Below are 115,343 nucleotides of genomic sequence, written 5' to 3' on the forward strand. Positions count from 1 at the left end.
GTTCGTCGAGAAGCAGCAGATTGGCTCCGGTGCGCAGGATGCGGCCGATGGCCAGCATCTGCTGCTCGCCGCCGGACAGCTTCGTGCCCTGGCTGGTCAGCCGCTCCTTCAGGTTGGGAAACAGCGCGAAGACCTGTTCGACCGAAAGTCCGCCCGGCCGCACCTGCGGCGGCAGCATCAGGTTTTCCTCAACCGAGAGGCTGGCGAAAATGCCGCGCTCTTCCGGGCAGAAGGCGACGCCGAGCCGGGCGATGGCGCGGGCCGGCAGCCTGATCGTCTCATGACCGTCGAAGACGATCGAGCCGCGGCGCCTGGCAAGAATGCCCATGATCGCCTTCAGAGTCGTGGTCTTGCCAGCGCCGTTGCGGCCAAGCAGGGTGACGACCTCGCCGGAGTGGACGGAAAGGTTCATGCCGTGGAGCACGTGGCTTTCCCCGTACCAGCCTTCAAGATCGCTTACGCTGAGGAGCGGTTTCGTTGCGCCCGGCATGGCCGGCCGTTCAATCGTCGATGCCTCAGCCATGACCAGCTCCGATATAGGCCTCGATGACTGCCGGATTTTTTGACACGGAGGCATAGTCGCCTTCGGCGAGCACCTTGCCGCGGGCAAGCACGGTAATGCGGTTCGACAACGATGCGACCACCGAAAGATTGTGCTCGACCATCAGGATGGTGCGGTTTTTCGAAACCGTGCGGATGAGCGCCGATATGCGCTCGACATCGGCCTGTGCCATTCCCGCCATCGGCTCGTCGAGCAGCAGCATTTCGGGATCGAGCGCCAGCGTGGTGGCGATCTCCAGCGCCCGTTTGCGGCCGTAGGAGAGTTCGCCGGCAAGGGTGGAGGAGAACTCGGTGAGCCCGACATCCTCAAGCAGGGAAGAGGCCTGCTGGTCGAACTGGGACAGCACACGCTGCGAGCGCCAGAAGTCGAAATTGTCGCCGCGCCGGCGCTGCAGCGCGATGCGCACATTCTCCAGCGCGGTCATGTGCGGGAAGACGGCTGAAATCTGAAAAGAGCGGACGAGGCCGAGGCGGGCGATGTCGGCCGGGGGCAATCTGGTGATGTCGCGGCCGTTGTAGACGATGGCGCCGCGACTGGGCTGGAGGAATTTCGTCAGCAGGTTGAAGCAGGTGGTCTTGCCGGCCCCGTTGGGTCCGATCAGGGCGTGGATGGTGCCCCGGGCAATGTTGAGGTCGACGGTGTCGACGGCGATGAAGCCCTTGAATTCCTTGGTGAGCCCCGTTGCAGACAAGATGATGTCTTCTGCCATCGCCTCCCCATTTTTCTTGAAACGCACATACCCTGAGCACGCCTCTTATGGGGTGACGTTACATAGACCGCGCATCGCTGTCAAAAGAGAATACGCCCCTCGAGCAAGATCGAGGGGCGCCGCCTGCAACACTTATGCGGCTATCATCGCGCGAGCTTCGAGAATCTGCGTGCAGGCATTGGCAGCCTCGACGCCCTTTACCTTGAAATGCTCCAAAAAGAACTTGCGGTGCTCTTCGCCTTCATGAAAATGATGCGGCGTCAGCACGGCCGACAGCACCGGCACGTTGCTGTCCAACTGCACGCGCATCAGCGCATCCAGCACCGTTGCGGCGACGAAATCGTGGCGGTAGATGCCGCCGTCGACCACCAGCGCGCAACCGAGGATGGCCGCGTAACGGCCGCTAACCGCCAGCGTCTTGGCATGGAGCGGGATTTCGAGCGCGCCCGGAACGTCGAAGATGTCGACGGCGATCTTTCCGCCCGAAAGAGCCTCGATCTTGTCAACGAATGCGTCGACACATTGATCGACGATCTCCGCATGCCAGCGGGCGCGAATGACGGCGACGCGAACGGTTTCGAATTGATGCTGGGGAATCTGATTCATGGGTCCTTCCTTCCGACAACCAGAATCAGGACGCACGAGACAGAATGCGAGCCGCGAAATAGCGGCTTCATCCCGTTCGTTCTCTTTCATCCGGACTTTAACCGTCGGCTCCGGAATTTAACCGGATCTGCTGACTTTTCCGGGCAACCCCCGGAAAACGCTCGCGGGCTCAAGCTTGCGCTCTTACCGCCGGTGGGGACTTCCACCCCGCCCTGAGAACAATTTACGCCGACCCTATGCCCCAACACGCCGGCGGCAGTCAATCGTCGTGAGCGACAGCGGCTAAACCAAATGTGGCAAAGTTTGGTGCCAGAGGGTGACGCGCGACATGCTTTTCGCTATAGAGAGTAACCGTGGGTACGGTTGGCGCCTGCGGGATTGGCAGTTGTGCCGATCCTGCCGCCGAAACGATACTCACCGCGAGGGGGCAAGCTCGGTTGAACCGGCTCATGCGCGCCTTCTCAGAGGTTGAATTTTCGCATGATCGTCGCGAAGCACCAGCGGGGATCAGGGACAGCTTAGGACGAATCCGATGCCAGCTTATCGCTCCCGAACCACCACCCATGGCCGCAACATGGCCGGCGCCCGCGGGCTGTGGCGCGCCACCGGCATGAAGGACAGCGATTTCGGCAAGCCGATCATTGCGGTCGTCAATTCCTTCACGCAGTTCGTGCCGGGGCATGTGCACCTGAAGGACCTCGGTCAGCTGGTGGCGCGCGAGATCGAGAAGGCGGGCGGCGTCGCCAAGGAGTTCAACACCATCGCGGTCGATGACGGCATCGCCATGGGCCATGACGGCATGCTCTATTCGCTGCCGTCGCGCGAGATCATCGCCGACAGCGTGGAATACATGGTCAATGCGCATTGCGCCGACGCAATGGTCTGCATCTCCAATTGCGACAAGATCACGCCCGGCATGCTGATGGCGTCGCTGAGGCTCAACATTCCGACCGTGTTCGTTTCCGGCGGGCCGATGGAAGCCGGCAAGGTGGTGCTGGGCGGGCAGAAGAAGGCGCTCGACCTGGTGGATGCCATGGTGGCCGCCGCCGACGATAACGTGTCGGACGAGGACGTGCAGGTGATCGAGCGCTCGGCTTGCCCGACCTGCGGCTCGTGTTCGGGCATGTTCACCGCCAACTCGATGAACTGCCTGACCGAGGCGCTTGGCCTGTCGCTGCCGGGCAACGGCTCGACGCTGGCGACCCACGCCGACCGCAAGCGGCTGTTCGTGGAGGCCGGGCATCTGATCGTCGATCTGGCGCAGCGTTACTATGAGCAGGACGATAACAGCGTGTTGCCGCGTTCCATCGCCTCCAAGGGCGCGTTCGAGAATGCCATGACGCTCGATATCGCGATGGGCGGCTCGACCAACACCGTGCTGCATATCCTCGCTGCCGCGCATGAAGGCGAGATCGACTTTACCATGGACGATATCGATGCGCTGTCGCGGCACGTGCCGGTGCTCTGCAAGGTGGCGCCGGCCAAGGCCGACGTGCATATGGAAGACGTGCATCGGGCCGGCGGCATCATGGCGATCCTCGGCGAGCTGGATCGAGGCGGGCTGATCAAGCGCGACCTGCCGACGGTTCACTCCGAGACACTCGGCGATGCGCTCGACCGCTGGGACATTGCGCGCGAAACGGTGAGTGGTGTGGCCAAGGAGCTTTTCCTTGCGGCTCCCGGTGGTGTGCCGACGCAAATTGCCTTTAGTCAGGATCGCCGTTGGGACGGTCTCGACATCGACCGCGAGAAGGGCGTGATCCGCAATGTCGCGCATCCGTTCTCCAAGGATGGCGGGCTTGCGGTGCTCAAGGGCAATCTGGCGATCGACGGCTGCATCGTGAAGACGGCCGGCGTCGACGAGAGCATCCTGAAGTTCTCCGGCCCGGCACGGGTGTTCGAGAGCCAGGACGATACCGTCAACGCCATCCTGAGCAACAAGATCAATCCCGGCGACGTGGTGGTGATCCGATATGAGGGGCCGCGCGGCGGACCGGGCATGCAGGAAATGCTCTATCCGACCAGTTATCTGAAATCGAAGGGCCTGGGGGCCGCCTGCGCGCTGATCACCGACGGACGCTTTTCGGGCGGCACGTCGGGCCTGTCGATCGGCCATGTCTCGCCGGAAGCGGCCGAGGGCGGCACGATCGGGCTGGTGCGCGAGGGCGACCGGATCGAGATCGACATTCCGGGCCGGACGATCCATCTGGCGGTCGAAGATGCCGAGTTGGAGAGGCGCCGCACCGAGCAGGAGCGCGCCGGCTGGAAACCGGAAAAGCCGCGCAAGCGCAAGGTGACGACGGCACTGAAAGCCTATGCCGCCTTCGCCACCAGTGCCGCGCGCGGTGCGGTGAGAGATCTCGGCGAAGGGTGAGTGGATCGGGCGAGCCCGAAATCTGCGCCATAGCAGTGTCGCGGACTGTCATAAGGTGCTGTCCATCAAATCCGTTTATGTAGCATTGGGCGAATTGCGCCCATTTGTGCAGCGCGCCGTTCGCGCCGCCAGTGAGCAGGAATAAGAAAGTGACCGAAGCCTCGCAGACCATGGGCCGCGCCCAGGCCGACAACACCGTCTATGCGGTGATCCTGGCGGTGAGCTTCTGTCATCTCGTCAACGACGTGATGCAATCACTGCTCGCTGCGATCTATCCGATGCTGAAGGTCGATTACGGGCTGGAATTCTGGCAGATCGGCCTGTTGACGATGATGTTCCAGGTGACGGCGTCGCTGCTGCAACCCTGGATCGGGCACTACACCGACAAACGGCCGATGCCCTATTCGCTGCCGGTCGGCATGACTTCGACCATGTGCGGCGTCATCACGCTGGCCTATGCCCACAGCTATCCGGTCCTGCTTCTCGGCGCCGGCATGATCGGCATCGGCTCGGCGATCTTCCATCCGGAATCCTCGCGCGTTGCACGGCTTGCTTCCGGCGGGCGGTTCGGATTCGCACAATCGACCTTCCAGGTGGGCGGCAATTTCGGCACCGCGCTCGGGCCGCTGCTGGCGGCGTTCATCGTGGTGCCGAGAGGCCAGACGAGCATCGCCTGGTTTGCGCTGTTCGCCTTTATCGGGGTGCTGGTGCTGAGCGGCGTCGGCAGGTGGTACAGCCATTATCGCCGCGCCGGCAAGCGCCCGGCAAGCCACTACGATGTCTCGTTGCCGCGCCGCAAAGTGGTGATGGCGCTGGTCGTGCTTGCCATGCTGGTGTTTTCCAAGCATGTCTATATGGCAAGCCTGTCGAGCTACTACACCTTCTACGTCATCAACAAATTCGGCGTTTCGGTGCAGGAATCGCAGGTCCTGCTCTTCATCTTCCTTGGTGCGGCCGCGGTCGGCACCTTTCTTGGCGGGCCGATCGGCGATCGCTTCGGGCCGAAATTCGTGATCTGGTTCTCGATCCTCGGCGTGCTGCCGTTTACCTTGGCGCTGCCTTATGCCGATCTGTTCTGGACGAGAATACTCACCGTGCTGATCGGACTGATCCTTGCCTCGGCATTCTCTGCCATCGTGGTGTTCGCGCAGGAACTGGTGCCCGGCCGCGTCGGGATGGTCGCGGGCATCTTCTTCGGCTTCGCGTTCGGCATGGGCGGACTTGCCGCGGCTGTTTTGGGCGTCGTCGCGGACTTGAAGGGCATCGACTTCGTCTACAAGATCTGTTCGTTCCTGCCGTTGCTCGGACTGCTGACGATCCTCCTGCCATCGCTGAAGGACACACGCAGGCACTGATTCATCTGCCGCAGTTTCGGCAACGATTCGGCTTGCGAGACGTTTCCAGTCGCTGTTACAGCATCGTTGCGTCGGATCGCGGGTGCTGCGCACGGCGAACGGGGGCGAGCATTGCATGACCTTGGACCAGATCCTGTCAATCGGCGTCATCTCATTGATGATGGCGGCATTTGTCTGGGGCCAGTTCCGCTACGACCTCGTCGCCGCAGGGGCCCTGCTTGCCGCGATTGCCGTGGGCGTGGTGCCCTATGATGCGGCATTTGACGGCTTCAGCGACGACATCGTCATCATTGTCGGCAGTGCGCTTCTGGTCAGTGCCGGCGTGGCGCGCTCCGGCATCATGGAATATGCCATCAAGCGCTACGCACCCAATGTCTCTTCGGTGCGGGCACAGGTGGCGCTGCTCGTCGTCACGGTGACCGTTCTTTCGGCCTTCGTGAAGAATATCGGCGCATTGGCGATCATGATCCCGATCGCTTTCCAGTTTGCGCGGCGCTCCGGCGCTTCGCCGTCGGTCTTCCTGATGCCGATGGCGTTCGGCTCGCTGCTTGGCGGGCTGATGACGCAGATCGGCACCTCTCCCAACATCGTGGTCTCGCGCCTGCGCCAGGAAATCACCGGCACCGCGTTCAACATGTTCGACTTCACGCCTGTGGGCGCGGCGCTTTCTCTGGTGGGCATAGTCTTTCTCGTACTTTTTTACGGGCTCTTGCCGAGGCGGGCGCGCGAGAATGCGTCCATGCATGAGGCGATCAACATCAAGAACTACGTGGCTGAGGCCATGATCGTTCCCGGCTCCACCGTCCTTGGAAAGCCGGTTGCGGATTTGATGAAACTTGCCGAGGGCGAGGCGATCGTCACCTCGATCCTGCGCTCGGGCGTGCGCATCACCCCGCTTCCCGACGCGGTGCTGCGGGAGGGCGACATCGTGCTGGTGGAGGGCGACCCCGAGGCGCTCGACCGTCTGGTGGCGCAAGCCAAGCTCAGCGTCACCGGCGGCCGCGACACGGCCGAAAAGGCTACGGACGTCGAGGTCGTCGAGGCGGTGATCGGCGAAAACTCGATGCTGATCGGCTGGTCGGCGCAGCGGCTCGACCTCTACAACCGCTTCAACGTCAATCTGCTGGCCGTCAGCCGCAAGGGCGAGCGCCTTTCCGAAAGGCTGGGCACGATTACGCTGAGGCTCGGCGACGTCATCCTCTTGCAAGGCAACCGACAGGCGTTGCCGGAAATCCTTCGCGATGTCGGCCTGCTGCCGCTTGCCGAACGCAAGATACTGCTGGGCAGCGTCCGACGCGGCGTCGTGCCGGTGCTGATCCTGATCGCGGCCATGGGCGCCACGGCGGGAGGGCTGGTGCCGGTGGCGGTCTCATTCTTCGCCGCGGCGGTTGCCATGGTGACCTTCAAGGTCATCCCAATTCGCGAGGTCTATGCGTCGATCGACGGGCCTATACTTATCATGCTCGCCACACTCATTCCGGTGAGCGATTCATTGCGGCGAACCGGCGCGACCGACATCATGGCCGGATGGCTGTCCGAGATCGGCGCGGGCTTGCCGCCCTATGGCGCGCTGGCGCTGATACTGGTGGCGGCAATGGCCATCACGCCCTTTCTCAACAATGCGGCAACGGTGCTGGTGATGGCGCCGATCGCCGCCGGATTTGCCGCCGGCCTGCAATATCGCCCCGAAGCCTTTCTCATGGCGGTCGCGATAGGTGCGGGCTGCGATTTCCTGACGCCGATCGGCCACCAGTGCAACACATTGGTGATGGGGCCGGGCGGCTATCGGTTCAGTGATTACGCGCGGCTCGGCTTGCCGCTGTCGCTGATCGTCATCATCGCCTCGGTACCGATGTTGATGCTGGTCTGGCCTTTATAAAAGTATGAGGACGCGGCGCTCCGGGAGCCGTAAGCGCCGCGCTCTTGCGCTCATCCCTTGGCGGCGGGCAGCGCCTTGGTTGCCGCTTCGCCGCGTTCGCGATGGTGCTGCCACCAGTCGCCGAGCAGCAGCAGGATCGGTGCTGCGATGAAGATCGACGAGGTGGTGGCGACGAATACGCCGAACACCATCGGCACGGCGAAATTTTCCACCGCGCTGCCGCCCCAGATCGCCATCGGCAGCATCGACAAAAGGATGGCGCTCGATGTGTAGAGACAGCGCGCGAGCACCTGATTGATGCTCATGTCGATGAGCTGGCGAAGCGGCATCTTCTTGAACAGCCGCAAATTCTCGCGCATCCGGTCATAGACGACGACCTTGTCGTTCAGCGAATAGCCTATGATCGTCAGGAGGGCGGCGATCGCCGTCAGGTTGAAGTCGAGCCCGAGCAGCGCGAAGAAGCCGACCGCCTTGGTTGTGTCGAGGATCAGCGTGACGATGGCGCCGATGGCGAAGTTCCATTCGAAGCGCCACCAGATGTAGACGAGCATGGCAAGCCCCGCCAGCACCACCGACAGCACGCCCGAGCGCGCCAGTTCGCCGCTGACCTTCGGGCCGACGACTTCGGTGCGTTCGAACTTGACCGACGGATCGAGCTTCTGCACGGCGGACTTGACCGCGGCAACGGCTGCGGTCTGGGCGGTTTCGCCGCCGTCCTGGCGCTGGACGCGGATCAGCACGTCCTTGTCGCCGCCGATCTGCTGCAACGCCACTTCGCCGAGATCGAGATCGCCGAGCGTGGAGCGCAACTGGGCCAGATCGGCCGGCTGCGAGGTGGTGATCTCGACCTGGATGCCGCCCTTGAAGTCGATGCCGTAGTTCAGGCCAGGCTTGATGAACAGGCCGATGGAGGCGAGCGACAGCATGATCGACATCGCGATGCCGAGGAAGCGGGCGTTCATGAACGAGATCGAGGTCTTGTCCGGGACGAAGCGGATCAGCGGATGGATATTGATCGTCTTCATGCGCCGCCGCCGCACCACCTCGGTCATGATGACGCGCACGACCGCCACCGCCGTGAACAGCGACAGGCAGGTGCCAAGGATCATGGTTATGGCGAAGCCCCGCACCGGCCCGGAGCCGAACATGAACAGCAGGCAGGTGGCGATCAGCGAGGTGACGCTGGCATCGATGATGGTCGAATAGGCACGCTTGAAGCCGAGATCCAGCGCGGCCATGGCGCTGACCCCGCGCTTGGACTCCTCGCGTATTCGCTCGTTGATCAGGATGTTTGCGTCCACCCCGAGCCCGATGCCGAGGATGATGCCGGCGATGCCGGGGAGCGTCAGCGTCGCGCCGAGCAAAGTCAGTGCACTGAAGGTGAGGATGAGGTGCAGAAGCAGCGCGACATTGGCGATCATGCCCCACATGCCGTAAAGCGCCACCATGAACGCCACGACCAGCGCGAAGCCGGCGATGCCGGTGTAGATGCCCATCTGGATGACGTCGCCGCCGAGGTCCGGACCGACCGTGCGTTCCTCGATAACCGTCAGCGGGGCGGGCAGGGCGCCGGCGCGCAGCAGGGCCGAAAGCACCACCGTGTCCTCCACGGTGAAGCTGCCGCTTATCTGCCCCGAGCCGCCGGTGATCGGCTCGCGGATAACGGGCGCGGAAAGCACCTTGCCGTCAAGCACGATGGCGAAGGGCCGGCCGACATTGGTGCTGGTGATTTCGGCGAACTGACGCGCGCCGATGCTGTCGAAGCGGAACGAGACGATCGGCTCATGGGTGCGCTGGTCGAAGCCCGCGCGTGCATCGGCGAGCCGCTCGCCGCTCAGCGTCACACGATCCTCGACCGGGTATTTCTGTCCGGTCTTGGCGTCGGGCAGCATGGTGACGCCCGGCGGCAGGCGGTCGCCTTCGACATTGTTGGCGACCATGTGGAAGTCCATCTTGGCGGTGCTGCCGAGCAGTTCGCGCAGGCGCGTCGGGTCCTGCAGGCCCGGCAGTTGCACCAGTATGCGGTCGGAGCCGACACGCTGGATCGTGGGCTCGGCGACGCCGACCTGGTCGACACGCTGGCGCACGATTTCGAGGCTCTGCTGAAGGGCTGCGTCGAGGCGGTCGCGCAGACCGGCTTCGGTAAGCGTGACCTTGATCTGGTCCGCGGTGGAGGCGACCGCGATGTCGGCCTGCGCGCCGCCGAGGGCGAGATTGCCCACCGGCACCGCCATCGCCTGGAGGATTTCCAGCGCTTTGGCGCGCTGAGCCTCGTCGGCGATGTTGATGACGATCGCATCGCCGACGGTGCGAGCCGATTGCGGGCTGATGCGCTCCTTGCGAAGCGCGGCGCGCGCATCGTCGAGCACCGAGCGCAGGCGGTCGGCCTTCAGCGCGGCGGCATCGACCTCAAGGACAAGATGGGAGCCGCCTTGCAGGTCGAGCCCGAGCGTAACCTGATGCTTGGGAAACCAGGCGGGCATGGCGGCAAGCTGCCTGGCGGTGAACAAATTCGGTAAAGCGACGATGATGCCGGCGAGAATGATCGCCGCATAGGTCATGAGGACCCATCGGGAGGTTTTCATATGTCTGATCCCATGAGACGCTTTCGCCGGCGCCTTGTGGCGTCGCGATGAAAGCCGTCAATTTCGTGGAAAGAGCCGCTTGCCGAGCAAGCGGCAGCGATCAGACGATGGAGGGCGGTGCGCGAGCGCTGAAGCCTCGTGCGGCGCTCCTAAGGGCAAAGGTCTCGTGCCTGGCCGCGACGAAGTGTTTTGCGGCAAGCTGCGCCGCACGGATTTCCGGCGGCACGACGGCGGGATCGGCATCGCCGCCGGCCTGCGCCGGTTGCGGCCTGCTGTTCTGCCAGTCGGCAATGGCGATATTGCGCTGCTGGCTTACAAGCGTGGTGCGCTCGCCGCCTGCGTATTCGCTCGCCGCGCTGGCCGGGCCTTCGGCAAGCAAACGAGCCGAACGCAGGGTGGAAGTGCCGCCAGCCAGAGCGTGGACGGCGGCGAGGAAAACCGCAAACCACAGCAAAGCGACGGACTTCACTCCGCGCCTTTTCGAGCTGTCGGTCGGGATCGGGTTCATCGTCCTCGCGTCGGCCTTCGAGCTTGGCAGCGGGAAAACGCCAAGCTGCGGGCCGTGTTTCTACACGATTACGGCAAAACTACCAATCCCTGCATCAAATGTGCAGCGCGTGGCCGAGCCCCTTGAGGGCGGCTTCCTGGAAACCCTCGCCCTGAGTGGGGTGGGCGTGGATGGTGCCGGCAACATCTTCCAGCGTCGCGCCCATTTCGATGGCGAGGCCGAAAACGGTCGAAAGCTCCGAAACGCCCTGGCCGACCGCCTGGATGCCGAGCAGGAGGTGATTGTCGGCACGCGCCACGACGCGCACGAAGCCTTCCTCGCCGAGTCGGGTCATGGCGCGGCCATTGGCCGAGAAGGGAAACTGGCCGACGCGGACTTCGCGCCCGGCTTTCCGAGCCTCATCGGGCGAAAGGCCGGCGATGACGATCTCGGGATCGGTAAAGCAGATGGCGGGAATGCAGCGCTTGTCCCAGGAGCGTTTGTGGCCGGCGACGATTTCGGCCACCATCTCGCCCTGGGCCATGGCGCGATGCGCCAGCATCGGCTCGCCGGTGACGTCGCCGATGGCAAAGACGCCACGCATGGAGGTGCGGCACTGCTCGTCGATGCGCAGGAATTTGCCGGCGCGGTCAAGATCGAGTTCTTCGAGTCCCCAGCCTTCCACGACCGGTTTGCGGCCGACGGTGACCAGGATCTTTTCGGCCGACAGCTTCTTTTCCGCGCCGTCCTTCATCTCGACCAGAAGCGCGTCGCCCTTGGAGGATAGGCGTTTTGCCTTGGCGCCGGTCAGCACGGCGATGCCGAGTTCTCCGATGCGCTTGGCGACGGGCCGGGTCAGTTCGGCGTCATATTGCGGCAGGATGCGCGGTTCGGCTTCGACGACCGTGACCTTGGAGCCAAGCTTGGCGAAGGCTATGCCGAGTTCCAGCCCGATATAGCCGCCGCCGACCACCACAAGCTTTTCCGGCAGCTTCGTCAGCGCCAGCGCCTCGGTCGAGGAAATCACCGGGCCGCCAAAGGGCAGCGAAGGCAGCTCGACCGGCGCGGAGCCGGTGGCGATCACCACCGTTTCGGCACGCACGATCTGCACACCCGTCTCGGTCTCGACCTCCAGCGTCCTGCCGTCGCGAAACCGGCCGCGGCCCTGGACGATCTTGACGCCCGCCTTCTTCAGGAGGCCGGCAACGCCGATATTGAGGCGGCCGACGATACCGTCCTTCCAGGCAATCGTCTTGGCAAGATCGAGCTTCAGCGCCTCGACGGAGATGCCGAGCGGGCTGGCCGAGCCCGCCATGTGCATGGTCTTGTCGAACTCCTCGGCCGCGTGGATCAGTGCCTTGGAGGGGATGCAGCCGACATTGAGGCAGGTTCCGCCCGGCTTTCCCGATTCGACAATCACCGTATCGATGCCGAGCTGGCCGGCGCGGATGGCGCAGACATAGCCGCCGGGGCCTGCGCCAAGAACCAGGAGCTTGCAGGAGATGTCCTTCATGGCCTTCCCCAATGCATGCTCCAGCGCATCTTCGCACCCCCCTCTGTCCTGCCGGACATCTCCCCCTCAAGGGGGGAGATCAGGCTGTATCTGGCGCCTGCGCCAATAGTCGACGTTGCAGGAAGATCGGAGAAGGCAAAGCTGCCAATCTCCCCCCTTGAGGGGGAGATGTCCGGCAGGACAGAGGGGGGTGCGCAATGGTGCATAAGGTGCAATCGCATCATCACCCCTCGACGAAAATCATGGCAGGGGTTTCGAGCAGCGTCTTGATGCGCTGGATGAAGACCGCCGCGTCCCAGCCGTCGACCACGCGGTGGTCGAAGCTCGACGACAGGTTCATCATCTTGCGTGGAATGAACTGGGCGCCGTCCCAGACCGGGCGGACCATGATCTTGTTGACGCCGACGATCGCCACTTCCGGATGATTGATGACCGGCGTGGTCACGACGCCGCCCATGGCGCCGAGCGAGGTGATGGTGATGGTCGAGCCGGAAAGCTCGTCACGGCTCGCCGTGCCCGCCTTGGCGGCCTCGGCAAGGCGGTTGACTTCGGACGCGCAGTCCCACAGGTCGCGCGCTTCGGCATGGCGCACCACCGGCACCATCAACCCGCCGGGCGTCTGGGCGGCGATGCCGACATGCACGCCGCCATGCTGGTGGACGATGCCGGCCTCGTCATCGAAAAGCGCGTTGACATTGGGCTGGTCGCGGATCGCCTTGACCATGGCGCGCATCAGGAAAGGCAGCAGCGTCAGCTTCGGCTGGTCGGGCCGTTTGTTCTTGTTGAGGGCGGCGCGCAGGTCCTCGAGCGCCGTGACGTCGATCTCCTCGACATAGGTGATGTGCGGGATGCGCGATTTGGCGAGCGCCATCTTCTCGGCGATCTTGCGGCGCAGCCCGACGACCTTGATGTCTTCGACCGTCGTGTTGCGGGCCAGGCCGGCGCCGGGGCGGGCCTGCAACGGCCCGCGCGCCAGAAAGGCGTCGAGATCGTCATGGGTGATGCGCCCGGCGGGTCCGCTGCCGGTCACCTGGCGCAGGTCGACGCCGGCCTCTCTGGCGCGCAGCCGCACGGCCGGTGAAGCGACCGGCTTTTCGCTTTCGGCGCGGCGCGGCGCGGCGGGACGGGGCGGGGCGATGGTCGCCACCATCGATGCAGCGTGCTTTTCCGCCGTGTGCGTGCTTTCAGCCGGCGTCGGCCTTGCCGGTCTTTCCGGCGGCTTGCCTTCTGCCGGTTTCCCTGGCGGTGGGGGCTCAGTCTTGCCGGGCGCGGCGGGCGGCTCACGGTCCGCCCCTTCGGCCACTTTGAGCCGGATCAGCGGCGAGCCGACGGCGACGACGTCGCCCACTTCCGCTCCAAGCCATATGATCTCGCCGTCTACGGGCGAGGGGATTTCAACGGTCGCCTTATCGGTCATGACGGCGGCAAGCAGCATGTCCTCGCGCACCAGATCGCCGATGGCGACGTGCCATTCGACAAGTTCGGCCTCGGCCACTCCTTCGCCGACATCGGGAAGCTTGATGACGTGCTCGCCCATGCTCACGCCTCCATGGTTTCGATGAGTGCCTGGCCGACGCGCGCCGGCCCCGGAAAATAGTCCCATTCCTGCGCATGCGGGTAGGGCGTGTCCCAGCCGGTGACGCGGGCGACCGGCGCCTCCAGATGATAGAAGCAATGCTGCTGGACCAGTGCCGCCAGTTCCGCGCCGAAGCCGGAAGTCAGCGTCGCCTCATGCACGATCACGCAGCGGCCGGTCCTGGTTACCGAAGCGACGATGGCTTCGAGATCGAGTGGCAGAAGGGTCCTGAGATCGATGATCTCGGCGTCGATGCCGGTCTCCTCGGCCGCCGCCTCGGCGACATAGACCATGGTGCCGTAGGCCAGCACCGTCAGGCTCGATCCCTGGCGGCGTATGGAGGCTTTGCCGAGCGGTACGGCGAAATGACCCTCCGGCACCTCGCCCAGGCTGTGCTTGGACCACGGCGTGACCGGACGGTCATGATGTCCGTCGAAGGGTCCGTTGTAGAGCCGTTTCGGCTCCAGGAATATGACCGGGTCCGGGTCCTCGATCGAGGCGATGAGCAGGCCCTTGGCATCCTGAGGGTTGGAGGGGACCACCACCTTGAGGCCCGAGACATGGGTGAATAGCGCTTCCGGGCTCTGGCTGTGGGTCTGGCCGCCGAAGATGCCGCCGCCGGTCGGCATGCGTATCACGATCGGGCAGGTGAACTCGCCATTGGAGCGGTAGCGGATGCGGGCGGCTTCCGAGACGATTTGGTCGAAGGCCGGGTAGACATAATCGGCGAACTGCACCTCCACGCAGGGGCGAAGGCCGTAGGCCGCCATGCCGATGGCGGCGCCGACGATGCCGAGCTCGCTGATCGGGGTGTCGAAGCAGCGGGTGCGGCCGTATTTCTGCTGCAGGCCCTGCGTGCAGCGGAAAACGCCGCCGAAATAGCCGACATCCTCGCCGAAGACGACGACATTGTCGTTCTGGCCCATCGACACGTCCATGGCATCGCGGATCGCCTCGATCAGGGTCATGCGCGGCATAGCGAGACTCCCGCAGCGTCGTGGTCGACATCCTCCCCCTCATCCGGCCCTTCGGGCGACCTTCTCCCCGCTGGGGAGAAGAAAGGGCCAGCCGGGCCACCGCACCTCCTCTCCCCTAGGGGAGAGGGTGGCGGCGCAGCGGCCGGGTGAGGAGGGATTGTGAAAGCGAGTGTCGCTAAGCAAATCATCTCTACACCCCCGCCTGCTGACGCTGGCGCCTGAGATGCGGCGGCATCTGCGCATAAACGCCCTCGAACATGTCGCGGGTGGAAGGCTTGCCGCCTGAATGCAGCGTGCCGTGGCTTTCGGCCTCCTTCTGCGCGGCGATGACCGTGGAAAGGATTTCGGCTTCGGCCTGGGTATGGCGCTCGGGCGACCACAGTCCGCGCCGGATCAAATGATTCTTCAGGCGGATGACGGGATCACCGAGCGGCCAGGCATCCGATTCGGTCTTGGGGCGATAGGCTGAAGGGTCATCGGAGGTCGAATGCGCGCCGACGCGGTAAGTCACGTGCTCGATCAGCGTCGGGCCCAGATTGCGGCGAGCGCGCTCGGCCGCCCATTTGGCAACGGCGTGGACAGCCAGATAGTCGTTGCCGTCGACGCGAAGGGCGGGAATGCCGAAGCCGAGGCCGCGCGCGGCAAAGGTGCCGGAACCGCCACGGGCAATGCCCTGAAAGGTCGAGATCGCCCACTGGTTGTTGACGATGTTGAGGATGACCGGCGCACGGTAGGTCGAGGCAAAGACGAGGGCGGCGTGGAAATCGCTCTCGGCGGTCGAACCGTCGCCGACCCAGCCGACGGCAATCCTGGTGTCGTTGCTGATCGCCGAGGCCATCGCCCAGCCGACCGCCTGGATGTATTGGGTGGCGAGATTGCCGGAGATCGAGAAGAAACCGTGCTCCTTCGACGAGTACATGATCGGCAACTGCCGCCCCTTCAGCGGGTCGCGCTCGTTGGAATAGATCTGGTTCATCATGTCGACCATCGGGTAGTCGCCGGCAATCAGCAGGCCGGCCTGACGATAGGTCGGAAAATTCATGTCTCCCGGTGTCAGGGCCTTGCGGAAGGCGCAGCTCACCGCCTCCTCGCCCATATGCTGCATGTAGAAGGAGGTCTTGCCCTGGCGCTGCGCCATCAGCATGCGGGCATCGAAGGTCCGAAGCGTCATCATGTGGCTGAGGCCTTCGAGCAGTTCTTCGTCCGAAAGCGTGCCGGCCCATGGCCCGACCGCCTCGCCCTCGCGGTTCAGAACGCGGATGATCGAATAGGCGAGATCGCGAATCGATCGGGGGTCGGCGTCGATTTCGGGGCGCGGCACGGAGCCCGCCTTGGGAATGGGAACGTTGGAGAAATCCGGCGTGCCGCCGGGTCGGACCTCGGGCTCAGGCACATGCAGGCTGAGCGCTCTTTCCTCGGTCATGCTGCCAATTCCTTGCGGTTCGGCCTGGCTGATGCGGGTTGCATCGTCCATTCATCTCACCGCCCGCGGCCGCGATCAAGCCCTGGGAGGCTGGGCTCGATGCCCCGGTTCGGGCGCTGATTTTGCCCTCTCGAAATTTTGTGGTTCAATGGCGGCGCGGAAGGATAGTTCCTGTCGCGCCGCGAATTTGGAACAGCGTTTTGTGTCGTTTTGGGTTATGGTCGCGGCCTGCCCACTCGTAAAAATAATTTTTGGAGGATCAGGCGGGAGCCGACGGACCGCCGCTGCGACTTACGCATAGGTTGAAATCGGGAATCGATTTTGGAAAGGCTTATGCTCTTTTAGAGGGTTACAGCGTCCTTCGCGCCCGGTGCGAACGGCGCTGCAGAGAAAGTGAGGAACGATATGCCGACTTTGCTGCCGCCGCTCCATGAAGGTCATGCCCCCTTCATCCTTCACCAGGCATTCCATGATGCGCTCGACGCCTATGAGGAATGGTCGCTCGACGCGTCCGAACCCTTCGTGGATTTCGATGGCAACAGCGTCGCCATTAGCGCGGTGTTCGGGCGTATGCGCAGCTGCACCGACATCCTGCCTATTCGTACGCTTGAGGCGGTGCGCGTTATCGTCGGGAACCGGATGGAAGACGAGATCGCCGACGACCAGGTGACCTATTCCCATGCCGCCCTGCTGCTTCGCGCATTGTGCGTGGATCGACTCAGGTCCTGATCCTTCCTGAAGCAAATTCTCGCGATCTGCTGTTTATTGGAATTTTATCTCGGAAATTCCTGCAGAACGGAAAATTTTTCTGTTGTGTGAGGCGCTTTCCTAATCGACAATGTCTATAAAGTTCATAGACTGTGGCCGTGACGGAGGTTGCGTATGACAGATACTGAACGGTCCGACAGCGCTCGACGGTTGTTCCGGGTTTCCGGAACCTCACATTCTTTCGATGTTCGCGCGGGCCTTGAGAGGATGATCTTCGCTCTCGCATTCGGGTTTGCCATCGCGCTCGTGTTCGGCCTGTTTGCCTGAACACAACGGGACGAGATGATTCGGTCGCACGGTTGGACCGCCTTCAAAGCCCGTATTTGACGTCTCTAAGCATGTCGTCATTATCGGCGTCGCGCATCGCCGCGAGGCTGCGATTGTCGAGCACCTCGGCGATGGCCTGGCGAACCTCAAGCATCATGTGGCGGACCTGGCAGACCGTTTCGTCACAGTCGTCGCAGCGTTCATATTGCGTATGGCTGGCGCAGGCGATCGGCGCCAGCGGACCGTCCAGCACGCGGATGACGTGGCCGATCTTGATCTCCGCGGCCGGGCGGGCGAGGCGGTAGCCGCCATCCTTGCCCTTGCGGCTCTGGACGAAACCGGCATTGCGCAACTCGCCCAGAATGGCGTCGAGGAATTTTTTGGGAATATTGTTGGCAACCGCGATGTCGTTGACGAACGCCAACCGGCCAACCGGCATCCCGGACAGATGCACTAGAGCCTTGAGGCCGTATTTGCCTTTTTTGGTCAGCATGAAAGCGACAATTCTTCAGACGTTCGTGGACGGGTTTGGCGAGTGTTTGTGTGCAAATGATGACACATCCGCCCCAGAACACCCCTTCCATCAGACGTAGAATCGCAGCCGCGCCCAGACAAGCGCAAACATGTTGATTTCAGGTGCGTTTTTGGGCGTTTGTGGCGGATTTGACGCTATCGCGCGCCCGTTCCTCAGCCGGCGCCGAAGACGCGCCCACGCCGCACCGTCACGAAACCCTCGTTGCCGGCTTCGGCAGGCGTTTCGGGCGCCACATCCAGCTCGAGAGTTTCGCCCTGATCCGTCGTCGCCAGGATGCGCCTGCCGTCTGGCCGATCGATGACGCGCAGGATCTTCGCCGCCACTCCGCCGCCTTCGGCCGACCAGTCGAGATCGTTGGGACGCATGAAAATCTCGGCTTTCCCGTCCGCCACGTCCGGCGCGGCGAAGCCGATACCGCCGACACTCGCCGTGCCGTTTCGCACCGTTGCCGACAGCCGGTTGGCATCGCCGAGGAACTTCATGACAAAGGCGGAATTGGGATTGCGGCAGACCTCCTCGGGCGTGCCCTGCTGCACGATCTTGCCGGCGTTGAGGATGACGACCCGGTCTGCAAGATCGAGCGCTTCCTCCTGGTCGTGAGTGACGAACAGCGTGGTGATGCCGAGTTCGTCATGGATTTCGCGCAGCCAGCGGCGCAGGTCGCGCCGCACATTGGCGTCCAGCGCGCCGAACGGCTCATCGAGCAGGAGCACCTTGGGATCGACGGCCAGCGCACGCGCCAGCGCCACGCGCTGGCGCTGGCCGCCGGAAATCTGCGTAGGGAAACGTTCGCCAAGCCCGTCGAGCTTAACCAGATGCAGGAGCTCGGCAACGCGGGCGTCTATCTCGGCCTTGGAGCGCTTAACCTTCGACACCTTCATGCCGAAGGCGATGTTCTCCGCAACCGTCATATGCGGAAACAAGGCATAGTGCTGGAAGACGAAGCCGACGCCGCGATTTCGCACGGGAATGTCTGTGGCGTCCCCCTCGCCGAAATAGATCTTGCCCGCGTCGGCATATTCGAGACCGGCGACCATGCGCAGGATCGTGGTCTTGCCGGAGCCTGACGGTCCGAGCAGCGCCACCAGTTCGCCGCTTTCGATATCGAGCGACACGCCATGCACGGCGCGGAACGTGTCGAACGTCTTGACGACGGTGTCGAGGCGGATTTTCACGTCGCAGTCTCCGAAGCGGGTTGTGGGGCGGCCAGCGCCGGGCGTCCGCCGCGGCCGGCGCCCTGGCGCTCGAGCAGCACCTTGGCGATCAGCGTGGCGACGGCAAGCACCGCCAGGATGGAGGCTGCGGCGAAGGCGCCTGCGGTCTGATAGTCATGATAGAGCAATTCGATGTGAAGCGGCAGCGTGTTGGTCTGGCCGCGAATGTTGCCCGAGACGACTGAAACCGCACCGAATTCGCCCATGACGCGGGCGTTGCACAGCACCACGCCGTAAAGCAACGCCCAGCGGATGTTGGGCAGCGTCACCGAGAAGAAGGTGCGCCAGCCGCTGGCCCCAAGCGAGGTCGCCGCCTCCTCCAGGTCGCGTCCCTGCGCCTGCATCAGCGGGATCAATTCGCGGGCGACGAAGGGCGCGGTCACGAACATCGAGGCAAGCGCGATGCCGGGTAGTGCGAACATGATCTTGATGTCGGCCGATTGCAGCGCCGGGCCGAACAGGCCCTGCAGGCCATAGACAAAGAGATAGGCGACGCCGGCGACAACCGGCGAGACCGAGAACGGAATCTCGATGACAATCAGCAGCAGGCGCCTGCCGGGAAAATCGAATTTGGTGATCGCCCAGGCGGCAGCGACGCCGAAAACGGTGTTGATCGGCACGGCGATGAGCGCCGTCAGCACGGTCAGGAAGATGGCGTGGCGGGTGTCTGGGTGGGCGATCGCCGCCGAGTAAACCGACCAACCCCTCGATGACGCCTCAATGCCGATGACGACCAGCGGGGCGACAATGAAAAGCGCGGTCACGACCAGGACCGCGCCGATGAGGCTGCGGCGGAAGGCCGGCTGATCGCCGACGCGCGGCGGCTTCTTGTGCTTGGCCATGCTCAGCTCCTCGCCGTGTAGCGCAGTGCCCGCGCCTGCAGCAGGTTGGTGACGGCAAGCATGACGAAAGCGGCAATCAACAGCACCGAGGCAATGGCGGCCGCCGCCTGGTAGTCGTACTCCTCCAGCCGGATGAAGGTCAGAAGCGCCGTGATCTCCGTCTCGAAGGGTTGATTGCCGGCGATGAAGATGATGGCGCCGAATTCGCCAAGGCTGCGGGCGAAGGCGAGCGACACGCCGGCAAGCAGCGCCGGGGTGAGCAATGGAAGAATGACGCGCAGGAAAACGGACCGGTCCGAGCCGCCGAGCGACTGGGCGGCTTCTTCCAGCGCCGGGTCCAGGTCTTCCAGCACCGGTTGCACGGTGCGCACGATAAAGGGAATGCTGGTGAAGGCCATGGCGATCATGATGCCGAGCGGCGTGTAAGCGACTTTGATGCCGTAGTCGCCGAGGATCGAGCCAAACAGGCCGGTCGGCGCAAATAGCGTGGTCAAGGCGATGCCGGCGACGGCGGTCGGCAAGGCGAAGGGCAGATCGACCAGCGCATCGACGAAGCGCCGGCCCGGAAAGCGATAGCGCACCAGAACCCAGGCGAGCGCCAGGCCGAAGACCAGATTGAAGGCGGTGGCGCCAAGCGCCGCAAGCACAGTGACCCGATAGCTGGCGACGGCGCGCCCCGACGAGACGATGCGCCAATAATCATCGAAGCCAAGGCTTGCCGCCTTGTAGGTCAGCGCGGCCAGCGGCAGCGCCACGATGAGCGACACGTAGGCGAGAGTTATCCCGAGGGCCAGGGGAAAACCCGGCAGGACGCGGCGTGTCACTGGCGAAGACCCTATATCACGAGTTTGGAGCGGGGGCTGTAAATAGCAGCCGCCCGCCCCGTCAACTTGCCGAACGGCAGGAGTTCAGCGCCCGCCGTAAAGCTGGTCGAGAATGCCGTCCGAGGCGAAATGCTCGGCCTGGATCTTCTCCCATCCGCCGAAGACATCCTCGACGGTGACCAGCCGAACCTCGGGAAACTTGTCCTTGAACTCGGCCGCAACTGCTTCGTCGCGGACGCGATTGCCGTTCGCCGCAAGGATTTTCTGGCCTTCCGGCGTGTAGAGGAAGTCGAGATATTTCTTGGCGAGATCGCGCGATTCGCGCTTGTCGACCACCGTGTCGACGATGGCGACTGGAAACTCGGCGAGCAGGCTGACGGAAGGCACGACGGCGTCGAACTTGTCCTCACCGAATTCGCGACGAATGCCGGTCGTCTCGGATTCGAAGGTGATCAGCACGTCGCCGATCTCGCGCTCGACGAAGGTGGTGGTGGCGGCGCGGCCGCCTGTATCGAACACCGGCACATTGTCGAACAGCTTGGTGATGAACTCCTTCACCTTGGCTTCGTCATTGTTGAACGCTTCCTTGGCGTAGGCGAACGCTGCCAGATAAGTGTAGCGCGCGTTGCCCGACGTCTTCGGGTTGGGGAAGATGACCTCCACGTCGTCGCGCACGAGGTCGTTCCAGTCCTTGATCTTCTTCGGGTTGCCGGCGCGCACGAGGAAGGACGGCAGCGAGTAGAAGGGCGAGGCTTCATGCGGGAAATCGCTCTTCCAGTCGTCGGAGACGAAGCCGTTCTTGACCAGGAAATCGATGTCGATGACCTGGTTGAAGGTAACCACGTCGGCTTCAAGGCCCTCCACGATGGCGCGGGCCTGCTTGGAGGTGCCGGCATGCGACTGGTCGATGGTGATGCCGGGGTTGGCGGCCACGAATGCCTCGTTGACGGCGACGAACAATTCGCGCGCCACGTCGTAGGAGGCGTTGAGCAATTTGTCGGCGGCGGACGCCGATACGGGAGCAGTGACAAGGCCGACGAGTGCCACGCCGGCGAGCAGAAAACGCCTCATTCGAAACTCCGTGATGTGAAGCTGAGTGTTGGAATGAAATTACCCGAGGTGGGCGGCCTGCGGCGAGGAAGCGGCTGCCCCGCAAATGCATGGGCAGGAAAATCCCATTATCGGATTGCGAATTTTATGGAATTCCATTCCCGCCAATCGGCCGATGGTCGCGACGAGCGCGGCAAAAGGTCGGTATCGAAAGAATATGCTGCCGATCGCCAGGTCACCCGGCCGGCGCCTGCTGTGGAAAAATCTTCCAACGCCGCGGCCGGAAGGTGACGCGGCTTTTCTGCGCCGCCGGATGTTCGATCGGCAGCTCGATTTCGACGCGCTGCTGATGGCCACCGAATTCGAGTTCGACGCGGCGGGTCCCGGCGACGCGCCGGCTGGCGACGACCGTGCCGGCGATGCAGCCGCTGCAGCCGTCGAGAAGCTCGACGTCGTGCGGGCGGAAATAGAGCATCGCCTCGCCATCCTGTGCTTCCGGAACAGAAAGCCCGATCGGGCGATCGGCCATCCAGACCTGGCCGGCCTCGACCTTGACCGGCATGGAGCTTGAATCGCCGATGAAGCCGTAGACGAAGGGCGAGTTGGGCGTGTCGTAGACCTCGTCGGCGGTGCCGACCTGTTCGATGCTGCCCTGGCTCATGACGACGACGCGGTCGGCAAGTTCCAGCGCTTCTTCCTGATCGTGAGTGACGAAGACGGTGGTGTGACCGGTGGCGTCATGGATATCGCGCAGCCAGCGGCGCAGTTCGCGACGGACCTGCGCATCGAGCGCGCCGAAGGGTTCGTCGAGCAGCAACACCTTCGGCTCGATCGCCATGGCGCGGGCGAGCGCCACGCGCTGGCGCTGGCCGCCGGAAAGCTGTGCCGGATAGCGGTTTTCCAGGCCCGAAAGCTGGACGAGATCGAGAAGCTCCAGCGCACGCTTGCGAATCTCGGCCTTCGGCGGCCGTGTCGAGCCGGGCCGAACCTTGAGGCCGAAGCCGATATTGTCGGCGACCGTCATGTGCCGAAACAGCGCGTAATGCTGGAACACGAAGCCGACATTGCGTTCCTGGATGGTGCGGTGCGAGGCGTCATCGTCGCCGAAATAGATCGCGCCGCGCGTCGGCTGCTCAAGGCCGGCGATCAGGCGAAGCAGCGTCGTCTTGCCGGAGCCGGACGGGCCCAGCAGCGCGATCAGTTCACCGGACCTGATGTCGAGGCAGACATCGTGAAGAGCCGGAAACCGGTCGAATTCCTTGCGCACATTGGCAACGCGAACATCCATTCAATTTCCCCAAGAGCTTTGTCAATGTCCGCGGCTGGCGGCGATCGCGTGGCCGTAGCGAATTTCCAGTATCGTCTTCAAGACGAGCGTCACCAGCGCCAGTCCGGCCAAGAGCGAGGCGACCGCGAAGGCGGCGACGGAATTGTACTCATTGTAAAGTATTTCGACGTGCAGCGGCATGGTGTTGGTCAGGCCGCGAATATGGCCCGACACCACAGAGACGGCGCCGAACTCGCCCATGGCGCGGGCGTTGCACAGAAGCACCCCGTAGAGCAGGCCCCATTTGATGTTGGGCAGGGTGACATACCAGAACGTCTGCCAGCCATTGGCGCCGAGTGAGAGGGCGGCTTCTTCATCGCCCGTGCCCTGTTCCTGCATCAGCGGGATCAGTTCGCGCGCCACGAAGGGGAAGGTGACGAACACGGTGGCGAGCACGATGCCGGGAACGGCAAACAGGATTTCGATGCCGTGGCTTTTCAGCCAGGGTCCGAGCACGCTGTTGGCACCGAACAGGAGCACATAGACCAGGCCGGAAATGACCGGGGAGACCGAGAAGGGCAGGTCGATCAACGTGATCAGGAAGGTCTTGCCCTTGAACTCGAACTTGGCGATCGCCCAGGCCGCGGCGACGCCGAAGACGAGATTGAGGGGCACTGAAATGACCGCGACCAGCAGCGTCAGGCGGATCGCCGCGAGCGTGTCCGGATCGACCAGCGCTTCCATATAAGGCCCAACGCCGCGTTTGAATGCTTCGATGAAAACGAGGATCAGCGGCAACAGCAGGAAGAGGGCGATGAAGCCGAGCGCGAGCGCCAGAAGCACCCATCTGGCGGCGCGGCTTTCTGTGGTTGCCGAGGCCCTGTTTTCATGGCGGCTGTCCGATGCAGCTTCGACGAAACTAGCCATAGCGCTTGCGGCTCCACGACTGGATGAGGTTGATGACCAGAAGCATCAGGAATGAAAGCGCCAGCATGATCGTGGCGATGGCGGTGGCGGCCGCGTAGTCGTATTCCTCAAGCCGGATGACGATCAAAAGCGGTGCGATTTCGGACACATAGGGTAGATTTCCGGCAATGAAGATGACCGACCCGTATTCGCCGACGCCACGCGCGAAGGCGAGCGCGAAGCCGGTGGTGATTGCAGGCGCCAGGCCCGGAAACAGGACGCGCGTGATGGTCTGGAAACGGCTGGCTCCGAGGGTCGCCGCCGCTTCCTCGACCTCCTTGTCAATCTCCTCGATGATGGGCTGCACCGTACGCACGACGAACGGCAGGCCGATGAAGATGAGCGCGATGACAATGCCGAGCGGCGAATAGGCGACCTGGATGCCGAGCGGGACAAGCAGGCTGCCGATCCAGCCTCGCGGTGCGTAAAGCGAGGTCAGCGCAATGCCGGCCACGGCGGTGGGCAGGGCAAAGGGCAGGTCGACCATGGCGTCTATGATGCGGCGGCCGGGAAAACTGTATCGGACCAGCACCCAGGCAACGATGGTGCCGAAGACGACATTGACGGCAGCCGCGATCATGGCGGTGCCGAAGCTGATCTCCAGCGCCTTGACGGTGCGGCGATCGGTGGCGATCGCCCAGAAATCGGTCCAGCCGAGCGCGGCCGAGCGCCAGACAAGCCCCGACAGCGGGATGAGGATGATGAGCGTGAGGTAGGCGAGCGAGAAGCCGAGCGTCAATCCGAACCCGGGAATGACGCTCGGCACCTTGAATCGCCACCGCGCTTCAGCGGGAGCATTGTTCATCGGTCTCGATCTTATCTCTTACCGGGCCGGTTTGTAGATCTGGTCGAACATGCCGCCATCGCCGAAGTGATAGGGCTGCGCCTTTGCCCAGCCGCCGAAGATCGGATCGTCGATACTGACGAGCTTCAGTTCCGGCAGTTTCTGCAACTCCTCGGGCGGCACCAGATCCGGCTTGGACGGGCGGTAATGGTGCCTCGCCGCGATGCGCTGACCTTCCTCGGAATAGAGATAGTTCAGATAGGCTTCAGCGACCTTGCGCGTGCCCTTGGCATCGACATTGCCGTCGACCACGGCCACCGGCGGCTCGGCCTGGATCGATTGCGGCGGAATGACGATGTCGAACTGGTCTTCGCCGAATTCGTCAAGGGCGAGATAGGCTTCGTTTTCCCACGCAAGCAATACGTCGCCAAGACCGCGCTCGGCGAAGGTGACGGTCGAGCCGCGCGCACCGGTGTCGAGCACTGGAACGTGACTGTAGAGCGCGCCGATATATTCCTTGATCTTGGCTTCGTCGCCGCCATACTGGCCATGGGCCCAGGCCCAGGCCGCGAGATAGTTCCAGCGGGCGCCACCCGAGGTTTTGGGGTTGGGCGTGATGACCTGGAGCCCTTCCTTGGTCAGGTCGCCCCAATCGTTCACGCCTTTCGGATTGCCCTTGCGCACCAGGAAAACGATGGTCGAAGTGTAGGGCGAGGAGTTGTTCGGCAGTTTGCCGCGCCAGTCCGGTGCGATCTTCCTGGTCTTCTCGGCGATGGCGTTGATGTCGCTTTCGAGCGCAAGCGTGACCACGTCGGCGGGGAGCCCGTCGATTACCGCGCGCGCCTGCTTGCCCGATCCGCCATGCGAGCTTTGGATGGTGACCGTCTCGCCGGTGTCGGCCTTCCATTTGGCGGCAAAGGCCTCGTTGTACTCCTTGTAGAACTCGCGCGTCGGATCATAGGACACGTTGAGGATCGTGGTGTCGGCAAAGGCGAAGCCGAAGATGCCGAATTGCACCGCGCCGGCAAGAAGGCCGGCCAGAAATCTGCGAGATCGAAGCTGAGTCATGTCTGCCTCCGTTTTCACAAGAGCATACTCTACCGATCTAGTAGAATTTCGATGGACCCGTTGTTGCGAATTTGAGGGCGTCGGCGCAATTTCCGCGCCGCCGGCGTCAAGGCATGGGGAATCATTTTCTTCACGTTCGTCAAGGAACGGCGCGGTTCATGTGTGGCGGCAATCGCTATAGCGGCCGCCGGATCATTCAACGAACACCTTGACGCTGGCGGCGCGGCCCGCCGCGTCGATTACCGTAAGCGTGGAATAGCCGAGGCTATCGGGCTGCCACAGCGCTGTTCGACGCCGCACCACATCGGCCAGCGGCTTGCCGTTTGCCAGCCAGCGGAACGGCGCACGGCCACCCTGTAGCTTCAGCACCAGCGGCGAAGCATCGGCCGAAGCCGCACCCAGTTCCACATGCGCGCCGTTCGGCGGAAAGACAATCCGCGGGGCGGGCTCCGTCGGCGCTACCGCTACCAGTTCGCCGGAGCCGGAGGCAAAACGTTGCAAGGTTACCGGAAGGTCAGCACGAGCGGTGCGCAATGCGCCGGCCGGCGCGCGCGGCAGCGGCACGATGGCAAGGCCCGATTTGGCAAAAGCCTCGAACAGGACGGGCGCCGCCGAGACGTAGCCCGAAAGGCCGGGGACGGAGCCGGAATCCGCCCGGCCCACCCAGACGCCGAGCACATGGCGACCATCGAAGCCGACCGACCAGGCGTCGCGATAGCCGTAGGAGGTGCCGGTTTTATAGGCAATGCCGCGCCGGGCTGCACCTTCGGGGGGCCTCACCCCGGAAAGCATGTCGGCGACCTGCCAGGTGGCGCGGTCGTCGAGAATGATGCCGCCGCTTGCGCCCACGGGCGCCGCCTCCGTACCGTCGCGAAGCAAGCTGGCTTTCCCGCCATTGGCAAGCCCGGTGTAGAGCTGCACCAGATCGCGCAACGTGAGCCCTACACCGCCCAAGCCGATCGCAAGGCCCGGCGGCTCATTCTTCGGCAGGGAAGGGGTGACGCCCGCCTGTCGGAAACGCGCCGTCAGCCGCGCCGGGCCGACCGCATCGAGCAGGCGCACGGCTGGCACGTTGAGCGACAGTTGCAGCGCCTGGCGCACGCTGACATCGCCCTGGTAGCCCATGTCGAAATTACGCGGGCGATAGCCGGCGAAATCGGCTGGGCGATCCTCGATCAGCGTTTCCTGCGCAACAAGCCCCTGCTCGATGGCGAGGCCATAGATGAACGGCTTCAGGGTCGAGCCCGGCGAGCGCGAAGCCCTGGTCATATCGATCCAGCCGGAGCGGCTGGCATCGAAATAGTCCGCTGAGCCGACTTCGCCGAGCACTTCGCCGGTGCGCGCATCGGCCAGAACCATCGCCACGGAAATTTTCGGGCCGAGCTTCGCAGCGGAGGCGCGCGCGACCGCTTCGAGCCCTTCTTGGACGCGCTTGGCCAAGGTAAGCTGGTGGCGATGGCGGGAGGGGGCGTTGCGCAAGGCCCTGTCGGCGACGTGGGCGGCAAGTGCCGGCAGGGCGAAACGCACGTCCGCCACTTCGTCCGCTTGCGTGCGAGCCGCTTCGCGCTGGCTGAGAACACCGGCGCTGACCATGCGGTTGAGCACACGGTTACGCGCTGCCTCGGCTGCATTGCGGTTGCGGTCGGGGCGGCGGCGTTCCGGCAATTGCGGCAGGGCGACCAGCAGAGCTGTTTGCGAGACGCTGAGCCGGCGCGGCTCCTTGCCGAAATAGGCGAGCGAGGCGGCGCGCACGCCCTCCAGATTGCCGCCATAAGGCGCAAGCGTCAGATAACGTTCGAGGATCTCTCGCTTGTCCAGTCGTCGCTCGATCTGGACCGCGCGGAACATCTGCCGCAGCTTCGAACCGAGACTGCGGCTTTCGCGCGGCTCGATCAGCCGGGCGAGTTGCATCGACAAGGTCGAACCGCCAGAAACGATGCGGCCATTGCCGGCGAATTGCCGGGCCGCGCGCAGAAGCGCCAGGAAATCGATGCCATTGTGATCGAAGAAGCGCTTGTCCTCATAGGCGATCAGCATCTCGACGAATTGCGGATCGACGGCGTCGAGATCGACCGCCAGCCGCCAGTAGCCGTCCGGCGTCGCATAGGCGCGCAACAGCGCGCCGTTGCGATCGAGCACTTCGGTAGAGACTGTCAGTTGTTCCGGCAGCGGCGGCGGGAAGGCGCGGTCGAGGGCAGGAAGGGCGAAGATGGTGACGGCGGCCAGACCGATGGCGACGCTAGCGGAAAGTGCGATTTTGCGGAGGAGGGGCACGAATTCATCCCCCTTACCCGGCCGCTGCGCGGCCACCCTCTCCCTGAGGGGAGAGGAGGGAACTGGCACGGCGGGCGTCGTCTCTTACAGCGGTTGGCAGGGAAGAAGGCGGCTCAGCCCTTTCGGTTGGTCGAAGACTGGTTTCCACGGCGCGGCCGGCATCCTCCTCTCCCCGATGGGGAGAGGGTGGCCGCGCAGCGGCCGGGTGAGGGGGCGGTTCCAACACTACGTTCATCTTTGTGCTGCCACCCTACTGCGCCCTGACCTCCATCATCCCGCTAGAGGTGCGGGCCGAAAACTGCGGCCGGTACATGTCTTCGACGCTGGCCGGCGGATGCGCGTAGATGCCGGGGGTAACCGCGCGCACCACATAGGCGAGCGTGATCGGCGCGGTGTCGCCGGCCTGCCGGTCGAAAGCGGCGACAAAGCGGTCGTCGCGGAATTCGAGATGCGCGGCTTGCGCGCGTGCAAGCCAGGGGAAGTTAGACAGCTCCGCGCTGGAAACCAGGCCCGGATTGTCGATCTCGAAGCCGGCCGGCAACAGATCGCTGACCAGCACGCGCGACGGCCATTGATTGAACGGAGTGATGCTGAGCACCGCCACGAAGCGCTCGTTCTGGCCGACGCTGGTGACATTCGCCTCCGATCCGTCGAGATTGTAGTAGGTGCGCCTGATCTCGAAACCGTCGCCGCCTGCCGGCAGCGGCTGGGCAGGCGCGGCCACTGCCGTGACCACCGCCTGCACCGGATCGGCTCCCCTATTGGCGATGGTGACCGGATTGGCCAGCAGTGCATCCCCGGTCAATGTCTGCGAATAAAGGCCGGTGTGCGGGGCATCGTTGACGGTGAGGCTGATTGCGTCGCCACCTGCCCGCAGCGCGCGGGCGGCAAGCAGCATCCAGGCCTGGTCCTGCGTGCTGGTATAGTCGGCCGTCTTTCGCTCGGCCGAAACCAGCTTGACCAGTTCCGGCACGACTTTCGGCATCGGACGGCTTTCGCCGGCAAGTGCCAACATGGCCGCGCCGTCACGCAGGCGCGAGCCGTAGTCCGAACGCGCATAGTCATGCTGGGGATTGGCCTTGGCGAGCGTCAACGCAGCGGTGAAGGTCGATTCAGACCGCTGCTGGTCGCCGTAGAGCGCCAGGCTGGCGGCAAGCTGGGCGACGGCCATCGGACTCGAAAAAGCTTCGAGTTTCGCGTCCGAATAATAGCGCAGGTCGCCGATCGAAGCCTTCTTGTTGCGGGCAAGCACATAGAGCGCATAGGCGATATCGCTGCCGCGACCCTCGATATCGAGATCATAGGCCAGCGAATTCTGCAGATTGCCAAGTGCCGACAGCATCGCCTCGCGCGGCACGTCGAAGTTCTTTTCGCGTGCCCGGGTCAGGAAATCGGTGACATAGGCGTCGAGCCAGAGATCGCCCGAGCCGGGCGACCAGAGGCCGAAGCTGCCGGAGGAGGACTGGTAGTTCAGTACGCTGTAGATGGCGTCCTGGATGCGCTGGCGCAGGGCCGGATCGTCCGCCATGCCGGCTTCAGCGGCAAGCTCGCTGACGTAGAGCAATGGCAGGGCGCGGCTGGTGGTCTGCTCGGTGCAGCCATAGGGATAGCGATCGAGCGCCAGCAAAAGCGAGGGGACGTCGAAGGCCGCCGCCCGCGATATGCCGATGCTGACATGGGCTCCGTCGAGCAGGCTTGCCGCCAGAAGCTCGCGGTCGACATGCAGGCTGCCGCCATGGGCGGCAAGGTCGACGACGGTGCGCGTCGTGACCGGCAGGTCGGCAGGGCGGATCGGGATGGACAGCTTCTGCTCGACCGTCAGGCCATCGGCACCGGCGAGCTGGATCGTAACGCCGCCGTCGCCCGTTGTCTCGGCCGTCAGCGGGACGGTGAGCGACTGGCGCTTGCCCGCCGTCAGCGTGACGCTGTCGGGAAGGCTATCGCCTGCCGTTAGCCCGCCGCTGGCTTCGATGGTCAGCGCATAATTGCCGTCCGGCGCGTCGGTGTTAGCAATGTCGAGCCGCATCTCGGCGCTGTCGCCGGGCGCCAGAAAACGCGGCAGGCCGGCGGTGATGACAACCGGATCGCGCACGACGACGTCCGACACCGCATGGCCCACGCCTTCCTTGCTCCACGCCACGGCCATGACCCGAACGGTGCCGTTGAATTGCGGCACGTCGAATTCGATGGTGGCCTCGCCGTTGGCGTCGAGCGTCACCGGACCGGAGAAGAACGCGACCAGCTTCTCGGTGGGCGGGCTGCCTTCGGCAGTCAGACTTGCACCGTCGCCGCCGGTGCGCAGCTTGCCGGTGACGCCGAGAGAGCCGTCGATCAGGCGCCCGTAAAGATCGCGCAGTTCAAGCCCGAGCTGGCGCTGGCCGAAGAACCAGGCTTCCGGATCTGGCGCCTGGTACCTGGTCAGGTTGAGAATGCCGACATCGACGGCGGCGACCATGACACGGGCTTCGCCGGAGGCGCCGGTGACCGAGACCGGGACCGAAAGTCGCTGCCTCGGCTCGGTCTTTTCAGGCGGGCTCAGCGCGACGTCCAGTTTCTTGTCGGCCGGATCGATCTTCAGCCATTTGACGCCGATGGCGCGGGCCGGCATGCGTGATTCCTGCGCCTCGCCCGGACGAAAGAGCGTGGCGGTGACATAGGCGCCGGCACCCCAGTCTTCACCCACCGGAATGTCGATGCTTGCGCCACCTTCCGGCACGGATGCGGTGAAGGTCTCGAGCAGCCGGTCGGCGCCGACCGTCACCAGAAGCTCGCCGGCGAAGCGCGGCGAGATCTGCAATTTGGCGGTCTCGCCGGCTGTGTACTGATCCTTGTCGAGGGCGATTTCCAGCCCGTCGGGCGTTTCGGTGGAGGTCGCCTCGACATACCAGCCGGCATCGAACTCGACGCTCGTCGCCGGGCTGGTGGGATCGGAGGTGGCGATTTCCAAACGATAACGGCCCCAATCGACGGGCACCGAGATGCTCGCTTCGCGGCCGGCTTCCAGGTCGATCCGGCCATTGGCTACGGCCTTGGTGAAGGTCACCGGCTCGTAACTCCAGGCATTGCCGCTGCGATACCACTGGTAATTTCGCTCGACTTTGACCAGTGACCACTCCGCGCTTTGAAGAGCGGTGCGCGTTCCGTCCGGTTCGGCGGCGATGATGCTGAATTTCGCGGTGGACCCTTGCGGAACTTCGCCGCCGGAAAATTCCGGCTTGATGCCTATCATCCGCCCTTGCGGCCGGATGGCGATATCAAGAGCGCGCTCGACGGCGCGGCCGCCGCTTTCGCGCATGCGCACCGTAACCGCCGCATTGAGCAGACGGGTGGTGGACGGAAGCTGATCGACAGTCACAGGGAAGGTCGCCTTGCCGTCATCGCCCACCGGCGGAAGTCCGGCCAGCGGAATGCGGGTGGCTTCGCCTTCTTCCTCGTCGGCGAGACCGAATGAGAACCCTTTGAAACGCTGCCATTCACGTTTGGTCGAGATGGTGACTTCGCCCTCCAGCGCCAGCCCCGCAGCCGGCGCGCCGTAAAGGAAGCGTCCGTCAACCGTCAGGTTTGCCGCCTCGCCGGAGGCTATTTCCTCGCGGTCGCTGGTCAGGTCGAATTCGATGCGGTCGGGCACGAAATCCTCGACCAGGAACATCTGGCTGGCGACGGCAGCCTGCTTCGGGTCGGCATGAATGGCGACGGTCCAGGTGCCGCGCATGGCGTTGGGCGAAAGGGTCAAGTGCACGGCGTGGCCGCCGGCCACGGCACTTTCAGAAACGATGCGTCGGTCTTCGACGCCGTCGGGGCGGGTGAAGATGAAAGTGAGCGGCAGGTTGTCGACCGCCGCCGCCGTCTCATCGCGGGCGAGGGCGGCGACATGCACTTCCTCGCCGGCGCGGTAGATGCCGCGCTCGGTCCAGGCATAAATGTCGAGGGCGCCCGGCGCGGCGCGTCCGGTGACGCCACGGTCGGAAAGATCGAAGCCGGCGCGGGTCATGTCAAGGAAGACAAAATCCTCGTCGCCGCGGTTTGCCATCAGCACCGCCGGCGCCATGCCGCCGGTTCCGCGCGTCAGGCCGGCGGTGAAGGTCGCGTGGCCTTCGGCGTCGGTCTTGGCTGTGCCCAGAACTTCATTGTTGCGGGCAAGCAGCGTCAGTTCGGCATCTGCAATGGGCTTGGCCGAACCGAGCGAGCGGGCAAAGACGTTGAGCCCGTCCTGGCCGGCATAGGTGGAAAGCCCGATATCGGAGACGACGAACCATTGGGTGGCGCGGGCATCGTAGGTCTCGCTGCGGGCATTCTGAGGCTGGGCAGTCAGCACATAGACGCCGGGCTTGCGATCGGGCAGCGCCTCGTCGACCGGAAAGCTGGTCGTCACTTCCTGATTGAGCTCGTTAGCGATCTCGATCCGGCCCTCCCAGACCGGTTCCCCCATCTGGTCGGAAATGCTCGTGATGTCATAGCCGTCGAGCTGGCGCAGGAACTGATAGCCGGTGAGAAGCTGGGCGAGCGAGCGGTCGCCGATGCGGTAGAGCTTCATGTCGGCTGCATCGGTATTGACGGTGACGAGCGGAATGCCGCGCCGTGCGGTGGCAGGCAGCACGAAGCTGTCGCCGGTGAAGCGGGCGGAGGCGGCGCGGTCCTGCACATAGATCGAAAGAGCTACCGGCGCGCTCAGCACCTCGCCGATGGCAGAAGGCAGGCCGCTGCGGAATGAGACGCTGTAGTGCCGGCCGTGTTCAAGGCCCTCCACGCAGATCTGCTGACCCTTCGCCTCGATCGCCTTGGGCGCGGCATTGTCGACGGTCACGAAAGGCGCATAGTCGATGCCGGTCTTGACCAGCTCTTCGGAGAACTGCGCGCAGATGCGTGGCGAAGCGCTGTCATTGTCGACGGAATGATCGACGATGCGAAAGCCCTTGCGAGCCTTCAGGTCCTCATATTCGGCGCGCACTGAGGCTGAGTTGACCAGGTCGAGGCTTGCCTCGTAGGCCTGAAGTGCTGGACGCGACAGCTCCCGCCGGTCGAGCGCCACGGCCATGACCGCCAATGCATCGGCGCGCGTCGCCGCCGTGCGCAGGAGCTGATAGCCGTTCCAGGCAGCCGAGGTGGCATCACGTTGCAGCTTTGCCGTCTCTTCGCCGTTCGCCGGCTGAACGCCAAGAATGGCGCGGGCAAGCTCGATCCACACCGCGCCATCTTCGGGCGAGGTCGCCACGGCGGTGGTGAGCTTCTGCATGGCGGTGCGCGGATCGCCGTTGCGCATCGCCTCTTCGGCCGCATCGGTAAGCGCGGCGAGTCCTTCCTCTCCGACCGCGACTGAGCCATCGGTGAGGCTCGCACGGAACTGCCGCGCCTCGTCGACCATGCCGGCGCCGAAGAAGCCAAGTTCCGGCGGCGCGCCGATGTCGGGATCGCTGTTCAGCGCTACGACCTTGCCGGCAACCGCGCCGGGGAACGGTCTCAGCACGCTGAAGTCCGATTTCAGGAAACACCATTTCGCCTTGGAGTTGTAGGTAAAGGCGCGACATGAGGAATCGCCAAGACAAGTGCTCTTGCATTGATCGAGCGACACGTTCTGCTCCGATCTCAGGTCGAAGCCGAAATAATCGCCATCCTGGCTGGTGACGATTTTCCTGGCATCTTGCGCCATGGCCTGGCCGCCGAAGACGAGCAAGAGCAGGAGACAGGTGAAAGCATGTGCCGCACGCATTGACATGGTCTTCTCCTGAAGCTGCCGTCGTTTGCGGCAGCCATGTTCAAGCTTCGATATGGGTTGTCAACACACTCCGGAAGGGTGAATCCCATCATCCAAAAGAGTTCGCGGATAGGTTTTCTGTGGATCACGCTTTTTCGTTGTGCACCGCAATGTGCAAAGCCTTGCGTGGCCTGATGGAACGGCCTGGCTGGCGCTGTCGGCATCATCGGAAACGGCGCAGATTAGCAGATTGGGAAAAAATCGGCCGGAATCCTTGGCCACTATGAAGAATGCGGCATGAATGTCGCATTTGCGCGCACCGATCTCCCGCCAAAGCTGCACATTCTCATCCCGCTTTCGTGATCCGCGCTCTTTGACATCGAGTGTAGGATACGAAATGCTAATCGGCAGAAAGCCAGTAAATGGGAGAGAATAATGACCTTCTACAAAAGCAATGGGGATCGTGTTCCAGACCATATTCGCAAGCTCGCTGAAAGCGTGAAGACCGGCGGAATGGACCGCCGCGAATTTCTTGCGCTGGCGAGTGCGTTCGGCGCCACGACGGCGATGGCTTACGGCATGATCGGTCTTGCCGCGCCGACCGAGGCGCTGGCCCAGGAGCCGAAAAAGGGCGGCGTTCTCAAGATCGCGATGTTCATCAAGGCGCCGAAGGATCCGCGCATGGCGGACTGGTCGGAGATCGCCAATTCGCAGCGCCAGTCGCTGGAGCCGCTGGTCAAATATACGCGCGAATATACGTTCGAACCTTACCTGCTCGAGGGCTGGGAGGTGAACGACGACGCGACGGAATACGTCCTGAAGTTGCGAAAGAACGTGACCTGGACCAATGGCGACGCCTTCAACGCCGACGACGTGATTTACAACCTCAACCGCTGGTGCGACGCCAAGGCGGAAGGCAATTCGATGGCCGCCCGCATGGGCACGCTGGTCGACAAGGCTTCGGGCAAGGCGCGCGAGGGCGGCATCACCAAGGTCGATGATCACACCGTGAAAATCACGCTGACGGAATCCGACATCTCCTTCGTGCCGAACCTGGCCGATTATCCGGGGCTGGTCGTGCACCGCAGCTTCGACGAGACGGGCGCGGATTTCACCAAGAACCCGATCGGCACCGGCCCGTTCGAGCTCGTTTCCTTCGATGTCGGCAGCCGCGTCGTCTACAAGCGCCGCGAAGACGGCAAATGGTGGGGCGGCGAGGCACATCTGGATGGCGTCGAGTTCATCGACTACGGCACCGATCCGGCAGCGACGGTCAGCGCCTTCGAGGCGGGCGAGATCCACACCAACTACGAGACCTCGGCGGACTATGTGCCGATCCTCGACGGGCTCGATCTGGTGAAGTCCGAGGTGGTGACGGCGACCACGCTGGTGGCGCGCACCAACGTGGCCAACAAGCCCTATGACGACCAGAAGGTGCGCCAGGCGCTTCAGCTTGCCGTCGACAATGCGACGATCCTGCAGCTTGGCTATGGCGGGGCCGGCACGGTGGCGGAAAATCACCATGTCTGCCAGATCCATCCCGAATATTTCGAACTGCCGCCGATCAAGCGCGACATGGAAAAAGCCAAGGCGTTGATGGCGGAAGCCGGGCAGGCCGACTTCGAGCACGAGCTCATCACCGTCGACGAGGACTGGCACAAGAACACCGGCGATGCGATCGCCGCGCAGTTGCGCGAGGCGGGCATCAAGGTCAAGCGCACGGTGCTGCCCGGCTCGACCTTCTGGAACGACTGGACGAAATATCCCTACTCGATGACCAACTGGAACATGCGCCCGCTCGGGGTGCAGGTCCTGGCGCTCGGCTATCGCACCGGCGAGGCCTGGAACGAAACCGCTTGGTCCAATCCCGAGTTCGACAAGAAGCTTGGCGAGGCGCTGGCGGTCTCCGATGCCGAGAAGCGCAAGGAGATGATGGAGGATATCGAGAAACTGCTCCAGGATTCCGGCATCATCATCCAGCCCTACTGGCGCAAGCTCTATAATCACTCCGTACCGGCCGTTAAAAACCACGGAATGCATCCGACGTTCGAGATCGATCTCGGCAAGGTCTGGCTCGACGAAGCGTAAGGCGCACGACAACCGACGGGGAGGGCGCTCGCCGCCCTTCCGCTTCGATTCAAGGACCGCCGGTGGAGGGCCGACCGGTTCTTGACCCCAAACCAAACGGCAGGGGGCACCAATGTTTGCTTTCGTTCTGCGGCGTCTGGGCACCATGGTCGTCACCATGTTCTGCCTGACGCTGGTCGTATTCTTTCTCGTCAACCTCGAACCCAATTTGAAGAAGCTGGCGATCAGCCAGACCGAGCAGCGCGCCTCGGCCGAGCACCTTGAAAGCTGGCTGGTCAAGAACGGCTATCGGCAGAATTTCTTCGTGCGCTACGGGCAGTGGCTGGGGGTGTGGCCGAAGCAGCCCAACATCGACGCCAGTGGCAAGGCGGTACCCAGGTTCCGCTATTGCGACGAGCCGGACGTGCCGAAATTTTCCGGCGTGCTCCAGGGCGATTTTGGCTGCTCCACCAAGTTCCGGGCCACGGTGGCGGCGAAGCTGTTTCCCGCACTTGGCGCTACCGGCATCCTGATGTTCTGGGTGATGGCGGTGATGGTGCCGATCTCGCTGCTCATCGGCATCCTCGCCGGCATGCGCGAGGGCACCCGCACCGACCGCAGCCTTTCGGTCGCCTCGATCGCCACGACGGCGACCCCGGAATATGTCTCGGGCGTCATCTTCACCGTCATTTTCGCCTCAACGCTCGGCTGGCTCAACGGATCGGCGGCGAGCGCCACCAGCCAGGGCATCACCTTCTACAACTTCACCCTGCCGGTGATGACGATGGCGATCTACGGCATCGGCTACATCGCCCGCATGACCCGCGCCTCGATGGTTGAGGTGATGACGCAGCAGTATATTCGCACTGCGCGGCTGAAAGGGCTGAGTTTCCCTTCAGTCGTCATCAAACATGCGCTGCGCAATGCGCTGATTGCACCTTTCACAGTCATCATGCTGCAGTTTCCATGGCTGCTCACCGGCGTCGTCGTCGTCGAGGTCATGTTCCGCTACCAGGGCTTCGGCTACGTTCTGGTGGAGGCGGCCGGCAACAACGATATCGATCTCCTGCTCGGCTGCTCGCTGATCTCCGTCTTCGTGGTGCTGTTCACTCAGCTCATCTCGGATGTCGGCTACGCCTATCTCAATCCGCGGATCAGGGTGCAGTAGGATGGGCGCGATCGAATTCCTCACTTGGCCCCAGATCATCCTCGGCGTGCTCGCGCGTTTCTGGCCGGTCTGGCTGGCACTTGCCGTCGTGCTTGGTACGAGCTTCTGGTTCAAGAAACGGCTCGGCCTCTACGGCCAGCTTTTCGACAGCGGCGTCGGCGTCGCCGGCGTGACCATCTGCTTGTTCTGGCTGTTCACGTCGATTTTCGCCAGCACGATCTCACCGTTCAATCCGCTGGCGCAGATTCCGATCATGAAGGATGCGCTGTCGGGCGCGATCGTGCCGGACAATGGCGGTGTCTACCTGTTCGGCGGCGACAAGCTTGCCCGCGACGTGTTCAGCCGGATGGTCTATGGCAGCCAGATCGTGCTGGCGATCGCGCCGCTGGCGACCGCATTCGCGCTGATGGTCGGTGTCACGCTCGGGCTGCCGGCGGGCTATTATGGCGGGCGGATCGACTCGGTGCTGTCGTTTCTGGCCAATCTGGTGCTGGCCTTTCCGGTCATCCTGCTGTTTTACCTGCTGGTGACGCCCGGCATCATGGAAACGCCTATTCCCTACGGCATGGCGGGGCTGTTCTTCATCTTCCCGATCATCTTCTTCAGCGTGCTTTTCTACACGCGCTTCAAGAACCGGCCGGAGCGGCTCTATATCCTCCTGGCGGCGACGATCCTGATCGGCGGCTGGGTCTATGCCGGGCTGGTGTTCAATGCCGATCCGTTCGGCGTCATCAGCATGGACCCGAACGAGCTCAATATTTTCGTGGCGGTGGTGTTCGCGTCTAGCCCCGGCGTGTTCCGCATCGTGCGCGGCCTGGTGATGGACATCAAGACGCGCGACTACGTGGCGGCGGCGCAAACGCGCGGCGAAAGCCCGTGGTACATCATGCTATGGGAAATCCTTCCCAACGCGCGGGGCCCGCTGATCGTCGATGCCTGCCTGCGCATCGGCTACACGACGATCCTGCTCGGCACGCTCGGTTACTTCGGCCTTGGGCTGGCGCCTGAAAGCCCGGACTGGGGCACGGCCATCAAGGATGCCAGCCGGTTGTTGCGTTCGTTCATCCACCCGGCGCTGCCGCCGACCATCGCACTGATGTCGTTCGTGCTCGGGCTCAACCTGCTGGCCGACGCGTTGCGCGAACAGTCGATGAAGGATTGAGATGCGTGCCCTTCGCCACCACGGGCAACCGGGTGCGGCGCAGGGATGACAATGCCGTCGCCTTGTTGCGATAGACAGAAAATTGGAGTGAAACATGAACGAGAGCGTTCGAACTCCCGCCGAACCCATCCTTGAAATCGAGAACCTTTCGATCTCGTTCTTCACTAGGCTCGGTGAAATACCTGCGGTGATGGATTTTTCCTGCTCGGTGATGCCGGGCGAGGCGATGGGCATCGTCGGTGAGTCCGGCTGCGGCAAGTCGACCGTATCGCTCGGCATCATGCGCGACCTCTCCAATGTCGGGCAGATCGTCGGTGGCCGCATCAAGTTCCAGGGCAAGGACATGGGCGACATGTCCGAGGAGGAACTGCGCGCCATTCGCGGCAACAAGATCGCCATGATCTATCAGGAGCCGATGGCAAGCCTGAACCCGGCGATGAAGGTCGGCCAGCAACTTATGGAAGTGCCGCTGATCCACGACAAGGTGTCCAAATCGGAGGCTTACGACCGTTCGTTGGCAATGCTGAAGGCGGTGCGGCTGCCCGACCCCGAACGCATCATGAAATCCTATCCGCATCAGCTTTCGGGCGGGCAGCAGCAGCGCATCGTCATCGCCATGGCGCTCTTGTCGAAGCCGGCGCTGCTTCTGCTCGACGAGCCGACGACGGCGCTCGACGTCACCGTGGAGGCAGGAATCGTCGATCTGGTGAAGGGGCTCGGCAAGGAATTCGGCACGTCGATGATCTTCGTGTCGCACAATCTCGGGCTGATCCTGGAGACCTGCGACCGTATCACCGTCATGTATTCGGGCGAGGCGGTGGAGACAGGCAGGGTCGAGGACGTTTTCGACCGCATGCGACATCCCTACACGCAAGGGCTGTTCCGCTCGATCCCGCTGCCGGGCGCCGACAAGAACTCGCGGCCGCTGATTGCCATTCCGGGCCAACTGCCGCTGCCGCACGAGCGTCCGAAGGGCTGCAATTTCGGCCCGCGCTGCCACCACTTCGTCGATGGCGTTTGCAACGTCGCCGAGATTCCGATGATTGCTGTGGAGGGCCACGACAATCATCATAGCCGCTGCGTGCGCTTCAACGAGATCGACTGGAGCGCGCTGCCCAAGGGAGCAAAAGCGGAGAAGGAGCCGATAACTCCCGGCGTACCGGTGCTGAAAGTCGACAATCTGAGGAAATATTACCGGGTCTCGGCCAATGAGGTGTTCGGCGGCGGCGAAGGCCGTGTCGTCAAGGCCAATGAAAGCATCAGCTTCGAGGCACGCGAATCCGAGACCGTCGCCATCGTTGGCGAATCCGGCTGCGGCAAGTCTACCCTGGCCAAGGTGTTGCTCGGGCTCGAAACGGCGAGCGCCGGCACGATTTCGCTGGCCAACCACGACATTGAATCGACCTCCGTCGAGGAGCGCGATGTCGAGACCGTCTCGTCGATCCAGATGGTGTTCCAGAACCCGTTCGACACGCTCAATCCAAGCCATTCGGTGGGCTCGCAGATCATCCGGACGCTGGAGAAATTCAAGGTTGGAAGGACGCTGGCGGAACGCCGGCAGCGGATGTTCGAGCTGCTCGATCTGGTGAAACTTCCACGCGCTTTCGCCGAGCGCATGCCGCGCCAGCTTTCCGGCGGACAAAAGCAGCGCATTGGCGTGGCGCGCGCCTTTGCCGGACGCGCCAAGGTGGTGGTGGCGGATGAGCCGGTGTCGGCGCTCGACGTTTCGGTGCAGGCGGCGGTGACCGAACTCTTGATGGACATTCAGCGCAAATCCAAGACGACGATGCTGTTCATCAGCCACGATCTGTCGGTGGTGCGTTATATCGCCGATCGTGTCGTGGTCATGTATCTCGGCCATATCGTCGAGCTTGGCACCACCGATCAGATTTTCGCGCCGCCCTATCACCCCTACACGGAGGCGCTGCTTTCGGCCATTCCGATCGCCGACACCAGCGTGGTCAAGAAGCATATCGTGCTTGAAGGCGACATCCCCTCGGCGATGAACCCGCCGAGCGGCTGCCCGTTCCAGACCCGCTGTCGCTACAAGCCTCTGGTGCCCGACAATCTGTGCGAGACGCAGCTTCCGCCCTTCAGGGACCTTGGCAATGGCCACAGGAGCCTGTGCTGGCTGTCGGACGACGTGCTGGCGAAGATGGAGCCGGTGATCAGCTTCGATCGCGACGAGGCGGACGTGCCGATTGGCGATGCCATTCCCGAGGACGCCGGCGATCGGCCAGCGGACGAGCCGGCGGCTTACGACCAGCCGCACCGGCCACATGGCAAGCGTGCCAAACCGGAAGCGGGCATGGCGGAAGCGTCTGCCGAGGAGGCGGAAGCCGCAATGCGCGCCCGGCGCCATGAGCGCCAGGACGAGGTTTCGGAGACCGGCACCCTGCCGGGCGACGAAAATTCCGCCCTGGAACCGCTCGCTCCGCGCACGGTCGGAGATGGACGCCAGGCCCAAGACGAGGACGTGCCGTCGGCATTCGAACCGACCGAAGACGAAAACGAGGACAAGGCAAAGAAGACCTGAACGGCCCGCCGTGACTTCTCACCGTTGCTGGATGCGGCCCGTTATCAGCGGCACTGCCTGAGTTGGGCGGCATATCTCTGCGCCATCGCCTCGGTTTCGCGGGCATAGCGCTGGATACCGGCATTGTTTTTCCAACTGCCGCGCTTGAAGCCGGTCCAGCCGTGATAATAGGCGAGATAGAGGTGATAGGTGTCGTTGCGGGCGACGCCATATTTGTCGGCCGTCTTGGCGTGATACCAGCCGACGAAATCCACCGCGTCGGCGAAATTGCTGCGCCTTGCGGCGAAATTCCCGGTCTCGAGCCGGTATTGCGACCAGGTGCCATCCAGTGCCTGGGAATAGCCATAGGCGCTGGAAGCGCGCTTCCAGGGAATGAAGCCCAAGAGCTTGGTACGAGGCGGTCGGGCGTTGCCTTTGAAGCCGGATTCCTTGCGCACCGTCGCCATCAGCACCGGAACCGGCACGCCGTGTTTGCGCTCGGCGCGTTCGGCGGCGGCCTGCCAGTTGTTGAACCACCCGTCCCGCTGCTCGAATACGGCGCAGACATTGTTGATGCGGCTCGGCGGCGTGGCGCAGGCGGACAATCCCGCCAGCAACAGGGTGACCGGTAAAACTCGACTAAAATTGAACCTACGCATTCGGGAAGCATTAGGCGGAAAAAATAAAAGGAGTCTTGCGAGCGTCCTTAACCAATAGGCCGCCTCCGGTGTCGATGCCGCCATGGTTAAAATCACGCCGGCAAGGGGCGCATTTCTGGCAGACCGGAAGGGCAGCGGGGGCTTTGATACCGGTCATGACGGCACATCGCAGCAGACGCGGCAGTGACCGGCGCCATGGCAGGGAACCTGCTGCCATCGCGCAATTGCCGCTTCGCCGGGTACGCAATCCCTACCCGCCCATGGCGCTCTTGTCGGACGACCAGATCGAGGCGATCCACCAAGCCTCCATGCACATATTGGAGAATTTCGGTATCGAGGTGATGAACCCGCGTGCCCTGGCGCTTTTCGAAAACGCCGGCGCCAAGGTTAACCATGCGGCGCAGACGGTATGGCTCGACCGCGGCCTTGTGGCGGAGGCGCTGAAGACGACTCTCTCCGCCTATGCGCTGACGCCGCGCAATCCGGAGCGGAAAATCCACCTCGGCGGCGATACGGTCAATTTCACGCTGGTCGCCGGGCCGCCCAATGTTCACGACATGGAGCGGGGACGACGCGCCGGAAACCACCGCGACTATTGCGATCTGGTGCGGCTGGCACAGCATTTCAATTGCATCCACATGCTCGGCAACCAGGTCTGCGCGCCGGTGGAGATGCCCGCCAATTCCCGCCATCTCGATACCTATCTGGCCAATCTGCTGCTGACCGACAAAAGCTTCCATGTCTCGGCCATCGGTCGGGGCAGGGCGCTGGACGGTATCGAGATGATGGCGATCAGCCGCGGGCTGAGCGTGGACCAGATGCGCGACGATCCCGGCGTCACCACCATCATTTCCGTCAACTCGCCGCGCCGCTTCGACGATGCGATGACGGAGGGGCTGATGGCGATGGCCGAATACGGCCAGTCGGTTGCGGTCACGCCCTTTACTCTGATGGGCGCGATGAGCCCCGTGACGCTGGCCGGCGCGCTGGCGCAGCAGAACGCCGAGGCGCTGTTCGGCGTGGTGTTGACGCAACTGGTTCGGCCGGGCGCGCCGGTGATGTATGGGGCCTTCACGTCCAATGTCGATATGCGTTCCGGCGCACCGGCCTTCGGCACGCCGGAAAACGCCAAAGCCAATATTGCCTCCGGGCAATTGGCGCGGCGCTACAAGCTGCCATACCGCACGACGCCCGGTTCGGCTTCCAATGCAGCCGACGCGCAAGGCGCCTACGAGACGATGATGGCGCTGTGGGGCGCGGTGCTCGGTCACGGCAATCTGGTCTATCATGCCGCTGGCTGGCAGGAGGGCGGGCTGACGGCTTCGTTCGAAAAGCTGATCATCGACGTCGAGATGATCCAGCATATGATGGAGTTTCTGCGGCCGATCGAGGTGGATGCAGGCGAGCTGGCGCTGGAGGCACTGGAACGCGTGCCGACGGGCGGCCATTTCTTCGGCGACCCCCACACGCTGGAACGCTATTCGACGGCCTTCTACCAGCCGATGCTATCCAATTGGCAGAACCATGAGGCCTGGGCCGAGGCGGGCGGGCTGGACGCCACCGCGCGAGCGACGCGGCTGTGGAAGAAGGCGCTCGAAGAATATCAGCAACCCGCCTTGGACGCGTCGGTTTGTGAAGCGCTGGAGGCCTATGTGGCCAAGAGGAAGCGAGAGATCGGCAGCGGCGAGCCGTGAAAGACTGGAGTCGTCTCGGTGGCTTGATAATGTTCGCCTTGTGTTCTGAAATTGTACAAGCTATAATTCTTTTGTACAAACTACTTAAGGTTGGATACATGGATGGCTATACACGTTCAAGATGAAGACACCGATTGGCTGGTGAGGGAGTTTGCTCGCCGTCGCGGCATTGGAATAACAGCCGCAATAAAAGTGGCAGTCGAGGAAGCGATGGGCCACGAGAACCAAGGTGTGGAAGCGCTCGCTCATCGGATACGGCCTATTGTCGATCAGATAAAAACGCTGAAAACATCCGGATTTGATGAGGACAAGGCATTCATGGACGAGATGTGGGGAGAGGACAGTTAATGTATCTTGATAGTTCGGCAGTGGTCGCAATCCTGCTGGATGAGCCAGAAGCTCACCAATTGCTTTCACGGCTCTATGCTGCCGGGCGGACGGAAATATCGGTCGTTAACAAGGTGGAAGCTGCCCTGTCGATCGGTAGGATTATCAAGGACTATTCCTTGGCGGGTCGGCTGGTGGCCGAATTCCTGGACAAGGTTGGTGCCAAGATCTCGGCTGTCGCACCTGAAAGTTATGACGATGTTTTGCAGGCCTACACCCGTTACGGAAAGGGCACTGGCCATCCGGCAAAGTTGAATTTCGGTGACTGTTTTTCTTATGCTTTCGCCAAGCGCTCGGGGGTCCCACTGCTTTACAAAGGTGAAGATTTCTCTCAAACCGATTTGGCCGGCTAAATTAAAGATTGCTTCTGAAAACTTTTTGTTGGTCAGGCGTGTGCTTTTAGTTTCAGCCAAAAATTGACCAATTGATAAAAATCCAGAAAGTGCTAGCCTTCCCCAAAACACAATAATGGGGAATTGAAATGGCCGAAGGTCAGTTCAAGCAGGGCATAGCCGGAGGAAGGCTGGCGCCTGCGCAGTACGATGCGAATTTTTCCGACCTGCATCCGCCGCTGGACGATCATGAGGCGCTGGTCGAATCCGATCGCTGCTATTTCTGCTACGATGCGCCTTGCATGCAAGCATGTCCGACCTCGATCGACATTCCGCTGTTCATCCGCCAGATACAGACCGCAAATCCGCTCGGTTCGGCAAAAACCATTTTCGACCAGAACATCCTCGGCGGCATGTGCGCCCGCGTCTGTCCGACCGAAACGCTGTGCGAGGAGGCATGCGTGCGCGAGGCTGCCGAAGGCAAGCCGGTGCAGATCGGGCGGCTGCAGCGCTACGCCACCGACATCGCCATGGCCAAGAACCGGCAGTTCTATGAGCGCGCCGCGCCGACCGGCCGAAAGGTCGCAGTAGTCGGGGCAGGACCGGCCGGTCTGGCCGCGGCGCATCGACTGGCGCGCCATGGTCATGAGGTGACGATATTCGACGCAAGGCCGAAGGCAGGCGGCCTGAACGAATACGGCATTGCCGCCTACAAGAGCACCGATCAGTTCGCGCAGGCCGAGGTGGACTACGTGACCGCCATCGGCGGCATTGTCATCGAAAACGGCAAGGCGCTCGGCCGCGATTTTTCGCTGACGGAACTGACGGCGAAATATGACGCCGTGTTCCTTGGGCTTGGCCTCGCTGGGATCAATGCGCTGAATGCCGAAGGCGAGGACGCGGCCGGCGTCGAAAATGCCGTCGAGTTCATCGCGGAACTGCGCCAGGCAAGCGATCTGTCGAACCTGCCGGTCGGACGGCGTGTCGTCGTCATCGGCGGCGGCATGACCGCCATCGATGCGGCGGTGCAATCGAAGCTGCTCGGCGCCGAGGAGGTGACGATCTGCTACCGGCGCGGCCGGGAACATATGAACGCCTCGGGGTTCGAGCAGGATCTCGCCGCCGCCAACGGCGTCATCATCCGCCATTGGCTGCAGCCGAAGCGCGTCATTGCCGAGAACGGTACGGTTTCGGCGATCGAACTCGAATATACGGCGCTGAATGACGGTAGACTGACCGGCACCGGCGAGATGCTGGTGCTTGCCGCAGACCAGGTGTTCAAGGCGATAGGCCAGGCGTTCGAGCCGGCGGTGCTCAACGGCAGCGGCGCGTCAATCGCCCTGGAGGGTGGAAGGATCGTTGTCGATGGAGAGGGCCGCACGTCGCTCTCCAAGGTGTGGGCCGGCGGCGACTGCATTCGAGGCGGTGATGACTTGACCGTCACCGCGGTCGCGCAGGGTCGCGACGCCGCCGAATCCATTCACCGGACATTGATGGCGGGATAAGGCTCAATGTCGCCCTCACCGGCTCGCTTCGCTCGCCACCTCTCCCCGAGGGGAGAGGAGGGGCTCGATGTGCCGCCGGTTTCTTTTCTCCAGCGGGGAGAAAACGACCTGAAGGACCGGAGGAGGCGGCGGTGTGCCGCGGCCTCGAACATTTACCTTTGCTAGAACTCGATAGCGCCTAAGGGAGAAGACCCATGGCAGACCTCCGCAACGATTTCGTCGGGATCAAGTCGCCCAACCCGTTCTGGCTGGCCTCGGCGCCGCCGACCGACAAGGCCTACAATGTCGAGCGTGCGTTCAAGGCGGGCTGGGGCGGCGTGGTCTGGAAGACGCTCGGCGAGGATGGGCCGCCGGTGGTCAACGTCAATGGCCCGCGCTACGGGGCGATCTGGGGCGCTGACCGCCGCCTGCTCGGCTTCAACAACATAGAACTCATTACCGACCGTGAACTTCAGACCAATCTGCGCGAGATCAAGCAGGTCAAGCGCGACTGGCCCGACCGGGCGCTGGTGGTGTCACTGATGGTGCCTTGCGAGGAAGAGAGCTGGAAGGCGATCCTGCCGCTGGTCGAGGAAACCGGGGCCGATGGTGTCGAGCTCAACCTGGGCTGCCCGCACGGCATGAGCGAGCGCGGCATGGGATCGGCCGTCGGACAGGTGCCGGAATATATCGAAATGCTGGCGCGCTGGTGCAAGCAGCATACCCGCATGCCGGTGATCATCAAGCTGACGCCGAACATCACCGATATCCGCCATGCCGCCCGCGCGGCCAAGCGGGGCGGTGCCGACGCGGTGTCGCTGATCAATACGATCAACTCGATCACCTCCGTCGACCTCGATACGTTCTCGCCGGAACCGTCGATCGGCGGCAAGGGCTCGCATGGCGGCTATTGCGGCCCGGCGGTGAAGCCGATCGCGTTGCACATGGTGGCCGACATCGCGCGCGACCCTGAAACGCGCGACCTGCCCATTTCAGGCATAGGCGGCATCACGACCTGGCGCGACGCCGCAGAATTCCTGGCGCTTGGGGCCGGCAATGTGCAGGTGTGCACCGCCGCCATGACCTATGGCTTCAAGATCGTGCAGGAAATGATCTCAGGCCTGAGCGACTGGATGGACGAAAAGGGGCATGCAACGCTCGAAGACGTTATCGGCCGTGCCACGCCCAATGTCACGGATTGGCAGTATCTCAACCTCAACTACGTCGCCAAGGCGCATATAGACCAGGACCTCTGCATCAAATGCGGCCGTTGCCACATCGCCTGCGAGGACACGTCGCATCAGGCGATCACCAACCGGGTCGATGGCATGCGCCATTTCGAGGTGATCGAGGAGGAGTGCATCGGCTGCAATCTCTGCGTCAATGTCTGTCCGGTGGAGAACTGCATCACCATGGAGCCGCTGGCGCCGGGCATGCTCGACAGGCGCACCGGCAAGCTCGTGTCTTCGGTCTACGCCAACTGGACCCAGCATCCGAACAATCCGATGGCGAGGCCGCAGGTGGCCGAACCGGCGGAGTAACGAAGACAGGATCGCGAGAAAGCGGCGCCGGCGCCGCTTTCTTCATTTCTCTATTGCGGACAATAATTATCCAGGATATGTTTTATCAATGATAGTGGAGAAGTCATGAAACTCGGCGAAGGCGTGGAAGCAGCCATTCATTGTGCTGCGATGCTGGCGGGCGTTGAAGGGGCGGCTACCTTGCCGGCCAGCGCCATGGCCGAGGCGTTCGGTCTTTCGCCGAGCTATCTGCTGAAGCACCTCAATGCATTGACCGCCGCTGACATCCTGGAATCGGTGCCGGGTCCTTCGGGCGGATACCGCTTGGCGCGACCGGCGGAGCGCATAACGTTGCTCGATATTGTGCTGGCGGTGGAGGGGCCGCAGCCGGCTTTCCGTTGCGGCGAGATTCGCCAGCGCGGCCCGGTGAAGCTCGATCCATCCGTCTATGCCAAGCCGTGCGGCATCAATATGGCGATGCAGAGAGCGGAGAAAGCCTATCGCGCGGCGCTGGCCGCCGAGCGGCTTTCCGGCATCGTTGCCGATTTCATGAGCGGGGCCGACCCGCGCGCGGTAGCTGCCAGCTGCGCCTTCGTCGGGCGTCACCAGCGGCCGCAGAAATCTTCCCAGGCATGAAAACAGGAAAGGAAAGAGCGTGAAAGCCAGAATGGAATTCTACAGCAAGGCGCCGGAACTGATGAAGGCCGTCTACGGGCTCGGCAATGCCGTGAACGAATGCGGTCTGGAAAAGGGCCTGCTGCATCTCATCAAGCTACGCGCTTCGCAGATCAATGGCTGTTCGTTCTGCGTCGACATGCACAGCCGCGAGGCCCGCCAGGATGGCGAGACCGAGCAGCGGCTTTACCTCGTCGTGGCATGGAAGGAATCGCCGCTGTTCACCACGCGCGAGCGTGCGGCCTTCGCCTGGACCGAGGCCGTGACGAGAATCGCGGATGCCGGCGTTTCTGATCAGCTTTATGAAGAGACTCGGAAGCACTTCTCGGAAGAAGAAATGACCAAGCTCACCGTGGCGCTTGGCATGATCAATGTCTGGAATCGCCTATGCGTGAGCTTCCATGCCATCCATCCGGTTGAAAGCGCCAAAGCCGCGTAGCCTTTCCATGTAATCCTGAACGGCTCTGAGCCAAAGCCAATGAGGCGCCGGCGTCATCGGCGCCTCTTGAGGCGGCTCATGTCTTTGGCCTCAGCCCGTCGAGAAACAGATTTTCGAGAAACCGCGCGGCGTCCTCGAAACGGCCGTCGCCGCCGCGTTCCGGTCCCAGCACGGCGCGAACCTGCACGTCGAAATCGGCATAGTGCTGGGTCGTCGCCCAGATCGAGAAAATCAGGTGCCATGGATCGGTCCGGGCGATCTTGCCATCGCGCATCCAGCCTTTGATAATTTCGGCCTTCTCGTCGCAAAGCGTTTTCAGTTCGCCTTCCAGCAGAGGCATGATGCGTGGCGCGCCTTGCAGGATCTCATTGGCGAAGAGCCGGCTTTCGCGCGGATAGTCGCGGGCCATCTCCAGCTTGCGGCGGATATAGGAGCGGATTTCACTGATCGGATCGCCACTCTCGTCGAATTCGCGCAGCGGCGCCAGCCAGGTTTCCAGCAGGCGCTCCATCAGCGTTTCGTGGATGTCTTCCTTGCGGCGGAAATAATAGAGCACGTTCGGTTTCGACATGCCGGCCGCCTCGGCGATCTGGTCGATCGTCGAGCCGCGAAACCCGTTGGCCGAGAAAACCTCCAGCGCCGCTTCGAGAATGATTTCGCGCTTCTCGCGCTGGATGCGCGTGCGGCGCGCCGGCGCTTCGCTTTCCATGTTCATTGCCGTCTCGCGCCAAGCGGGCTTCCGTGGACCAATCCGCTGGACCAGTTTCTCTGAAGGCGTGGAGCGCGATTTCGTTCGGGCATATGGGCTACTATCCCCCTTGACCGTCTAACTGGCGGTGCTAACGTTTGTCCAATCGGTCAAAATTTGCGTAGCATATAAGCTCGTCCGGGACCAAGCGTTGGCGCATCGAAACTGGGGCCCTAAAAGGAAAGCTTGGTCATGTCCAATCGAAAAAATATAGCGCCGAACGATCTCAGCGCCTTCTGGATGCCGTTCACCTCCAACCGGCAGTTCAAGCAGGCGCCGCGAATGCTGGTCGCCGCCAAGGACATGCACTACACGGCAAGCGATGGCCGCAAGATACTCGACGGTACGTCGGGCCTGTGGTGCGTGAATGCCGGCCATTGCCGACCGAAAATCACCGAGGCCATCCAGAACCAGGCGGCCGAACTCGATTATGCGCCGGCGTTTCAGATGGGACATCCCATCGTATTCGAACTGGCCAATCGCCTCGTCGACATCGCACCGCAGGGCATGGACCATGTGTTCTTCACCAATTCCGGTTCGGAATCGGTGGAGACCGCTCTGAAGATCGCGCTTGCCTACCATCGCGTCAAAGGCGAGGGCGCGCGCACCCGCCTCATCGGCCGCGAGCGCGGCTATCACGGCGTCAATTTCGGCGGCATCTCGGTCGGCGGCATCGTATCCAATCGCAAGATGTTCGGAACATTGCTGAGCGGCGTCGATCACATGCCGCATACGCATCTGCCCGAGAAGAATGCATTCTCGCGCGGCGTGCCGGAACATGGAGCGGAACTTGCCGATGAACTGGAGCGCATCGTGACGCTGCACGATGCCTCGACCATCGCGGCCGTCATCGTCGAGCCGGTCGCGGGCTCGACCGGCGTGCTGATCCCGCCGAAGGGTTATCTGCAGAGATTGCGCGACATCTGCACAAAGCACGGCATCCTGCTGATTTTCGATGAAGTCATCACCGGTTTCGGCCGCTTGGGCACGCCGTTTGCGGCGGACTATTTCGGCGTCACCCCCGATATCATCACCACGGCCAAGGGCGTGTCGAACGGGGTCATTCCGATGGGCGCGGTTTTCGTCCGCAAGGAAATCCACGATGCCTTCATGACCGGTCCCGAGCATCTGATCGAGTTTTTCCACGGCTACACCTATTCGGGCAATCCGATCGCCTCCGCGGCGGCACTGGCCACGCTCGATACCTATAAGGAAGAAGGCCTGCTGACGCGTGGCGCCGAGCTTGCGCCCTATTGGGAGGAAGCGCTGCATTCGCTGAAGGGCGAGCCGCATGTCATCGACATCCGCAATATCGGCCTCGTCGGCGCGGTCGAACTGGAGTCGATACAAGGCAGCCCGTCGAAGCGGGCCTTCTCGGCTTTCGTCAAGGCCTTTGAACAAGGCGCGCTGATCCGCACCACCGGCGACATCATCGCGCTATCGCCGCCGCTGATCGTCAGCAAGGGCCAGATCGACGAACTGGTGGATCATGTCCGTGACGTGCTGCGAGCGATCGAGTAAGCTGCCGATTGAGGTCGGCGCCTGAAGCGGCGCCGGCCTCCCGGCTGCAAAAACAACAAAGCCGCCGGCAAACGGCGGCAACAAGGGAAGGGGAAAGATGGCGGCTCCGGGCGAGAATCTGCGAATCAATTCAGATCGCTTGTGGGATTCCATCATGGAAATGGCGAAGATCGGCCCCGGTATCGCCGGCGGCAACAATCGCCAGACGCTGACCGATGCCGATGGGGTTGGCCGCCACCTTTTCAAGAAGTGGTGCGAGGCGGCGGGGCTTGAAACCAGCGTTGACCAGATGGGCACGATGTTTGCCCGCCGCGAGGGCACGGACCCGCAAGCACTGCCGGTCTATGTCGGCAGCCATCTCGACACGCAGCCGACCGGCGGAAAGTACGACGGCGTGCTTGGCGTGCTCGGCGGGCTGGAGATCATCCGCTCGCTCGACGATCTCGGCATCAAGACCCGGCATCCGATCGTGGTGACCAACTGGACGAACGAGGAGGGCACGCGCTTTGCGCCGGCGATGCTTGCTTCGGGCGTGTTCGCCGGGGTGCATGAGCAGGACTGGGCCTACGATCGCAAGGATGCGGAAGGCAAGCGGTTCGGCGACGAGCTGGAGCGCATCGGCTGGAAGGGCGACGAGAAGGTTGGTGCCCGCAAGATGAAAGCCTTCTTCGAACTTCATATCGAGCAGGGTCCGATCCTGGAGGATGAAGGCATCGATATCGGCGTGGTCACCCACGGGCAGGGGCTGAAATGGCTCGAGGTCCGGCTTACCGGCAAGGAGAGCCACACCGGTTCGACGCCGATGCCCAAGCGGCGCAATGCGGGCCTTGGCATGGCGCGGGTGACGGAACTGGTGCACGAGATCGCCATGGACTACCAGCCCGACGCGGTGGGCGCCATCGGTCATATGGAAGCCTATCCGAATTCGCGCAACATCATCGCCGGACGCACCGTCTTTACCATCGATATCCGCTCTCCAAACAAGGAAGTGCTGGACGAAATGGACGAGCGCATCCGCGCCGGTATCGCCACCATATGCGAGGCGCTCGACATCTCGGTCGAGATCGAGCAGGTCGGCCATTTCGATCCCGTCACCTTCGATGAGGGCTGCGTGAAGGCGATCCGCGACGCAGCCGACCGCCTCGGCTACTCGCACCGCAACATCGTCTCAGGTGCCGGGCACGATGCCTGCTGGATCAACCGCGTGGCGCCAACGGCGATGGTGATGTGCCCCTGCGTCGACGGATTGAGCCACAACGAGGCGGAAGAGATTTTTCCGGAATGGGCTGCGGCCGGCTGCGACGTGCTGTTTCACGCGGTTGTCGAGACGGCCGTGATCGTGGAGTAGAGGCACGCCTACAATATGCAGGCCGACGGGCTCGGAGAAGCGCGCGGCAGAAAAGGGGAATTCAGAATTGGACACCATCGTTCAAGCCACGCCGGGTTGAGTCCGCAGCCGTTCGGACCGGACGCGGGCCCTCTTGCCTGTCCCCGGTCGGAGTTGCGGGCGTCCACTCACGCGATGAATCAGGTGGAGGCGATATCCTGTTGTTTTCCCGATTCTTCGTTCGCGCCGGCCATTGCCGGCGCCGCGCCAGCAATGCTCTAATCGAGCGGCATGAAATTTGGGAAGAGCCAGCTTGCAGCCAGCACCACAAGCAGTCGTCGAAGCCAACCGTCTGGGCCTGACATTCCATACCGGCGACGGGCCTGTGCAGGCGCTGTCGAATGTCGATCTCACCATCAACAAGGGTGAGTTCGTTTCCTTCATCGGGCCGTCCGGCTGCGGCAAGACGACGCTCCTGCGCGTCATTGCGGATCTTGAAAAGCCGACCTCGGGATCGATCCGCATCAACGGCATGAGCGCCGAGCAGGCCAGGCAGGCTCGGGCCTATGGCTATGTGTTCCAGGCCGCAGCCCTCTACCCGTGGCGCACCATCGAGAGCAACGTCGCTCTGCCGCTGGAAATCATGGGCATTGCGCGCGAGGAACAGAAAGCACGCATCAAGCGCACGCTCGATCTGGTCAATCTCTCCGGCTTTGAGAAGAAATATCCGTGGCAACTGTCGGGAGGCATGCAGCAGCGCGCCTCGATCGCGCGCGCACTCGCCTTCGACGCCGATCTTCTGTTGATGGACGAGCCGTTCGGAGCTCTGGACGAGATCGTGCGCGACTATCTCAACGAGCAGCTCCTGGAACTTTGGAAGCGGACCGACAAGACGATATGCTTCGTAACCCATTCAATCCCCGAAGCGGTCTATCTGTCGACGCGCATTGTCGTCATGTCGCCGCGTCCGGGCAGGGTGACCGACGTGATCGAATCAACGCTGCCGCACGAGCGCCCCCTGGATATCCGCGAGACGCCGGAATTCCTGGCGATCGCGGCGCGGGTTCGCGACGGCCTGCGGGCAGGGCACAGCTATGAGGATTGAGGCGGCGCATGGCATGGGACCTCCTCTCCCCATCGGGGAGAGGGTGGCCGCGGAGCGGGCGGGTGAGGGGGCCGTCATGGCTGATCCGACCAAGAGAAAGCCAGGAGCAACTGCTCGCGCTCGTTTGCTTCGCGCGAATGAAACCGAAGCGGAATATCGGCTCTGGGGCGAACTGAGGGGACGGCATCTCAACGGGTACAAATTTACCAGGCAAGTACCGCTCGGCTCCTATGTCGTCGATTTTCTTTGCCGGGAAAAGATGCTCATCGTGGAGGTGGACGGCAGCCAGCATGCGGACGCAGCGTGGGATGAGCGGCGAACGAAGTGGTTGAACGCGCGGGGCTACTCGGTGCTTCGTTTCTGGAACCAGGAAGTTTTGGCCGAACGAAGGTCGGTGCTTGAAACGATACTTGCCGTCCTGGACGGTCGTATTTCTTCCCCCTCACCCGGCCTTCGCTTCGCTCCGGCCACCCTCTCCCCGAGGGGAGAGGAGGTCGAAAATCACGGCCGTCCAGTGCTTCGGCACGGCAGAGTTTGTCCAGAGGTGCGACAGGTCGCGGCGGGCGTCTCCTCTCCCCTCGGGGAGAGGGTGGCCGGAGCGAAGCGAAGGCCGGGTGAGGGGGGGCCTGTCGTCGGCGGTCGTCAGTCGCGGAGAGATCGATAATGGATCGGCTGCGCGACAAGGTCGTCCCGGTAAGCGTGATTGTGGCGATGATCGTCGTCGTCTGGTACGGCTTTGCCGCGGTGCTCAACGGTCCGTTCCAGCGCGATCTCGATCGGCGTGCGGGCGAGACGCCGGGCTTTGTGGAGTTCATGGTGAAGACGTGGTCGCAGCCGAAGCCGACGCTGCCGGCGCCGCATCAGGTGGCGCAGAACTTCTTCAAGACCACCTTTCAGGTCAAGCCATGGAGCGCGCGCAGCCTCGTCTACCATTCCTGGGTAACGCTCTCCTCGACCATGCTCGGCTTTGCCTTCGGCACGGCGCTCGGCATCCTCATCGCAGTCGGCATCGTGCACTTCCTGGCGCTCGACCGCAGCCTGATGCCGTGGATCATCGCCTCGCAGACTATCCCCATCCTGGCGATCGCGCCGATGGTCATCGTCGTTTTTGCCGCCATCGGCATCACCGGGCTGTTCCCCAAGGCGCTGATTTCGACCTATCTGTCGTTTTTTCCCGTCGCAGTCGGCATGGTGAAGGGCCTGCGTTCGCCTGAAGTCATGCATCTCGACCTGATGCATACCTATAATGCGAGTGCCGCGCAGACGTTTTGGAAGCTTCGCGTGCCGGCCTCACTGCCGTTCCTGTTCGCCTCGATGAAGGTGGCGGTGGCGGCAAGCCTGGTCGGCGCCATCGTCGCCGAACTGCCGACCGGGGCTGTGGCCGGTATCGGCGCCAAGCTCCTGTCGGGTTCCTATTACAGCCAGACCATCGAGATGTGGGCGGCCCTCGTTGCCGGTTCGCTGGTCGCGGTGCTGCTTGTCGCCATGGTCGGTGCGGCCGGGCGCATCACCGAGCGCGCCATGGGCGGGAGGCCGGCATGAAGCGGCTCCGTCTCTCCTGGCAGGCTGTCTCGGCGATTGTCCTGTGTTTGCTGGCGGTGGCGACCCTGCCGTTGGCGGGCGCGGCGGGCAATGCGCCGTTCGCGGGCAGTTCGACGGCACTGGTTCTTGCTCTGGTCGCGGTCTCTGCCTTCGCCTCCATGATGGTGCGTTCGGCGCCGCTTGCTTCGGCGATATTGTTCGTCGGCGCGCATGGCGCGGCCTGGGTGCTGATCAGCGGGATCGCCGGCAATGAGGGTGCGGCGCGCGCCTCCTTCTTCCTCCTGATTGCGGCGGCCTGGCTGCTGGCATGGCGCTGCGTGAGCGAACTCGCGTCGATCCGCACGGCGGACCGCGCCGGCAACGCCTTCCTTCGCCTTGCCATCCCGACGATTTTCGGCGTCTGGATACTGGTGTTGTGGGAGGCGGTGGTGCGCGGGGCCGGCATCCCCTTCCTGCTGCTGCCGCCGCCGAGCGCCATTGCCGCCAGAATCGCCAACTCCGTGCCGGTGTTGGCGGCCGATGTGAACCAGACCATCTTCAAGGCCGTGCTGGTCGGCTATGTGCTTGGCTGCGGCGCCGGCTTCGCGGCGGCAATCGCTGCGGATCGCTTCGTGTTCCTGCGGCGCGGGCTGCTGCCGATCGGCAATATGGCGGCGGCGCTGCCGATCATCGGCGTGGCGCCGATCATGGTGATGTGGTTCGGCTTCGACTGGCAGTCGAAGGCCGCGGTCGTGGTGGTCATGACCTTTTTCCCCATGCTGGTGAACACCGTCGTCGGTCTTGCCGCTTCAGGCCATATGGAACGCGACCTGATGCGCACCTACGCTTCGAGCTATTGGCAGACGCTGTTCAAGCTCAGATTGCCCTCGGCGATGCCGTTCATCTTCAACGCGCTCAAGATCAATTCGACGCTGGCGCTGATCGGCGCGATCGTCGCCGAATTCTTCGGCACCCCGGTCGTCGGCATGGGGTTCCGCATATCGACCGAGGTCGGGCGGATGAACATCGACATGGTCTGGGCCGAGATCGCAGTTGCGGCGGTTGCGGGTTCGGTCTTCTATGGCGCGGTAGCCCTCGTCGAAAGGGCAGTCACGTTTTGGCATCCGTCTATCCGTGGTGGATAGGCGCACTTCGGAGGGTGGAAAAATGAGAAAACTGATTGTTTCCATGCTGGCCGGCGCGATGTCGCTGGCGGCCGTGCAGGCATGGGCGGCCGACGAGGTGACGCTGCAACTGAAGTGGGTGGCGCAGGGCCAGTTCGGCGGCTATTTCGTCGCCAAGGACAAGGGCTTCTATGAGGAGGAAGGGCTCGACGTCGAGATCAAGCCCGGCGGCCCGGATATCGCGCCCGAACAGGTGATCGCCGGCGGCGGCGCCGATGTCGTGGTGACCTGGATGGCGGCCGCGCTTTCGGCTCGCGACAAGGGCGTGCCGCTGGTCAATATCGCCCAGCCGTTCCAGAAATCCGGCCTTCAACTGATCTGCCCGAAGGACGGCCCTGTGAAGACGGAAGCGGACTTCAAGGGTCACACGCTCGGCGTCTGGTTCTTCGGCAACGAGTATCCGTTCTATGCCTGGATGAACAAGCTCGGCCTTTCGACCGAGGGTGGCGCCGATGGCGTGACCGTATTGAAGCAGAGCTTCGACGTGCAGCCGCTGATACAGAAGCAGGCCGATTGCATTTCGGTCATGACCTATAACGAATATTGGCAGGCGATCGATGCCGGCTTCAAACCGGAAGACCTGATCGTGTTCAACTATACCGAACTCGGCAACGACCTTCTGGAAGACGGCCTCTATGTGCTGGAAGACAAGCTCAAGGATCCGGCCTTCGAGGACAAGATGGTGCGCTTCGTGCGCGCCTCGATGAAGGGCTGGAAATATGCCGTCGAGCACCCGGATGAAGCCGCGGAAGCCGTGCTGGATGCCGGCGGGCAAGACGAGAACCACCAGAAGCGGATGATGGGCGAAGTGGCCAAGCTGATCGGTGACGGCAAGCTCGACCCGGCGCTTTACGAGCGCACCGCCAAGGCGCTGCTCGACCAGAAGATCATCAGCAAGGAGCCGGAGGGCGCCTATACGACCGCCATCACCGACAAGGCGCTGAAATAGTCTCTACCACAAACGGATCATGGAAGGGGCGGGCAACCGCCCCTTTTTCTTTGGCCGAAAGCAACTTCCTGCCGTTGTTTCCGTTACTTCGCTGTTCCGGGGTGGCGAATACGCGCTTCCCAGGTGGAACATGTTTCAAATGGGAGGAAGTAAAATGATACTCTCCAAATTTTCGCCGCTGCTTGCGGGGGTGGCCCTCTCCACCACGTTGATGATGTCGCCGGCATTAGCCGAGATGGCGAAATTCAGTGCGACGATGGATGGAGGCCAGGAAGTTCCTCCGGTCACCACAGAGGCCAAGGGCACGGCGGACATCACTTTCGACACGGAAACCAAGCAGCTCGAGTGGACGCTGGAGTATTCCGGCCTCAGCGGCGAGGCGTCGGGCGCGCATTTCCACGGTCCTGCGGCCGAGGGTGAGAATGCGGATGTCGCCGTGCCGATACCTGATGCTGCCAGCGGCTCGAAAGGATCGGCAACGCTGACCGACGCGCAGGCCGCAGATCTGATGGCCGGTAAATATTATGTCAATATTCATACCGCCCAGCATGGCGATGGCGAGATTCGAGGCCAGGTCAAGAAAGCGGGCATGTAGCCGAAATCAGAGGGGCGGGAAACCGCCCCTTCCTCACCGTTTCTCGCGAATGTCCGTCATCGTCCGGGTTGGGGTGATTGCCTCGGGGTCGAGCCTGATTTCGATGATCCCCGGCTTGCCGCTATCGCGTGCCCGCTCGAAGGCGGGAGCGAAGTCGGCGGTTTTCTCCACCGTTTCACCGTGCCCGCCATAGGCGCGGGCAAGTGCTGCGAAATCCGGATTGTTCAGGTTGGTGGCGACAACGCGGCCCGGATATTCGCGTTCCTGATGCATGCGGATGGTGCCGTAAATGCCATTGTTGACGATGATGACGATGATCGGCAGCGCATATTGCACGGCGGTGGCGAATTCCTGTCCATTCATCATGAAACAGCCATCGCCGGCAAAGGCGACGACCATGCGGTCAGGGTAGAGCGCCTTGGCCGCCACTGCTGCCGGGGTGCCATAGCCCATAGAGCCGGAAGCCGGCGCGCCTTGCGTGCCATAACCCCGGAAGCGATGGAAGCGGTGGACCCAGGTGGCGTAGTTGCCGGCGCCATTGGTGAGAATGGCGTCTTCGGGCAGCACGCTGGCCAGATAGGTGATGATCGGCCCCATCTGCACCGCGCCGGGTCCGGTTTCCGGCGGGGTCGACCATTCGAGATAGTTTTCGTGCAGCTCTTTCGTTTGCTCGGCCCAGACCTGCGTGTTGGTCGGTTTGCGCGTGGCGAATGCCTCGGCGAAAGCCGACGGCGAGGCGTTGATGGCAAGGGTCGGCCGGTAGACGCGGCCAAGCTCGCTGCTGTCGGGATGGACATGGACCAGCTTCTGGTCGGGATAGGGGCTTTTCAGCAGGGTGTAGTCGGAGGAAGGCATTTCGCCGAAACGCCCGCCGACAAGCAGCACCAGATCCGATTGCTTGATATAGGCGGAAAGCTTCGGATTGATGCCGATGCCGACATCGCCGACATAGTTTTGGTGAAGATGGTCGAACAGCATCTGGCGGCGGAACTGCACGCCAACCGGCAAGGACCAGGTCTCGGAAATACGTTGGAAATTCGCGACCGCCGCCTCGCTCCACCGCGTGCCGCCGAGAATGGCGATGGGACGTGATGCGCCTGCAAGCAGCTTTTCCAACTCCGCAAGCTCTGCGTCTCCCGGCCAAGTCTCGACCGGGGTGAAAGGAAGGGCAGAAGGTGCATCGGCCATGCTGGTCAGCATGTCTTCGGGCAGGGAGATGACCACCGGACCCGGCCGGCCGGAAGTCGCCACGGAGAAGGCGCGGGTGACGATCTCGGGGATGCGCGCGGCATCCTCGATCTCGGTCGCCCATTTGACGATCGGACCGTAGAAAGCGCGGTAGTCGATCTCCTGAAAGGCTTCGCGCTCCTTGGCGTGGCTGGCAACCTGGCCGATGAACAGGATGAGCGGAATGGAATCCTGTCGTGCGATATGGATGCCGGCCGAGGCGTTCGTTGCGCCCGGCCCGCGAGTGACGAAGCATATGCCAGGCCGGCCGGTCAGCCTGCCGTGGCAGTCGGCCATCATCGCGGCGCCGCCTTCCTGCCGGCAGACGATGGTCTCAATCGGCGAGTCGTGCAGCGCGTCCAGGACGGCGAGATAGGATTCGCCCGGCACGCAGAAGATGCGCTCGACGCCGTTTGCCTCGAGAGATTCAACGATCAGTTGCCCGCCGGTCCTCATGATCTTTGCTGCTCCAATTCGGCAAGAATCTCTTGCGTATGCTCGCCAAGGCGAGGCGAGGGGCGCTGATAGGCAAGCGGCGTCCGCGACATCACCATCGGCGCGCGCACCGAAGGCAACAGATTGCCGTGTCCGTCATCCAGATCAAGCCGCATGCCGCGCGCGATCGCCTGCGGGTCCGAGAACATCTGGCCGATCGTGTTGATCGGGCTTGCCGGAACACCGGCCTTTTCCAGCGCCGCAAGCAGTGCATCCCGTTCGAAGTCCGCAAGACGCCCGACCATGGCCTCCCGAAGCGCCTCACGGTTGGCAACACGCGCGGCATTGGTGGCATAGGCAGGATCATCGGCCAGAGCATCGAGGCCGATGGCGGCGCAGAATTTGCGGAACTGCCCGTCATTGCCGACGGCGAGGATGAAATGGCCATCCTTGACCGGCAGCACCTCGTAGGGCGCAATATTGGGATGGGCGTTGCCCATCTGCGCAGGCGAGGTGCCGGAAACGAGGAAGTTCAGGTTCTGGTTGGCCAGCACCGAGATCTGGCTGTCGAACAGGGCCATGTCGATGTGCTGGCCTTCGCCGGTAGCCTCGGCATGGCGCAAGGCGGCCTGAATGGCGATGACCGAGTAGAGACCGGTAAACAGGTCGGTGACCGCAACCCCCACCTTCTGCGGTTCGCCATCGGCCGGGCCGGTGATCGACATCAGGCCGGACATGCCCTGGATGATAAAGTCGTAGCCGGCACGCGGCGCGTAGGGACCATCCTGGCCAAAGCCGGTGATCGAGCAATAGACGAGGCGCGGATTGATCTTGCGCAGCGTCTCGTAGTCGAGGCCATATTTCTTCAGGCCGCCGAGCTTGAAGTTCTCGATCAGCACATCGGCGGTGGCGACGAGCTTTCTCACCGTCTCGGCACCCTCCGACGTCGAGAAGTCTATGGCAATGGAGCGCTTGCCGCGATTGCAGGAATGATAATAGGCGGCCGACAGGTTCTCGCCGTCATGGCCCTCGACGAAGGGCGGCCCCCATTTGCGCGTATCGTCGCCGCCGTTCGGGCTCTCGACCTTGATGACATCCGCGCCCAGATCGGCGAGCAACTGGCCGGCCCAGGGGCCGGCGAGGATGCGGGCGAGTTCGATGACGCGGATGCCATGCAGTGGAGGGTTGGTCATAAAGCGCCCGGGTGATTGCGACTAATGCTAGGCTCTAACAAATCTTGGCCCACCATGTCACGGTTGTTGCATGGGGCCAGTGCAGAGGCATCATGTCACTTTCTTTGCCCATATAGCGAATTCTTCCATGATGAAGTTTCGATTCACCTCGTTCAGGCTTTCGTGGCGGGTTTCGGCGTAAATCGTTGAAACAAGATTCAAAAAGCCCCGAGCCCTGAGGCGCCTCGCGAGTGCGGTGACGGTTCTGCCGCCGTCGGTTGCGGGATCATTCGCCCCGCCGACGAGATAGAAGGGCATGTCCCGGCGAACCTTCGAGAAATTGCGGTCGTCGGCGCCGAGGAAGATCATTTGGAACACATCCTGCCACAGCGACACGCAGGCGTCCCAACCGCAGAGCGGATCGGCAACATATTTATCGACCTCTTCCGGATCGCGCGACAGCCAGTCGAATTCGGTGCGGCGACCGGGAATTTTGCGCGCCCATTCCTGAAAGGTGAGCCTCGGCAACTGGCGCGAGGGCATGTCGGAACCGAGGCGGAACCGCTCATAGGCAAGCACCGCCTGCGCCAGTCGGCCGAGCGCGCCGGCGGTGAAATTCGCGTTCCAGATCGCTGCGGCGTGAACGGTGCCGGGGTGGCGAAGCACATAGTTGAAGGCGATGACGCCGCCCAGCGAATGGCCGAAGATGATAATCGGCAGGCCGGGGTGCTCATGTGCGATGAGATCGTGGATGGCGGCGACATCGGCGATAAGCTTGGCCACGCCGTCACGCTTTGCAAAGATGCCGGGTGGGGCATCCGGCGCCGTGGTGTGGCCGTGGCCGCGATGGTCATGGGCGTAGGTGTGAAAGCCATGCCCGGCCAGGAAATCGGCAAGTCGCTGGTAGCGGGCGGCGTGCTCGGCAAGTCCGTGATTGACCTGAACCACGCCGCGTGGCGCCGCATCCGCATGGCGGACATAGAGGTTCAATCGCGCGCCGGTCGGCGAATCGTGAATTCTTTGACTGTCGAACGGCATGACTGAGTTCCCCGGCGCCGCGACTGTTGGTCATGCAGGCAGGCGCGTCAAGGGCCGCAGCCGACCGTGTCGGCCCATCGGCAGTTGCTATGTCAGCAAGTTGGTTGCGCCGGCCTTGTGCTCGATGATTCAACTCATATATTCGGTCGCCTCACATTCGGCTCGAATCCCGCCGCGCCTTCGCGAATTGCCGAAAGCGCCGCCATCAAAAAGCAATGTCATCACCATGCAGCCGATCATTTCCGTCAAGAATCTCTCCAAGACTTATGCGTCAGGCTTCCATGCGCTGAAGGACGTCGATCTGGAGATTCGCCGGGGTGAAATCTTCGCCCTGCTCGGCCCCAATGGCGCCGGCAAGACGACGCTGATCAGCATCATCTGCGGCATCGTCAACCCGACGCAAGGCACAGTGATTGCCGACGGACATGACATCATTACTGCTTATCGTGCCGCTCGTTCCCGGATCGGGCTGGTGCCGCAGGAACTCACCACCGATGCCTTCGAGACCGTCTGGGCGACGGTCAGCTTCAGCCGAGGGCTGTTCGGCAAGGCACCGAACCCGGCCCATATCGAGAAGGTGCTGAAGGACCTGTCGCTGTGGGACAAAAAGGACAACAAGATCATGACGCTTTCCGGCGGCATGAAGCGCCGCGTGATGATCGCCAAGGCCTTGTCGCACGAACCGCAGATCCTGTTCCTGGATGAACCGACCGCCGGGGTCGATGTCGAGCTGCGACGCGACATGTGGGATGTGGTGCGATCGCTGCGTGACACCGGCGTCACCATCATCCTGACCACGCACTACATCGAAGAGGCCGAGCAGATGGCCGACCGCATCGGCGTGATCAGCCATGGCGAGATCATCCTGGTGGAGGAGAAGGCCGAGCTGATGCGCAAGCTCGGCAAAAAGCAGCTTACGCTTCAACTTCAAGGCCCGCTTGAACATTTGCCAGACCGGCTTTCCGCCTATGGATTGGAACTCGCCAACGGTGGCGACGAGCTGGTCTATACCTATGACACGCAGAGCGAGCGCACCGGCATCACCTCGCTGCTCCAGGACCTTACCGCGGCGGGCATCAGGTTCAAGGACCTGCAGACGAAGCAAAGCTCCCTGGAGGAGATATTCGTGAATCTGGTGAGGAAGCGGCCATGAACCTCCATGCGATACGCGCCATCTATGTATTTGAAATGGCGCGCACATTCCGTACGCTTTTGCAAAGCATCGTCTCGCCGGTCATCTCGACGTCGCTCTATTTTGTCGTCTTCGGCTCGGCGATAGGCTCGCGCATCAGCGAGATCGGCGGGATCAGCTATGGCGCCTTCATCGTGCCGGGGCTGATCATGCTATCGCTGCTCACGCACAGCATCTCCAACGCCTCGTTCGGCATCTATTTCCCGAAATTCGTCGGCACGATCTATGAGCTTCTATCCGCACCGATTTCATACCTTGAGATCGTCATCAGCTATGTTGGAGCCGCCGCGACCAAATCGACGATGCTGGGCCTGATCATCCTGGCGACAGCGACGCTTTTCGTGCCGATCCGCATCGAACATCCGCTCTGGATGATGCTGTTCATGGTGCTGACGGCGGTGACGTTCAGCCTGTTCGGCTTCATCATCGGCATCTGGGCCGACAATTTCGAGAAGCTGCAACTGGTGCCGCTGCTGATCGTGACGCCGCTGACCTTCCTCGGCGGAAGCTTCTATTCCATCGACATGCTGCCGCCGTTCTGGCGGACTGTGACGCTGTTCAATCCGGTGCTTTATCTGGTCAGCGGCTTTCGCTGGAGCTTCTACGGCGTGGCCGACGTCAATGTCGGCATCAGCCTCGGCATGACGCTGGTGTTTCTTGGCGCCTGCCTTGTCGCGGTCTGGTGGATTTTCAAGACCGGCTGGCGGGTCAAGGCGTAGGCATCACCGCAACGCGACCAAACGCCGGCCCGAAAGCAATTGCCGTTTCCGCCCCTATCGCCTACATAGCGCCCAACTTCCGCTAACATCGACAGGAAAGCCAAGCGTGGCACGCCAGTTCATCTATCACATGGCCGATCTGACCAAGGCCTACGGCACCAAGAAGGTGCTGGAAAACATCCATCTTTCGTTCTACCCCGACGCCAAGATCGGCATTCTAGGCCCCAACGGCGCCGGCAAGTCGACGATCCTGAAGATCATGGCCGGGCTCGACAAGGAATATTCCGGCGAAGCCTGGCTGGCTGAAGGCGCAACCGTCGGCTACCTGGCGCAGGAACCCCAGCTCGATCCGACCAAGACCGTCTTCGAGAACGTCATGGAGGGCGTCGCCAAAAAGAAGGCCATCATCGAGCGCTACAACGAGCTGATGATGAACTACTCCGACGAGACGGCGGAGGAATCGGCGCATCTTCAGGACGAAATGGACCGGCTGAACCTCTGGGATCTCGAGCAGCAGGTCGAGATGGCGATGGACGCGCTGCAATGTCCGCCGAGCGACGCCGATGTGACCAAGCTTTCCGGTGGCGAGCGCCGCCGCGTGGCGCTTTGCCAGCTCCTGCTCAGCGAACCCGATTTGCTGCTGCTGGACGAGCCGACCAACCATCTCGACGCCGAAACGACGGCGTGGCTGGAAAAGCATCTACGCGCCTACAAGGGCGCCGTGCTGCTCATCACCCACGACCGCTACTTCCTCGACAACGTCACCGGCTGGATTCTCGAACTCGACCGCGGCCGCGGCATTCCCTACGAGGGCAACTACACCGCCTATCTGGAAGCCAAGGCCAAGCGCCTCAAGCAGGAAGGGCGCGAGGACGACGCGCGCCAGCGCGCGATCTCGCGCGAGCGCGAATGGATCGCCTCCAGCCCCAAGGCGCGCCAGACCAAATCGAAGGCCCGTATCAAGGCCTTCGAGGACCTTCTGGAGCAGGCCGACAAGCGCCGCCCCAGCGACACGCAGATCGTCATCCCGCATGGCGAGCGGCTCGGCAATGTGGTGATCGAAGTCGAGGGCCTGACGAAGGGCTATGGCGACCGCCTGCTGATCGAGGACCTCTCCTTCAAGCTGCCGCCCGGCGGCATCGTCGGCGTGATCGGCCCGAACGGCGCCGGCAAGACGACGCTGTTTCGCATGATCACCGGCCAGGAAACGCCCGACAGCGGTTCGATCCGCATCGGCGAAACGGTGAAACTCGGCTATGTCGACCAGAGCCGCGATGCGCTCGACCCCAGCAAGACGGTTTGGGAAGAGATTTCCGGCGGCGCCGAGGTGGTCAAGCTCGGCAAGCACGATGCCAATACGCGCGCCTATTGCTCGTCGTTCAATTTCCGGGGCGGCGACCAGCAGCAGAAGGTCGGCAATCTTTCCGGGGGCCAGCGCAACCGTGTGCATCTGGCCAAGATGCTGAAGACCGGCGGCAACGTACTCCTGCTTGACGAGCCGACCAACGATCTCGACACCGAAACCCTGGCGGCGCTCGAGGATGCGCTGGAAAACTATGCCGGCTGCGCCGTCATCATCTCGCACGACCGCATGTTCCTCGACCGACTGGCGACCCATATCCTCGCCTTCGAGGGTGACAGTCACGTCGAATGGTTCGAGGGCAATTTCGAGGATTATGAGAAGGACAAGATTCGCCGTCTCGGCCCCGATGCCACCAATCCGCATCGCATGACCTACAAGCGGTTGACGCGATAAGGGCGCATTTGCTCACTCGACGTGGTTTTTCTACGCTCCGGTGCTCACGTATGTTAATTGCGCGCCGCTCCGGACCTCGAAGAACCACGTCATGGGCCTAAGCCGAACGAGTTATCAAACAGGCTTGGTGGCCGCTGGCCTTGAGCGATATCCCAATTCGGCCATCGTCCGACCACAATTTATCCACAGCCGCGACATTCGCCATAGGCGAATAATTTCAAAGGCTAATGCGGTTTGGCGGGCCGATTGTCCCACGATCGCGCCGCAATGCAGCACATTTTCTGCTTGCCTGTTGCTCGAATGCCCCTAGACTCTTCGAGGTATGCTCAACAGGAGGCTACGCAATGGGACTTACACGGCCAATCAATGCGTTGATGATTTGTGCTGCGTTCGCTGTAGTCGGCGCCCTTATCGTGGGAGTTCTTCCTTGAGCCGCTGAGCCCTGGGGGCCAGCACAGTCTGGCGAAAACAAATACGAAGGCCGGGCCCGCAGCGCCCGGCCTTCGCAGTTTCAGGCGGCTGCCGAGCCTTGCGCGGAGGCCGGCGCCCTTATGCCGATCATGTGGCAGATGGCGACGACAAGATCGGACCGATTCATCGTGTAGAAATGAAAATCGTCGACGCCGCGCTCGACAAGATCCAGCACCTGTTCGGCGGCAACGGCGGAGGCCACCAGCGCATGCGTCTGCGGGTCGTCTTCCAGCCCGTCGAAGCGCTCGGCCAGCCACTCCGGCACATGCGCGCCGGCACGTGAGGCGAAATTCGCCACCTGGCGGAAGTTGTGAACCGGCTGGATGCCCGGAACGATCGGAATATAGATGCCGGCGCGGCGGACCCGTTCGACGTAGCGCTCGTAAAGGTCGTTGTCGAAGAAGAACTGGGTGATGGCGCGGGTTGCGCCATTGTCGACCTTGCGCTTCAGCATCTCGATATCGGTCGCGAAGTCGGGGCTTTCAGGATGCTTTTCGGGGTAGGCGGCCACCGAAATATCGAAATCGGCGATTGCCTTGAGGCCGGCCACCAGATCGGCGCCGTTCTGATAGCCGTCCGGGCGGGGCACATAGGTCTTGCCGACGCCGGAGGCCGGATCGCCGCGCAACGCCACATAGCGCTTGATGCCTAGGGCCGCGAATTCCTGAATGACGGCGTCCACTTCCTCGCGCGACGCGCCGATGCAGGTCAGGTGGGCGGCCGCCTGAACGCTGGTCTCGGTAAGGATACGCTTGATGGTGCGGCCGGTGCGCTCGCGCGTTGAGCCGCCCGCACCATAGGTTACCGAGACGAAATTCGGCTGCAGCGGCTCAAGTCTCGTCACCGTATCCCAGAGACGCGCTTCCATCTCGTCTGTCTTGGGCGGAAAGAACTCGAAGGATACCTTGAACTTCGCCCCGATATCGGAGCGGCGTGACAAACCATACTTGGACATCAGACGGTTTCCCTCGCTTCAGATGTACTTGTTGGGACAGGATCGGCGATCAGCAGGCGGCGGTCGCGGCCGAGCCACAACTTCACCGTGAGCTTCGCCTCGGATGCGCCGCGTGGTTCGAAGTCCTGAGTGTCTTCGAGGTCGAGACCGGCCTCAGCGAACCAGTCGCCGATCTGGTGATCGGAGAAGCCCAGCCGGACATGCGCATGCTCCTCGCGGAGGAATTCGAGCGCGTGCGGTGCGAAATCGACGATGACCAGCCGTCCGGCGGGCCGCAGCAGCCGGGCTGCCTCGCGAATAGCCTGGCCGGGCTCATCGAGAAAATGCAGCACCTGATGCATGGTGACGAGATCGAAGGCATCGCGCTCGACCGGAGGGGAAAAGATGTCGCCTTGGCGTACCTGCGCATGTGACACGCCCGCCTTGTCGAGATTGGCCCGCGCCACCGTCAGCATTTCGCGGGACAAATCGATGCCGACGCCGCGTCGGTAAAGCGGGGCGAAAATTTCCAGGAGCCGCCCAGTGCCGGTGCCGAGATCGAGCATCGCCTGGAACGGCCGCTTGCCGACGAGCTTGACGAGGGCCTGCTCCACCGCCCGGTCAGCGACGTGCAGGGAACGGATTTCGTCCCAGCTCGCGGCATTGCGGCTGAAATATTCGGCGGCCCGGTCCTGTCGTCTCCGCTTCACGCCGCTCAGCCGTTCCAGATCGCGCTCGATCTGCGGATCGCGATCATCGACGCGGGAAACCAGGCCTTGCACGAAGTCGCGGGCGATGTTGGTGTCCGAGACGCGGAAAAACGCCCACGAGCCCTCCTGGTAGCGGTCGATCAAACCCGCTTCCAGCAGGAGCTTGAGATGACGCGAGACGCGCGGCTGCGATTGGCCGAGAATGTCGGTGAGGTCCGATACGGTCAGGTCGCCGCGTGAAAGCAGCGAGAGGATGCGCAGCCGGCTGGATTCAGCCGCCGCCTTCAAGGTATCAATCAAAGAGTCCAAGGTTACGCGCATATGGCCGCTCGTGAAAAGACATAAACATATCTTTATATGACGCTTTAATCATTTGCAACGACAATGTCGCGCATCGACACGAAAATGGCGCAGCGATGCAGGAGGAACGAGATGTTCGAAAAACGCGAGGGCGAGGCAGCCTTGTTGGCCGATCCCGCCGGCCTTGCACCCGACGGACACGTCGTGTTCATCGGCCGTATCCGTTCGGCCTGGGCGACGCGCGAAACATGCCCGAAGAACATGCGGCAGGCCCGCGAGAAGGGTGGCGAGGCGACGATCGAGATCGATGAACCCTATCGGCCCGGTTTACTCGGGCTTGCCGAGGTCACGCATGTGGTCGTGCTGACCTGGCTCGATCGAGCCTCGCGCAACCTGATCGTGCAGAAGCCGCGCCATGCCGAGAAGGCGAAGGGGGTTTTCGCGCTGCGCTCGCCGATCCGGCCCAATCCGGTCGGCCTGCATATTGCCCGGCTGATCTCGCTCGATATGGATGAAGGGCGCCTGGTGCTGGATGCCATCGACGTGCTTGACGGCACGCCGGTGATCGACCTGAAACCCTATATTGCGCGGGTCGACGCCTTTGCCGATGCCGAGTTCGAGTAGGGCTGCGGCGAAATGAAGGGCGCGACCGGGCGTCAGCGCGCCATCGCCAAGGCGCTGACCGCACTTCTGCCGATGGCGCCTTACGCGGACACGGAACGAATCCGCAGCGATGCAGGCGCAAGGCACATGAAGACCTTGCCGCCGGCGGTCGCCGTGTGGCTGGCGACGGTGGCACATGTGCGCCACCAGCATACGGACTACGACAGGCTGCTCGATGAGGGCTATGACCGCGACTCGGCACGGTTTTTCGTACTCGACCAGACCAATGCGGTGCTCACCTCATGGCGCGCGACGCGACTTCTCGATCCGGATGCGGACGAGGAGTAGGCAGGCCGGAAAAATTGCAGTTCCTTACGCGCGATAGATCCACTGTTCCGGCACTCGCACCGAAATCTCTTCGCCACTGGCGATCTGGCCCGGCTTCTCGACCCAGGCGACGAGGCCCCGCAGCCGCTTTGCGACCTTCGGAAACAGCATCGAGCCGCCGTCGAGATCGGCCATGCGCGCCCGCTCGGCGATACGCCGGCCGGAAAGCCGGCAGGGCGCGTTCTGGCCATCGATCTTCAGCGTCACGCCGCCCTTGAAGAACAGCATCGTGCCGGATGGCAGCATGGTAAGCTGCGGGATGCCGTCGATCAGCAGATTTGCCCCGATCCACTCCGGCCGGATTTCGGGGATTTCCATCCGCGCGGCGATCAGTGCGAGTTCATCGGGCGCAACGATCGACAATTGCCGCTCGTTGCGGATTTCGGTGTTGCGGCGATACCAGGGTTCGCGCCCGCTGGACCGGCGGGTGAAGCCGGAGTGATAGTCGTTCTCGATGCCTTCGAAACCGAGCGGGAGCGTATCGGTCACCCGCGTTTCGAAATCGTTTCGTAACGCGACATAGAGTCCGGCGACCCTGGCCGAAAACTTTTGGACCGGAATGATTTCCGGCGGCGTCAGAAGATCGGGCATCGGGAGTTCCTCATGCTGGCTGGCGCGGGAACATGCCGGCACATGCCGGTTGCGTCCAGCCAATAAGCCTTATCGGTCGATATATGTCGCGAATGTCTACATCATGCGCAGCAGCGCACCGCCGATGGAATAGCCTGCGCCGAAGGCGCAGAGCAGGCCGTAGTCGCCGGCTTTCATGTCGGCGTGATTTTCCTGCAATGCGATGACGGCGCCGGCGCCGGCGGTATTGCCAAGCCGGTCGAGAACCATTGGTGCCCGGTCGTGGCCGACCTCGCGGCCGAACGACAGTTTGAGGATCATCGCGTTCATGCGCGCATTGGCCTGATGCAGCCAGAAGCGGCGGATATCGTCGGGCGTCTGGCCGTGCTCGGCGAGGAAATCGACGATGAAGCGGTGACCGGCGACGGTGACGTCCTTGAACACCTTGTTGCCGACCTGCTTGATCATGTTGCCTTGCATGTCGACCATGTAGGGGTCTTCCTGCGCCGTGCGCGTCAGGTAACCCAGATTGGTGCGGATGTTGCTGGAAAGCTGTGTCCAGAGCCGCGTATCGACAACCTCGAAGCGCCCGGCGCGGGTTTCGCCGTCCGCGACGGCTTCGACGATCATCGCAGCCGCTGCGTCGCCGAAGATGAAATGGGTCTGGCGGTCGCGGAAGTTGAGATGGCCTGTGATGATTTCCGGAACCACCACCAACACGCGCCGATGCGCGCCGGCCCGCACGAGGTTGACCGCGACGTGCAGCGCAGCGGCGGCCGAGGAACAGCCCAGCCCCATGTCGAACCCGGCGCCTCGCGTGCCCATGGCCTGCTGCATCTCGATGGCAATGGCCGGATAGGGTCGCTGGAGATGCGAGGAAGAGCATATCACCAGATCGATCTGGGCGGCGTCGAGTGCCGCGTGCGAGAGCGCTCGGCGAGCCGAGGCGATGCCGAATTCCGCCTGCAGAGACAACGCCTCATCGGGACGGGCAGGGAGGCGGGGCACCATGCGGGCGGGGTCGAGAATGCCGTCGCGCTCGATCACATGGCGCGTTTTGATGCCCGAGGCGTGATAGATGAAGTCGGCGTCCGACCTTTGCAGCAATTCCTCGCCGCTGCCTTGACGCCGCTCGTTTTCCCTGTCCACCCAGGCGTTGAAACTTGCGACCAGTTCCTCATTTGTAATCGAGGCCTCGGGGATTTCCACGCCGATACCGCTTATCACAACCCGATGCATGCTTATTACCGTCCCATGCGCGTCCCGCGCGTTTTGCCTGCGCACATTGCGCAGAATGCGGTGCCTCGGGCAAGAGTGTTGCAGTGCAGCAGTTTACGCCAGCTTAACCAAACCCAAGAAAATCCGATCCGCCAGGTGAAGGCGAATCCCTCCCGGGAAGGAGGTCAGCGGAGCCGGTGATGCTGTTGCAACGACCCTCTAAGGCAGGAATCCGGTGAATAGCGACAAGATGCGCATGAAAATTGCAAAAAATCAGCCGATTTGGATTGAATCTTGGCGACCGGCTGTGCAATTCATGGCGCCCGATTGCGACCAGCGTCGCAGCTTAGCACTAAAAGATAGGAAACATCATGGCAGAAGCCAGCCTTCTCGATCACGCGCTCGTTCGTCTGGATGAGGCGTCAGCCCACCTCACCATAGATGCCGATGTGATTGAGAAGCTGAAATATGCCCGCGAAACCACAAAGGTCCGCCTGATGATCAGAATGGACGACGGTTCGCGAAAATCGTTCCTGGCATGGCGATGCCGCTATGACGACACGCGCGGCCCCACCAAGGGCGGCATTCGCTTCCATCCGGACGCCAGCGAAGACGAAGTCGAGATGCTCGCCTTCTGGATGACGTTCAAATGCGCGGTCATGAACCTGCCCTATGGCGGCGGCAAGGGCGCCGTCCAGGTCGATCCGCGGGCACTTTCCAAGGCCGAGCTCGAACGCTTGTCACGCGCCTATATCCAGGCTTTCTCGCGCATTCTTGGCCCCGATCGCGACATTCCGGCGCCGGACGTCTACACCAATTCGATGATCATGGGCTGGATGGCCGATGAGTACGCCCAGATCGTCGGCCGCGCGGAACCAGCGGTCATCACCGGCAAGCCGATCGCGCTCGGCGGCTCGCTTGGACGCGGCGACGCGACGGCGCGCGGCGGCTACTATCTGGTTCGCCATCTCGCGAAGGAACTCGGCCTGAACGGCTCGATGCGGGTTGCGGTGCAGGGCTTCGGCAATGCCGGCCAGCATATTGCGCGGCTGCTGGCCAGCGACGGCCACAAGATCGTGGCGGTTTCGGACTCCGAGGGTGCGGTGCAGTCGAAGGCTGGTCTGGACCTCGACAAGCTGCTTGCGGCGAAGGCGGAAGGGCACTCCGTCGCCTCGACAGTCGGCCAGGGCGGGCACGACTTCCTGTCGGCCGATCATCTCGTCAGCGTCGATTGCGATCTCTTGGTGCCGGCGGCGCTGGAAAACATGATCCACGAAGCCAATGCCGAAACGGTCAAGGCGCGGTTGGTGCTGGAACTTGCCAACGGACCGGTGACGGCTACCGCTGACGCCATACTGGGCAAGAAGGGCGTCGTCGTGCTGCCCGACATTCTTGCCAATGCCGGCGGCGTCACCGTGTCCTATTTCGAATGGGTGCAGAACCGCCAGGGCTTCTACTGGACCGTGGAAGAGATTCACGATCGGCTGCGCGCGATCATGGAGCGCGAAGGCCGGGCGATCTGGAATCTTTCGCAGGAAAAGGGGCTTTCGGTGCGCACCGCCGCCTATGTGCATGCACTGAGCCGGCTGGCCGAGGCGATCGAAGCGCACGGCACGCAGAACTTCTTCATGAGCTGAGAATGATGGCGGCCGGCGCTGAGCATCGGGCCGAAAAGTGGAAGCGATTTTCGAATTATTCCGATGCTCCATCAAAGTGTTAGAGCGTCCCTTGTGCGTCCGAAAGGACGCACGGCGCTCTAACCGGCCGCTATTTTCCGTCTACAGATTTGCCAGCAAGGCGGGTGTCGGCCATCCGTCTACCGGCAGACCGAGGCGAATCTGCTCCTGACGGATGGCTTCGCGGGTGTTGGTGCCCAGAATGCCGTCGATGCCGCCGACATCGTAGCCCTTGTCATGCAGCTTCTGTTGCAGAGCCTTCATGGCGTCGCCGGTCAGTCCCTCTTCCGGGCTGCGCCGCTCGAAAGGCGGTTCGCCGGCAAGGCGGATCGCCAGATTGGCCGCGGTCAGCGTGTAAGTGATCGACTGGTTCCACTCAAGATAGACGTCGTAATTGTCGTAGCTGAGGAAGGCTGGGCCCTTATGGCCCATCGGCAGCACGACGCCGGCCTTGAGGCCGGTGTCCTTGAGCGGGTTGCCCTGCCGGTCGGTGATGCCCCAGGCGGAAAGCTGCGAAATCGGCAGCTTGTTGGTACGTCCGGTCTCTTCCCAAGGCATCTGGTCGGGTACGCGGACTTCCTGCAGCCAGGGTTCACCGCGTTTCCAGCCGCGTGACTGGATCTTGGCCGCGGTCGTCATGATGACGTCGGGCGCGCTGTTTCTGAGGTCGACGACGCCGTCGCCATCGCCATCCACCCCGCGCAGCAGGTAATCGGAGGGCAGAAGCTGCGTCTGACCGATCTCGCCGGCCCAGGCGCCCCTGACGTCGGTGGGCAGCACACCCCGGTCGATCAGCGTCAGCAACGGCACCACCTGCGGACGGAAGAGGTCCGGGCGGCGGCAATCGTGGGCGAGGGTCACCAGTGCATTCAGGCTGTTGAAATCACCCTGTACGGCACCGAAATCGGTTTCCAGTGCCCAGAAGGCGGCGATCACCGGGCCGGGAACGCCGAACTGCTGCTCGGCGCGGGCGAAGACCTCGGCGTATTTCTTCAAATTGGCCGCACCGTGCTTCAGACGATAGTCCGATATCATGCGGCCGGAAAACTCGACGAAGGTCTGGTTGAAGACGCCTTGAGCGCGGTCGCGCTGAAGCACTTTCGGATCGATTTCGGCATTGTCCAGCGCGGCAAGGCCGGTTGCGCCGACTCCGGCTGTCACCGCTTCAGCGCGTATGGCATTCTTCCATGTGGAAAAGTCGCCGCCGCATTCCTGTGCCATGACGGGCGCCGCTGTGGTCGCGGCCAAAAGCGCTGCCAGCGCACCGATCCGCAATCTCATTTCTGTCGCTCCTAGCTCATGGAGCGGGACACCCAGAGAGGGTGACCGGCTTCGCGCCTGCGTCCCGCACCGACCTGTCGAAATATCGTTGCCCTGGAGACTGCTGCCGGCCACTCCGGCCGAGGCGCTTCTCCAGCGGCTCAATAGCATCGTTTGCCCAAAAGACATGGCGAAAAACGGGCAAAGCAGCGGCACGGTGCAGCCTTTGCGCGAAATGCGCGCGATCCTGCCGGAATGGTGATTTTTTGGTAACGATGGGGGCTGTCAGCCGGCGTTTTCCTTCAGCCACTTTTTCCATGCGGCCTTGCTGCCGTTGAAGACGTTGATATCCGCATCGCCCCTGATGCCCGGCACGACCCCGGTGCCGGTATATTGCCAGAAGGTGAAGGGATGGCTGCCGTAGCGTTCGCCCGGATGGCCGGCGACCGATCGCAGCCAGTAGGGATAGCCATGAAAGCCGGAAAGGCCGTTGTCGTCGAAGAAATCGATCGACGTATAGATGATCGGCTTCTTGCCGTAGTGCTTTTCGACGATTTCGAGGAAGGTGCGCATTTCGCTGCGCACCGTGGCGGCAGGCGGCCTGAGTTTGCAGCTTGGCGACTGCGGGTTCCATTCCATGTCCAGCACGGGGGGGAGGGCGTCGCGTTCACGCGGCACGTTGCGGATGAACCAGGCGGCCTGTTCCTTTGCGGTGCGGCAGAAATAGTAGAAGTGATAGGCGCTGCGGGGAATGCCGGCGGCCTTTGTCTCTCGCCAGTGCTCGGCGAAATAGTCGTCGACGCGATCGCCGCCCTCCGTCGCCTTGATGAAGGCGAAGGAAATGCCGCTGGCCTTTGCCTGCCGCCAGTCGACTGACCGCTGGTATTTGGAAACATCGGTGCCATGGACGGGATGTTGCCAGGGCGCGCGCGCACTCCATTGGTGCGGATCATTGTCACCGAAACGCGGATAGGCGACCATCACTTCGCCATAGCTGGCCGTCGTCGTCTTTGTCGATGAGCCGACGGGTGCCAGATCGTCCATTGTGGTGCAAGCGGCTAGCGCTGCTGCAAGCAGTATCAAGGGCGCAACACGGCGCATCGCCTCTCCTTCGCACCGGGTTCCGGTGTCGGCATAAAACCAGCGTGTGCTCGCAAAGTCACGCGCCGCATACAATTTCTATCGCCGCCCGCACAGGAAAACGGCAAGCCTTGTCTTGCGCCAACATGGTTGATTTTCCGTTGATAGCCTCGACAGGCCGTGACAATTGCGTGAGGAATGACCCCCGTGGCTGGTATCGCGGTGGGCGGAGATGCGGGTTTTGCGGAAAAGCGTGAAGTGCCTGGCGGTGACGGTCGCGACCGCCCTTGCCGGCGCCTGCCTCTGGCTCTACGTCGCGCCGCCCGCGCTCATCCGGGTGGGGTCGAGCTATGCGGCCAAGATCGTCTGCTCGAACGTGTTCGTCGCCGGGCGCGATGCTGCCGAGGTGCTGAAGGACGACGTCCAGGCGCCCGGCCATCCATTGTTGCGGTTGATGTCGGTCAGCGTCGATCCTGAAGCAGGAACGATAAAGGCCGGACTTTTCGGCCTGTTCGGCAAGGGGCTCGCCGTGGTGCGCGACAATGGCGGCTGCGCCTCCGTGCCCGACGGCGACGTGGCGGCGGCAAAAGCCTTTGCGCTGGAGCCACCCGCCGAAGCCAGCAAGCCGGACGCGCTGTGGCCGGCCGGCGAGAGGGTGGAACCGTCGCAGAATCTGGCCCTGAACGCAATTCTCGATGATGCCGGCCTGGTCGGGCCGGGCATGCGCGCCGTCATTGTGGCGAAGAATGGCCGCATTGTCGGCGAGCGCTATAGCGCGGGATTTTCCGCGGCGACACCGCTGCTCGGCTGGTCGATGACTAAGACAGTCAACGCCGCGCTTGTCGGCACCCTTGTCAAAGACGGCCGGATGGCGATGGATGACACGGGGTTGTTCGAGACGTGGAAGCAGGACGAACGTGGCCGCATCAGCCTTGCCGATCTGATGGCGATGTCATCCGGGCTTGAGTTCAACGAGGATTATGGCGACGTCACCGACGTGACGCGCATGCTCTATCTCGAGCCGGACATGGCGGCTTTTGCCGCAGCCAAGCCGTTGGCACGCGAACCAGGCCAAGTGTGGAGCTATTCCAGCGGCACTGCGGTGCTGTTGTCGAAACTCTGGCAAGAGGCGCTGGGCAACCCGGAAAGAGCGCTGGCGTGGCCGCGCACGGCGTTGTTCGATCCGTTGGGCATGACAAGTGCAGTGCTTGAGACCGACGCGCGCGGAACGTTTACCGGATCGTCCTATCTCTACGCCACGGCGCGCGACTGGGCCCGCTTCGGCCAATTTTTGGCGGATGACGGGGTGTGGAACGGAGCGCGGATACTACCCGCCGGTTTCGTATCCTGGATGCATGAGGCCGCTCCCGCCTCCAACGGCGATTATGGCCGTGGGCAGGTCTGGCTGCACGGGCCGACCGGTCCGCGGCCGGTAGGCGTGGACCCCGACGACGGCATCGAACTGCCTGACGACACGTTCTGGATGCTTGGCCATGACGGCCAATCGACGGCGATCATACCATCCGAACGGCTGGTGGTCGTCCGCCTCGGGCTGACGCCTTCGCGGCTCGGCTACAAGCCGCAGGCGCTTGTGGCGGCGCTGGCAACCGCGCTGGAATAGGCGCACTTCATCGGCTGCCGAAACCGCCCGCGGTGGGCGTTGTGACGATGACCGCCTCGCCGGGCTCCAGCAGTGTCTGGTCGCAAGCTTTGAGGACCTCGACCGAACCGTCATCGCGGCGGACTTTCGTGGAACCGGTTTCGCCATCGCCGCCGCCTTCGATGCCGCGTGGGGGCGCCGCGCGGTGCGAGGAGAGGATCGCGCATTCCATTTTTTCGAGAAAGCGGATGGTGCGCCTCGTGCCGTCGCCGGCATTCCACCTGCCTTTGCCGCCAGAGCCCTCGCGAAGATGGAAATCCTCGAGCAGCACGGGGAACCGCAGCTCCAGGATTTCCGGATCGGTAAGACGCGAGTTGGTCATGTGGGTATGGACGCCGGAGGTGCCGTGAAACCCTCGGCCACTATTCATCCGCCCTGCCGGCGAGCCTGAGCAGATCGTTTCATAATACTGATATTGCTCGTTGCCGAAGGTCAGGTTGTTCATGGTGCCCTGCGCATTCGCCAGCGCTCCCATGGCCGCGAATATCGCGTTGGTGACGTGCTGGGACGTCTCGACATTGCCGGCGACCACGGCGGCCGGATAGTCGGGCCTCAGCATGCAGCCTTCCGGAATGACGATGTTGATCGGGCGCAAGCATCCGGCATTCATCGGAATCTGGTCTTCGACCATCACGCGGAAGGCATAGAGCACGGCGGCGCGCGCCACCGGTTCCGGCGCGTTGAAATTGTTCTTCTCAACAGGTGAGGTGCCGGTGAAGTCGACCGTCGCCTCGCGCTTCTGCCGATCGACAGTGATCCTGACCTTGATCACCTGCCCGGTGTCGGTCGGGTACTCGCATTCTGAGCTGTCCGGAAGGCGGTCAAGCACGCGGCGCACGCTTTCGGCGGCGTTGTCCTGCACATGGCCCATATAGGCTTCGACAACATCCAGACCGAAATGGGCGACCATCTTGCGCAGTTCCGCCACGCCCTTTTCGTTGGCGGCAAGCTGTGCCTTCAGGTCGGCAATGTTCTGGTGCGGGTTGCGGGCAGGGTAGGGATGGTCGGTGAGCAGGCGCTTAAGCGCGGCCTCGCGGAAGCGGCCTTGGCTGACGAGGCGGAAATTGTCGAACAGCACGCCCTCTTCGTCCACGGTGGTGGCGAGTGGCGTCATCGAACCGGGGGCGGTACCGCCGACATCGGCATGATGGCCGCGCGCGGCGACGTAGAAGAGGATCTTGCGATCTTTACCCTCCCGCATCGAGGCAGAGGTAGGCTCCTCGAACACCGGCGTAACCACGGTTATGTCCGGCAGGTGGGTGCCGCCATTGTATGGGGCGTTGAGGGCGAAGGCGTCGCCGGGATGAATGTCGCCTGCGTTGAGACGGATGATCGTTTCGACTGAACGGTCCATGGAGCCGAGATGCACCGGCATGTGCGGCGCGTTGGCGACCAGCGCTCCGGTGCGGTCGAACACAGCGCAGGAAAAATCCAGCCGTTCCTTGATGTTGACCGAATAGGCGGTGTTCTGCAGCGTCACGCCCATCTGCTCGGCAATGGACATGAACAGATTGTTGAACACCTCCAGCATGACCGGGTCGGCCTCTGTGCCCAGTGCCGCGATGCGCCGTTTTTTGGCCACCCTGCGCATCAGCACGTGGTTGCGCCCGGTGATCTCGCCCTGCCAGCCCGGCTCCACGACGATGGTCTGGTGGCTTTCGATGATGAGCGCCGGCCCGGAGACCTTGTGGCCGGGCGCCATGGTTTCGCGGCGGTAGATGGTTGCATCGTGCCAGGCACCACCGGTGTAGAGCTTTCGCGTGCCGCCGGAGGCGGGCAGGTCGTCGGTGAGTGTTCGGGCAGGCTCGTCGTCACCGCCTCGGCTGCCGTCGGTGCCCTCGATGCCGACTGCCTCGATGATCATCGGCTTGTCGTCATAGACAAAGCCGAACTGTGCCTTGTGGGCAGCTTCGAAATCACGAACCGCCTGGGCAATCGAGCCGACCGTGAAATTCACCGGAAGCGCGGTGTCGGTGCCGTCGTAGCGGACTTGCAGCAGCGGTCGCCAGTCTATGTCGGATTCGGCGATGCCCTGCTCGGTGAGTTCAACGCGCGCCTCTTCGCGAAGCGTCTCGATCAGGTTGTTTACGGCGTCGAGCGAATCTTCGGCGAGCGTCTTCAGCAAGGCCTGTTGGCGCGAGGCGAAGACTGAGGACAGCCCGATGCCATAGGCCGAAAGCAAACCCGAAAATGGATGGATGAGGACGGATTCCATGCCGAGCGCGTCGGCGACGAGGCAGGCGTGCTGGCCGCCGGCGCCGCCGAAACAGTTCAGCAGGTATTCGGTGACGTCGTGGCCGCGCTGCACGGAAATCTTCTTGATGGCATTGGCCATATTTTCGACGGCGACGGTAACGAAGCCTTCGGCGACCGCTTCGGGGCTGCGGCCATCGCCGATCTCGGCGGCGAGGTCCTCGAACTTCTGGCGCACCACGTTCGCGTCGAGGGGCTGATCCTGATCGGCGCCGAAAATTGCGGGGAAGAAATCCGGCTGCAATTTGCCGAGCATTACATTGGCATCGGTAACCGCAAGCGGCCCGCCGCGCCGGTAGCAGGCCGGGCCCGGATTGGCACCGGCTGAATCCGGGCCGGCGCGGAACCGACCGGCTTCGAAATGCAGGATCGAGCCGCCGCCGGCGGCGACCGTGTGAATGCGCATCATCGGGGCGCGCACGCGCACGCCGGCGACCTCGGTATCGAAGGCCCGCTCATAGTCGCCGTCGAAATGCGCGACATCGGTGGAAGTGCCGCCCATGTCGAAGCCGATGACCTTTTTGAAGCCGGCGAGCCTGGCGGTCTCGACCATGCCGACGACGCCGCCGGCCGGGCCGGACAGCAGCGCATCCTTGCCCTGGAATCTTTCGGCCGCGGTCAGGCCGCCGGACGACATCATGAACATAAGACGGGGGGAGTTGGATTGACCCCCCTCTGGCAGACCAGAGGGAGGTGAATCGATGCTCAACTCGGCTTTTACCCGACCGACATAGCGCGACAGAATCGGTGAGAGATAGGCATCGACGACCGTTGTGTCGCCGCGGCCGACCAGTTTTACCAATGGCGAGACTTCATGGCTGACCGATACCTGGGCGAAGCCGAGATTGCGGCAGGCTCTCGCCACCGCCTGCTCATGCTCCGGGAACTTCCACGCATGCATGAAGACGATGGCCACCGCATCGATGCCATCGCGCTTCGCCTGGCGGATCGCCGGCTGCACCGTGGCTATATCGAGCAGTCTTTCGACGGTGCCATCGGCCCGCACCCGCTCATCAACCTCAATGACGCGCTCGTAGAGCTGTTCGGGCAGGATGATTTCCTTGGCGAAAATGTCGGGCCTTGCTTGGTAGGCGATGCGCAGCGCGTCGCGAAATCCCCTGGTGATGAGCAGCAGCACGCGGTCGCCCTTGCGCTCCAGCAGTGCATTGGTCGCGACGGTCGTGCCCATCTTGATGTCGCCGATCAGCCCTGAGGGCACGGCTTCACCATCCGGGATGCCGAGAAGGTCGCGAATGCCCTGGATGGCGGCGTCACGGTAGATTCCGGGATTTTCCGAAAGCAGCTTGTGCGGGTGCAAGTTGCCGTCGGGATCGCGTCCGATGATGTCGGTGAACGTACCGCCGCGATCTATCCAGAAATCCCACTTCGTTTCGTTCATGCGGTCGTCCTCCTGGGGAATTCTGGCGGTTGCGGTGCTATACAGCAATCCGATGCCGTCGGTCATCCGAGCCGTTCCACAATACTTCGGGTCTGACGGAATGTTTCGCCGAGTCAGCGTATTTGACGCAACTGGCGTGGCCCCTTGCACATTCTCACCATGACCGTCCGCTAAGAGGGCGCTGTTTTGTCAAGGAGAGATATCATGAAGAAACTCATTCTCGCGTCCGTTTCGGCCGTGGCCTTGCTCGGTCTTGCCGCATGCAATGATGCGACCGACAACACCACGACGCAGAGCACCAACCCGCCGGCTGAAGAAACCACCCCACCGGCTGCCGCACCTGAAACGACACCAGATACCGGTACTGGCGGCAGCACGCAGACTGAGCCAGCGGCTCCGGCACAGTAGGAACGTTGGTTTCTTCAGGGGGATAGTAGCCTCTTCAGCAGCGTTCAGGCTGCCGCAAGGTCGGGTTTCTGCCCGGCCTTTTTTATGTTCGAGAACAGCGACGAGGACCTATGTTCAAGTGAGGACACGCGATTGCGGCTCGCAAATCACAGAGTTTCGCTTTAAAAGGCGGCGCATGTCGATTTGGGGCCGCATAGGCGAATTCCTCTCACGCGTTTCAACCTCCGCAATCTCAAGCGTCGCGGAGATGACGGAGGCTGTGCGCACGGTGTTTGCGGGCGACGCCGAGTTGCGTCGCCGCGTCGCCTTTTCTGTCGCGATGATCGCGCTTTCGGCCAAGATGGCCAAGGCGGACGGCGTTGTGACGCAGGACGAAATCCGTGCCTTCCGCGAAATATTCGAGGTGCCGCCGGAGGAGGCGCGCAATGTCGCGCGCCTTTACGATCTGGCCAGAGCGGATGTAGCCGGCTTCGAGGCCTATGCGGAGCGCATGGCGAAGCTATGCGGTTCGGGGCACCGCAATTGCGCGATGCTGGAAGACATCATCGACGGGCTGTTCCATATCGCCAAGGCCGACGGCATGCTGCATGAGCGCGAATGCGGTTTTCTCAGGCGCGTCGCCGAAATCTTCCGCATCGAGGACGAGCACTTTCAGACGATACTTGCCCGGCATCTGGATCTCGGCCAAGCCGACCCGTATGTCGTGCTCGGTATCGAACGCGGCAGGCCGTTCGAGGATGTGCGCAAGCACTATCGCAAGCTTGCCGCCAACAACCATCCTGATCGTCTGATCGCGCGCGGGTTGCCGGAGGAATTCATCAAGATCGCCACGACAAGGATGGCGGCGATCAATGCCGCTTATGCGCTGATCGAGCGGACGGCGCAGGCCGCATGAGCGGGTTCCGGCCCGACCATCCCGGCGCCGAAGTTTGCGTATCGCCGAATTTCAATCCCCGGCGCGGCATCGAACGGCCGGACATGATCGTTCTCCACTACACCGGGATGCCCACGGGCAAGGGCGCCCAGGCCAGGCTTTGCGATCCCGCAAGCGAAGTGTCGTCGCACTACCTGGTTCATGAGGACGGTCATATCGTGCAAATGGTGCGCGAGAGCGATCGCGCCTGGCACGCCGGCAAGAGTTCATGGCGCGGGCAGGTCGACATAAATTCGCTTTCGGTGGGTATCGAGATTGTCAATCCGGGCCATGAATTAGGCTATCCGGACTTCCCGAAGTGCCAAATTGATGCCGTAATTGCCCTCTGCCGGGGCATAGTCGAGCGCCATTCGATATTGCCTGAGCGGATTTTAGCGCATTCTGATGTGGCACCTGGTCGCAAGATCGATCCGGGCGAAAAATTCCCGTGGAAGGCGCTTGCCTGCGCCGGAGTCGGGCATTTCATCGAGCCGGCGCGGGTGCGCAAAGGCCCCGTGCTGGCGCCCGGCGCGCAGGGGCAGCCGGTCGAGGCGCTACAATCGGTGCTGGCTCTCTACGGTTACGGCGTTGAAATCACTGGTATCTTCGACCAGCAGACGCAAACGACGGTGGCGGCCTTCCAACGCCATTTCCATCCGAGCCACGTCGACGGTGTCGCCGACCCTGCAACCGTTGAGACGCTCAGGCGATTGCTGTCGCTGCTTCCGCGCGAGTTGGCCTAAGCCCTATCCTCCCAGGAAGTAAATTTCACTTCGTTACGGAAAGTGATTTTAGCGGCCTTCATTGTCGCCAAATCGCTCGTCAAATCCTTCCGCGTGAATATCGAGAGCTGTGGAGATACGGCTTCGCGTCGAGCAGGGCTGCCGCGCGAATAGTTTTCGTGTGGCCAAAAACAGATAAGGTAAACATGAAGATTTTGACCTGTGTGTCGGCGGTATTTGCTGCCGCCTTGATAAATTGTTCTGCCTATGCGCAGGCACCGCAAAGTTCGAGAGCTCAGCCGGGCCTCACCAAATCTTCCTCTTCCGAAAAAACTAAAACGCCGACCAAAGCCCTGCCGGCCTCCCTTAACGCCAAGGCGGAAGAAAAGGTTGCACTGAAAGGCGCTGCGCAGGCGAAGAGCTCCTCCGCCAAGAAAACGGCTTTGACGAAAAAGACGGAGCTCGACTTGACGCAGACCGAGTCCAAGGGCGTCGAGGCAGGCGAGAAAGCCGGCCTTCGCTACGGCACGATTGTTGCGCGCTATGCGGCGTCCTACGGCATACCGGCGTCACTTGCCCATGCGGTGATCAAGGTCGAAAGCAACTACCGTCCAGGCGCGCGGGGCAAGGCCGGCGAAATCGGCCTCATGCAGATCAAGCCGGCGACCGCCCGCATGATGGGATATACGGGCAGCGTCAAGGGATTGTTCAATCCCGAAACCAATATCAAGTATGGGATGAAGTACCTCGCCAAGGCACATTCGCTCGGCGGCGGGACGACTTGCGGCACCATCTTGAAATACAATGCCGGTCATGCGGCCAAGCGCATGAACCCGGTGTCGTCGGCCTATTGCGGCAAGGTCAAGCAGCATTTGGCCGCCAATTGAGCCGCTGCCGCAGCATTTGAACGAGCGTCGGACGGCACCCCGGTTTTTTCATTTGCGTTTTCGGCGATGAATCCCTTTATACAGGGGTGCCAGCTGGCCGGGCGGCCGCACCAGCAAGAGCCGAAAGGCTGCGGGTGAGGAAAGTCCGGGCTCCATGGAAACACGGTGCCGGATAACGACCGGCGGGGGCGACCCCAGGGAAAGTGCCACAGAAAGCAAACCGCCGCTCATGCTTCGGCATGCGCGGCAAGGGTGAAAGGGTGGGGTAAGAGCCCACCGCGCGACTGGCAACAGGAGCGGCACGGTAAACCCCACCGGGAGCAAAACCGAATAGGGATGGTATGAGGGGGAAACCCTCAGGGCTGTTTCCGGCCTCGCCGTCCGGGTAGGTTGCGTGAGGCGCATGGCAACATGCGTCCAAGACGAATGGTCGCCACGTTCCTGCGCCGCAAGGGGCAGGGGCCATACAGAACCCGGCTTACAGGCTGGCTGGCATAGTTCTTTTATTTCAAATCGTTGCGAGAATTTCCTGCAACTTTGATTCAAACGGGTCTAGATAGAGCCAGGATCCGAATGGAGCCGGCGTCATCCGGCAACTCGATCCAGCGACTCCTTGATGGCCGTCCACAATTCCTCGACGGGTTCACAGCCAATGGCGATGCGAACGAAGCCCGGCGGCACGGCGTCGCCGCGGCGCGTGCGGCGTTCGGCCGAGGTGTGCACGCTGCCGAAGGAGGTGGCGGCCTGCATCAGCTTGCAGCCGTTGATGAAGTTCTCGGCCTCGTCTTCCGAGCCCAGCACGACGCTGATCAGGAAGCCGAAGCGTTCCATCTGGGAGCGGGCGAGATTGTGCGAGGGATCGTCCTCCAGTCCGGGGTAGCGGACCGCCTCAAGCGCCTTGTGGCCTTTCAGGCGCTCGGCAATGACCTCCGCCGTGTTGCACATGCGCTCAAAACGCAGTTCCAACGTCTCAAGCCCGCGGTGCACCAGCCAGGCATCCAGCGCGCCAGGTATACTGCCGGATGTTTGACGCCAATCCTTTATGGCTGCGATGATGTCCGCGTCACGGCTGGCGACATGGCCAAAAAGCGCGTCCGAATGGCCGTTTGGCGCCTTGGTATCGGCGGCGACCAGAATGTCGACGCCAAGGTCGAGCGGACGCTGGCCGAAAGGCGTCATCGTCGTGTTATCGGCCACCACGATTGCGCCCTTGGCATGGGCGGCCTCGGCGACAGCCGCGATGTCGCAAATGTCGAGCGCCGGGTTCGACGGAGTCTCGATGAACACCAGCCGATAGCCGGCAAAGCCGCCGTCAAGAAAAGTTGCCGTCGGGCGTGTGTCGAAGGTGACGCCAAGCTTGCCCAGATAACGCTCGACCAGGCCGCGGCCGGTTGGATAACCATCGGCCGGCAGCAGAATGTGATCGCCCGACTTCAAGAGCGTGAAAAACACGGCGGCAATTGCGGCCATGCCGGAGGGAAAGGCGATGCAGGGCGCATCCTCGAGATGGGCAAGCATTTCCTCGACCGCATCCCAGGTCGGGTTGGAGAAGCGACCATATTGATGGAAGCCGGTTGAATCGCCCGGCGCGTGGAACGTCGCGGCCGTGATGAGCGGCAGAGGAACGGACTCACCCCTTTGAAGGGTTCTGCCGCGCAGATGGGCAAGCGTTGCAGCGCGCGATTGAAGTGTCTCGGACATGTCTATTTGGTCTTTCGGGCGGGAAGGTTGATTTTATCAACGCTATTCCTGTCCTTGACCTTGAGCAAGGGTGATTAGTCTACTGGGTAGGCTCCAAAATCAGAATCTATTTTCCAAAACAGGCGCGCAGCCAATGCAAAGTGTTCGCGCTCTCGACGGGCTCGGAAAAAGTGGCGTGTTGCGCTCGCGGCGGCGCCAAGCCTTCAATAACCGCTCGTTAAGCTTAATGGAGGATAAAGACAGCAAGGCCACGAAAGGCGCGTGAGCGAACCTCGATATGGCTGTTCCGATGCCTGTTCCCGTTGACGCCCATCCTGGCCCATGTTATCCCATCCGCATACTCAAGGCTTTGTTTCAGGTCCGGGTGCCGCGTCCCCCGAACGCACAGTCGCAGCGGCTGCGCGAGGGCGTTTCATTGCATGCGAAAACGAAGACGGGGATGCGATGCCGGTTCGTGCGGACCGCGCGCAGGGCGCAACGGCAACAGCCATCAAGGGGACGGTTGTAACGGGTCATGGACCGTTTTCTCTCAAATGCGGTGAACAGGATCGACGCCAAGGGCAGGGTTTCCGTTCCTGCGCATTTTCGCGGCGTGGTGCAGAAGCGCGGCTATTCGGAACTTTACGCGCTGCGCGCTTTGGACATCCCGACGCTGGACGTCGGCGGGCTCGATCTGCTCGACCGCTACGAGCAGCGCATTGCGCTGGAGGATCCCTTCCTGCAAACGGCGGACGACATGTCCTTCTTCTGCCATGGCGACGGGATGTTCCTGAAGCTCGATCAGGACGGTCGCATCACGGTGACGGACTTCATGCGCGAGCATACGGGCATTTCTTCGGAGGTGGCCTTTGTCGGGCGCGGCCATTTCTTCCAGATGTGGGAGCCGGAGCGTTTGCGCGCTTATGGTGCGCAGGTGCGGGAACGGCTTTTGAAGCTGCGGCAGGGCGCAGACCCAAGGCTGATGGAGCAGGCGCAATGATGGCCTCCCGCAGCGAAAACGCTGGACCGGGTGACGGTCCAGCCCGTCACATTCCGGTACTCCTCGATGAAGTGATTGCTGCGCTTGCGCCGCAGGCGGGCGACACCATCATCGACGGTACGTTCGGCGCCGGCGGCTATACACGAGCACTGCTTGGCCGGGGTGCAGCGGTGGTGGCGATCGACCGCGACCCCGATGCGATTGCAGCGGGCCGCGAGCTGGAAACTGGTTCGGGCGGAAAGCTGCGTCTGATCCATGGGCCGTTTTCCCGTCTCGACGAATATGCACGTGAGGTCGACGGCGTCGTGCTCGATATCGGCGTTTCCTCCATGCAACTCGATCAGGGCGAGCGCGGATTTTCCTTTCGCGCCGATGGGCCGCTCGATATGCGCATGGCCAAGGCGGGCATGAGCGCGGCCGATGTCGTGAACCGCTTCAAGGCCGGAGATCTCGCCCGCATCTTTGGATTCCTCGGCGAGGAGCGGCATGCCGGGCGTATTGCCCGAATGATCGAGAAGCGCCGCGCGACCCGACCATTCGAACGCACGCGCGACCTGGCAGAGGCGATCGCCGATCACATCGGGCGCAATCCCAAGGACAAGATTCATCCCGCTACGAGGGTTTTCCAGGCGCTGCGGATTTTCGTCAATGACGAACTGGGCGAGCTGGCGCAGGCGCTGTTTGCGGCCGAGCGCGCGCTGAAGCCCGGCGGACGGCTCGTCGTCGTCACCTTCCATTCGCTGGAGGACCGCATCGTCAAGCGCTTCATAGCCGACAGGTCGGGCAATGTGGCCGGCTCCCGCCACTTGCCGCAGACGCAGATCAGGACGGCTAGGTTCGACAAGGCCGGCGGCGCGGTCGGCCCTTCGGAGGCCGAGATCGAAGCCAATCCGCGCGCACGTTCGGCCAAGCTTCGCGCCGCGATCCGCACCGATGCGCCTGCCGGCGCCGCCGATCTTTCCATCTTCGGGCTGCCCAAGCTGCCGGAAGTCCGCCATGAGAGGTAGGAGTCAAATGTTTCGAACCAGCGATATCGTGCTGATTGCACTCATGGTTTCGGCGGCCGCCTTTACCTACAAGACCAAGCACGACGCCGAGAACCAGCTTTCAGCCGTTCGCAAGATCGAGCAGCAAATCCGCTTCGAAGAAAATTCGATCGATCTGCTGAAGGCGGACTGGAGCCTGCTCACTCAACCATCGCGGCTACAGAGACTGTCGGAAATCTATCAGGATCAGCTTCAACTGCAGCCGGTCGAGGCGCGGCAGATCGTCAACCTCGACGATCTGCCGGCGCGCCCGGTCGATATTCCGGATTTCTCCACGCAGCGCCTTGGCGGCATGGCCGACAGCGGCACCGATGCAACCGTGACGGGAGCCGTCGTTCAATGATGAAGCTGTTGCGTAGACGCAGGACGGACGAAGCAGGCGCGAGCGCGTCGATTGTCGTCGAGGGCGCCCGCAAGTCGACCGGCGGCCGGGCGAAAAACCGCGTCGTCATGACCATGGCGGTGTTTTTCGGCATCTATTCGACGATTGCCGGACGGCTCGTCTATCTCGCCCTTCAGGAGCCGGAGGAGGCGAGCGGCCCGGTTTCGCGCATCACCGCATCGCGTCCTGACATACTCGACCGCAATGGCGAGGTCCTGGCGACTGACATCAAGACGGCATCGCTCTTTGCCGAGCCGCGCCGCATCGTCGACGCCGACGAGGTGATCGAGAAACTGCAAACGGTGCTGCCCGATATCGAGGTCGAGCAGACCTATCACAAGCTCAAGAACGGTGCGGGCTTTGTCTGGCTGAAGCGCCAGCTCACGCCCAAGCAGCAGAACGACATCATGCAACTCGGCCTGCCCGGCATCGGCTTCCGCACGGAGAAGCGACGCTTCTATCCGGGCGGCGAAACCGCCTCGCACATACTGGGCCTGACCAATATCGACAATCAGGGCATTGCCGGTATGGAAAAATACATCGACGACCAGGGACTGGCCGATTTGCGCGCCACCGGTCTTGTCGGTCCCGACAATCTGAAGCCAGTGAAGCTGTCGATCGACATAAGGGTGCAGCATATCGTCCATGACGAAATCACGCGCGCGATGGAGAAATACCACGCGATCGCCGCTGGCGCCGTGGTGCTCAACGCCAAGACCGGCGAGATCATGGCTATGGCCTCGGTGCCGGATTACAACCCGAACAATCCGAAGAACGCACTCGACAAGGACAGGCTGAACCGAATGTCGGCGGGTGTTTACGAGATGGGCTCCACCATCAAGAGCTTCACCACGGCGATGGCGCTTGATTCCGGCAAGGTCGACCTCAACAGTACCTTCGACGCCCGCAAGCCGATCACCATCGGGCGGCAGACGATCCGCGACTTCCACGGCAAGGGCAGGGTGCTGACCGTGCCGGAAGTGTTCATCTATTCCTCGAACATAGGCTCGGCGCGCGAAGCCGATGTCGTCGGCATCGAAGGGCACCGCGAGTTCCTCAAGCGCATCGGCCTGCTCGACCGCATGGAGACCGAGCTTCCGGAAGTTGCCCGACCGACCGAACCCAAGGTCTGGAAGAAGGTGCATTCGATCACCATTTCCTTCGGCCACGGCATGTCGACGACGCCATTGCAGACGGCGGTGGGAGCGGCTGCGCTCATGAACGGCGGTCGGCTGATGAACCCGACCTTCCTGCCGCGCACGGAAGAGGAGGCGCTGGCCCAGTCGAAACAGGTGATCAGCCCGCAGACCAGCGCCGATATGCGCTATCTCTATCGCCTGAACGCCGAGAAGGGCTCCGGCAAGCGCGCCGAGGTGCCGGGCTACCGCGTCGGCGGCAAGACCGGGACGGCCGAAAAGGTCGTGAATGGCCGCTATGCCTCCAATGTTCGCTTCAACGCGTTTCTCGCCGCATTTCCGATGGACGACCCGCAATATATCGTCCTCAGCATCATCGACGAGCCGAAGCCGGAAAAGCCGGGCATGGCCGCCACGTCGGGCCTGAATGCGGCGCCGGTGGTCGCCAATATCATCAGACGCTCTGCATCATTCCTTGGCGTGAAGCCAGATTTCGGCCATGAAAATGAGGCAAAGCTGGTTTCCTACCAATGATTCGCATGGCGCGCCGGCAGAGCGCGCCATTTGTTTGTGACACCATTTGTTGTGGCAGCAGACCCTCGATGAAACTGAATGACCTTGCCGATATCCTGCCTGCCGCGCAAACGGCTTCCGCCAATCCGGAAGCGGCCGGCGTAACGGCGGATTCGCGCCGGGTGAAACAGGGCGATATTTTCGTGGCCCTGGCGGGAAGCAAGGCTGACGGGGCGAGTTTTGCGACCGAGGCCGAAAAGCGAGGCGCTGTCGCAATTGTGGCGGCAAGCGGCGCTTCTCTTCCATCCATCTCCATCCCGATGATCGCCTCCGACGACCCGCGGCGCGCCCTGGCGCTGCTTGCGGCACGCTTTGCCGGCAGGCAGCCGCAAACCATGGTTGCCGTCACCGGCACCAGCGGCAAGACCTCGGTCGCCGCTTTCACCCGCCAGATCTGGCAACAAGCCGGCCTTTCGGCGGCCAGCATCGGCACCACCGGCGTGGTGGCGCCGGGGCGCAACGAATACGGCTCGCTGACCACGCCTGATCCGGTGGAACTGCATCGCCTGCTGGCCGAGCTTGCGGCGGCGGGCGTCACGCATGGCGCGATGGAGGCCTCCAGCCACGGCCTCGACCAGCGCCGCCTTGACGGTGTGCGGCTTGCCGCCGGCGGCTTCACCAATCTCGGCCGCGACCACATGGATTATCATCCGACGGTGGAAGAGTATCATCGCGCCAAGCTGCGCCTGTTCGACACGCTGCTGCCTAGGGGCGCGCCGGCGGTGATCTTTGCCGACGATCCATGGTCGCAACCCACGATCACAGCCGCGCGCGCCGCCGGTCTCAAGGTTCTGACCGTCGGACGGCACGGCGATTTCCTCCGCCTGAAGCGCGTGGAGCATGAGCGCTTCCGCCAGCGCGCCGAGATCGAGGCCGACGGCGTCATTTACGAGATCGACCTGCCGCTTGCAGGCGATTTCCAGGTTTCCAACGCGCTGGTGGCGGCGGGGTTGGCCATGGCGACGGGAAGTGCAGCCGGACAAGCACTCCCGGCGCTCGAGAAGCTCAACGGCGCCCCCGGCCGGCTCGAACTGGTCGGCACTTCGGCTAATGGCGCGCCGGTCTATGTCGACTATGCTCATAAGCCCGATGCGCTGGAGAACGTGCTGGCATCGGTGCGCCCTTTCACCACCGGAAGGGTGATCGTGGTATTCGGCTGCGGCGGCGACCGGGACCGGGGCAAACGGCCGATCATGGGCGAGATCGCAACGCGGCTTGCCGACGTGACCATCGTCACCGATGACAACCCTCGCTCGGAAGTGCCGGAAACGATCCGGGCGGCCATCCTGGCTGCGGCGCCGGGCGCTATCGAGATTACGGATCGCCGCGCGGCAATCGTCGAGGCGGTGTCCATGCTCAATGCCGGCGACACGCTGATCATCGCCGGCAAAGGCCACGAGGAGGGCCAGACGATCGGCACCGAGACTTTTCCGTTTTCGGACCATGAGGAGGTGCGGCGGGCGCTGAAGGAGCCGGTTGCATGAGCTTGCTTTGGACCTCGGATGCACTTGTCTCCGCCGTGGCCGGTCGGCCGGTTGGACAGATGCCGGAGGGCGTCACCGGCATTTCGATCGACAGCCGCAGCCTGCAGCCGGGCGAGGCGTTTTTCGCCATCAAGGGCGACACGATGGACGGTCACGACTTCGCGACCGCCGCGGTCAAGGCCGGTGCCGCGCTTTTGGTGGTGGCCGAGGGAAAGCTGCCGGGACTGGGCCGGCTGACAGCACCGATGATCGTGGTGCCGGATGTGCTGGCGGCATTGGAGAAGGCAGGCGTCGCCGCGCGGGAGCGCACGAAGGCCAAGGTGATTGCGATCACCGGTTCCGTCGGCAAGACCAGCACCAAGGAGGCGCTTCGCCACGGTCTCTCCTCCGTGGGCAAGGTTCATGCGTCGGACAAGTCGTTCAACAATCATTGGGGCGTGCCCCTGACCTTGGCGCGCATGCCGCAGGACTGCGACTACGCCATTTTCGAGATCGGCATGAACCATGAGGGCGAGATTCGCCCGCTGGTGAAGATGGTCCGGCCGCATGTCGCGGTCATCACACTGATAGCCGCGGCGCATCTCGGCCATTTCCGCAGCCTTGACGACATTGCACGGGCCAAGGCCGAGATATTCGAGGGTCTCGAGCCCGGGGGCGCGGCGCTGCTTAATCGCGACGATGCCCGCTTCAAGCTGCTCGAAAGACTTGCGCGCGACGCAAGCGTCGAACATATCGTCGGCTTCGGAGAGAATGCACGAGCGCAGGTGAAGCTGACGAATTTCGTGCTTCATGCCGATCATTCGATCATGACCGCCAAGGTTGCCGGGCAGGAGGTCGCCGCAAAGATCGGGGCACCCGGCCGCCATGTCGTCCAGAACGTGCTTGCCGTGCTCGGCGCAGCGCAACTCGCGGGAGCCGATGTCACCAAAGTGGCGTTGGCGCTGGAGGATCTGCAGCCTGAACGTGGCCGGGGCCAGCGCCATACGCTTAGTCATCCCGACGGGCCGTTCACGCTGATCGACGAGAGCTACAATGCCAATCCGGCTTCCATGCAGGCGGCGATCAAGCTGCTGGACGCAACGCCGCCGTCGCGCGAGGGGCGTCGCATCGCCGTGCTCGGCGACATGCTGGAACTCGGCCAGCATGCGCCGAAGTTGCATGCGGGGCTGGCCGAGTTGATCACCGAGACAAGTACGGATCTCGTTTTCCTGGCAGGGCCGGAGATGAAGGTTCTGGCCGATATTTTGCCCAGCGACCTCGGCGTGGAATACCGGTCCGATGTCGAGGCTCTGAAGCCGGCGCTGATGACGGCGATCCGGCCGGGCGACGTAATAATGGTCAAGTCATCGAAGGGGATCGGTTTTTCGAAACTGATCGATGCATTGACGGCAAATTTTCCGGCACGCGCCGGAATCGCGACAAAAGCCTGATAGCGGGCGGGGAAAGGCTCTGGGGAATGCTGACGCTACTGGTGGATTTCGCGGATTATCTCTCCGTCTTCAATATCTTCCGCTACATAACCTTCCGTACCGGTGGCGCGCTGATCACATCGGCGCTGATCGTCTTCATTTTCGGACCGATGATCATCGACTCGCTGCGCATCCGGCAAGGCAAGGGCCAGCCGATCCGCGCCGACGGGCCGCAGACCCATTTCAAGAAGGCCGGCACGCCGACCATGGGCGGGCTGATGATCATTTCCGGCATCGTCGGCTCGTCGCTTCTTTGGGCCAACATCACCAGCATCTATGTCTGGGTCGTGCTGCTGGTGACGCTCGGCTTCGGCGCCATAGGCTTCTATGACGACTACCTGAAGGTGACCAAGCAGTCGCATCTCGGCGTTTCCGGCAAGGCGCGGCTGGCGATCGAGTTCGTCATCGCGGGCATCGCCGCGTGGACGATCATGCATGCGGGGCAGGAGCCGTTTTCCTCGTCGCTGACATTTCCTTTCTTCAAGGACCTCCTGATCAATCTCGGATGGTTCTTCATCCCGTTTGCCTGCATCGTCATCGTGGGGGCTGGCAACGCCGTCAACCTGACCGACGGGCTGGACGGCCTGGCGATCGTCCCGATCATGATCGCGGCCGCATCCTTCGGCGTCATCGCCTATCTCTCGGGTAACGCGGTATTCGCCGAATATCTCCAGATTCATTTTGTGCCGGGCACAGGCGAGCTCGCGGTGATCCTCGGCGCGGTCATCGGCGCCGGCCTTGGCTTTCTCTGGTTCAACGCGCCGCCTGCGGCCATCTTCATGGGCGATACCGGTTCGCTGGCGATGGGCGGCCTGATCGGCACGATCGCGGTCGCCACCAAGCATGAGATCGTGCTTGCCATCATCGGCGGCCTGTTCGTGGTCGAGGCGCTGTCGGTCATCATCCAGGTCGGCTTCTTCAAGATGACAGGCAAGCGCGTGTTCCTGATGGCACCGATCCATCACCATTTCGAGAAACTCGGCTGGACGGAAAGCCAGGTGGTGATCCGGTTCTGGATCGTCGCCGTCATTCTTGCCCTGGTCGGCCTTTCGACCTTGAAACTTCGCTAGGGGTTTTCGATGGTACCAGCGCGCTCGCTGAGCGGCAGACACGTAGCGCTCTTCGGACTGGGCGATTCGGGAATAGCAACGGCGCGCGCTCTGATCGAAGGCGGCGCCAAGGTGCTGGCGTGGGACGACAATCCCGAAAGCGTCGCCAATGCCGAGACCCACGGCATTGCGACGGGCGATCTGCGGCAGGCGGACTGGAGCGGCTTTTCATCATTCGTGCTGTCGCCCGGCGTGCCGCTGACCCATCCGAAACCGCATTGGACCGTCGAACTGGCGCGCAGCGCCGGCGTCGAAGTCATCGGCGACGTGGAACTGTTTTCGCGCGAGCGCCGGGCGGGCGCGCCCGATGCGCCGTTCATCGCCATTACCGGCACCAACGGCAAGTCGACGACGACAGCGCTTACCGCCCATATCATCAAGGCATCCGGCCGTGATGCGCAGATGGGCGGCAATATCGGCCGCGCGGTGATGACGCTCGATCCGCCCGAGACGACGCGCAACTACATCGTCGAGTGCTCCTCCTACCAGATCGACCTCGCTCCTTCGATCAACCCGACTGCCGGCATCCTGCTCAATCTGACGCCGGATCATCTCGACCGCCACGGCACGATGCAGCACTACGCTTCGATCAAGGAGCGGCTGGTCGCCGGCAGCGAAACGGCGATCATCGGCGTCGACGACATCTATTGCGCCCAGATCGCCGACCGGCTGGAAAAGGCCGGTAAGGACGTCATCCGCATTTCCAAGCGGCTGCCGCTTACCGACGGCTATTTCGCCGACGGCACCGACCTGATGGAGGCAAGGCATGGCCGCTACAGCCGTATCGCCTTTCTCGAAGGCATCGGCTCGCTGCGCGGCCAGCACAATGCGCAAAACGCGCTCGCCGCAGTTACCGCGTGCCTGCGCATCGGGCTCGATCTCGGCGAGATCCAGTCGGGGCTGGAAAGCTTCCCGGGCCTTGCGCATCGCATGGAGCAGGTCGGGCGACGCGACCATGTGCTGTTCATCAACGATTCGAAAGCAACCAATGCGGATGCGGCCGCGCCGGCGCTGTCGAGCTTCAACCGCATTTACTGGATCGCCGGCGGCCTGCCGAAGGAGGGCGGCATCGAGCCGCTGCGCCCGTTCTTTCCGCGCATCGCCAAAGCCTATCTGATCGGTGAGGCAGCGCCCGTCTTCTCGGCCACGCTCGGCGAGGCCGTGCCCTATGAGATCTCCGGCACCCTGGAAGCGGCAATCGAGCATGCGGCCAGCGACGCCGCCCAGGACGATGCCGACGAAGCTGTCGTGCTGCTTTCGCCGGCCTGCGCAAGTTTCGACCAGTTCAAGAATTTCGAGGTGCGTGGCGAAGCCTTCAGGCAGGCGGTCCGCGCCATCGATCGGATGAAGCTCATTGGAGGGGAACGCTAATGGCAAGCCGTCTCGATACGAGCCCGGTCGCGATCTGGTGGCGCACGGTGGATCGCTGGTTCCTGGCGGCGTTCCTGTCGCTGATGGGGCTTGGCATCGTGCTTTCCTTCGCCGCGAGCCCGGCTGTCGCCGAGCGCATCGGCCTCGACAGCTTTCATTTCGCGACCAGGCAGATCATTTTCACCATTCCGGCGTTGTTGGTGATGATCGCGGTGTCCTTCCTAAAGGAACGCGGGGTGCGGCGCGTGGCGCTGATCATGCTTGGTCTTTCGTTGGTGCTGATGGTGGCCGCGCTCTATATCGGCGTCGAGGTGAAGGGCGCGCGGCGCTGGGTCTCCCTTGCCGGTGTGTCGGTGCAGCCATCCGAATTCCTGAAGCCGGCCTTCGTCATCGTCTGCGCCTGGCTTTTTGCCGAACATGCGCGCCAGCCCGATATTCCAGGCAATCTCTTCGCCATGATCCTGCTGGGGCTCGTCGTGGCGCTGCTTGTCGCCCAGCCCGATCTCGGCCAGACCATACTGGTGCTGGGAACCTGGGGCGTGATGTTCTTCATGGCCGGCATGCCCTGGCTGTGGATCATCGTTCTCGGAGCTCTCGGCGTCGGCGGCGCGGTGGCGGCCTATACGGTCTTCCCGCACGTCGCCGGCCGCATCGACCGCTTCCTGACCGGTGAGGGCGATACCTTCCAGGTCGACATGGGCCACGAGGCGCTGGTCAATGGCGGCTGGTTCGGGGTCGGTCCCGGCGAGGGCACGGTCAAACGGATGATCCCGGACAGCCATGCCGACTTCGTCTTCGCGGTGGCGGGCGAGGAATTCGGCATCGTTCTGTGCCTGCTCATCATGGCCCTTTTTGCCTTCATCGTGCTGCGCGGGCTGAATACGGCGCTCAAGGAGCAGGACGATTTCACCCGCTATGCCGTGGCCGGTCTCGTCGTCGTCTTCGGCTTCCAGTCGGTCATCAACATGGGCGTGAACCTGCAACTGATGCCGGCCAAGGGCATGACCCTGCCGTTCATCTCCTATGGCGGCTCGTCGCTGATCGCCATCGCCATCTCCATGGGCATGGTTCTGGCGCTGACGCGCAAACGCCCGGAAAAGCGCAAGCGTCCCGGCTTCCTTGGCCTGCCCAGCGCTGTCGCGGCCGAGTGAGCCATGAGGAGAGATGTTGCCCTACTGGCTGCCGGCGGAACCGGCGGCCACCTGTTTCCCGCCGAGGCGCTGGCGCAGGAGCTGATCGCGCGCGGCTGGAAAATTCACCTCGCGACCGATGAACGCGCCGGCCGCTACGCCGGGAATTTCCCGGCGACGGAGGTGCATCTCATTCCTTCCGCGACGCTCGGCTCGCGCAATCCCTTCAAGCTTGCCGCCTCGTTCTGGGCGATCTGGCGCGGCTTTCGCCGCTCGTCGGAACTTATCGGCAGGCTCAGGCCGCGGGTCGTTGTCGGCTTTGGCGGCTATCCGACGTTGCCCCCGCTCTTTGCTGCGACGCGTCGCAAGGTGCCGACGCTCATCCATGAGCAGAACGCCGTCATGGGCCGCGCCAACCGCGCGCTGGCCGCGCGCGTCGGTGCGGTCGCCGGCGGCTTCCTCGACGAAACGGCGAGCAGCTACGGTGCAAAGACGGTGGTGACCGGCAATCCGGTGCGGTCGACGGTGCTCGAGGCGGCAAAAATACCCTATGTCGCTTCCGGGGCGGATCAGCCATTCAACCTGCTGGTCTTTGGCGGCAGCCAGGGCGCGCAGTTCTTTTCGGATGCGGTGCCGCCGGCGATCGCCCTGCTGCCCGAGCCGGTGCGTCGCCGCCTGAAGATCACCCAGCAGGCGAGGATCGCGGATGTGAGACGCGTGCTTGGCGCCTATCGCGACCTCGGGATAGAGGCCGAGGTGGAGCCGTTCTTCACCGATATGGCAGCGCGGATTGCCGCATCGCACCTCGTCATTTCACGCTCCGGCGCCTCGACCGTTTCGGAACTGGCCGTGATCGGCCGGCCGGCACTTTTCGTGCCCTATCCCTTTGCGCTCGACCATGACCAGGCTGCGAACGCGGCAGCCCTTGCCGCAGCCGGTGGTGCCGAAGTCTATGCGCAGCACACGCTTTCAATCGAGATGCTTGCCCGCCTGATCGGCGAAGCGATCGGCAACCCCGAACGGCTTACGGCAATGGCCGAGGCGGCCCGGTCGGTTGGAAAGCCACAAGCAGTGCGGTTGCTTGCCGACCTCACAGAGGCTATTGCGGCCGCAAAGCCGATTGCGGACATAAAAAAGGATTTTCAGCCATGAAGATGCAGCAGACGATAGGCCTCGTGCATTTCATCGGCATCGGCGGCATCGGCATGAGCGGCATTGCCGAGGTGCTCTTCAACCTCGGCTACAAGGTGCAGGGCTCCGACCAGTCCGATGGAGCCAATATCCAGCGGCTTCGCGAAAAGGGCATTGAATGCTTCGTCGGCCACCGCGCGGAAAATCTCGGCAAGGCCGAAGTCGTGGTGATCTCGACCGCGATCAAGAAGTCCAATCCGGAACTGATCGCGGCGCGCGAAAAGCTGCTGCCGATCGTGCGGCGCGCCGAGATGCTGGCCGAGTTGATGCGCTTTCGCCAGTGCGTGGCCATCGGCGGCACGCATGGCAAGACCACCACCACCTCGATGGTATCTGCGTTGCTGGATGCCGGCGGTCTTGACCCGACGGTCATCAACGGTGGCATCATCAATGCCTATGGCACCAATGCGCGCATGGGCGGCGGCGACTGGATGGTGGTGGAGGCGGACGAGAGCGACGGCACCTTCCTCAAGCTGCCGGCCGATATAGCCGTGGTCACCAATATCGATCCGGAACACCTCGACCATTACGGCTCGTTCGACAAGGTGCGGGAAGCTTTTCGCCAGTTCGTGGAGAATGTGCCGTTCTACGGTTTCGGGGTGATGTGCACCGACCACGCCGAAGTGCAGGCATTGGTTTCGCGCATCGATGACCGCCGCATCATCACCTATGGCGAGAACACGCAGGCCGATGTGCGCTTTGCCCGCCATCGCATGGAAGGTGCGGTTTCGGTCTTCGACGTCGTGATCCGCGATCGCAAGACGGCCGAAGAGACGACGATATCCGACCTGCGCCTGCCGATGCCTGGGAAGCACAATGTCTCCAACGCGACGGCTGCAATCGCCGTAGCGCACGAACTAGGGCTTACGCCGGAAAACATCCGGAAAGGCTTGTCGTCCTTCGGCGGCGTCAAGCGCCGCTTCACCCCAACGGGAAGCTGGAACGGCGTCAGCATTTTCGATGATTACGGCCACCATCCGGTCGAGATCAAAGCGGTGTTGAAGGCGGCGCGCGATGCTTGCGAGGGGCGGGTGATCGCCATTGCCCAGCCGCACCGCTTCACGCGCCTGCACGATCTTTTCGACGATTTCGCCGCCTGCTTCAACGATGCCGATACGATCATGGTAGCTCCGGTTTATGCCGCCGGCGAGGACCCGATCGATGGCGTCGACTCACAGACGCTCACCTCCCGCATTCGAGCCGGCGGCCATCGAGACGCGCGCCACATCGATGGCCCGCAGGCGATCGCGCCCATCGTGCGCGAGATTGCAACACCCGGCGACTTCGTCGTTTTCCTCGGCGCGGGCAATATCACCCAGTGGGCCTATGCCCTTCCGAAGGAACTTGGCGGGGAGACGGCATGACGCGCGGCGAGGCGCTGCTTGCGGCACTTGGCGACAGGCTTGCGGGACTGCGCGGCCGCATCACGCCCGATGCCGAGATGGACAAGATCACCTGGTTTCGCGTCGGCGGACCGGCCGACCTTTTGTTCCAACCCGCCGACGAAGCAGATCTGGCGGCGTTCCTGAAGGAGCTGCCGCAAGAAATTCCGCTGATGGTAGCCGGCGTCGGCTCAAATCTTCTGGTTCGCGAGGACGGCATCCGCGGCGTGGTCGTCAGGCTGTCGGCCAAGGGTTTCGGCGAAGCCGAAGCGATCTCGCCGACGCAGATGCGCGCTGGTGCCGCAACGCCTGACAAACGCGTCGCGGCGGTGGCGCTGGAAGCCGGCATCGGCGGCTTCCACTTCTACCACGGCATTCCGGGCTGCATCGGCGGGGCGTTGCGCATGAATGCCGGTGCCAATGGCGTCGAGACGCGCGAGAGGGTGGTCGAGGTGCGAGCGCTCGACCGGCGAGGCAATGTCCACACTCTGTCCAACGCGGATATGGGCTATGCCTACCGGCACAGCTCGGCTCCCGGCGACCTGATTTTCACCTCGGCGCTGTTCGAGGGCTATGGCGAGGAGCGTGAGCGGATCAGGGCCGAGATGGATGCGGTTCAGCATCATCGCGAGACGGTCCAGCCGATCCGCGAAAAGACCGGCGGCTCCACCTTCAAGAATCCGGAAGGAACGTCGGCCTGGAAGGAGATCGACGAGGCCGGATGTCGCGGGTTGCTGATTGGCGGGGCGCAGATGTCGCCGATGCACTGCAACTTCATGATCAACACCGGCAGTGCCACCGGCTACGACCTCGAATTTCTGGGCGAGACGGTGCGCGCGCGCGTGCTGGAGCGCTCCGGTATCCGCCTGCATTGGGAGATCAAGCGGATCGGCGACTTCAAGCCGGGCCGGCATGTGCAGGAATTCCTGGGGCAGATGCTTTAGCTGTTTTCGAGCCGTGAGAGGCCGGTCAGCGGTCCTCGTCGGCCTCGGACAGGCGAATTTTTACATAAATTGAATCAACTCGAATCCGAAGGGCTTGCCACGGAATCAACTCTCTGATTCTTTGGGCTAAAGCGTTTCCTGATTTGAGTCGTTCGACGCGGTCGACGCGTTTTCCGTCTGGGGGGCAATCCACCGGAAGACTCGGATTCAATTCAGAAAAAGCACGATTGGGAAGCCCGGGACTATGACTAAGCATGTGGCCGTATTGATGGGTGGTTTTTCGTCGGAACGGCCAGTTTCGCTTTCGTCCGGAAACGCCTGCGCCGATGCGCTCGAGGCGGTCGGCTATCGAGTGACGCGAATTGATGTCGATCGCGATGTGGGTTCGGTGCTTGCCGAGTTGCGCCCCGACGTCGTCTTCAACGCCCTGCATGGTCCGTTCGGCGAGGACGGCACGATCCAGGGCATCCTCGAATATCTCGCCATTCCCTATACGCACTCCGGCGTGCTTGCCTCCGCCCTTGCCATGAACAAGGAGCAGGCCAAGAAGGTCGCCAGGGCGGCCGGCATCCCCGTTGCCGATTCGAAGGTGATGAGTCGCTTCGCGATCGGGGCCGAGCATCCGATGCGCCCGCCTTATGTGGTCAAGCCGGTAAGCGAGGGTTCGAGCTTCGGTGTGGTCATCGTCAAGGAGGATCAGTCGCATCCGCCGCAGGTGATCGCGTCTCGGGAGTGGAGGTATGGCGACGCGGTGATGGTGGAACGCTACGTGCATGGGCGCGAGCTGACCTGCGCCGTGATGGGCGATGTGGCGCTCGGCGTTACCGAGATTATTCCGACCGGTCATTCCTTCTACGATTACGATTCGAAATACGCCGCCGGTGGATCAAAACACGAGTGTCCGGCTAAAATTTCACTAAATATTTACCAAAAAATACAGACACTGGCGCTCAAGGCTCATCAAGCAATTGGGTGCCGGGGCGTTTCCCGGTCGGACTTCCGCTACGACGACCGTCATTCCGAAAATGGCGAGCTCATCTGGCTCGAGGTGAATACCCAGCCGGGTATGACGCCGACGTCGCTGGTGCCCGAAATCGCCGCTGAGGCCGGGCATTCGTTTGGCGAGCTTTTGAGTTGGATGGTGGAGGACGCTTCGTGTTCGCGTTGAAGTCGGGTCAGGTCAGGAAGACGGGGGCGATCGGTTCGAGCCTGCTCGGCTTGTCCGGTGATGGCTTCGTGCTTCCGCGCTGGCTGCGCCGTCCTGCGCGTCTTGCCGCGCGGCTCGGGCAAGGCGATTTTTCGCCGCCGCCTTTTTCGGCGACGATCGCCTCGGCCATTCTGCTGGCGTCCAGCGGTTTCTACGGCGCTTATGTCGGCGGACACATGCCGGCGGTGGTTCAGGCGATCACTGCCCGAAGCGGTTTTGCGGTCGATCAGATCCGGGTGATCGGTCATCACGAGACCTCGGAGATCGACGTCCTCGGCAGGCTGGAGCTAGACGGCTGGACCTCGCTGATCGGCTTCGATGCCGATAAGGCGCGTACGCGGGTTGCGGAGCTGCCTTGGGTTACGGATGTGTCCGTTCGCAAGATCTATCCTGATGCGCTGGAAGTGAAGATCGAGGAGCGCAAGCCCTTCGCGATCTGGCAGCATGGCAGTCAACTCGCCGTCATCGAGGAAAACGGCAATGTGATCGTGCCGTTCTCGAACAGCCGTCACGCCAACCTTCCGCTGGTGATCGGCTATGGCGCGGCGAACCATGCCTCTGCCTTCCTCGCGAAAGTCAGGAAATATCCGGAGCTTGCGGCGCGCGTGAAGGGCTACATCCGCGTGTCGGAGCGGCGTTGGGATCTTCGGCTGGAAAATGGCATCACCGTGAAGCTGCCGGAGCGCGGGGCGGATAAGGCGCTTGCCGACCTGGTGACGATGGACCGCGATGTGGGCCTGCTTTCGCGTGACATAGCCGCCGTCGATATGCGGTTGTCCGATCGGCTGGTCGTGCAATTGACGCCGGAAGCCGTCGAGCGCCGCGAGGCGTCGCTCAAGGAGGGCGCTAAAGCGCCGAAGGCCAGTGCGGAGAAGCGGATATGAGCTTGCTCGGCGGTCAAAAGGACGGTTCGGCCAGGCGCTCAGGCATCGTCACCGTGCTCGATGTCGGTTCGAGCAAGGTGTGCTGCGTCGTTGCCAGTCTGAAGCCGAGCGCGGAAAGCCACCTGCTGCGCGGTCGCACGCACCAGGCGCGGGTGATCGGCATCGGCCACCAGAAATCCCAGGGCGTGAAGTCGGGCGTGGTTGTCGATCTCGATCGTGCCGAACATGCAATTCGTCTCGCGGTCGATGCCGCCGAGCGGATGGCCGGGCTCACGGTCGATTCCCTGATCGTCAATCTGACGGCGGGCCGTCTCAAGAGTGAAGTGTTCTCCGCCACGATCAATCTCGGCGGCCACGAGGCGGGCGCCGGCGACATAAAGCGCGTGCTTGCGGCGGGCGCAAAGCAGGCGCTGAAGGCGGAACGCGAGGTCGTCCATTCCCTTCCGGTGGCGTTCTCGCTCGATGCCGAGCGCGGCGTGCGTGATCCGCGCGGCATGGTCGGCGACACGCTCGGTGTCGATATGCATGTGCTGACGGGCGATTCCGCGCCGTTGCGCAATCTCGAACTCTGTATCAACCGCTCGCATCTGTCGGTGGAGCGGCTGGTGGCGACGCCCTATGCAAGTGGCCTTGCCGCTCTCGTCGACGATGAGCTGGAAATGGGGGCCGCGTGTCTCGATATGGGTGGCGGCACCACCACGCTCTCGGTTTTCGCGGACGGGAAATTCGTCCATGCCGACGCAATCCCGATCGGCGGCCACCATGTGACGATGGACCTGGCGAAGGGGCTTTCGACGCGGCTGGAAGACGCCGAGCGACTGAAGGTGATGCATGGCTCCGCGCTCACCGGCAGTGCGGACGACCGCGACCTCGTCACGGTCCAGCCGATCGGCGCGGATGACGCGGAAGTGCCGCTGCAGGTTCCCCGTTCGGTCATGACGCGGATCATACGCGCGCGGATCGAGGAGACGCTGGAACTGCTGCGCGACCGGCTGAACAACTCGGGCTATGGCAGTGCGGTCGGAAAGCGCGTCGTGCTGACGGGCGGCGCAAGCCAGCTTGCCGGCCTGCCGGAGGCGGCGCGCCGGATTCTGGGGCGCAATGTGCGTATCGGCAGGCCGCTCGGCGTGGCGGGCCTGCCGGTGGCAGCGAAGGGGCCTGCATTCGCAACGGCGGTCGGCCTCCTGATCTACCCGCAGGTGGCGGATTTCGAAATCAGCCAGGCAAGCGGTTTTTCCAGGATGCGCATGACCGGAACCGGGGGGAAATTGTATCGCATGGGCCAGTGGTTGAGAGAGAGTTTCTAGAGTTTGACGGGGACAGCCCCATAGGCGGCCGCAGCGGCGAAGCGGCGGGAAAGGCAAAAGGACGAGAACAATGACGATCAATCTGCAGAAGCCGGACATCACCGAGCTCAAGCCGCGCATCACCGTGTTCGGTGTCGGCGGCGGCGGCGGCAATGCCGTGAACAACATGATTACGGCGGGCCTTCGCGGCGTCGAGTTCGTCGTGGCCAATACCGATGCGCAGGCGCTGACCACGTCGAAGGCCGAGCGCCTGATCCAGCTTGGCGCGCATGTCACCGAGGGTCTGGGCGCCGGTTCGCAGCCCGAAGTCGGCCGGGCGGCTGCCGAGGAATGCATCGACGAGATCATCGATCATCTGTCGAACACGCATATGTGCTTCGTCACTGCCGGCATGGGCGGCGGCACCGGCACGGGCGCTGCTCCGGTCGTGGCGCGCGCAGCGCGCGAGAAGGGCATCCTCACCGTCGGCGTCGTCACCAAGCCGTTCCACTTCGAGGGCCAGCGCCGCATGAAGACGGCCGACATGGGCATCGAAGAGCTGCAGAAATGCGTCGACACGCTGATCGTCATTCCGAACCAGAACCTGTTCCGGCTCGCCAATGACAAGACCACCTTCGCCGACGCCTTCGCGATGGCCGACCAGGTGCTCTATTCGGGTGTCGCCTGCATTACCGATCTGATGGTCAAGGAAGGCCTGATCAACCTCGATTTCGCCGATGTCCGCTCGGTCATGCGCGAAATGGGCAAGGCGATGATGGGCACCGGCGAGGCTTCGGGCGAGGGCCGGGCAATGGCCGCCGCGGAAGCCGCGATCGCCAATCCGCTGCTCGACGAAACCTCGATGAAGGGCGCCAAGGGCCTGCTGATCTCGATCACCGGCGGCCGCGATCTCACCCTGTTCGAGGTCGACGAGGCGGCAACCCGCATCCGGGAGGAAGTCGATCAGGACGCCAACATCATCCTTGGCGCGACCTTCGACGAGGAACTGGAAGGCGTCATCCGCGTCTCGGTTGTTGCGACCGGCATCGACAAGACCGCCGCAGAAATCGCGGCCGCCCCGATTGCCATTCGCGCGCCGCAGAAGCCGGTCATCCGGCAGGCCGCCCCGACGCATGAGCAGATCGCGGAGCCTCGCGCGGCCGATCCTGTCGCCGAGGCAATCCGCCAGGCCGAATCGAACGCTGCAGCCGCGCCGCGCCCGGCACCAGCGGATGATTTTCGTCCGCAAAGCAAGCTGTTCCAGTCGCCTCCACCACCAGCTCCCCAGCCGCACCCAGTGATGGCGGCGCCGGCGCCCGCGCCGGCTCCTGCTCCGGTACAGCAGCGTGAGCCGCAGCAACCGGTGGCTGCCCAGCCGAGAATGCCCCGCGTGGAGGACTTTCCGCCGCTCGTGAAGGCCACGGTAGAGGCCAGGGCGCGTCCCGCGGAGCAGGAGAGCGGCCCGATGGGCCTGCTCAAGCGCTTGACCAACGGCCTGACACGGCGTGAAGAAGAGCCCGCCCGCCTGCAGCCGGCACAACCGCGCGAACCGAAGCTGCGTCAGGCACCCGACGCCCGTCGGGTCGTCAGCCAGGACCCGCAGCTTTATGCGCCACGTCGCGGCCAGCTTGACGAGCACGGCCGGCTCGCGCCTCATGCCCGCGCACAGCAGGAAGACGATCAGTTGGAGATTCCCGCTTTCCTGCGCAGGCAGGCAAACTGAACTGTTAACGGAATTTAACAGCTATTAACGGGCGGGCGTTTCAGCGCCTGCCCGTTTTGGTTAAAAGACAAGGAAAACAGGAGCTTGAATAGAAATACGCATGCCGTTTCCCGTAACATGGAGTAAAAAACCGTGATTTGGAGTCTTTCGGGCGCGTCACTATCCTTATATGCACATCGACTCGGCGCTTGGGAATCTTCGGGGAGGCGTTCCTACCCGCCGTTATTTTCCGCGCTCCGTCGAGCTGGTGCGCCGGGCCAGAGCTAGCGGGCGCATGGGGATTCATTTGCACGAATATCAAACGACTCTGAAATCGCGTGCAACGCTTTCGGGCTTCGGCGTGCATAGCGGCAAACCTGTATCCATGCACTTCCTGCCGGCCGATGCCGATACCGGTATCGTGTTCCAGTATGCGGGTGAGGGTGCGGCGCGTAGGGAATTGCGCGCCCTCTTCTCGGAAGTCGGCAGCACCGATCTCTGCACCATGTTGGGTGATCCCGCAGGCCACCACGTGGCAACCGTCGAGCATGTGATGGGAGCGCTGCTCGGCATCGGGGTCGACAATGTCGTGATCGAGATCGACGGCAGCGAGGTGCCGATCCTCGACGGCAGCGCCGCGGCTTTCGTCGAAGCGTTCGACCAGGCCGGCCTTGAAATGCTGCCGGTCAAGCGCCGCTATATCCACGTTCTGAAGCCGGTGCGAATCGAATCCGGCGCGTCATGGGCCGAGTTCCGGCCCTATGTCGGAACGCGCTTCGAAGTGGAGATCGATTTCGAGACGCCGGCGATCGGCCGCCAGTCTTTCGCCGCCGACATCAACGCCGAAACCTTCCGCAAGGAGATCGCGCGCGCCCGCACCTTCGGCTTCATGAAGGATGTCGAGCGCCTCTGGGCCGCCGGCTATGCCCTCGGCTCGTCGCTGGAGAATTCGGTGGTTATCGGCGACGACGGGCGCGTCATCAACATGGAAGGCCTCCGCTATCCGAACGAATTCGCGCGCCACAAGCTGCTTGATGCAATGGGAGACCTTGCGCTTGCGGGCGCGCGCTTCATCGGCTGCTTCCGCTCCTATCGGGGCGGGCACAGGCTCAACGCCGCTGCCCTGCGGCGACTTTTGTCCGACGGATCGGCCTTCCAGATCGTGGAGACGCGTCGAGAGCGCGGGCGCTCGTCCGAGATGATCGCCGTCAATGCGCCGGCCAATGCGCCGTGGGCGCTTTAGGCCGGTTTCTCGGACCTGCAAATCCACAGTTCGATCGAGGCTGCGGCAAGGACTGCCACAAAAATGCGCCATTGCCGGATGATAGCGTTGCCGAGCGAGCGCAGTTGTGGTCTATGACTGCGGCCATCGAGTATAATCCGAAAGGGCAGAGTCCTATTATGGTTTTCCAGCGAGCTGCACAGTCGAGACAACCGGCGCGCGCTGCCCTGATGACGTTGTCGGTGCTTTGCGCGCCGCTTCTGCTTTCGGCCTGCATGTCAAAGGAAAGCGATCTGGATCTCTCGACCTATGTCGAGCAGACCGAACCGGCCGATGTGCTTTACAACCAGGGTCTGGCGAATATGAACGCCGGGCGGCTGAAGGAAGCGAGCCGCAAATTCGCGGCGGTCGATCGCCAGCATCCTTATTCGGAGTATGCCCGCAAATCGATGGTGATGGGCGCGTTTGCCAATTATCGGCAGGGCAATTACGACGATGCGATCGGTTCGGCCAAGCGCTACCTGGCGCTTTATCCGTCGAGCGAAGATGCAGCCTATGCGCAATACATTATAGGTCTGAGCTATTTCCGCCAGATTCGCGACGTGACGCAGGACCAGAAGGAATCGCGCCGCGCCATCGAGGCGATGCAGGAAGTGGTCGATCGCTGGCCCGATTCCGAATATGTCGAGGACGCCAAGGAAAAGGTGCGCTTTGCGCGCGACCAGCTCGCCGGCAAGGAGATGCAGATCGGACGCTACTATCTGGAGCGCCGTGAATATATTGCCGCCATCAAGCGCTTCCGTTACGTCGTCGAGAACTACTCCAACACTCGTCATATCGAAGAGGCGCTCGCCCGCCTGACGGAAAGCTATTACGCGATGGGTCTGACCAACGAGGCGCAGACCGCAGCAGCGGTGCTTGGCCACAACTACCCCGATAGCCAGTGGTACAAGGATTCCTACAAGCTCCTTCAGACCGGCGGTCTGGAACCACGCGAGAACGCCGGCTCGTGGCTGTCCAAGGCCGGAAAGCTGATCACCGGCTGAATGGCGAGCGATGCTCTCCAGGCTTTCGATCCGCGATATCGTTCTGATCGAGCGGCTGGACATTGATTTTTCATCCGGCCTGTCGGTTTTGACCGGCGAGACCGGCGCGGGAAAATCCATTCTCCTCGATGCATTGTCGCTGGCGCTTGGCGCCCGTGGCGATGCGCAGCTTGTGCGCCATGGCGCGGCGCAGGGCCAGGTGTCGGCGGTCTTCGACGTGCCGCGCAACCATCCGGCCCGCCAGATACTCAACGACAATTCGCTCGATGACGATGGCGATATCATCCTGCGCCGTGTGCAGACGGCGGACGGGCGCACACGTGTCTTTGTCAACGACCAGCCATCAAGCGTCGCGCTGATGCGCGATATCGGCCGCGCGCTGGTCGAAATTCATGGACAGCATGACGAACGGGCGCTGGTGGACGCGGGTGCGCATCGCGATCTTCTCGACGCCTTCGGCGGCCATTTTGGCGAAGTGCGGGCCTGCGGCGAGGCCTGGCGTTTCTGGCGTGGCTGCGAGCAGGAACTGGCGCGTCATCGCGCCAAGGTCGAGGCCTCGGCACGCGAAGCCGATTATCTGCGTGCGGCCGTGGCCGAACTGACGGAGCTTGATCCGCAACCGGGCGAGGAAACGGATCTGGCGGATGTTCGCAACCAGATGATCCGGGCCGAAAAGATCGCCAGCGAGATCCAGGACGCGCAGGACATTTTGTCGGGCGCCAACTCGCCGCTGCCGCAACTGGCAAGCCTGCTCAGGCGCCTGCAGCGCAAGGCGGGAGAAGTGCCTGGCCTGCTCGACGAAGTCGTGCAATCGCTTGACGAGGCAATGCTGTCGCTGGACGCCGTGCAATCCGGTGTCGAAACGGCTCTGCGGGCCACCGAATACGATCCGCAACGGCTGGAGAAGGCCGAGGAGCGGCTGTTTGCGCTGCGCGCCGCCTCGCGCAAGCACAATGTGCCCGTTGACGACCTTGCTCGGCTGCGCGACACCATGGCCGACGACCTTGCCGATCTCGATGCCGGTGAAGGGCGTTTGCACCAGCTTGAGAAGCAGGCTGTCACGGCGCGCGACACTTATGACGAGGTTGCTGCCCGGCTTTCCCAATTGCGCCAGGCTGCAGCAGTCGCTCTGCGCAGTGCGGTAATGGCGGAATTGCCGGCGCTCAAGCTCGAGCGTGCGGATTTCATCGTCGAGTTCAGCAGCGAACCCGATAATCGCATGCAGGAAGGTATCGACCAGATCGAATTCTGGGTGCGAACCAATCCCGGCACGCGGGCAGGTCCGTTGATGAAGATCGCATCCGGAGGCGAGTTGTCGCGCTTTCTGCTGGCGCTGAAGGTGGCGCTTGCCGACCGCGGCTCGGCGCCGACGCTGGTGTTCGACGAAATCGACACGGGCGTGGGCGGCGCGGTGGCCGACGCAATCGGCCAGCGTCTGGCGCGGCTCGCCAATCGGGTCCAGGTGCTGTCGGTCACGCACGCGCCGCAGGTGGCGGCACGCGCCGACACGCATTTCCTGATCGCGAAATCCGGCAGCACCGAGCAGGTCTCCACCAGCATCGCCGAAATGGACCTCGGCTCGCGTCAGGAGGAGATTGCGCGCATGCTGGCGGGCGCCAGCATCACAGACGAGGCGAGGGCGGCGGCCGAACGCCTGCTGCGCGAAAATGCCGGCGCTTCCTGAGCGTTGGATTTCCTGCAGAATGCGTGCTCTTATCCACCCCCCTCTGGCCTGCCGGCTATCTCCCCCGCAAGGGGGGAGATCAACAGTTTCAGCGTCGCCACCCGTTCTGCACCTGGCGCGCGCCGACACATAGCCGATCTTCCCTCTTGAGGGGGAGATGGCTGGCAGGCGAGAGGGGGTGTGAGGTGCACAGCGAAGGTCTTTGAAATGGCGTTTGAAGACAAATCAATCGATTTGCTGACTCCCCAGGAGGCCGAAGCGGAGCTGGCCCGGTTGGCGCAGGAGATCGCGGCTCATGATCGCCGCTACCACGGCGAGGATGCTCCGACGATCTCGGACGCTGAATATGATGCGCTGAGGCTGCGCAATGCGGCGATCGAGGCGCGATTCCCAGAGCTGATGCGTGCCGATTCGCCGTCGCTGAAGGTGGGCGCGGCACCCTCGGCGACGTTCAGCCCGGTCGCCCATTCGGTGCCGATGCTTTCTCTCGACAATGTGTTTTCCGATGCGGACGTTGTCGACTTCGTCGCCAGCGTCAGGCGATTTCTCGCCTTTCCGCCAGACCGGGAACTGGTGTTTACGGCGGAGCCGAAGATCGACGGCCTGTCGATGTCGTTGCGCTATGAGCGCGGGAGGCTGGTGACGGCGGCAACAAGAGGCGACGGCACTACCGGCGAGAATGTGACGGCCAATATCCGCACCATCGGCGAAATCCCGCAGCAATTGCCGAAGGATGCGCCCGATGTCATCGAGATACGCGGCGAGGTCTATATGCGCCGCGACGATTTCATCGCACTCAACCAGCGGATGGCCGAAACCGGCCGGGTCTTTGCCAATCCGCGCAATTCGGCGGCCGGCAGTCTGCGCCAGATCGACCCCGAGGTCACGCGAACGCGGCCGCTGAGGTTCTTTGCCTATGCGTGGGGCGAAACCAGCGAACAGCTCGGCGAAACGCAGTTCGATATCGTGCGCCGCTTCGCCGATTGGGGTTTCACGATCAATGATGGAATGGTGCGCTGCAATTCGATCGAAGGGATTCTTGCGCATTACAAGAGCATCGAGGCGACGCGGGCGCAGCTGCCCTACGATATTGACGGGGTCGTCTACAAGGTAGACCGGCTGGATTTGCAGGCGCGGCTCGGGTTTCGCTCGCGCAGCCCGCGCTGGGCGACGGCGCACAAATTCGCCGCCGAAAAAGCGACCACCATCCTGACCGGCATCGACATCCAGGTCGGGCGCACCGGGGCGATGACGCCGGTGGCAAGACTCCAGCCGGTTACGGTTGGCGGTGTGGTGGTAACCAATGCCACGCTGCACAATGAGGACTACATTCGCGGTATCGGCAGCAGCGGCCAGCCCATCCGCGAGGGGCGCGACATCCGTGTCGGCGACACCGTGCTGATCCAGCGCGCCGGCGACGTCATTCCGCAAATCCTCGACGTCGTGCTTGAGAAGCGGCCTGCGGATGCGGTGCCTTATGTCTTTCCCGACCGCTGCCCGGCTTGTGACAGCCATGCGGTGCGCGAGGAAGGCGAGGCGGTGCGGCGCTGCACCGGCGGGCTGATCTGCCCGGCGCAGGCGGTGGAGCGCCTGCGCCATTTCGTTTCGCGCGGCGCCATGGACATTGAAGGGCTGGGCGAAAAGCAGATCGCGTTCTTTTTCAATTCCGAGGACCCGGCGCTGCAAATCCGCTCGCCGGCCGATATCTTCACGCTAAAGGCCCGGCAGGAAAAATCGCTGACCAAGCTCGAAAATGTCGATGGTTTCGGCGCGACTTCGGTGAAGAAGCTCTACGCAGCCATCGACGAGCGTCGCAATATCGAGTTTTCGCGTTTCCTCTATGCACTCGGCATCCGCCATGTGGGAGAGACCAATGCGAAGCGGCTCGCCCGACACTATGTGAGCTTCGCCGCGTTTCGCGAGGCGAGCGAGGCGGCCGTGTTGCCGCAGGACAAGGGCGACAAGGGCAACGCCGCCTGGCAGGATCTGAATGGCGTTAACGGCATAGGCGCGATCGTGGCGGCGGCCGTGGTCGAATTCTTCGCCGAGGATCACAACCGCCGGGCGGTCGATGCCTTGCTCGAGGAGGTTACACCGCTCGACGAGAAGGCGGTCGGCGCGGTCTCGACGCCTGTTTCCGGAAAGACCGTCGTTTTCACCGGGTCGCTTGAAAAAATGTCTCGTGACGAGGCCAAGGCCATGGCCGAACGGCTGGGCGCCAAGGTGGCGGGCTCGGTATCGAAGAAGACGGACCTTGTGGTGGCCGGGCCGGGCGCAGGCTCGAAGCTCAAACTGGCGACCGAACTCGGCATCGAGGTCATCGACGAGGATCAATGGTTCGAGCGGATCGGCAATGGCTCATAAAGGCCAGCGATCGGTTCGACGCGATATTTCATTTCTCCTGATCACTCGCTCAAGCGAATTCATAGGACAGGGCGGCCGGGCTGCACTACATGAATCTGGTTCCCGGAAGGGATCGGAATGCATGCGGTTTTCCCGTTGGCATTCGGCTTGAGCTTAAAGAAATCAACCGCGTTCAAGGCCTGGATCGAGTTGACCCGAGGCGGCGGAGAAGCCATGTCAGTCGAAGCGATATCCGAAAGTGGAAAAACCAGCGAGTTCTGGCGCGGCGCGCGCATAGCCCTACCGGTGGTGGTGGCTCTCTTTCCGTTCGGCATCCTCTATGGAGCGCTTGCCCTGGAAAATGGCTTCACCGTTTTCGAGGCGCTGCTGATGAGCGTTACGATCTTTGCCGGCGCCAGCCAGATGGTCGGCATCGAGCTGTTCGGCCAGCAACTGCCGCCGTGGCTGATCGCGTTCTCGATCTTCGCCGTCAACTTCCGCCATATTCTTTATTCGGCGGCCATCGGCCCGCGCATTCGGCATTGGTCGTTCGTGCAAAAGGCCGTCGGCTTCTTCTTCCTCTCCGATCCGCAGATCGCCGAGGCGGAGACGAAGGCGGAGCGCGGCGAGGAAGTCACCTTTGCCTGGTATATGGGCATCGGCGTGGCGATCTATGTCGGCTGGGTCATCGAGTCGGCACTTGGCGCGATGTTCGGCCAACTGCTTCCGGACACCCATGCCCTTGGGTTGGATTTCCTCCTGGCTATTTATTTTCTCGGTCTCGTTATGGGCTTTCGCAAGCGGCCGCTCTGGCTGCCGATCGTCGTCGCCAGTTCGATAGGCTCGATCGTCGCCTATAAGTTCGTAGGCTCGCCTTGGCATGTGTCGATCGGGGCGATGGTCGGCATCCTTTTGGCAGTGGCCATGCCGCCCAAAAAGGCTGAAGGGAGCGATCGCCCATGAGCACGACAGTCTGGATCATCCTTGCCGGGGCGGCGCTGACCTATCTGACCCGGGCAGGCGGCCATCTGGTGCTGTCGCGTTTCGACAACATCCATCCGCGCGTCGAGGCCGGGCTTAACGCCGTGCCGGCGGCGGTGCTTACGACATTGGTGGCACCGGCAGCACTGTCGGCCGGGCCGGCCGAGTTGATCGCGCTGCTGGTCGCCGGCGTCGTTGCGTTGCGTGGCGGCATGATGACGATGTTCCTGACCGGCGCCGCGACCCTGATCGTCTTGCGCCATTTCATCGGATAAGATTCGCCGCAGCTATTTTATCGGCGCGGTCGCCTGTTCCAGCCATTTCAAGGTCTCACCATCGACCATCGGGCCGATCTCGGCCAGCACGCGGGCATGGTAGGCATTCAGCCAGGCAAGCTCATCGGCTGTAAGCATGTCTGCCCGCAGCAGGCGGCGGTCGAATGGCGCCAGGGTCAATGTCTCGAAGCGGTGCATCGGCAGGTCGCCGCTCGGTACGGGTTCAGCCGCAGTCACCAGGATCAGGTTTTCCAGCCTGATGCCGTAGTGGCCTTCCTTGTAGTAGCCGGGCTCGTTTGACAGGATCATGCCTTCGAGCAGCTTTTCGGTCCCGGTCTTGGCGATACGTTGCGGGCCTTCATGAACGGCCAGATAGGAGCCGACGCCGTGGCCGGTGCCGTGGGCATAGTCAAGACCGCGCTGCCAGAGCGCATGGCGGGCGATGGCGTCTATATCGGAACCGCGTGTGCCGACTGGAAAGCGCAGCGTCGAGATGGCAATCAGGCCCTTCAACACAAGAGTGTAGCGTTCGCGCATCTCTTCGGTCGGCTGGCCGATCGGCACCGTGCGGGTGATGTCGGTGGTGCCGTCCTGATATTGCGCACCGGAATCGAGCAGGAAAAGCTCGCCCTGCCCAAGCTTCCGATTGGTCTTGCGCGACACGCGGTAATGCATGATGGCGCCGTTGGGGCCGGCGCCGGCAATCGTATCGAAGGAGACGTCGCGAAGCGGCATCTGCGTTTCCTCGCCGACGCGACGGCGGACACCCTCAAGTTGGGTCACGACCTTGATTTCGTCGAGCGAGCCGGGCTTTTGCGCGTCGAGCCAGCACAGAAGTTTGGAAACGGCAGCACCGTCGCGGCGATGAGCGGCGCGCGTGCCGTTGATTTCGGCCTGGTTCTTGGTAGCGCGGGGCAGGCGGGCCGGATCGGGCTCGCTGATCACCGTGCCGCCATTATCCGCGACGAGTGCACGCAGCCTTTCAGCGGCCAGCACCGGATCGAGTGCGATCTTGCCGCCGGCCTTGGCCAGGTCGATGACATCGGCTCCCAGTGCGTCGGGCGCCCGGAGTTCGGCAAGCTGCGTGAGGTAGGCTCTGACGGTGCGCGACAGCTTTTTCGGGTCAAGAAACAAGCGATGCGTGCCGTCAGCCGCGAGAATGGCGAAGCCGAGCGCCAGCGGCGTGTGCGGCACGTCGGCGCCGCGGATGTTGAACGCCCAGGCGATCGATGATGGGTCGGTCAGTACCGCGTGACTGGCCCCCTTGCGGGTCAGTGTTTCGGCAAGGCGGGCAAGTTTGTCCTTTGCCAATTCCCCGGCAAAGGCAATGGGGTGGATTTCCACCGGTTCGGCCGGCGGCCCGGGCTGATCGGTCCAGATCTCGTCGATCGGGTTGCGGTCGAGCGGAACAAGCGTCGGCCCTGCCTTTTCAGCGGCCTTGGTGAGCGCTGCGATATCACCCACAGTGTGAAGCCAAGGGTCGAAACCGAGCCGCGCACCCTTGGCGAGATTGTCCTCGATCCAGGATGGAGGCGGATTGTCGATCAGGCTTTCGATGGTGAAGATATTGAGATCGACCTGCTCGCGCACCTGCAACTGATAGCGGCCATCCACGAAGATGAAGGCGCGGCTAGCCAGCACGATGGCCACGCCCGCCGAACCGCTGAAGCCCGTCAGCCAACGCAGCCTTTCGGAGTGTGGCGCGACATATTCGCCCTGGTGCTCGTCGGAGCGCGGCACGAGGAAGCCGTCGAGATCATGCGCCGCAAGCCACTCACGCAGCTTGGCGATGCGGGCTGCGGCGGTGGTCGGGTCGCTTGCGGAATCGAAGCTCTGGAACATGATGCCTTGCCTTTGCGTGCCGGTCCGGATCGCGGGAACCTACCTGCGCCGCCGGCCGCTTGCAACGCGGCGGCTAGCGTTCAGCGCTTGAGGTGAAGCGTCACCCAGCCTTCGCGGGCAAGCGTGCTGACGTGGCGAAAACTCTGCCCGACATAGGCGGCAAGCACGGCGTTGCGCTGACGCTCCAGAATGCCCGACAGAATGAGTGAGCCGCCCGGCACCAGATGCCGTGCCATCTGCGGCGCCAGCTTCATCAGCGGACGCGCCAATATATTGGCGACGATGAGTTCGAATGGGCCGCGTGCCGCAAAGATCGGGTGATGAAAGCCGGGCGCCGTATGGGTTTCAACCAGGGCGGCAACGCCGTTCAGCCGGGCGTTGTCGCTCGCGACCCTTGTAGCGATCGGGTCGATGTCGGTTGCAAGCACCGGGATGCGCAGGAGCTTTGCCAGCGCGATCGCCAGTACCGCGCTGCCGGTGCCGAGATCGAGCGCGTTCCTTGGGCGCTCGCGGCCGGCGACCATCTCGATCATCTCCAGGCACCCCGAGGTGGTGCCGTGGTGGCCGGTACCGAATGCCAGGCCGGCCTCGATCTCGATGGCAAGTTCTCCAGCGCGGCGGGCCTGGCGGTCGTGCGAACCATGGACGACGAAGCGCCCGGCGCGCACCGGCTTCAGCCCTTCCAGCGACAGCGCCACCCAATCGATGTCGGGGAGGACCTCGCGTTCGATCTTGTTGTCGAGCGACAGGCCTGCGAGCGCCTGGCGCATACGCTCCTCGATTTCCTCGACCTCGCTATCGGCGTAGAGCGACACTTCATGGATGTCGCGGTCCTCGTCCAGTTCACGGACGGCCAGCGGAAACCCTTCTTCTTCGAACGCCAGTTCAAAGGCTGCAAAAGCGCGGTCGGCGTCGGTGCGTCCGACCGTCAGATAGAGGCGTGTCTGGCTCATGTGCTTCGCGATCGGATGTGAGGTGTGGAGACAGACCCCACTACTGACCGTTTCAGCCTTTATCTGCAAGCCGTTTCAGCTTGGCGAGCGCGGTGTCGCCGCTTTCCCCATAGGCGATCGTGCCGGCGAAATCGCCGCGCCCGTTGAGAAGCAGCACGGATGCGGTGTGATCCATCGTGTAGTCGCTGCCCTCCAGCGGCACCTTGCGCGCATAAATGCCGAAGGATTTCGCCATCGCCTCGACCTTGGCGGGCTCGCCGGTGATGCCGGTGATGCGGTCGGAGACATTGCGGACGTAAGTGTCGAGAATCTCCGGGGTATCGCGCTCAGGGTCGATGGAAACGAAATAGGCCTTGATGTCGCTTCCGTCGTCGCCGAGCTTCTTCAACCAGGAATCCAGCTCGACCAGTGTGGTGGGGCAGACCTCCGGACAATGGGTGAAGCCGAAGAACACGGCGCTCGGGTGGCCGCGAAACGCCGCTTCGGTGATCGGCTCGCCTTTCTGGTCGACGAGCGTGAACGGCGCGCCGAATGGTTCGCCGCCATGGCGGGCGCGATACCAGTCGAATGTCAGCCAGGCGACGCCGGCTGCCATCAGAACGAGTATGCCGACCAGGATTGTTCGCATCATGATGTCATTCCGTTTGGGGCACGATCGCGTCTTATACGGATCATGCATGCGGTCCGCCGCCAATTGGCTCCACTGCCGGACCTTAATTGGGACTGGCGGTTGATGAAATGGGCCATGTTGCCGCTGGCCGGCAATGCTTTGGTCGTTGTTTACGCTTGCAAGGGTCGTCCTGCCGCCCCAACTGTTGCGTGTGGCAACCGGATTCAAGGAGAGATGCATGCGCCGCTTGCTTATCGGTATCACCGCATTGTGGGCCGGCGCTACAGCTCCGGCCTTGGCGCAGGAAGTCGGCAAGGTCGGCGTGGACTGGCTCGGCAACGATATCGTGATCGAAGCCGTGAAGGACCCGGCGGTGGATGGCGTGACCTGCCACGTCTCCTATTTCGATAGGGGCATGGTCGACCGGCTGCAAAAAGGCAACTGGTTCGAGAACCCATCGGACTCGTCGATTTCCTGCCGCCAGACCGGCCCGATCACCATAGGCAAGATCGACCTCAGCGAGGAAGGGGAGGAGGTGTTCAAGCAAAGCATCAGCCTGATCTGGAAAAAGCAGGTGGTGAACCGAATTTACGACAAGAAGAACGACACGCTGATCTATCTCTCGCACTCACGCCAGGTGCAGGACGGCTCGGCGAAAATGGCGATCACAACCGTTCCGCTCTATGGGCAGAACGTGGTGTGGACCGACGGCAAGCCGCAATAGTTGTCGGCGCCTTACGGTGCCGAGCTTGCGAGGTGCCACGCTTCGACGTAAACGGCGCGCATGACCCAGGCCGACGATCTTCGTTTCAAGGAGCCGGAGCCGCGCATCCATCCGACGGCGGAGCTGAAGTCCTGTCGGCTCGGCCGCTATGTGGTGATCGGTGAACGTGCGATCCTGCGCGAGGTGAGCGTCGGCAACTTCTCCTATTTCGAACGCCATGGCGAGGCGATTTACACCACGATCGGCAAATTCTGCTCGATTGCCGCCAATACACGCATCAATGCGCTTGAACATCCGATCGAACGTATCACCAGCCACAAGGTGAGTTATCGTCCCAACGAGTATTTCCGCTATCTGGGCGTCGATGGTGCGTTCAGGCAAAGGCGGCGGCAGAAATCCGTGACCATCGGCCATGACGTCTGGGTGGGGCACGGTGCCGTGATCCTGCCGGGCGTTGCCATAGGAAATGGTGCGGTCGTCGGCGCGAATGCCGTGGTGACGCGCGATGTCGCTCCCTACGAGATCGTGGCCGGCGTTCCGTCGAAGCGGCTGCGGCTGCGTTTTCCCGAGAAAATATCGGCGCGGATCGAAGCGCTTGCCTGGTGGGATTGGCCGCTCGACCGCCTCGTGGATGCCATTCCCGACATGCAGTCGATGACCATCGAGGCGTTTCTCGACCGCTGGGAACGTCGAGCCGATTGAGCGCCATCGCCGGGCGAAACTTCAATTCTCCGCTGTTTTGTCGTCCGGTCGTGGCGGCGGTAACCATCTGTCTTAAGGTAAAAGATTAGGGTTAAGAAAAGGAAAACAGGTTGTATTGATCTGAAATTGCACTTCCTGATTGTATATCTCGCTGAAGCATGAATAATCAATATCGCAGGTACATCGCAGGGAAGATGAAGGAATACTTCGTGCAACAAGGAGAATGCATCATGAAAACCTTTACCATTACACTCGCTGCCGCTTTTGTTTCTTGCTCCGCCATCGCCGCGCAAGCCGGCGGCTGGGGTTCCAGCAGCCATACGCAATTCGGCCACAACCAGACATC

At 62.8% G+C, this 115,343-nt stretch carries 95 protein-coding genes, 1 other RNA gene and 1 riboswitch (2 of these 97 running past the window's edge); of the genes, 60 read left to right on the forward strand and 36 right to left on the reverse strand.

What is annotated here, in order from left to right; genetic code table 11:
- The 3 genes from ACLKMW_RS00315 to ACLKMW_RS00325 all read right to left on the reverse strand — a co-directional run.
- A protein-coding gene (locus tag ACLKMW_RS00315) for an ABC transporter ATP-binding protein (protein WP_415722377.1) crosses the window boundary here: on the reverse strand, positions 1-523 show its 5' portion. Its footprint begins 224 nt before the window's first position; the window shows 523 of its 747 coding nt (coding positions 1-523); the start codon lies at positions 521-523; the stop codon falls past the left edge of the window.
- Complete coding sequence (locus ACLKMW_RS00320) at positions 516-1,271, reverse strand: ABC transporter ATP-binding protein (protein WP_415722378.1); 756 nt, start codon at positions 1,269-1,271, stop codon at positions 516-518. Before ACLKMW_RS00320 ends, ACLKMW_RS00315 begins: the two co-directional genes overlap by 8 nt.
- Positions 1,272-1,403: 132 nt before the next feature.
- Entirely contained in the window at positions 1,404-1,877 is a 474-nt protein-coding gene (locus ACLKMW_RS00325) for a 6,7-dimethyl-8-ribityllumazine synthase (RefSeq protein WP_415722379.1), read from the reverse strand.
- 74 nt (positions 1,878-1,951) lie between these two features.
- Positions 1,952-2,101: riboswitch (FMN riboswitch) on the reverse strand.
- A gap of 308 nt (positions 2,102-2,409) precedes the next feature.
- On the opposite strand from ACLKMW_RS00325, the gene ilvD reads away from it, so the two are divergent.
- From ilvD to ACLKMW_RS00340, 3 genes are all read left to right on the forward strand, one after another.
- Entirely contained in the window at positions 2,410-4,251 is a 1,842-nt protein-coding gene (ilvD, locus tag ACLKMW_RS00330; protein WP_415722380.1) for a dihydroxy-acid dehydratase, read from the forward strand.
- Positions 4,252-4,421: 170 nt separating this feature from the next.
- Complete coding sequence (locus ACLKMW_RS00335) at positions 4,422-5,606, forward strand: MFS transporter (RefSeq protein WP_415722736.1); 1,185 nt, start codon at positions 4,422-4,424, stop codon at positions 5,604-5,606.
- A 115-nt stretch (positions 5,607-5,721) separates the two neighbouring features.
- Positions 5,722-7,485, forward strand: a complete 1,764-nt coding sequence (locus ACLKMW_RS00340) for an SLC13 family permease (protein ID WP_415722381.1) — start codon at positions 5,722-5,724, stop codon at positions 7,483-7,485.
- A 50-nt stretch (positions 7,486-7,535) separates the two neighbouring features.
- Here ACLKMW_RS00340 and secD read toward each other — a convergent pair whose 3' ends face one another.
- The 6 genes from secD to ACLKMW_RS00370 form a co-directional block, all read right to left on the reverse strand.
- Positions 7,536-10,070 carry a protein translocase subunit SecD gene (gene secD / locus ACLKMW_RS00345; protein ID WP_415722382.1) on the reverse strand — a complete coding sequence of 845 codons (2,535 nt, stop codon included), beginning with the start codon at positions 10,068-10,070 and terminating at the stop codon, positions 7,536-7,538.
- A gap of 100 nt (positions 10,071-10,170) precedes the next feature.
- Positions 10,171-10,578, reverse strand: a complete 408-nt coding sequence (locus ACLKMW_RS00350) for a hypothetical protein (protein ID WP_415722383.1) — start codon at positions 10,576-10,578, stop codon at positions 10,171-10,173.
- Positions 10,579-10,672: 94 nt separating this feature from the next.
- The gene (gene lpdA, locus ACLKMW_RS00355; protein WP_415722384.1) at positions 10,673-12,070 is read right to left on the reverse strand and encodes a dihydrolipoyl dehydrogenase; all 1,398 of its coding nucleotides are present in this window, start codon (positions 12,068-12,070) and stop codon (positions 10,673-10,675) included.
- A gap of 223 nt (positions 12,071-12,293) precedes the next feature.
- A complete protein-coding gene (locus ACLKMW_RS00360) occupies positions 12,294-13,607 on the reverse strand; it encodes a dihydrolipoamide acetyltransferase family protein (protein ID WP_415722385.1) in 1,314 nt (437 codons plus the stop codon).
- A 2-nt stretch (positions 13,608-13,609) separates the two neighbouring features.
- A complete protein-coding gene (locus ACLKMW_RS00365; protein WP_415722386.1) occupies positions 13,610-14,623 on the reverse strand; it encodes an alpha-ketoacid dehydrogenase subunit beta in 1,014 nt (337 codons plus the stop codon).
- Positions 14,624-14,813: 190 nt separating this feature from the next.
- Positions 14,814-16,046 carry a 3-methyl-2-oxobutanoate dehydrogenase (2-methylpropanoyl-transferring) subunit alpha gene (locus ACLKMW_RS00370; protein WP_415722737.1) on the reverse strand — a complete coding sequence of 411 codons (1,233 nt, stop codon included), beginning with the start codon at positions 16,044-16,046 and terminating at the stop codon, positions 14,814-14,816.
- Between the two features lie 405 nt (positions 16,047-16,451).
- Here ACLKMW_RS00370 and ACLKMW_RS00375 point away from each other — a divergent pair, with 405 nt between their 5' ends.
- Positions 16,452-16,775: a BRA0787 family protein gene (locus ACLKMW_RS00375; RefSeq protein WP_415722387.1), complete on the forward strand. Its 324-nt coding sequence runs from the start codon at positions 16,452-16,454 to the stop codon at positions 16,773-16,775.
- A gap of 349 nt (positions 16,776-17,124) precedes the next feature.
- Here the strand turns inward: ACLKMW_RS00375 and ACLKMW_RS00380 are convergent, their stop codons facing one another.
- The 11 genes from ACLKMW_RS00380 to ACLKMW_RS00430 form a co-directional block, all read right to left on the reverse strand.
- Positions 17,125-17,574, reverse strand: a complete 450-nt coding sequence (locus ACLKMW_RS00380; RefSeq protein WP_415722388.1) for an RrF2 family transcriptional regulator — start codon at positions 17,572-17,574, stop codon at positions 17,125-17,127.
- Positions 17,575-17,768: 194 nt separating this feature from the next.
- Entirely contained in the window at positions 17,769-18,791 is a 1,023-nt protein-coding gene (locus tag ACLKMW_RS00385; RefSeq protein WP_415722389.1) for a sulfate/molybdate ABC transporter ATP-binding protein, read from the reverse strand.
- Positions 18,788-19,672: a sulfate ABC transporter permease subunit CysW gene (gene cysW, locus ACLKMW_RS00390; protein ID WP_415722390.1), complete on the reverse strand. Its 885-nt coding sequence runs from the start codon at positions 19,670-19,672 to the stop codon at positions 18,788-18,790. Before cysW (ACLKMW_RS00390) ends, ACLKMW_RS00385 begins: the two co-directional genes overlap by 4 nt.
- A gap of 2 nt (positions 19,673-19,674) precedes the next feature.
- Positions 19,675-20,496 carry a sulfate ABC transporter permease subunit CysT gene (gene cysT, locus ACLKMW_RS00395; protein WP_415722391.1) on the reverse strand — a complete coding sequence of 274 codons (822 nt, stop codon included), beginning with the start codon at positions 20,494-20,496 and terminating at the stop codon, positions 19,675-19,677.
- An 84-nt stretch (positions 20,497-20,580) separates the two neighbouring features.
- Positions 20,581-21,567: a sulfate ABC transporter substrate-binding protein gene (locus ACLKMW_RS00400; protein WP_415722392.1), complete on the reverse strand. Its 987-nt coding sequence runs from the start codon at positions 21,565-21,567 to the stop codon at positions 20,581-20,583.
- 214 nt (positions 21,568-21,781) lie between these two features.
- On the reverse strand, positions 21,782-22,834 hold the full coding sequence (locus tag ACLKMW_RS00405) for a sulfate/molybdate ABC transporter ATP-binding protein (protein WP_415722393.1): 1,053 nt from the start codon (positions 22,832-22,834) through the stop codon (positions 21,782-21,784).
- Positions 22,835-22,855: 21 nt separating this feature from the next.
- Entirely contained in the window at positions 22,856-23,740 is an 885-nt protein-coding gene (gene cysW / locus ACLKMW_RS00410; protein WP_415722394.1) for a sulfate ABC transporter permease subunit CysW, read from the reverse strand.
- Positions 23,733-24,584, reverse strand: coding sequence for a sulfate ABC transporter permease subunit CysT (cysT, locus tag ACLKMW_RS00415; RefSeq protein ID WP_415722395.1), 852 nt, complete (start codon positions 24,582-24,584; stop codon positions 23,733-23,735). The genes cysW (ACLKMW_RS00410) and cysT (ACLKMW_RS00415) overlap by 8 nt, the downstream gene beginning before the upstream one ends.
- A gap of 18 nt (positions 24,585-24,602) precedes the next feature.
- Positions 24,603-25,631, reverse strand: coding sequence for a sulfate ABC transporter substrate-binding protein (locus ACLKMW_RS00420; RefSeq protein ID WP_415722396.1), 1,029 nt, complete (start codon positions 25,629-25,631; stop codon positions 24,603-24,605).
- A 192-nt stretch (positions 25,632-25,823) separates the two neighbouring features.
- Complete coding sequence (pbpC, locus tag ACLKMW_RS00425; protein ID WP_415722397.1) at positions 25,824-27,905, reverse strand: penicillin-binding protein 1C; 2,082 nt, start codon at positions 27,903-27,905, stop codon at positions 25,824-25,826.
- 250 nt (positions 27,906-28,155) lie between these two features.
- A complete protein-coding gene (locus ACLKMW_RS00430) occupies positions 28,156-33,618 on the reverse strand; it encodes an alpha-2-macroglobulin family protein (RefSeq protein ID WP_415722398.1) in 5,463 nt (1,820 codons plus the stop codon).
- A gap of 414 nt (positions 33,619-34,032) precedes the next feature.
- Here ACLKMW_RS00430 and ACLKMW_RS00435 point away from each other — a divergent pair, with 414 nt between their 5' ends.
- The 4 genes from ACLKMW_RS00435 to ACLKMW_RS00450 all read left to right on the forward strand — a co-directional run bounded on the left by ACLKMW_RS00435 (position 34,033) and on the right by ACLKMW_RS00450 (position 40,530).
- The gene (locus ACLKMW_RS00435; RefSeq protein ID WP_415722399.1) at positions 34,033-35,685 is read left to right on the forward strand and encodes an ABC transporter substrate-binding protein; all 1,653 of its coding nucleotides are present in this window, start codon (positions 34,033-34,035) and stop codon (positions 35,683-35,685) included.
- Positions 35,686-35,797: 112 nt separating this feature from the next.
- Positions 35,798-36,832, forward strand: a complete 1,035-nt coding sequence (locus ACLKMW_RS00440; protein WP_415722400.1) for an ABC transporter permease — start codon at positions 35,798-35,800, stop codon at positions 36,830-36,832.
- A gap of 1 nt (position 36,833) precedes the next feature.
- Positions 36,834-37,994 carry an ABC transporter permease gene (locus ACLKMW_RS00445; RefSeq protein ID WP_415722401.1) on the forward strand — a complete coding sequence of 387 codons (1,161 nt, stop codon included), beginning with the start codon at positions 36,834-36,836 and terminating at the stop codon, positions 37,992-37,994.
- Between the two features lie 94 nt (positions 37,995-38,088).
- Entirely contained in the window at positions 38,089-40,530 is a 2,442-nt protein-coding gene (locus tag ACLKMW_RS00450; RefSeq protein ID WP_415722402.1) for a dipeptide ABC transporter ATP-binding protein, read from the forward strand.
- Positions 40,531-40,574: 44 nt separating this feature from the next.
- Here ACLKMW_RS00450 and ACLKMW_RS00455 read toward each other — a convergent pair whose 3' ends face one another.
- Complete coding sequence (locus ACLKMW_RS00455) at positions 40,575-41,168, reverse strand: transglycosylase SLT domain-containing protein (protein ID WP_415722403.1); 594 nt, start codon at positions 41,166-41,168, stop codon at positions 40,575-40,577.
- A gap of 155 nt (positions 41,169-41,323) precedes the next feature.
- On the opposite strand from ACLKMW_RS00455, the gene ACLKMW_RS00460 reads away from it, so the two are divergent.
- The 7 genes from ACLKMW_RS00460 (at position 41,324) to ACLKMW_RS00490 (ending at position 47,699) form a co-directional block, all read left to right on the forward strand.
- Positions 41,324-42,862: a trimethylamine methyltransferase family protein gene (locus tag ACLKMW_RS00460; RefSeq protein WP_415722404.1), complete on the forward strand. Its 1,539-nt coding sequence runs from the start codon at positions 41,324-41,326 to the stop codon at positions 42,860-42,862.
- A 102-nt stretch (positions 42,863-42,964) separates the two neighbouring features.
- A complete protein-coding gene (locus ACLKMW_RS00465) occupies positions 42,965-43,210 on the forward strand; it encodes a type II toxin-antitoxin system VapB family antitoxin (protein ID WP_415722405.1) in 246 nt (81 codons plus the stop codon).
- A complete protein-coding gene (locus ACLKMW_RS00470) occupies positions 43,210-43,602 on the forward strand; it encodes a type II toxin-antitoxin system VapC family toxin (protein WP_415722406.1) in 393 nt (130 codons plus the stop codon). The genes ACLKMW_RS00465 and ACLKMW_RS00470 overlap by 1 nt, the downstream gene beginning before the upstream one ends.
- A gap of 128 nt (positions 43,603-43,730) precedes the next feature.
- On the forward strand, positions 43,731-45,086 hold the full coding sequence (locus tag ACLKMW_RS00475; protein ID WP_415722407.1) for an NAD(P)-dependent oxidoreductase: 1,356 nt from the start codon (positions 43,731-43,733) through the stop codon (positions 45,084-45,086).
- 194 nt (positions 45,087-45,280) lie between these two features.
- Positions 45,281-46,606 carry an NAD-dependent dihydropyrimidine dehydrogenase subunit PreA gene (preA, locus tag ACLKMW_RS00480; RefSeq protein ID WP_415722408.1) on the forward strand — a complete coding sequence of 442 codons (1,326 nt, stop codon included), beginning with the start codon at positions 45,281-45,283 and terminating at the stop codon, positions 46,604-46,606.
- Between the two features lie 105 nt (positions 46,607-46,711).
- Positions 46,712-47,221, forward strand: coding sequence for an RrF2 family transcriptional regulator (locus ACLKMW_RS00485; RefSeq protein WP_415722409.1), 510 nt, complete (start codon positions 46,712-46,714; stop codon positions 47,219-47,221).
- Positions 47,222-47,252: 31 nt separating this feature from the next.
- Entirely contained in the window at positions 47,253-47,699 is a 447-nt protein-coding gene (locus tag ACLKMW_RS00490) for a carboxymuconolactone decarboxylase family protein (RefSeq protein ID WP_415722738.1), read from the forward strand.
- Between the two features lie 76 nt (positions 47,700-47,775).
- Here the strand turns inward: ACLKMW_RS00490 and ACLKMW_RS00495 are convergent, their stop codons facing one another.
- The gene (locus ACLKMW_RS00495; protein WP_415722410.1) at positions 47,776-48,414 is read right to left on the reverse strand and encodes a TetR family transcriptional regulator C-terminal domain-containing protein; all 639 of its coding nucleotides are present in this window, start codon (positions 48,412-48,414) and stop codon (positions 47,776-47,778) included.
- A 225-nt stretch (positions 48,415-48,639) separates the two neighbouring features.
- Between ACLKMW_RS00495 and aptA the strand changes: the two genes are divergently transcribed.
- The 8 genes from aptA (at position 48,640) to ACLKMW_RS00535 (ending at position 56,649) form a co-directional block, all read left to right on the forward strand.
- On the forward strand, positions 48,640-49,968 hold the full coding sequence (aptA, locus tag ACLKMW_RS00500) for an omega-aminotransferase AptA (RefSeq protein WP_415722411.1): 1,329 nt from the start codon (positions 48,640-48,642) through the stop codon (positions 49,966-49,968).
- Positions 49,969-50,065: 97 nt separating this feature from the next.
- The gene (locus tag ACLKMW_RS00505) at positions 50,066-51,316 is read left to right on the forward strand and encodes a Zn-dependent hydrolase (protein WP_415722412.1); all 1,251 of its coding nucleotides are present in this window, start codon (positions 50,066-50,068) and stop codon (positions 51,314-51,316) included.
- A gap of 292 nt (positions 51,317-51,608) precedes the next feature.
- Positions 51,609-52,400 (forward strand): ABC transporter ATP-binding protein, encoded by a 792-nt coding sequence (locus ACLKMW_RS00510; RefSeq protein WP_415722413.1) that lies wholly within the window; start codon positions 51,609-51,611, stop codon positions 52,398-52,400.
- Between the two features lie 76 nt (positions 52,401-52,476).
- Positions 52,477-53,064, forward strand: coding sequence for an endonuclease domain-containing protein (locus ACLKMW_RS00515; RefSeq protein WP_415722414.1), 588 nt, complete (start codon positions 52,477-52,479; stop codon positions 53,062-53,064).
- On the forward strand, positions 53,064-53,942 hold the full coding sequence (locus ACLKMW_RS00520; protein WP_415722415.1) for an ABC transporter permease: 879 nt from the start codon (positions 53,064-53,066) through the stop codon (positions 53,940-53,942). Before ACLKMW_RS00515 ends, ACLKMW_RS00520 begins: the two co-directional genes overlap by 1 nt.
- Positions 53,939-55,066 carry an ABC transporter permease gene (locus ACLKMW_RS00525; protein ID WP_415722416.1) on the forward strand — a complete coding sequence of 376 codons (1,128 nt, stop codon included), beginning with the start codon at positions 53,939-53,941 and terminating at the stop codon, positions 55,064-55,066. The genes ACLKMW_RS00520 and ACLKMW_RS00525 overlap by 4 nt, the downstream gene beginning before the upstream one ends.
- Before the next feature lie 22 nt (positions 55,067-55,088).
- Positions 55,089-56,054, forward strand: a complete 966-nt coding sequence (locus tag ACLKMW_RS00530) for an ABC transporter substrate-binding protein (RefSeq protein WP_415722417.1) — start codon at positions 55,089-55,091, stop codon at positions 56,052-56,054.
- A 154-nt stretch (positions 56,055-56,208) separates the two neighbouring features.
- Positions 56,209-56,649 carry a CHRD domain-containing protein gene (locus tag ACLKMW_RS00535; protein WP_415722739.1) on the forward strand — a complete coding sequence of 147 codons (441 nt, stop codon included), beginning with the start codon at positions 56,209-56,211 and terminating at the stop codon, positions 56,647-56,649.
- A 33-nt stretch (positions 56,650-56,682) separates the two neighbouring features.
- Here ACLKMW_RS00535 and ACLKMW_RS00540 read toward each other — a convergent pair whose 3' ends face one another.
- From ACLKMW_RS00540 to ACLKMW_RS00550, 3 genes are all read right to left on the reverse strand, one after another.
- Positions 56,683-58,332 (reverse strand): thiamine pyrophosphate-binding protein, encoded by a 1,650-nt coding sequence (locus tag ACLKMW_RS00540; protein ID WP_415722418.1) that lies wholly within the window; start codon positions 58,330-58,332, stop codon positions 56,683-56,685.
- Positions 58,329-59,504, reverse strand: a complete 1,176-nt coding sequence (locus ACLKMW_RS00545; protein ID WP_415722419.1) for a CaiB/BaiF CoA transferase family protein — start codon at positions 59,502-59,504, stop codon at positions 58,329-58,331. Before ACLKMW_RS00545 ends, ACLKMW_RS00540 begins: the two co-directional genes overlap by 4 nt.
- 90 nt (positions 59,505-59,594) lie before the next feature.
- Positions 59,595-60,521 (reverse strand): alpha/beta fold hydrolase, encoded by a 927-nt coding sequence (locus ACLKMW_RS00550; protein WP_415722420.1) that lies wholly within the window; start codon positions 60,519-60,521, stop codon positions 59,595-59,597.
- Between the two features lie 226 nt (positions 60,522-60,747).
- On the opposite strand from ACLKMW_RS00550, the gene ACLKMW_RS00555 reads away from it, so the two are divergent.
- The 3 genes from ACLKMW_RS00555 to ettA all read left to right on the forward strand — a co-directional run bounded on the left by ACLKMW_RS00555 (position 60,748) and on the right by ettA (position 64,188).
- The gene (locus tag ACLKMW_RS00555) at positions 60,748-61,674 is read left to right on the forward strand and encodes an ABC transporter ATP-binding protein (protein ID WP_415722421.1); all 927 of its coding nucleotides are present in this window, start codon (positions 60,748-60,750) and stop codon (positions 61,672-61,674) included.
- On the forward strand, positions 61,671-62,432 hold the full coding sequence (locus ACLKMW_RS00560; RefSeq protein WP_415722422.1) for an ABC transporter permease: 762 nt from the start codon (positions 61,671-61,673) through the stop codon (positions 62,430-62,432). Before ACLKMW_RS00555 ends, ACLKMW_RS00560 begins: the two co-directional genes overlap by 4 nt.
- 106 nt (positions 62,433-62,538) lie before the next feature.
- The gene (gene ettA, locus ACLKMW_RS00565; RefSeq protein ID WP_415722423.1) at positions 62,539-64,188 is read left to right on the forward strand and encodes an energy-dependent translational throttle protein EttA; all 1,650 of its coding nucleotides are present in this window, start codon (positions 62,539-62,541) and stop codon (positions 64,186-64,188) included.
- Between the two features lie 511 nt (positions 64,189-64,699).
- On the opposite strand, the gene metF is transcribed toward ettA, so the two are convergent.
- Both metF and ACLKMW_RS00575 read right to left on the reverse strand, forming a co-directional pair.
- Positions 64,700-65,614: a methylenetetrahydrofolate reductase [NAD(P)H] gene (gene metF / locus ACLKMW_RS00570; protein ID WP_415722424.1), complete on the reverse strand. Its 915-nt coding sequence runs from the start codon at positions 65,612-65,614 to the stop codon at positions 64,700-64,702.
- Positions 65,614-66,624 carry an ArsR/SmtB family transcription factor gene (locus tag ACLKMW_RS00575; RefSeq protein WP_415722425.1) on the reverse strand — a complete coding sequence of 337 codons (1,011 nt, stop codon included), beginning with the start codon at positions 66,622-66,624 and terminating at the stop codon, positions 65,614-65,616. Before ACLKMW_RS00575 ends, metF begins: the two co-directional genes overlap by 1 nt.
- 111 nt (positions 66,625-66,735) lie before the next feature.
- Between ACLKMW_RS00575 and tsaA the strand changes: the two genes are divergently transcribed.
- Both tsaA and ACLKMW_RS00585 read left to right on the forward strand, forming a co-directional pair.
- Complete coding sequence (gene tsaA / locus ACLKMW_RS00580) at positions 66,736-67,227, forward strand: tRNA (N6-threonylcarbamoyladenosine(37)-N6)-methyltransferase TrmO (RefSeq protein WP_415722426.1); 492 nt, start codon at positions 66,736-66,738, stop codon at positions 67,225-67,227.
- A 12-nt stretch (positions 67,228-67,239) separates the two neighbouring features.
- Complete coding sequence (locus ACLKMW_RS00585) at positions 67,240-67,554, forward strand: DUF2293 domain-containing protein (RefSeq protein WP_415722427.1); 315 nt, start codon at positions 67,240-67,242, stop codon at positions 67,552-67,554.
- Between the two features lie 24 nt (positions 67,555-67,578).
- Here the strand turns inward: ACLKMW_RS00585 and ACLKMW_RS00590 are convergent, their stop codons facing one another.
- Both ACLKMW_RS00590 and ACLKMW_RS00595 read right to left on the reverse strand, forming a co-directional pair.
- Entirely contained in the window at positions 67,579-68,184 is a 606-nt protein-coding gene (locus ACLKMW_RS00590; RefSeq protein WP_415722428.1) for an MOSC domain-containing protein, read from the reverse strand.
- A 96-nt stretch (positions 68,185-68,280) separates the two neighbouring features.
- Positions 68,281-69,402 carry a beta-ketoacyl-ACP synthase III gene (locus ACLKMW_RS00595; protein WP_415722429.1) on the reverse strand — a complete coding sequence of 374 codons (1,122 nt, stop codon included), beginning with the start codon at positions 69,400-69,402 and terminating at the stop codon, positions 68,281-68,283.
- A 350-nt stretch (positions 69,403-69,752) separates the two neighbouring features.
- Here ACLKMW_RS00595 and ACLKMW_RS00600 point away from each other — a divergent pair, with 350 nt between their 5' ends.
- A complete protein-coding gene (locus ACLKMW_RS00600) occupies positions 69,753-71,018 on the forward strand; it encodes a Glu/Leu/Phe/Val family dehydrogenase (RefSeq protein ID WP_415722430.1) in 1,266 nt (421 codons plus the stop codon).
- Positions 71,019-71,159: 141 nt separating this feature from the next.
- On the opposite strand, the gene ACLKMW_RS00605 is transcribed toward ACLKMW_RS00600, so the two are convergent.
- Positions 71,160-72,338 (reverse strand): lytic murein transglycosylase, encoded by a 1,179-nt coding sequence (locus tag ACLKMW_RS00605; protein WP_415722431.1) that lies wholly within the window; start codon positions 72,336-72,338, stop codon positions 71,160-71,162.
- Positions 72,339-72,602: 264 nt separating this feature from the next.
- Positions 72,603-73,418 (reverse strand): glycoside hydrolase family 25 protein, encoded by an 816-nt coding sequence (locus tag ACLKMW_RS00610; protein ID WP_415722432.1) that lies wholly within the window; start codon positions 73,416-73,418, stop codon positions 72,603-72,605.
- Positions 73,419-73,629: 211 nt separating this feature from the next.
- On the opposite strand from ACLKMW_RS00610, the gene ACLKMW_RS00615 reads away from it, so the two are divergent.
- On the forward strand, positions 73,630-75,018 hold the full coding sequence (locus tag ACLKMW_RS00615; RefSeq protein ID WP_415722433.1) for a serine hydrolase domain-containing protein: 1,389 nt from the start codon (positions 73,630-73,632) through the stop codon (positions 75,016-75,018).
- Between the two features lie 7 nt (positions 75,019-75,025).
- Here the strand turns inward: ACLKMW_RS00615 and ACLKMW_RS00620 are convergent, their stop codons facing one another.
- Positions 75,026-78,709: a hydantoinase B/oxoprolinase family protein gene (locus tag ACLKMW_RS00620; RefSeq protein WP_415722434.1), complete on the reverse strand. Its 3,684-nt coding sequence runs from the start codon at positions 78,707-78,709 to the stop codon at positions 75,026-75,028.
- Between the two features lie 204 nt (positions 78,710-78,913).
- On the opposite strand from ACLKMW_RS00620, the gene ACLKMW_RS00625 reads away from it, so the two are divergent.
- The 5 genes from ACLKMW_RS00625 (at position 78,914) to rnpB (ending at position 82,136) form a co-directional block, all read left to right on the forward strand.
- Positions 78,914-79,117, forward strand: coding sequence for a hypothetical protein (locus tag ACLKMW_RS00625; protein ID WP_415722435.1), 204 nt, complete (start codon positions 78,914-78,916; stop codon positions 79,115-79,117).
- A 175-nt stretch (positions 79,118-79,292) separates the two neighbouring features.
- Entirely contained in the window at positions 79,293-80,012 is a 720-nt protein-coding gene (locus tag ACLKMW_RS00630) for a TerB family tellurite resistance protein (RefSeq protein WP_415722436.1), read from the forward strand.
- A complete protein-coding gene (locus ACLKMW_RS00635) occupies positions 80,009-80,773 on the forward strand; it encodes a peptidoglycan recognition protein family protein (RefSeq protein ID WP_415722437.1) in 765 nt (254 codons plus the stop codon). The genes ACLKMW_RS00630 and ACLKMW_RS00635 overlap by 4 nt, the downstream gene beginning before the upstream one ends.
- A 185-nt stretch (positions 80,774-80,958) precedes the next feature.
- Positions 80,959-81,639, forward strand: coding sequence for a lytic transglycosylase domain-containing protein (locus ACLKMW_RS00640; protein WP_415722438.1), 681 nt, complete (start codon positions 80,959-80,961; stop codon positions 81,637-81,639).
- Positions 81,640-81,728: 89 nt separating this feature from the next.
- An RNA gene (gene rnpB / locus ACLKMW_RS00645) (RNase P RNA component class A) lies at positions 81,729-82,136 on the forward strand.
- An 88-nt stretch (positions 82,137-82,224) separates the two neighbouring features.
- Here the strand turns inward: rnpB and ACLKMW_RS00650 are convergent.
- Complete coding sequence (locus tag ACLKMW_RS00650) at positions 82,225-83,340, reverse strand: cystathionine gamma-lyase (RefSeq protein WP_415722439.1); 1,116 nt, start codon at positions 83,338-83,340, stop codon at positions 82,225-82,227.
- Between the two features lie 514 nt (positions 83,341-83,854).
- Here ACLKMW_RS00650 and mraZ point away from each other — a divergent pair.
- The 22 genes from mraZ to ACLKMW_RS00760 all read left to right on the forward strand — a co-directional run bounded on the left by mraZ (position 83,855) and on the right by ACLKMW_RS00760 (position 110,166).
- Positions 83,855-84,319 (forward strand): division/cell wall cluster transcriptional repressor MraZ, encoded by a 465-nt coding sequence (mraZ, locus tag ACLKMW_RS00655; RefSeq protein WP_415722440.1) that lies wholly within the window; start codon positions 83,855-83,857, stop codon positions 84,317-84,319.
- The gene (gene rsmH, locus ACLKMW_RS00660; protein ID WP_415722441.1) at positions 84,316-85,326 is read left to right on the forward strand and encodes a 16S rRNA (cytosine(1402)-N(4))-methyltransferase RsmH; all 1,011 of its coding nucleotides are present in this window, start codon (positions 84,316-84,318) and stop codon (positions 85,324-85,326) included. The genes mraZ and rsmH overlap by 4 nt, the downstream gene beginning before the upstream one ends.
- Before the next feature lie 7 nt (positions 85,327-85,333).
- A complete protein-coding gene (gene ftsL / locus ACLKMW_RS00665; protein ID WP_415722442.1) occupies positions 85,334-85,708 on the forward strand; it encodes a cell division protein FtsL in 375 nt (124 codons plus the stop codon).
- Positions 85,705-87,417, forward strand: a complete 1,713-nt coding sequence (locus ACLKMW_RS00670) for a peptidoglycan D,D-transpeptidase FtsI family protein (RefSeq protein ID WP_415722443.1) — start codon at positions 85,705-85,707, stop codon at positions 87,415-87,417. The genes ftsL and ACLKMW_RS00670 overlap by 4 nt, the downstream gene beginning before the upstream one ends.
- A 68-nt stretch (positions 87,418-87,485) precedes the next feature.
- Positions 87,486-88,940, forward strand: coding sequence for a UDP-N-acetylmuramoyl-L-alanyl-D-glutamate--2,6-diaminopimelate ligase (locus ACLKMW_RS00675; protein ID WP_415722444.1), 1,455 nt, complete (start codon positions 87,486-87,488; stop codon positions 88,938-88,940).
- Positions 88,937-90,370 (forward strand): UDP-N-acetylmuramoylalanyl-D-glutamyl-2,6-diaminopimelate--D-alanyl-D-alanine ligase, encoded by a 1,434-nt coding sequence (locus ACLKMW_RS00680; protein WP_415722445.1) that lies wholly within the window; start codon positions 88,937-88,939, stop codon positions 90,368-90,370. Before ACLKMW_RS00675 ends, ACLKMW_RS00680 begins: the two co-directional genes overlap by 4 nt.
- Before the next feature lie 26 nt (positions 90,371-90,396).
- Positions 90,397-91,479, forward strand: coding sequence for a phospho-N-acetylmuramoyl-pentapeptide-transferase (gene mraY, locus ACLKMW_RS00685; RefSeq protein WP_415722446.1), 1,083 nt, complete (start codon positions 90,397-90,399; stop codon positions 91,477-91,479).
- Between the two features lie 9 nt (positions 91,480-91,488).
- Entirely contained in the window at positions 91,489-92,889 is a 1,401-nt protein-coding gene (gene murD / locus ACLKMW_RS00690; protein WP_415722447.1) for a UDP-N-acetylmuramoyl-L-alanine--D-glutamate ligase, read from the forward strand.
- The gene (gene ftsW, locus ACLKMW_RS00695) at positions 92,889-94,040 is read left to right on the forward strand and encodes a putative lipid II flippase FtsW (RefSeq protein ID WP_415722448.1); all 1,152 of its coding nucleotides are present in this window, start codon (positions 92,889-92,891) and stop codon (positions 94,038-94,040) included. The genes murD and ftsW overlap by 1 nt, the downstream gene beginning before the upstream one ends.
- A 3-nt stretch (positions 94,041-94,043) precedes the next feature.
- On the forward strand, positions 94,044-95,171 hold the full coding sequence (gene murG / locus ACLKMW_RS00700; RefSeq protein ID WP_415722449.1) for an undecaprenyldiphospho-muramoylpentapeptide beta-N-acetylglucosaminyltransferase: 1,128 nt from the start codon (positions 94,044-94,046) through the stop codon (positions 95,169-95,171).
- Positions 95,168-96,574 (forward strand): UDP-N-acetylmuramate--L-alanine ligase, encoded by a 1,407-nt coding sequence (gene murC / locus ACLKMW_RS00705; protein ID WP_415722450.1) that lies wholly within the window; start codon positions 95,168-95,170, stop codon positions 96,572-96,574. The genes murG and murC overlap by 4 nt, the downstream gene beginning before the upstream one ends.
- Positions 96,571-97,536 carry a UDP-N-acetylmuramate dehydrogenase gene (murB, locus tag ACLKMW_RS00710; RefSeq protein WP_415722451.1) on the forward strand — a complete coding sequence of 322 codons (966 nt, stop codon included), beginning with the start codon at positions 96,571-96,573 and terminating at the stop codon, positions 97,534-97,536. Before murC ends, murB begins: the two co-directional genes overlap by 4 nt.
- A 244-nt stretch (positions 97,537-97,780) precedes the next feature.
- Positions 97,781-98,704, forward strand: a complete 924-nt coding sequence (locus ACLKMW_RS00715) for a D-alanine--D-alanine ligase (RefSeq protein WP_415722452.1) — start codon at positions 97,781-97,783, stop codon at positions 98,702-98,704.
- Positions 98,692-99,627, forward strand: coding sequence for a cell division protein FtsQ/DivIB (locus ACLKMW_RS00720; protein WP_415722453.1), 936 nt, complete (start codon positions 98,692-98,694; stop codon positions 99,625-99,627). The genes ACLKMW_RS00715 and ACLKMW_RS00720 overlap by 13 nt, the downstream gene beginning before the upstream one ends.
- Positions 99,624-100,934 carry a cell division protein FtsA gene (gene ftsA / locus ACLKMW_RS00725; protein WP_415722454.1) on the forward strand — a complete coding sequence of 437 codons (1,311 nt, stop codon included), beginning with the start codon at positions 99,624-99,626 and terminating at the stop codon, positions 100,932-100,934. The genes ACLKMW_RS00720 and ftsA overlap by 4 nt, the downstream gene beginning before the upstream one ends.
- A gap of 70 nt (positions 100,935-101,004) precedes the next feature.
- On the forward strand, positions 101,005-102,636 hold the full coding sequence (gene ftsZ / locus ACLKMW_RS00730; RefSeq protein ID WP_415722455.1) for a cell division protein FtsZ: 1,632 nt from the start codon (positions 101,005-101,007) through the stop codon (positions 102,634-102,636).
- A 274-nt stretch (positions 102,637-102,910) separates the two neighbouring features.
- Positions 102,911-103,858, forward strand: coding sequence for a UDP-3-O-acyl-N-acetylglucosamine deacetylase (lpxC, locus tag ACLKMW_RS00735; protein ID WP_415722456.1), 948 nt, complete (start codon positions 102,911-102,913; stop codon positions 103,856-103,858).
- A gap of 158 nt (positions 103,859-104,016) precedes the next feature.
- Positions 104,017-104,883: an outer membrane protein assembly factor BamD gene (locus tag ACLKMW_RS00740; protein ID WP_415722457.1), complete on the forward strand. Its 867-nt coding sequence runs from the start codon at positions 104,017-104,019 to the stop codon at positions 104,881-104,883.
- A gap of 10 nt (positions 104,884-104,893) precedes the next feature.
- Positions 104,894-106,567, forward strand: coding sequence for a DNA repair protein RecN (recN, locus tag ACLKMW_RS00745; protein ID WP_415722458.1), 1,674 nt, complete (start codon positions 104,894-104,896; stop codon positions 106,565-106,567).
- A 207-nt stretch (positions 106,568-106,774) separates the two neighbouring features.
- Complete coding sequence (gene ligA, locus ACLKMW_RS00750; RefSeq protein WP_415722459.1) at positions 106,775-108,931, forward strand: NAD-dependent DNA ligase LigA; 2,157 nt, start codon at positions 106,775-106,777, stop codon at positions 108,929-108,931.
- Between the two features lie 213 nt (positions 108,932-109,144).
- Positions 109,145-109,873, forward strand: a complete 729-nt coding sequence (locus ACLKMW_RS00755) for an AzlC family ABC transporter permease (protein ID WP_415722460.1) — start codon at positions 109,145-109,147, stop codon at positions 109,871-109,873.
- The gene (locus ACLKMW_RS00760) at positions 109,870-110,166 is read left to right on the forward strand and encodes an AzlD family protein (protein WP_415722461.1); all 297 of its coding nucleotides are present in this window, start codon (positions 109,870-109,872) and stop codon (positions 110,164-110,166) included. Before ACLKMW_RS00755 ends, ACLKMW_RS00760 begins: the two co-directional genes overlap by 4 nt.
- Before the next feature lie 12 nt (positions 110,167-110,178).
- On the opposite strand, the gene ACLKMW_RS00765 is transcribed toward ACLKMW_RS00760, so the two are convergent.
- From ACLKMW_RS00765 to ACLKMW_RS00775, 3 genes are all read right to left on the reverse strand, one after another.
- A complete protein-coding gene (locus tag ACLKMW_RS00765) occupies positions 110,179-112,008 on the reverse strand; it encodes an aminopeptidase P family protein (protein ID WP_415722462.1) in 1,830 nt (609 codons plus the stop codon).
- Positions 112,009-112,088: 80 nt separating this feature from the next.
- On the reverse strand, positions 112,089-112,961 hold the full coding sequence (locus ACLKMW_RS00770; RefSeq protein WP_415722463.1) for a 50S ribosomal protein L11 methyltransferase: 873 nt from the start codon (positions 112,959-112,961) through the stop codon (positions 112,089-112,091).
- A gap of 52 nt (positions 112,962-113,013) precedes the next feature.
- Positions 113,014-113,592 carry an SCO family protein gene (locus ACLKMW_RS00775; protein ID WP_415722464.1) on the reverse strand — a complete coding sequence of 193 codons (579 nt, stop codon included), beginning with the start codon at positions 113,590-113,592 and terminating at the stop codon, positions 113,014-113,016.
- A gap of 217 nt (positions 113,593-113,809) precedes the next feature.
- Between ACLKMW_RS00775 and ACLKMW_RS00780 the strand changes: the two genes are divergently transcribed.
- The 3 genes from ACLKMW_RS00780 to ACLKMW_RS00790 all read left to right on the forward strand — a co-directional run.
- Entirely contained in the window at positions 113,810-114,295 is a 486-nt protein-coding gene (locus ACLKMW_RS00780) for a CreA family protein (RefSeq protein ID WP_415722465.1), read from the forward strand.
- A 60-nt stretch (positions 114,296-114,355) separates the two neighbouring features.
- Positions 114,356-114,997 (forward strand): DapH/DapD/GlmU-related protein, encoded by a 642-nt coding sequence (locus ACLKMW_RS00785; protein ID WP_415722466.1) that lies wholly within the window; start codon positions 114,356-114,358, stop codon positions 114,995-114,997.
- 194 nt (positions 114,998-115,191) lie between these two features.
- Positions 115,192-115,343: the start of a hypothetical protein gene (locus tag ACLKMW_RS00790; RefSeq protein ID WP_415722467.1), read on the forward strand. The gene runs 235 nt beyond the window's last position; 152 of the gene's 387 nt are visible here — the first part of the coding sequence; the start codon lies at positions 115,192-115,194; its stop codon lies off the right edge, out of view.

The organism is Borborobacter xinjiangensis (assembly GCF_047739745.1).
GTDB lineage: Bacteria > Pseudomonadota > Alphaproteobacteria > Rhizobiales > Rhizobiaceae > Pseudaminobacter.

Excerpts from the sequence above, each read along its gene's own strand:
- ACLKMW_RS00320 (WP_415722378.1), bottom strand. The coding sequence starts at position 1,271 with ATGGCAGAAGACATCATCTTGTCTGCAACGGGGCTCACCAAGGAATTC.
- ACLKMW_RS00325 (WP_415722379.1), bottom strand. The coding sequence starts at position 1,877 with ATGAATCAGATTCCCCAGCATCAATTCGAAACCGTTCGCGTCGCCGTC.
- ilvD (WP_415722380.1), top strand. The coding sequence starts at position 2,410 with ATGCCAGCTTATCGCTCCCGAACCACCACCCATGGCCGCAACATGGCC.
- ACLKMW_RS00335 (WP_415722736.1), top strand. The coding sequence starts at position 4,422 with ATGGGCCGCGCCCAGGCCGACAACACCGTCTATGCGGTGATCCTGGCG.
- ACLKMW_RS00340 (WP_415722381.1), top strand. The coding sequence starts at position 5,722 with ATGACCTTGGACCAGATCCTGTCAATCGGCGTCATCTCATTGATGATG.
- secD (WP_415722382.1), bottom strand. The coding sequence starts at position 10,070 with ATGAAAACCTCCCGATGGGTCCTCATGACCTATGCGGCGATCATTCTC.
- ACLKMW_RS00350 (WP_415722383.1), bottom strand. The coding sequence starts at position 10,578 with ATGAACCCGATCCCGACCGACAGCTCGAAAAGGCGCGGAGTGAAGTCC.
- lpdA (WP_415722384.1), bottom strand. The coding sequence starts at position 12,070 with ATGAAGGACATCTCCTGCAAGCTCCTGGTTCTTGGCGCAGGCCCCGGC.
- ACLKMW_RS00360 (WP_415722385.1), bottom strand. The coding sequence starts at position 13,607 with ATGGGCGAGCACGTCATCAAGCTTCCCGATGTCGGCGAAGGAGTGGCC.
- ACLKMW_RS00365 (WP_415722386.1), bottom strand. The coding sequence starts at position 14,623 with ATGCCGCGCATGACCCTGATCGAGGCGATCCGCGATGCCATGGACGTG.
- ACLKMW_RS00370 (WP_415722737.1), bottom strand. The coding sequence starts at position 16,046 with ATGACCGAGGAAAGAGCGCTCAGCCTGCATGTGCCTGAGCCCGAGGTC.
- ACLKMW_RS00375 (WP_415722387.1), top strand. The coding sequence starts at position 16,452 with ATGCCGACTTTGCTGCCGCCGCTCCATGAAGGTCATGCCCCCTTCATC.
- ACLKMW_RS00380 (WP_415722388.1), bottom strand. The coding sequence starts at position 17,574 with ATGCTGACCAAAAAAGGCAAATACGGCCTCAAGGCTCTAGTGCATCTG.
- cysW (WP_415722390.1), bottom strand. The coding sequence starts at position 19,672 with ATGGCCAAGCACAAGAAGCCGCCGCGCGTCGGCGATCAGCCGGCCTTC.
- ACLKMW_RS00400 (WP_415722392.1), bottom strand. The coding sequence starts at position 21,567 with ATGAGGCGTTTTCTGCTCGCCGGCGTGGCACTCGTCGGCCTTGTCACT.
- ACLKMW_RS00405 (WP_415722393.1), bottom strand. The coding sequence starts at position 22,834 with ATGGATGTTCGCGTTGCCAATGTGCGCAAGGAATTCGACCGGTTTCCG.
- cysW (WP_415722394.1), bottom strand. The coding sequence starts at position 23,740 with ATGGCTAGTTTCGTCGAAGCTGCATCGGACAGCCGCCATGAAAACAGG.
- cysT (WP_415722395.1), bottom strand. The coding sequence starts at position 24,584 with ATGAACAATGCTCCCGCTGAAGCGCGGTGGCGATTCAAGGTGCCGAGC.
- ACLKMW_RS00420 (WP_415722396.1), bottom strand. The coding sequence starts at position 25,631 with ATGACTCAGCTTCGATCTCGCAGATTTCTGGCCGGCCTTCTTGCCGGC.
- ACLKMW_RS00430 (WP_415722398.1), bottom strand. The coding sequence starts at position 33,618 with ATGTCAATGCGTGCGGCACATGCTTTCACCTGTCTCCTGCTCTTGCTC.
- ACLKMW_RS00435 (WP_415722399.1), top strand. The coding sequence starts at position 34,033 with ATGACCTTCTACAAAAGCAATGGGGATCGTGTTCCAGACCATATTCGC.
- ACLKMW_RS00440 (WP_415722400.1), top strand. The coding sequence starts at position 35,798 with ATGTTTGCTTTCGTTCTGCGGCGTCTGGGCACCATGGTCGTCACCATG.
- ACLKMW_RS00445 (WP_415722401.1), top strand. The coding sequence starts at position 36,834 with ATGGGCGCGATCGAATTCCTCACTTGGCCCCAGATCATCCTCGGCGTG.
- ACLKMW_RS00450 (WP_415722402.1), top strand. The coding sequence starts at position 38,089 with ATGAACGAGAGCGTTCGAACTCCCGCCGAACCCATCCTTGAAATCGAG.
- ACLKMW_RS00455 (WP_415722403.1), bottom strand. The coding sequence starts at position 41,168 with ATGCGTAGGTTCAATTTTAGTCGAGTTTTACCGGTCACCCTGTTGCTG.
- ACLKMW_RS00460 (WP_415722404.1), top strand. The coding sequence starts at position 41,324 with ATGACGGCACATCGCAGCAGACGCGGCAGTGACCGGCGCCATGGCAGG.
- ACLKMW_RS00465 (WP_415722405.1), top strand. The coding sequence starts at position 42,965 with ATGGCTATACACGTTCAAGATGAAGACACCGATTGGCTGGTGAGGGAG.
- ACLKMW_RS00470 (WP_415722406.1), top strand. The coding sequence starts at position 43,210 with ATGTATCTTGATAGTTCGGCAGTGGTCGCAATCCTGCTGGATGAGCCA.
- ACLKMW_RS00475 (WP_415722407.1), top strand. The coding sequence starts at position 43,731 with ATGGCCGAAGGTCAGTTCAAGCAGGGCATAGCCGGAGGAAGGCTGGCG.
- preA (WP_415722408.1), top strand. The coding sequence starts at position 45,281 with ATGGCAGACCTCCGCAACGATTTCGTCGGGATCAAGTCGCCCAACCCG.
- ACLKMW_RS00485 (WP_415722409.1), top strand. The coding sequence starts at position 46,712 with ATGAAACTCGGCGAAGGCGTGGAAGCAGCCATTCATTGTGCTGCGATG.
- ACLKMW_RS00490 (WP_415722738.1), top strand. The coding sequence starts at position 47,253 with ATGGAATTCTACAGCAAGGCGCCGGAACTGATGAAGGCCGTCTACGGG.
- ACLKMW_RS00495 (WP_415722410.1), bottom strand. The coding sequence starts at position 48,414 with ATGAACATGGAAAGCGAAGCGCCGGCGCGCCGCACGCGCATCCAGCGC.
- aptA (WP_415722411.1), top strand. The coding sequence starts at position 48,640 with ATGTCCAATCGAAAAAATATAGCGCCGAACGATCTCAGCGCCTTCTGG.
- ACLKMW_RS00505 (WP_415722412.1), top strand. The coding sequence starts at position 50,066 with ATGGCGGCTCCGGGCGAGAATCTGCGAATCAATTCAGATCGCTTGTGG.
- ACLKMW_RS00515 (WP_415722414.1), top strand. The coding sequence starts at position 52,477 with ATGGCTGATCCGACCAAGAGAAAGCCAGGAGCAACTGCTCGCGCTCGT.
- ACLKMW_RS00520 (WP_415722415.1), top strand. The coding sequence starts at position 53,064 with ATGGATCGGCTGCGCGACAAGGTCGTCCCGGTAAGCGTGATTGTGGCG.
- ACLKMW_RS00525 (WP_415722416.1), top strand. The coding sequence starts at position 53,939 with ATGAAGCGGCTCCGTCTCTCCTGGCAGGCTGTCTCGGCGATTGTCCTG.
- ACLKMW_RS00530 (WP_415722417.1), top strand. The coding sequence starts at position 55,089 with ATGAGAAAACTGATTGTTTCCATGCTGGCCGGCGCGATGTCGCTGGCG.
- ACLKMW_RS00535 (WP_415722739.1), top strand. The coding sequence starts at position 56,209 with ATGATACTCTCCAAATTTTCGCCGCTGCTTGCGGGGGTGGCCCTCTCC.
- ACLKMW_RS00540 (WP_415722418.1), bottom strand. The coding sequence starts at position 58,332 with ATGAGGACCGGCGGGCAACTGATCGTTGAATCTCTCGAGGCAAACGGC.
- ACLKMW_RS00545 (WP_415722419.1), bottom strand. The coding sequence starts at position 59,504 with ATGACCAACCCTCCACTGCATGGCATCCGCGTCATCGAACTCGCCCGC.
- ACLKMW_RS00550 (WP_415722420.1), bottom strand. The coding sequence starts at position 60,521 with ATGCCGTTCGACAGTCAAAGAATTCACGATTCGCCGACCGGCGCGCGA.
- ACLKMW_RS00555 (WP_415722421.1), top strand. The coding sequence starts at position 60,748 with ATGCAGCCGATCATTTCCGTCAAGAATCTCTCCAAGACTTATGCGTCA.
- ACLKMW_RS00560 (WP_415722422.1), top strand. The coding sequence starts at position 61,671 with ATGAACCTCCATGCGATACGCGCCATCTATGTATTTGAAATGGCGCGC.
- metF (WP_415722424.1), bottom strand. The coding sequence starts at position 65,614 with ATGTCCAAGTATGGTTTGTCACGCCGCTCCGATATCGGGGCGAAGTTC.
- ACLKMW_RS00575 (WP_415722425.1), bottom strand. The coding sequence starts at position 66,624 with ATGCGCGTAACCTTGGACTCTTTGATTGATACCTTGAAGGCGGCGGCT.
- tsaA (WP_415722426.1), top strand. The coding sequence starts at position 66,736 with ATGTTCGAAAAACGCGAGGGCGAGGCAGCCTTGTTGGCCGATCCCGCC.
- ACLKMW_RS00585 (WP_415722427.1), top strand. The coding sequence starts at position 67,240 with ATGAAGGGCGCGACCGGGCGTCAGCGCGCCATCGCCAAGGCGCTGACC.
- ACLKMW_RS00590 (WP_415722428.1), bottom strand. The coding sequence starts at position 68,184 with ATGCCCGATCTTCTGACGCCGCCGGAAATCATTCCGGTCCAAAAGTTT.
- ACLKMW_RS00595 (WP_415722429.1), bottom strand. The coding sequence starts at position 69,402 with ATGCATCGGGTTGTGATAAGCGGTATCGGCGTGGAAATCCCCGAGGCC.
- ACLKMW_RS00600 (WP_415722430.1), top strand. The coding sequence starts at position 69,753 with ATGGCAGAAGCCAGCCTTCTCGATCACGCGCTCGTTCGTCTGGATGAG.
- ACLKMW_RS00605 (WP_415722431.1), bottom strand. The coding sequence starts at position 72,338 with ATGAGATTGCGGATCGGTGCGCTGGCAGCGCTTTTGGCCGCGACCACA.
- ACLKMW_RS00610 (WP_415722432.1), bottom strand. The coding sequence starts at position 73,418 with ATGCGCCGTGTTGCGCCCTTGATACTGCTTGCAGCAGCGCTAGCCGCT.
- ACLKMW_RS00615 (WP_415722433.1), top strand. The coding sequence starts at position 73,630 with ATGCGGGTTTTGCGGAAAAGCGTGAAGTGCCTGGCGGTGACGGTCGCG.
- ACLKMW_RS00620 (WP_415722434.1), bottom strand. The coding sequence starts at position 78,709 with ATGAACGAAACGAAGTGGGATTTCTGGATAGATCGCGGCGGTACGTTC.
- ACLKMW_RS00625 (WP_415722435.1), top strand. The coding sequence starts at position 78,914 with ATGAAGAAACTCATTCTCGCGTCCGTTTCGGCCGTGGCCTTGCTCGGT.
- ACLKMW_RS00630 (WP_415722436.1), top strand. The coding sequence starts at position 79,293 with ATGTCGATTTGGGGCCGCATAGGCGAATTCCTCTCACGCGTTTCAACC.
- ACLKMW_RS00635 (WP_415722437.1), top strand. The coding sequence starts at position 80,009 with ATGAGCGGGTTCCGGCCCGACCATCCCGGCGCCGAAGTTTGCGTATCG.
- ACLKMW_RS00640 (WP_415722438.1), top strand. The coding sequence starts at position 80,959 with ATGAAGATTTTGACCTGTGTGTCGGCGGTATTTGCTGCCGCCTTGATA.
- ACLKMW_RS00650 (WP_415722439.1), bottom strand. The coding sequence starts at position 83,340 with ATGTCCGAGACACTTCAATCGCGCGCTGCAACGCTTGCCCATCTGCGC.
- mraZ (WP_415722440.1), top strand. The coding sequence starts at position 83,855 with ATGGACCGTTTTCTCTCAAATGCGGTGAACAGGATCGACGCCAAGGGC.
- rsmH (WP_415722441.1), top strand. The coding sequence starts at position 84,316 with ATGATGGCCTCCCGCAGCGAAAACGCTGGACCGGGTGACGGTCCAGCC.
- ftsL (WP_415722442.1), top strand. The coding sequence starts at position 85,334 with ATGTTTCGAACCAGCGATATCGTGCTGATTGCACTCATGGTTTCGGCG.
- ACLKMW_RS00670 (WP_415722443.1), top strand. The coding sequence starts at position 85,705 with ATGATGAAGCTGTTGCGTAGACGCAGGACGGACGAAGCAGGCGCGAGC.
- ACLKMW_RS00675 (WP_415722444.1), top strand. The coding sequence starts at position 87,486 with ATGAAACTGAATGACCTTGCCGATATCCTGCCTGCCGCGCAAACGGCT.
- ACLKMW_RS00680 (WP_415722445.1), top strand. The coding sequence starts at position 88,937 with ATGAGCTTGCTTTGGACCTCGGATGCACTTGTCTCCGCCGTGGCCGGT.
- mraY (WP_415722446.1), top strand. The coding sequence starts at position 90,397 with ATGCTGACGCTACTGGTGGATTTCGCGGATTATCTCTCCGTCTTCAAT.
- murD (WP_415722447.1), top strand. The coding sequence starts at position 91,489 with ATGGTACCAGCGCGCTCGCTGAGCGGCAGACACGTAGCGCTCTTCGGA.
- ftsW (WP_415722448.1), top strand. The coding sequence starts at position 92,889 with ATGGCAAGCCGTCTCGATACGAGCCCGGTCGCGATCTGGTGGCGCACG.
- murG (WP_415722449.1), top strand. The coding sequence starts at position 94,044 with ATGAGGAGAGATGTTGCCCTACTGGCTGCCGGCGGAACCGGCGGCCAC.
- murC (WP_415722450.1), top strand. The coding sequence starts at position 95,168 with ATGAAGATGCAGCAGACGATAGGCCTCGTGCATTTCATCGGCATCGGC.
- murB (WP_415722451.1), top strand. The coding sequence starts at position 96,571 with ATGACGCGCGGCGAGGCGCTGCTTGCGGCACTTGGCGACAGGCTTGCG.
- ACLKMW_RS00715 (WP_415722452.1), top strand. The coding sequence starts at position 97,781 with ATGACTAAGCATGTGGCCGTATTGATGGGTGGTTTTTCGTCGGAACGG.
- ftsA (WP_415722454.1), top strand. The coding sequence starts at position 99,624 with ATGAGCTTGCTCGGCGGTCAAAAGGACGGTTCGGCCAGGCGCTCAGGC.
- ftsZ (WP_415722455.1), top strand. The coding sequence starts at position 101,005 with ATGACGATCAATCTGCAGAAGCCGGACATCACCGAGCTCAAGCCGCGC.
- lpxC (WP_415722456.1), top strand. The coding sequence starts at position 102,911 with ATGGGGATTCATTTGCACGAATATCAAACGACTCTGAAATCGCGTGCA.
- ACLKMW_RS00740 (WP_415722457.1), top strand. The coding sequence starts at position 104,017 with ATGGTTTTCCAGCGAGCTGCACAGTCGAGACAACCGGCGCGCGCTGCC.
- recN (WP_415722458.1), top strand. The coding sequence starts at position 104,894 with ATGCTCTCCAGGCTTTCGATCCGCGATATCGTTCTGATCGAGCGGCTG.
- ligA (WP_415722459.1), top strand. The coding sequence starts at position 106,775 with ATGGCGTTTGAAGACAAATCAATCGATTTGCTGACTCCCCAGGAGGCC.
- ACLKMW_RS00755 (WP_415722460.1), top strand. The coding sequence starts at position 109,145 with ATGTCAGTCGAAGCGATATCCGAAAGTGGAAAAACCAGCGAGTTCTGG.
- ACLKMW_RS00760 (WP_415722461.1), top strand. The coding sequence starts at position 109,870 with ATGAGCACGACAGTCTGGATCATCCTTGCCGGGGCGGCGCTGACCTAT.
- ACLKMW_RS00765 (WP_415722462.1), bottom strand. The coding sequence starts at position 112,008 with ATGTTCCAGAGCTTCGATTCCGCAAGCGACCCGACCACCGCCGCAGCC.
- ACLKMW_RS00770 (WP_415722463.1), bottom strand. The coding sequence starts at position 112,961 with ATGAGCCAGACACGCCTCTATCTGACGGTCGGACGCACCGACGCCGAC.
- ACLKMW_RS00775 (WP_415722464.1), bottom strand. The coding sequence starts at position 113,592 with ATGATGCGAACAATCCTGGTCGGCATACTCGTTCTGATGGCAGCCGGC.
- ACLKMW_RS00780 (WP_415722465.1), top strand. The coding sequence starts at position 113,810 with ATGCGCCGCTTGCTTATCGGTATCACCGCATTGTGGGCCGGCGCTACA.
- ACLKMW_RS00785 (WP_415722466.1), top strand. The coding sequence starts at position 114,356 with ATGACCCAGGCCGACGATCTTCGTTTCAAGGAGCCGGAGCCGCGCATC.